Annotated in this window: 108 protein-coding genes, 2 tRNA genes and 2 pseudogenes (2 of these 112 only partly in view); 62 read left to right on the top strand and 50 right to left on the bottom strand. The window is 66.9% G+C overall.

All coding sequences use genetic code 11. From position 1 onward, the window contains the following. The 4 genes from rutB to rutA all read left to right on the top strand — a co-directional run. Window positions 1-207, top strand: partial view of a pyrimidine utilization protein B gene (gene rutB / locus Q5H94_RS01585; RefSeq protein WP_304559383.1) — the 3' end only. Its footprint begins 531 nt before the window's first position; the window shows 207 of its 738 coding nt (coding positions 532-738); its start codon lies off the left edge, out of view; the stop codon is at window positions 205-207. Between the two features lie 110 nt (window positions 208-317). Continuing rightward, window positions 318-698: a Rid family hydrolase gene (locus Q5H94_RS01580; RefSeq protein WP_304559382.1), complete on the top strand. Its 381-nt coding sequence runs from the start codon at window positions 318-320 to the stop codon at window positions 696-698. Beyond that, window positions 698-1,480, top strand: coding sequence for a pyrimidine utilization protein D (gene rutD, locus Q5H94_RS01575; RefSeq protein ID WP_304559380.1), 783 nt, complete (start codon window positions 698-700; stop codon window positions 1,478-1,480). The genes Q5H94_RS01580 and rutD overlap by 1 nt, the downstream gene beginning before the upstream one ends. A 112-nt stretch (window positions 1,481-1,592) precedes the next feature. After that, complete coding sequence (gene rutA / locus Q5H94_RS01570; protein WP_304559379.1) at window positions 1,593-2,669, top strand: pyrimidine utilization protein A; 1,077 nt, start codon at window positions 1,593-1,595, stop codon at window positions 2,667-2,669. Here the strand turns inward: rutA and Q5H94_RS01565 are convergent. Then, window positions 2,666-3,040 carry a hypothetical protein gene (locus Q5H94_RS01565; protein WP_304559378.1) on the bottom strand — a complete coding sequence of 125 codons (375 nt, stop codon included), beginning with the start codon at window positions 3,038-3,040 and terminating at the stop codon, window positions 2,666-2,668. The two genes, rutA and Q5H94_RS01565, sit on opposite strands and share 4 nt — an antisense overlap. Before the next feature lie 93 nt (window positions 3,041-3,133). Between Q5H94_RS01565 and Q5H94_RS01560 the strand changes: the two genes are divergently transcribed. Then, entirely contained in the window at window positions 3,134-3,307 is a 174-nt protein-coding gene (locus tag Q5H94_RS01560; RefSeq protein WP_304559377.1) for a hypothetical protein, read from the top strand. A 7-nt stretch (window positions 3,308-3,314) separates the two neighbouring features. On the opposite strand, the gene Q5H94_RS01555 is transcribed toward Q5H94_RS01560, so the two are convergent. Together Q5H94_RS01555 and Q5H94_RS01550 are read right to left on the bottom strand one after the other, a co-directional pair. Next, window positions 3,315-5,171 (bottom strand): CHASE4 domain-containing protein, encoded by a 1,857-nt coding sequence (locus tag Q5H94_RS01555; RefSeq protein WP_304559376.1) that lies wholly within the window; start codon window positions 5,169-5,171, stop codon window positions 3,315-3,317. Continuing rightward, window positions 5,171-7,057 (bottom strand): putative bifunctional diguanylate cyclase/phosphodiesterase, encoded by a 1,887-nt coding sequence (locus tag Q5H94_RS01550; protein WP_304559375.1) that lies wholly within the window; start codon window positions 7,055-7,057, stop codon window positions 5,171-5,173. Before Q5H94_RS01550 ends, Q5H94_RS01555 begins: the two co-directional genes overlap by 1 nt. Before the next feature lie 219 nt (window positions 7,058-7,276). On the opposite strand from Q5H94_RS01550, the gene Q5H94_RS01545 reads away from it, so the two are divergent. Continuing rightward, window positions 7,277-7,639 carry a glycine zipper domain-containing protein gene (locus Q5H94_RS01545; RefSeq protein WP_304559373.1) on the top strand — a complete coding sequence of 121 codons (363 nt, stop codon included), beginning with the start codon at window positions 7,277-7,279 and terminating at the stop codon, window positions 7,637-7,639. Window positions 7,640-7,936: 297 nt separating this feature from the next. Next, window positions 7,937-8,437 carry a hypothetical protein gene (locus tag Q5H94_RS01540; RefSeq protein ID WP_304559372.1) on the top strand — a complete coding sequence of 167 codons (501 nt, stop codon included), beginning with the start codon at window positions 7,937-7,939 and terminating at the stop codon, window positions 8,435-8,437. A gap of 819 nt (window positions 8,438-9,256) precedes the next feature. Here Q5H94_RS01540 and glmS read toward each other — a convergent pair. After that, window positions 9,257-11,080, bottom strand: a complete 1,824-nt coding sequence (gene glmS / locus Q5H94_RS01535) for a glutamine--fructose-6-phosphate transaminase (isomerizing) (RefSeq protein WP_304559371.1) — start codon at window positions 11,078-11,080, stop codon at window positions 9,257-9,259. A gap of 20 nt (window positions 11,081-11,100) precedes the next feature. Continuing rightward, the gene (gene glmU, locus Q5H94_RS01530; protein WP_304559369.1) at window positions 11,101-12,486 is read right to left on the bottom strand and encodes a bifunctional UDP-N-acetylglucosamine diphosphorylase/glucosamine-1-phosphate N-acetyltransferase GlmU; all 1,386 of its coding nucleotides are present in this window, start codon (window positions 12,484-12,486) and stop codon (window positions 11,101-11,103) included. 62 nt (window positions 12,487-12,548) lie between these two features. Here glmU and Q5H94_RS01525 point away from each other — a divergent pair, with 62 nt between their 5' ends. After that, window positions 12,549-13,217, top strand: a complete 669-nt coding sequence (locus Q5H94_RS01525; protein ID WP_304559368.1) for an HAD-IA family hydrolase — start codon at window positions 12,549-12,551, stop codon at window positions 13,215-13,217. Further along, on the top strand, window positions 13,214-13,576 hold the full coding sequence (locus tag Q5H94_RS01520; protein WP_304559367.1) for a VanZ family protein: 363 nt from the start codon (window positions 13,214-13,216) through the stop codon (window positions 13,574-13,576). The genes Q5H94_RS01525 and Q5H94_RS01520 overlap by 4 nt, the downstream gene beginning before the upstream one ends. Here the strand turns inward: Q5H94_RS01520 and Q5H94_RS01515 are convergent. From Q5H94_RS01515 to Q5H94_RS01500, 4 genes are all read right to left on the bottom strand, one after another. Further along, complete coding sequence (locus Q5H94_RS01515; RefSeq protein ID WP_304559366.1) at window positions 13,554-14,549, bottom strand: nucleotidyltransferase family protein; 996 nt, start codon at window positions 14,547-14,549, stop codon at window positions 13,554-13,556. The two genes, Q5H94_RS01520 and Q5H94_RS01515, sit on opposite strands and share 23 nt — an antisense overlap. Then, window positions 14,546-15,400, bottom strand: a complete 855-nt coding sequence (locus tag Q5H94_RS01510) for an HprK-related kinase A (protein ID WP_304559365.1) — start codon at window positions 15,398-15,400, stop codon at window positions 14,546-14,548. The genes Q5H94_RS01515 and Q5H94_RS01510 overlap by 4 nt, the downstream gene beginning before the upstream one ends. Further along, window positions 15,397-15,672, bottom strand: coding sequence for an HPr-rel-A system PqqD family peptide chaperone (locus Q5H94_RS01505; RefSeq protein WP_304559363.1), 276 nt, complete (start codon window positions 15,670-15,672; stop codon window positions 15,397-15,399). The genes Q5H94_RS01510 and Q5H94_RS01505 overlap by 4 nt, the downstream gene beginning before the upstream one ends. 114 nt (window positions 15,673-15,786) lie before the next feature. Continuing rightward, window positions 15,787-16,194, bottom strand: coding sequence for a hypothetical protein (locus Q5H94_RS01500; RefSeq protein ID WP_304559362.1), 408 nt, complete (start codon window positions 16,192-16,194; stop codon window positions 15,787-15,789). A gap of 81 nt (window positions 16,195-16,275) precedes the next feature. Between Q5H94_RS01500 and Q5H94_RS01495 the strand changes: the two genes are divergently transcribed. From Q5H94_RS01495 to Q5H94_RS01455, 9 genes are all read left to right on the top strand, one after another. Beyond that, entirely contained in the window at window positions 16,276-17,505 is a 1,230-nt protein-coding gene (locus tag Q5H94_RS01495; protein WP_304559361.1) for an ATP-binding protein, read from the top strand. 80 nt (window positions 17,506-17,585) lie between these two features. Continuing rightward, a complete protein-coding gene (locus Q5H94_RS01490; RefSeq protein WP_304559360.1) occupies window positions 17,586-18,644 on the top strand; it encodes a PstS family phosphate ABC transporter substrate-binding protein in 1,059 nt (352 codons plus the stop codon). Between the two features lie 36 nt (window positions 18,645-18,680). After that, window positions 18,681-20,057, top strand: a complete 1,377-nt coding sequence (gene pstC / locus Q5H94_RS01485; protein WP_304559358.1) for a phosphate ABC transporter permease subunit PstC — start codon at window positions 18,681-18,683, stop codon at window positions 20,055-20,057. Then, the gene (gene pstA, locus Q5H94_RS01480) at window positions 20,050-21,354 is read left to right on the top strand and encodes a phosphate ABC transporter permease PstA (protein WP_304559743.1); all 1,305 of its coding nucleotides are present in this window, start codon (window positions 20,050-20,052) and stop codon (window positions 21,352-21,354) included. Before pstC ends, pstA begins: the two co-directional genes overlap by 8 nt. After that, window positions 21,348-22,112, top strand: coding sequence for a phosphate ABC transporter ATP-binding protein PstB (gene pstB / locus Q5H94_RS01475; protein WP_431312129.1), 765 nt, complete (start codon window positions 21,348-21,350; stop codon window positions 22,110-22,112). The genes pstA and pstB overlap by 7 nt, the downstream gene beginning before the upstream one ends. Continuing rightward, window positions 22,112-22,804 carry a phosphate signaling complex protein PhoU gene (gene phoU, locus Q5H94_RS01470; RefSeq protein ID WP_304559356.1) on the top strand — a complete coding sequence of 231 codons (693 nt, stop codon included), beginning with the start codon at window positions 22,112-22,114 and terminating at the stop codon, window positions 22,802-22,804. Before pstB ends, phoU begins: the two co-directional genes overlap by 1 nt. A gap of 13 nt (window positions 22,805-22,817) precedes the next feature. Next, window positions 22,818-23,510 carry a phosphate regulon transcriptional regulator PhoB gene (phoB, locus tag Q5H94_RS01465; RefSeq protein WP_304559354.1) on the top strand — a complete coding sequence of 231 codons (693 nt, stop codon included), beginning with the start codon at window positions 22,818-22,820 and terminating at the stop codon, window positions 23,508-23,510. 317 nt (window positions 23,511-23,827) lie between these two features. Next, window positions 23,828-24,181: a hypothetical protein gene (locus Q5H94_RS01460; RefSeq protein ID WP_304559353.1), complete on the top strand. Its 354-nt coding sequence runs from the start codon at window positions 23,828-23,830 to the stop codon at window positions 24,179-24,181. 95 nt (window positions 24,182-24,276) lie between these two features. Beyond that, window positions 24,277-25,311, top strand: coding sequence for a hypothetical protein (locus Q5H94_RS01455; protein ID WP_304559352.1), 1,035 nt, complete (start codon window positions 24,277-24,279; stop codon window positions 25,309-25,311). Window positions 25,312-25,329: 18 nt separating this feature from the next. Here Q5H94_RS01455 and Q5H94_RS01450 read toward each other — a convergent pair whose 3' ends face one another. From Q5H94_RS01450 to Q5H94_RS01425, 6 genes are all read right to left on the bottom strand, one after another. Then, window positions 25,330-25,782 (bottom strand): hypothetical protein, encoded by a 453-nt coding sequence (locus Q5H94_RS01450; RefSeq protein WP_304559351.1) that lies wholly within the window; start codon window positions 25,780-25,782, stop codon window positions 25,330-25,332. Then, the gene (locus Q5H94_RS01445) at window positions 25,779-26,393 is read right to left on the bottom strand and encodes a hypothetical protein (RefSeq protein WP_304559349.1); all 615 of its coding nucleotides are present in this window, start codon (window positions 26,391-26,393) and stop codon (window positions 25,779-25,781) included. Before Q5H94_RS01445 ends, Q5H94_RS01450 begins: the two co-directional genes overlap by 4 nt. Window positions 26,394-26,446: 53 nt before the next feature. Beyond that, complete coding sequence (locus tag Q5H94_RS01440) at window positions 26,447-27,034, bottom strand: ATP-binding cassette domain-containing protein (RefSeq protein WP_304559348.1); 588 nt, start codon at window positions 27,032-27,034, stop codon at window positions 26,447-26,449. Continuing rightward, window positions 27,024-27,713 carry a molybdate ABC transporter permease subunit gene (gene modB, locus Q5H94_RS01435; protein WP_304559346.1) on the bottom strand — a complete coding sequence of 230 codons (690 nt, stop codon included), beginning with the start codon at window positions 27,711-27,713 and terminating at the stop codon, window positions 27,024-27,026. The genes Q5H94_RS01440 and modB overlap by 11 nt, the downstream gene beginning before the upstream one ends. Window positions 27,714-27,723: 10 nt before the next feature. Further along, window positions 27,724-28,467 (bottom strand): molybdate ABC transporter substrate-binding protein, encoded by a 744-nt coding sequence (gene modA / locus Q5H94_RS01430; protein WP_304559345.1) that lies wholly within the window; start codon window positions 28,465-28,467, stop codon window positions 27,724-27,726. Between the two features lie 152 nt (window positions 28,468-28,619). Continuing rightward, a complete protein-coding gene (locus tag Q5H94_RS01425) occupies window positions 28,620-31,991 on the bottom strand; it encodes a glycosyltransferase (RefSeq protein WP_304559344.1) in 3,372 nt (1,123 codons plus the stop codon). Window positions 31,992-32,161: 170 nt separating this feature from the next. On the opposite strand from Q5H94_RS01425, the gene Q5H94_RS01420 reads away from it, so the two are divergent. Further along, window positions 32,162-32,238 (top strand) — tRNA-Pro (locus Q5H94_RS01420). Between the two features lie 21 nt (window positions 32,239-32,259). Here Q5H94_RS01420 and Q5H94_RS01415 read toward each other — a convergent pair. The 4 genes from Q5H94_RS01415 to Q5H94_RS01400 all read right to left on the bottom strand — a co-directional run bounded on the left by Q5H94_RS01415 (window position 32,260) and on the right by Q5H94_RS01400 (window position 35,046). Next, a complete protein-coding gene (locus tag Q5H94_RS01415) occupies window positions 32,260-33,558 on the bottom strand; it encodes an FAD-dependent oxidoreductase (RefSeq protein ID WP_304559341.1) in 1,299 nt (432 codons plus the stop codon). Between the two features lie 78 nt (window positions 33,559-33,636). Beyond that, complete coding sequence (gene arsC, locus Q5H94_RS01410) at window positions 33,637-34,047, bottom strand: arsenate reductase (glutaredoxin) (protein WP_304559340.1); 411 nt, start codon at window positions 34,045-34,047, stop codon at window positions 33,637-33,639. Continuing rightward, on the bottom strand, window positions 34,040-34,708 hold the full coding sequence (locus Q5H94_RS01405) for an MIP/aquaporin family protein (RefSeq protein WP_304559339.1): 669 nt from the start codon (window positions 34,706-34,708) through the stop codon (window positions 34,040-34,042). The genes arsC and Q5H94_RS01405 overlap by 8 nt, the downstream gene beginning before the upstream one ends. Continuing rightward, on the bottom strand, window positions 34,705-35,046 hold the full coding sequence (locus Q5H94_RS01400) for an ArsR/SmtB family transcription factor (RefSeq protein ID WP_304559338.1): 342 nt from the start codon (window positions 35,044-35,046) through the stop codon (window positions 34,705-34,707). The genes Q5H94_RS01405 and Q5H94_RS01400 overlap by 4 nt, the downstream gene beginning before the upstream one ends. A 339-nt stretch (window positions 35,047-35,385) precedes the next feature. Here Q5H94_RS01400 and pnuC point away from each other — a divergent pair, with 339 nt between their 5' ends. Beyond that, window positions 35,386-35,970, top strand: coding sequence for a nicotinamide riboside transporter PnuC (gene pnuC / locus Q5H94_RS01395; RefSeq protein WP_304559337.1), 585 nt, complete (start codon window positions 35,386-35,388; stop codon window positions 35,968-35,970). Then, a complete protein-coding gene (locus Q5H94_RS01390) occupies window positions 35,967-36,494 on the top strand; it encodes an AAA family ATPase (RefSeq protein WP_304559336.1) in 528 nt (175 codons plus the stop codon). The genes pnuC and Q5H94_RS01390 overlap by 4 nt, the downstream gene beginning before the upstream one ends. Here Q5H94_RS01390 and Q5H94_RS01385 read toward each other — a convergent pair. Together Q5H94_RS01385 and Q5H94_RS01380 are read right to left on the bottom strand one after the other, a co-directional pair. Beyond that, window positions 36,478-37,014 (bottom strand): peroxiredoxin, encoded by a 537-nt coding sequence (locus Q5H94_RS01385; protein ID WP_304559335.1) that lies wholly within the window; start codon window positions 37,012-37,014, stop codon window positions 36,478-36,480. The two genes, Q5H94_RS01390 and Q5H94_RS01385, sit on opposite strands and share 17 nt — an antisense overlap. 248 nt (window positions 37,015-37,262) lie before the next feature. Continuing rightward, on the bottom strand, window positions 37,263-38,228 hold the full coding sequence (locus Q5H94_RS01380; protein ID WP_304559333.1) for a CsgG/HfaB family protein: 966 nt from the start codon (window positions 38,226-38,228) through the stop codon (window positions 37,263-37,265). 160 nt (window positions 38,229-38,388) lie between these two features. Here Q5H94_RS01380 and lepA point away from each other — a divergent pair, with 160 nt between their 5' ends. Then, window positions 38,389-40,242, top strand: a complete 1,854-nt coding sequence (gene lepA, locus Q5H94_RS01375) for a translation elongation factor 4 (RefSeq protein WP_304559332.1) — start codon at window positions 38,389-38,391, stop codon at window positions 40,240-40,242. Window positions 40,243-40,732: 490 nt separating this feature from the next. Here the strand turns inward: lepA and Q5H94_RS01370 are convergent, their stop codons facing one another. Then, window positions 40,733-41,062, bottom strand: coding sequence for an immunity 53 family protein (locus tag Q5H94_RS01370; protein WP_304559331.1), 330 nt, complete (start codon window positions 41,060-41,062; stop codon window positions 40,733-40,735). Between the two features lie 88 nt (window positions 41,063-41,150). On the opposite strand from Q5H94_RS01370, the pseudogene Q5H94_RS01365 reads away from it, so the two are divergent. Further along, window positions 41,151-41,229, top strand: a pseudogene (locus Q5H94_RS01365). A 53-nt stretch (window positions 41,230-41,282) separates the two neighbouring features. Here the strand turns inward: Q5H94_RS01365 and Q5H94_RS01360 are convergent. After that, window positions 41,283-42,281 carry a hypothetical protein gene (locus tag Q5H94_RS01360; protein WP_304559330.1) on the bottom strand — a complete coding sequence of 333 codons (999 nt, stop codon included), beginning with the start codon at window positions 42,279-42,281 and terminating at the stop codon, window positions 41,283-41,285. Window positions 42,282-42,338: 57 nt separating this feature from the next. Next, window positions 42,339-43,730, bottom strand: a complete 1,392-nt coding sequence (sthA, locus tag Q5H94_RS01355) for a Si-specific NAD(P)(+) transhydrogenase (protein WP_304559329.1) — start codon at window positions 43,728-43,730, stop codon at window positions 42,339-42,341. Between the two features lie 201 nt (window positions 43,731-43,931). On the opposite strand from sthA, the gene Q5H94_RS01350 reads away from it, so the two are divergent. After that, complete coding sequence (locus Q5H94_RS01350; protein WP_304559328.1) at window positions 43,932-46,781, top strand: TonB-dependent receptor domain-containing protein; 2,850 nt, start codon at window positions 43,932-43,934, stop codon at window positions 46,779-46,781. Window positions 46,782-46,842: 61 nt separating this feature from the next. Here Q5H94_RS01350 and Q5H94_RS01345 read toward each other — a convergent pair whose 3' ends face one another. The 4 genes from Q5H94_RS01345 to Q5H94_RS01330 all read right to left on the bottom strand — a co-directional run bounded on the left by Q5H94_RS01345 (window position 46,843) and on the right by Q5H94_RS01330 (window position 51,093). Continuing rightward, window positions 46,843-48,519, bottom strand: a complete 1,677-nt coding sequence (locus Q5H94_RS01345) for a putative bifunctional diguanylate cyclase/phosphodiesterase (protein ID WP_304559327.1) — start codon at window positions 48,517-48,519, stop codon at window positions 46,843-46,845. Window positions 48,520-48,591: 72 nt separating this feature from the next. After that, window positions 48,592-49,185: a Smr/MutS family protein gene (locus Q5H94_RS01340; protein ID WP_304559326.1), complete on the bottom strand. Its 594-nt coding sequence runs from the start codon at window positions 49,183-49,185 to the stop codon at window positions 48,592-48,594. Between the two features lie 4 nt (window positions 49,186-49,189). After that, window positions 49,190-50,473, bottom strand: a complete 1,284-nt coding sequence (gene mltA, locus Q5H94_RS01335) for a murein transglycosylase A (protein WP_304559742.1) — start codon at window positions 50,471-50,473, stop codon at window positions 49,190-49,192. Continuing rightward, window positions 50,473-51,093, bottom strand: a complete 621-nt coding sequence (locus tag Q5H94_RS01330; protein ID WP_431312128.1) for a Tim44/TimA family putative adaptor protein — start codon at window positions 51,091-51,093, stop codon at window positions 50,473-50,475. The genes mltA and Q5H94_RS01330 overlap by 1 nt, the downstream gene beginning before the upstream one ends. 205 nt (window positions 51,094-51,298) lie before the next feature. Here Q5H94_RS01330 and secB point away from each other — a divergent pair, with 205 nt between their 5' ends. The 3 genes from secB (at window position 51,299) to trpS (ending at window position 54,525) form a co-directional block, all read left to right on the top strand. Continuing rightward, the gene (gene secB / locus Q5H94_RS01325) at window positions 51,299-51,805 is read left to right on the top strand and encodes a protein-export chaperone SecB (protein ID WP_304559323.1); all 507 of its coding nucleotides are present in this window, start codon (window positions 51,299-51,301) and stop codon (window positions 51,803-51,805) included. Window positions 51,806-51,939: 134 nt separating this feature from the next. Continuing rightward, complete coding sequence (gene murJ / locus Q5H94_RS01320; RefSeq protein ID WP_304559322.1) at window positions 51,940-53,514, top strand: murein biosynthesis integral membrane protein MurJ; 1,575 nt, start codon at window positions 51,940-51,942, stop codon at window positions 53,512-53,514. A 9-nt stretch (window positions 53,515-53,523) separates the two neighbouring features. Then, on the top strand, window positions 53,524-54,525 hold the full coding sequence (gene trpS / locus Q5H94_RS01315; RefSeq protein WP_304559320.1) for a tryptophan--tRNA ligase: 1,002 nt from the start codon (window positions 53,524-53,526) through the stop codon (window positions 54,523-54,525). Between the two features lie 167 nt (window positions 54,526-54,692). Here the strand turns inward: trpS and dnaA are convergent, their stop codons facing one another. The 3 genes from dnaA to mutM all read right to left on the bottom strand — a co-directional run bounded on the left by dnaA (window position 54,693) and on the right by mutM (window position 57,782). After that, window positions 54,693-56,123 carry a chromosomal replication initiator protein DnaA gene (gene dnaA / locus Q5H94_RS01310; RefSeq protein ID WP_431312127.1) on the bottom strand — a complete coding sequence of 477 codons (1,431 nt, stop codon included), beginning with the start codon at window positions 56,121-56,123 and terminating at the stop codon, window positions 54,693-54,695. A gap of 487 nt (window positions 56,124-56,610) precedes the next feature. After that, on the bottom strand, window positions 56,611-56,874 hold the full coding sequence (gene rpsT / locus Q5H94_RS01305) for a 30S ribosomal protein S20 (RefSeq protein ID WP_304559317.1): 264 nt from the start codon (window positions 56,872-56,874) through the stop codon (window positions 56,611-56,613). Window positions 56,875-56,966: 92 nt separating this feature from the next. Beyond that, window positions 56,967-57,782 (bottom strand): bifunctional DNA-formamidopyrimidine glycosylase/DNA-(apurinic or apyrimidinic site) lyase, encoded by an 816-nt coding sequence (mutM, locus tag Q5H94_RS01300; protein WP_304559316.1) that lies wholly within the window; start codon window positions 57,780-57,782, stop codon window positions 56,967-56,969. A gap of 58 nt (window positions 57,783-57,840) precedes the next feature. Between mutM and Q5H94_RS01295 the strand changes: the two genes are divergently transcribed. From Q5H94_RS01295 to coaBC, 4 genes and pseudogenes are all read left to right on the top strand, one after another. Beyond that, window positions 57,841-58,572, top strand: coding sequence for a class I SAM-dependent methyltransferase (locus Q5H94_RS01295; RefSeq protein WP_304559315.1), 732 nt, complete (start codon window positions 57,841-57,843; stop codon window positions 58,570-58,572). A gap of 124 nt (window positions 58,573-58,696) precedes the next feature. Beyond that, window positions 58,697-60,241, top strand: a complete 1,545-nt coding sequence (gene ubiB / locus Q5H94_RS01290; protein ID WP_304559313.1) for a 2-polyprenylphenol 6-hydroxylase — start codon at window positions 58,697-58,699, stop codon at window positions 60,239-60,241. Window position 60,242: 1 nt separating this feature from the next. Then, window positions 60,243-61,349: a hypothetical protein gene (locus tag Q5H94_RS01285; RefSeq protein ID WP_304559312.1), complete on the top strand. Its 1,107-nt coding sequence runs from the start codon at window positions 60,243-60,245 to the stop codon at window positions 61,347-61,349. Continuing rightward, window positions 61,346-62,564: pseudogene (gene coaBC, locus Q5H94_RS01280) on the top strand (bifunctional phosphopantothenoylcysteine decarboxylase/phosphopantothenate--cysteine ligase CoaBC). Before Q5H94_RS01285 ends, coaBC begins: the two are co-directional and overlap by 4 nt. A 1-nt stretch (window position 62,565) precedes the next feature. Here coaBC and Q5H94_RS01275 read toward each other — a convergent pair. Beyond that, window positions 62,566-63,099, bottom strand: a complete 534-nt coding sequence (locus Q5H94_RS01275) for a hypothetical protein (protein ID WP_304559310.1) — start codon at window positions 63,097-63,099, stop codon at window positions 62,566-62,568. Window positions 63,100-63,196: 97 nt separating this feature from the next. Here Q5H94_RS01275 and dut point away from each other — a divergent pair, with 97 nt between their 5' ends. The 6 genes from dut (at window position 63,197) to wecC (ending at window position 68,467) form a co-directional block, all read left to right on the top strand. After that, window positions 63,197-63,646: a dUTP diphosphatase gene (gene dut, locus Q5H94_RS01270; RefSeq protein WP_304559308.1), complete on the top strand. Its 450-nt coding sequence runs from the start codon at window positions 63,197-63,199 to the stop codon at window positions 63,644-63,646. Next, window positions 63,643-64,023 carry a hypothetical protein gene (locus tag Q5H94_RS01265; protein ID WP_304559307.1) on the top strand — a complete coding sequence of 127 codons (381 nt, stop codon included), beginning with the start codon at window positions 63,643-63,645 and terminating at the stop codon, window positions 64,021-64,023. Before dut ends, Q5H94_RS01265 begins: the two co-directional genes overlap by 4 nt. Continuing rightward, window positions 64,020-64,772 carry a HesA/MoeB/ThiF family protein gene (locus tag Q5H94_RS01260; RefSeq protein WP_304559305.1) on the top strand — a complete coding sequence of 251 codons (753 nt, stop codon included), beginning with the start codon at window positions 64,020-64,022 and terminating at the stop codon, window positions 64,770-64,772. Before Q5H94_RS01265 ends, Q5H94_RS01260 begins: the two co-directional genes overlap by 4 nt. An 83-nt stretch (window positions 64,773-64,855) precedes the next feature. After that, complete coding sequence (gene wecB, locus Q5H94_RS01255) at window positions 64,856-65,989, top strand: non-hydrolyzing UDP-N-acetylglucosamine 2-epimerase (RefSeq protein ID WP_304559304.1); 1,134 nt, start codon at window positions 64,856-64,858, stop codon at window positions 65,987-65,989. 48 nt (window positions 65,990-66,037) lie between these two features. Beyond that, window positions 66,038-67,096: an acyltransferase family protein gene (locus tag Q5H94_RS01250; RefSeq protein WP_304559741.1), complete on the top strand. Its 1,059-nt coding sequence runs from the start codon at window positions 66,038-66,040 to the stop codon at window positions 67,094-67,096. 72 nt (window positions 67,097-67,168) lie between these two features. Then, window positions 67,169-68,467: a UDP-N-acetyl-D-mannosamine dehydrogenase gene (wecC, locus tag Q5H94_RS01245; protein WP_304559303.1), complete on the top strand. Its 1,299-nt coding sequence runs from the start codon at window positions 67,169-67,171 to the stop codon at window positions 68,465-68,467. A 93-nt stretch (window positions 68,468-68,560) separates the two neighbouring features. Here wecC and galU read toward each other — a convergent pair whose 3' ends face one another. From galU to Q5H94_RS01200, 9 genes are all read right to left on the bottom strand, one after another. Further along, complete coding sequence (gene galU / locus Q5H94_RS01240; RefSeq protein WP_304559301.1) at window positions 68,561-69,424, bottom strand: UTP--glucose-1-phosphate uridylyltransferase GalU; 864 nt, start codon at window positions 69,422-69,424, stop codon at window positions 68,561-68,563. Between the two features lie 86 nt (window positions 69,425-69,510). Further along, on the bottom strand, window positions 69,511-70,776 hold the full coding sequence (locus tag Q5H94_RS01235; RefSeq protein WP_304559299.1) for an exopolysaccharide biosynthesis polyprenyl glycosylphosphotransferase: 1,266 nt from the start codon (window positions 70,774-70,776) through the stop codon (window positions 69,511-69,513). Window positions 70,777-70,893: 117 nt separating this feature from the next. After that, window positions 70,894-72,141 (bottom strand): glycosyltransferase family 4 protein, encoded by a 1,248-nt coding sequence (locus Q5H94_RS01230; protein WP_304559297.1) that lies wholly within the window; start codon window positions 72,139-72,141, stop codon window positions 70,894-70,896. Then, window positions 72,138-72,698 (bottom strand): LbetaH domain-containing protein, encoded by a 561-nt coding sequence (locus Q5H94_RS01225; RefSeq protein WP_304559295.1) that lies wholly within the window; start codon window positions 72,696-72,698, stop codon window positions 72,138-72,140. Before Q5H94_RS01225 ends, Q5H94_RS01230 begins: the two co-directional genes overlap by 4 nt. 91 nt (window positions 72,699-72,789) lie before the next feature. After that, window positions 72,790-73,035, bottom strand: coding sequence for a hypothetical protein (locus tag Q5H94_RS01220; RefSeq protein ID WP_304559293.1), 246 nt, complete (start codon window positions 73,033-73,035; stop codon window positions 72,790-72,792). After that, entirely contained in the window at window positions 73,028-74,416 is a 1,389-nt protein-coding gene (locus Q5H94_RS01215) for an O-antigen ligase family protein (RefSeq protein WP_304559291.1), read from the bottom strand. Before Q5H94_RS01215 ends, Q5H94_RS01220 begins: the two co-directional genes overlap by 8 nt. Continuing rightward, the gene (locus Q5H94_RS01210; protein WP_304559290.1) at window positions 74,413-75,612 is read right to left on the bottom strand and encodes a hypothetical protein; all 1,200 of its coding nucleotides are present in this window, start codon (window positions 75,610-75,612) and stop codon (window positions 74,413-74,415) included. The genes Q5H94_RS01215 and Q5H94_RS01210 overlap by 4 nt, the downstream gene beginning before the upstream one ends. 1 nt (window position 75,613) lies before the next feature. Next, window positions 75,614-77,830, bottom strand: a complete 2,217-nt coding sequence (locus Q5H94_RS01205) for a GumC family protein (RefSeq protein ID WP_304559288.1) — start codon at window positions 77,828-77,830, stop codon at window positions 75,614-75,616. A 44-nt stretch (window positions 77,831-77,874) separates the two neighbouring features. Further along, window positions 77,875-78,564 carry a polysaccharide biosynthesis/export family protein gene (locus Q5H94_RS01200; RefSeq protein ID WP_304559286.1) on the bottom strand — a complete coding sequence of 230 codons (690 nt, stop codon included), beginning with the start codon at window positions 78,562-78,564 and terminating at the stop codon, window positions 77,875-77,877. A 154-nt stretch (window positions 78,565-78,718) separates the two neighbouring features. Here Q5H94_RS01200 and galE point away from each other — a divergent pair, with 154 nt between their 5' ends. Further along, a complete protein-coding gene (gene galE / locus Q5H94_RS01195) occupies window positions 78,719-79,735 on the top strand; it encodes a UDP-glucose 4-epimerase GalE (RefSeq protein WP_304559284.1) in 1,017 nt (338 codons plus the stop codon). A 16-nt stretch (window positions 79,736-79,751) separates the two neighbouring features. On the opposite strand, the gene Q5H94_RS01190 is transcribed toward galE, so the two are convergent. Beyond that, entirely contained in the window at window positions 79,752-81,137 is a 1,386-nt protein-coding gene (locus Q5H94_RS01190; RefSeq protein WP_304559282.1) for a hypothetical protein, read from the bottom strand. 187 nt (window positions 81,138-81,324) lie between these two features. Here Q5H94_RS01190 and Q5H94_RS01185 point away from each other — a divergent pair, with 187 nt between their 5' ends. Genes Q5H94_RS01185 through Q5H94_RS01170 form a run of 4 tightly spaced genes read left to right on the top strand, consistent with a single transcriptional unit; the run spans window position 81,325 to window position 85,158 of the window. Continuing rightward, window positions 81,325-82,176 (top strand): ABC transporter permease, encoded by an 852-nt coding sequence (locus Q5H94_RS01185; RefSeq protein WP_304559280.1) that lies wholly within the window; start codon window positions 81,325-81,327, stop codon window positions 82,174-82,176. Then, window positions 82,176-83,456: an ABC transporter ATP-binding protein gene (locus Q5H94_RS01180; RefSeq protein WP_304559278.1), complete on the top strand. Its 1,281-nt coding sequence runs from the start codon at window positions 82,176-82,178 to the stop codon at window positions 83,454-83,456. Before Q5H94_RS01185 ends, Q5H94_RS01180 begins: the two co-directional genes overlap by 1 nt. After that, window positions 83,434-84,231, top strand: a complete 798-nt coding sequence (locus Q5H94_RS01175; RefSeq protein ID WP_304559276.1) for a class I SAM-dependent methyltransferase — start codon at window positions 83,434-83,436, stop codon at window positions 84,229-84,231. The genes Q5H94_RS01180 and Q5H94_RS01175 overlap by 23 nt, the downstream gene beginning before the upstream one ends. Before the next feature lie 12 nt (window positions 84,232-84,243). Beyond that, a complete protein-coding gene (locus Q5H94_RS01170) occupies window positions 84,244-85,158 on the top strand; it encodes a glycosyltransferase (protein WP_304559274.1) in 915 nt (304 codons plus the stop codon). On the opposite strand, the gene Q5H94_RS01165 is transcribed toward Q5H94_RS01170, so the two are convergent. The 4 genes from Q5H94_RS01165 to Q5H94_RS01150 all read right to left on the bottom strand — a co-directional run bounded on the left by Q5H94_RS01165 (window position 85,155) and on the right by Q5H94_RS01150 (window position 89,620). Further along, window positions 85,155-85,928: a glycosyltransferase family 2 protein gene (locus Q5H94_RS01165; RefSeq protein ID WP_304559272.1), complete on the bottom strand. Its 774-nt coding sequence runs from the start codon at window positions 85,926-85,928 to the stop codon at window positions 85,155-85,157. The genes Q5H94_RS01170 and Q5H94_RS01165 overlap by 4 nt on opposite strands. Then, the gene (locus tag Q5H94_RS01160) at window positions 85,925-87,091 is read right to left on the bottom strand and encodes a glycosyltransferase (RefSeq protein ID WP_304559270.1); all 1,167 of its coding nucleotides are present in this window, start codon (window positions 87,089-87,091) and stop codon (window positions 85,925-85,927) included. The genes Q5H94_RS01165 and Q5H94_RS01160 overlap by 4 nt, the downstream gene beginning before the upstream one ends. Continuing rightward, window positions 87,088-88,275, bottom strand: coding sequence for a glycosyltransferase (locus Q5H94_RS01155; protein WP_304559268.1), 1,188 nt, complete (start codon window positions 88,273-88,275; stop codon window positions 87,088-87,090). The genes Q5H94_RS01160 and Q5H94_RS01155 overlap by 4 nt, the downstream gene beginning before the upstream one ends. 118 nt (window positions 88,276-88,393) lie before the next feature. After that, a complete protein-coding gene (locus Q5H94_RS01150) occupies window positions 88,394-89,620 on the bottom strand; it encodes a glycosyltransferase (protein WP_304559266.1) in 1,227 nt (408 codons plus the stop codon). Window positions 89,621-89,894: 274 nt separating this feature from the next. On the opposite strand from Q5H94_RS01150, the gene Q5H94_RS01145 reads away from it, so the two are divergent. Genes Q5H94_RS01145 through Q5H94_RS01125 form a run of 5 tightly spaced genes read left to right on the top strand, consistent with a single transcriptional unit; the run spans window position 89,895 to window position 94,808 of the window. Then, on the top strand, window positions 89,895-90,635 hold the full coding sequence (locus Q5H94_RS01145) for a class I SAM-dependent methyltransferase (RefSeq protein WP_304559264.1): 741 nt from the start codon (window positions 89,895-89,897) through the stop codon (window positions 90,633-90,635). Window positions 90,636-90,641: 6 nt separating this feature from the next. Next, window positions 90,642-91,748 carry a glycosyltransferase gene (locus Q5H94_RS01140; protein ID WP_304559262.1) on the top strand — a complete coding sequence of 369 codons (1,107 nt, stop codon included), beginning with the start codon at window positions 90,642-90,644 and terminating at the stop codon, window positions 91,746-91,748. Beyond that, window positions 91,745-92,569 carry an FkbM family methyltransferase gene (locus Q5H94_RS01135; RefSeq protein ID WP_304559260.1) on the top strand — a complete coding sequence of 275 codons (825 nt, stop codon included), beginning with the start codon at window positions 91,745-91,747 and terminating at the stop codon, window positions 92,567-92,569. The genes Q5H94_RS01140 and Q5H94_RS01135 overlap by 4 nt, the downstream gene beginning before the upstream one ends. Further along, window positions 92,566-93,693, top strand: coding sequence for a glycosyltransferase family 4 protein (locus Q5H94_RS01130; RefSeq protein ID WP_304559259.1), 1,128 nt, complete (start codon window positions 92,566-92,568; stop codon window positions 93,691-93,693). Before Q5H94_RS01135 ends, Q5H94_RS01130 begins: the two co-directional genes overlap by 4 nt. Beyond that, window positions 93,693-94,808, top strand: a complete 1,116-nt coding sequence (locus Q5H94_RS01125) for a glycosyltransferase family protein (RefSeq protein WP_304559258.1) — start codon at window positions 93,693-93,695, stop codon at window positions 94,806-94,808. Before Q5H94_RS01130 ends, Q5H94_RS01125 begins: the two co-directional genes overlap by 1 nt. Before the next feature lies 1 nt (window position 94,809). Here the strand turns inward: Q5H94_RS01125 and Q5H94_RS01120 are convergent, their stop codons facing one another. Beyond that, window positions 94,810-95,160, bottom strand: coding sequence for a class I SAM-dependent methyltransferase (locus Q5H94_RS01120; RefSeq protein WP_304559256.1), 351 nt, complete (start codon window positions 95,158-95,160; stop codon window positions 94,810-94,812). Window positions 95,161-95,406: 246 nt separating this feature from the next. Here Q5H94_RS01120 and Q5H94_RS01115 point away from each other — a divergent pair, with 246 nt between their 5' ends. From Q5H94_RS01115 to Q5H94_RS01075, 9 genes are all read left to right on the top strand, one after another. Beyond that, a complete protein-coding gene (locus tag Q5H94_RS01115; RefSeq protein ID WP_304559254.1) occupies window positions 95,407-96,168 on the top strand; it encodes a metallophosphoesterase family protein in 762 nt (253 codons plus the stop codon). Window positions 96,169-96,598: 430 nt separating this feature from the next. Beyond that, complete coding sequence (locus tag Q5H94_RS01110; protein WP_304559252.1) at window positions 96,599-96,949, top strand: hypothetical protein; 351 nt, start codon at window positions 96,599-96,601, stop codon at window positions 96,947-96,949. A 447-nt stretch (window positions 96,950-97,396) separates the two neighbouring features. Beyond that, window positions 97,397-98,137 carry a J domain-containing protein gene (locus Q5H94_RS01105; protein WP_304559250.1) on the top strand — a complete coding sequence of 247 codons (741 nt, stop codon included), beginning with the start codon at window positions 97,397-97,399 and terminating at the stop codon, window positions 98,135-98,137. 100 nt (window positions 98,138-98,237) lie between these two features. Further along, on the top strand, window positions 98,238-99,023 hold the full coding sequence (locus tag Q5H94_RS01100; protein WP_304559248.1) for a sulfite exporter TauE/SafE family protein: 786 nt from the start codon (window positions 98,238-98,240) through the stop codon (window positions 99,021-99,023). A gap of 49 nt (window positions 99,024-99,072) precedes the next feature. Then, complete coding sequence (locus Q5H94_RS01095; RefSeq protein ID WP_304559246.1) at window positions 99,073-100,314, top strand: TCR/Tet family MFS transporter; 1,242 nt, start codon at window positions 99,073-99,075, stop codon at window positions 100,312-100,314. Window positions 100,315-100,342: 28 nt separating this feature from the next. Then, window positions 100,343-101,041, top strand: a complete 699-nt coding sequence (locus Q5H94_RS01090; protein ID WP_304559244.1) for a glutathione binding-like protein — start codon at window positions 100,343-100,345, stop codon at window positions 101,039-101,041. A gap of 156 nt (window positions 101,042-101,197) precedes the next feature. After that, window positions 101,198-101,911, top strand: a complete 714-nt coding sequence (locus Q5H94_RS01085) for an EF-hand domain-containing protein (RefSeq protein ID WP_304559240.1) — start codon at window positions 101,198-101,200, stop codon at window positions 101,909-101,911. A gap of 103 nt (window positions 101,912-102,014) precedes the next feature. Then, a complete protein-coding gene (locus Q5H94_RS01080) occupies window positions 102,015-102,734 on the top strand; it encodes a response regulator (protein WP_304559238.1) in 720 nt (239 codons plus the stop codon). Between the two features lie 46 nt (window positions 102,735-102,780). Continuing rightward, a complete protein-coding gene (locus tag Q5H94_RS01075) occupies window positions 102,781-104,130 on the top strand; it encodes a sensor histidine kinase (protein ID WP_304559236.1) in 1,350 nt (449 codons plus the stop codon). On the opposite strand, the gene Q5H94_RS01070 is transcribed toward Q5H94_RS01075, so the two are convergent. Continuing rightward, complete coding sequence (locus tag Q5H94_RS01070; protein ID WP_304559234.1) at window positions 104,127-104,273, bottom strand: hypothetical protein; 147 nt, start codon at window positions 104,271-104,273, stop codon at window positions 104,127-104,129. The two genes, Q5H94_RS01075 and Q5H94_RS01070, sit on opposite strands and share 4 nt — an antisense overlap. Window positions 104,274-104,415: 142 nt before the next feature. On the opposite strand from Q5H94_RS01070, the gene Q5H94_RS01065 reads away from it, so the two are divergent. The 5 genes from Q5H94_RS01065 (at window position 104,416) to Q5H94_RS01045 (ending at window position 111,142) form a co-directional block, all read left to right on the top strand. Continuing rightward, window positions 104,416-106,281 (top strand): ABC-F family ATP-binding cassette domain-containing protein, encoded by a 1,866-nt coding sequence (locus Q5H94_RS01065; protein WP_304559232.1) that lies wholly within the window; start codon window positions 104,416-104,418, stop codon window positions 106,279-106,281. A 2-nt stretch (window positions 106,282-106,283) separates the two neighbouring features. Beyond that, a complete protein-coding gene (locus Q5H94_RS01060) occupies window positions 106,284-106,826 on the top strand; it encodes a pseudouridine synthase (protein WP_304559230.1) in 543 nt (180 codons plus the stop codon). Between the two features lie 109 nt (window positions 106,827-106,935). Then, the gene (locus Q5H94_RS01055) at window positions 106,936-108,510 is read left to right on the top strand and encodes an ABC-F family ATP-binding cassette domain-containing protein (RefSeq protein WP_304559228.1); all 1,575 of its coding nucleotides are present in this window, start codon (window positions 106,936-106,938) and stop codon (window positions 108,508-108,510) included. Window positions 108,511-108,670: 160 nt separating this feature from the next. After that, window positions 108,671-109,186 (top strand): papain-like cysteine protease family protein, encoded by a 516-nt coding sequence (locus Q5H94_RS01050; RefSeq protein ID WP_304559226.1) that lies wholly within the window; start codon window positions 108,671-108,673, stop codon window positions 109,184-109,186. Between the two features lie 78 nt (window positions 109,187-109,264). Further along, entirely contained in the window at window positions 109,265-111,142 is a 1,878-nt protein-coding gene (locus Q5H94_RS01045) for a M1 family metallopeptidase (RefSeq protein ID WP_304559224.1), read from the top strand. Between the two features lie 4 nt (window positions 111,143-111,146). Here Q5H94_RS01045 and Q5H94_RS01040 read toward each other — a convergent pair. Then, window positions 111,147-111,231: transfer RNA gene (locus Q5H94_RS01040), tRNA-Leu, on the bottom strand. Window positions 111,232-111,316: 85 nt separating this feature from the next. Between Q5H94_RS01040 and Q5H94_RS01035 the strand changes: the two genes are divergently transcribed. Further along, window positions 111,317-111,778, top strand: coding sequence for a GreA/GreB family elongation factor (locus Q5H94_RS01035; RefSeq protein ID WP_304559222.1), 462 nt, complete (start codon window positions 111,317-111,319; stop codon window positions 111,776-111,778). Between the two features lie 7 nt (window positions 111,779-111,785). Here the strand turns inward: Q5H94_RS01035 and Q5H94_RS01030 are convergent, their stop codons facing one another. Beyond that, on the bottom strand, window positions 111,786-112,183 hold the 3' portion of the coding sequence (locus Q5H94_RS01030) for a DUF805 domain-containing protein (RefSeq protein WP_304559220.1). 43 nt of this gene lie beyond the right edge of the window; the window shows 398 of its 441 coding nt (coding positions 44-441); its start codon lies beyond the right edge, outside the window — the gene reads right to left on this strand; it ends in the stop codon at window positions 111,786-111,788.

Below are 112,183 nucleotides of genomic sequence, written 5' to 3'. Positions count from 1 at the left end.
ATCGCCAGCAACGTCTGCGTCGAATCGACGCTGCGCGACGCCTTCCACCTCGAATATTTCGCCGTGATGCTGGAGGATGCGACGCACCACCTCGGCCCCGATTTCATCCAGCAGGCGACCGTCTACAACGTCGAGAAATTCTTCGGCTGGGTCAGCACGGTCGCGGATTTCTGCGGAAGCGTGGGACAGGTGGAGACCAAAGGATGAATCCCGAAACCGTTCGGGCTGAGCTTGTCGAAGCCCTGCCCTTCTTTCGACGGTCGCTAAAAAGTGCAGCCCTTCGACAAGCTCAGGGCGAACGGTAGGAGTAGAGACCCATGCCCTTCGAACCCATCAACCCGCCCGAATTTCCCACCCCCATCGCCCCCTATTCGGCGGGCGCGAAGGCGGGGAACACCGTGTACGTCTCGGGCGTGCTTGCGCTCGGCGAGGGCGGTGCGGTGCTGCATGTCGGCGATGTCGCCGCGCAGACCCGTCACATATTGGAGGTAATCAAGACCACGCTCGCCGCCGGCGGCGCGACATTGGGGGACGTTGCGATGAACCACATCTTCCTGAAGGATCTGGCTGATTATGCCGCGTTCAACGCGGTCTATGCCGAGTATTTTCCGGGTGCGAAGCCCGCGCGCTACTGCGTGAAGTGCGATCTGGTGAAGCCCGATTGCCTCGTCGAAATCGCCTCCGTGGCGCACCTCTGATGCCGATCGCGCAAGGGCTCCACTACGAGTGGTTCGGAGAGGAAGGGCTGCCGCCGGTGGTCCTGTCCTCGGGGCTGGGCGGATCGGCCGACTATTGGGAGCCGAACGTGCTCGCGCTGTCGGGCGATTACCGCGTGCTGGTCTACGATCACCGCGGCATCGGCCGCTCGGACCTGACGGTCGAGACGACGTCGATCGCGTCGATGGCGCAGGACGTCGTCGCGCTGCTCACCGAACTGGAGCTCGACGAACCGGCCGGGTTCGTCGGCCACGCGATCGGCGGCATGATCGGGCTCGAGGTCGCGATGCAGGCACCGGAGCTCGTCAGCCGCGTGATGGTGGTCAACGGCTGGGCGACGCTCGATCCGTTCACCGCGCGCTGCTTCGACGTGCGCGAGGCGTTGCTGGGCGTCAGCCCGCAGGCGTACCTCAAGGCGCAGCCGCTGTTCCTCTACCCGCCCGCCTACGTCTCCGAACACGATGCCGATCTGTTCAAATGGGAAAACGACGCGCTCGATCACTTCCCGCAGGCCGAGACTTTGCTCGCGCGCATCCACGCCGCGCGCATGTGGGATCCGGGCGCGGCGCGGCTCGGCACGATCGAATGCCCGGTCATGTGCCTCGCATCCGAGGACGATGCGCTGGTGCCCGCCGTCAATTCGGAGAAGCTCGCCAAGCTGATCCCCAAGGGCAAGCTCGCCTCGATGTCGTCGGGCGGCCATGCCGTCAACGTAACCCGCCCCGACGAGTTCAACAGCCGCGTCATCGACTTTATTCGATGAACGACCGTCTCCCGCTCCGTTCGCCCTGAGCGAAGTCGAAGGGCGTGTTACGGGGCACGTGCTTCGACTTCGCTCAGCACGAACGGTTGAGGTTTAACCAGAAGGGTTCGCAATGCAAGTAGGCGTTTTCGTTCCGATCAACAACAACGGCTGGCTGATCAGCGAGAACGCGCCCCAGTACAAACCCAGCTTCGACCTCAACAAGACGATCGCGCAATCGGCCGAGAAGCACGGGCTCGATTTCCTGCTGTCGATGATCAAGCTGCGCGGCTTCGGCGGCAAGACCGAGTTCTGGGAATATGGGCTGGAGAGCTTCACGCTGATGGCCGGCCTCGCCGCCGTTACCGAGCGGATCAAGATCTACGCCACCTGCCCCACGCTCATCATACCGCCCGCCTTCGCTGCGCGCATGTGCAACACGATCGACAGCATCAGCCACGGCCGCTTCGGGCTCAACCTCATTACCGGCTGGCAGCCGCCCGAATATACCCAGATGGGCCTGTGGCCGGGCGACGACCACTTTCGCGACCGCTACCGGATGCTCGACGAATATGCCGGCATCCTGCGCGAGTTGTGGGAAACCGGCGTGTCCGACTTCAAGGGCAAATATTACGAGATGACCGACTGCCGGGTCCGCCCGCAGCCGGAGGGCGAGATGAAGATCATCTGCGCGGGGTCGAGCGACGCCGGCCTCGCCTTCTCCGCCAAATGGGCGGACTATGCCTTCTGCCTCGGCAAGGGCGTCAACACGCCGACGGCGTTCCAGGACAACAACGCCCGCCTCGCCGCCGCCACCGCGCTCACCGGGCGCGACGTGTCGATCTTCGTGCTGGTGATGATCATCGCTGACGAAACCGACGAAGCGGCGATGGCGAAGTGGCAGAGCTACAACGCCGGCGTCGACATGGATGCGATCGCCTGGCTCGCCGAACAGGGCGCCAAGGACACGCACAACACGGACACCAACGTCCGCCAGCTCGCCGCACCCGAGGGGGCGGTGAATATCAACATGGGCACGCTCGTCGGCTCCTACGAAAGCGTCGCGCGGATGCTCGACGAGATGGCGGCGGTGCCGGGCACCGGCGGCGTGCTGCTGACCTTCGACGATTTCGTCGAGGGCGTGGAGGCGTTCGGCACCCGTATCCAGCCGCTGATGAAGAGCCGGGCCGGCGTGGCGACCGCGGGCTAGGCCGTCTCGCGCATATCGTTGCGCAGCCACGCCTCCGCCGCGTCGCGCGAGCAGAAGGTCGCGACCTCGGCATTGCCCAGCAGCGTGCGGATGTGCCGCTGGGCATGGATGTCGGGCACCAGCAGCGCCATCCGGTCGCCCGGCGCGAACGTCCGCTCCATCTGCAGCTTGATATAGGCCTCGATATCGGGCGCCTGCCGCTCCGCACCCGTCACGTCGGACAGCAGCCGGATCGGCCGCCCCGCCTCCCGCAGCCCGGCGGCGATCCCACGGATCGCGCCGTAATGCGTATCGACATCCGCGCGCTTCCAGATCCCCGTACCGACGACGTGGATGATGCCGCTGTCCGCGTCGAAGCGCCGCTCGATCATGGCGGCAGGTTATGCGGGGATGAAAGCCGCCGCCAGCATTAACCCTATCGCACGGTTTCGCCGCTATCCCCGCCGCATCAGGAGACCTCACCGATGAAGTTCGTCAAACTCCGGTCGCGCGGCGGCGATTATCTCGTCGTGGCGGCCAACGTCGCCTATCTGCGCATGGACGAGAACGGCCAGACCAAGGTCGGCCTTGTCGGCGGAGACTCGTTGCTGGTGGTGGGCGATATGCAGGAAGTGGCCGCGCAAATCCTGAACGGGTGATGCAGCCTTAAGCCGCCAGGTCGCGCCCCTCGCCCGCCCCGGCCAACGTCAGCACCGCGACTGCGCCGTGGCCCCGGCCCGCGCTTTCCAGCCGCAGCGACCCGCCCATCGCGTTCATCGCATTGGCGCACCAGTGCAGCCCCAGCCCGCCCGACTTGTGCGCCCGCGTCGAGAAGCCACGCTGGAAGAGATTCGGCGCGTCTCCCGGCGCGAACCCCTCGCCGTCGTCGCGGATGGCGATGCGCGTTTCGCTGCCGTGCCGCTCGATCGTCACGGTGATCGTGCCGCTGTCGCGCCCGCACGCGGCGATCGCCTCGGCGGCGTTGGAAAAGACGTTACCGATCACCTGCGAGAGGATCACGCGGTTCGCTAGCACCAGCTCCGCCGTATCGGGGACGCTGAACGCGATCGCGACGCCGCCAGAATAGCGCGCGATGGTCGCGTTGCGCGCGGCGATGTCGCTGACGTCGCAGGCTTCGAGCTCGGGCCGGCCATGCGCCTGCTGCTGCTGCGCGCCGATGATTTCGAGCGCATGGCGCATCGCCTCGCGCCCGATCTCGAGCTGGTCGCGGCGGTGCGTACGGTCGTTCGCCTCCGCCTCGACCGCCGCGGTCAGGAAAGCGAGCAGCTTCGCGCGCCGCGCCACCGGCAGGTCGTCCGCCGCCAGTTCGGCGATGGCGCGATCGAGTGCGGCGCGGTCGACCGGTGGCGGCATCGCGATCCCCTGCGACAGGATCGTGCTGACCGGATTGAGCGCATTGCGGACGTTGTGCATCACCGCCACCCCGCTCTCGCTGCGGCCGAGCTGGAAGCTCTGCGCCTCGATCTGCGCGCGCGCATCCTGCAGCTGGCGCAGCATCGAATTGAAGCTCTTGCCGAGTGCGCCGATCTCGTCGCGGCGCTGTTCCTCCTCCAGCGGGCTCGGCTCGCCCGATGCGCGCACCGCCTGCATGTGCCGCTCGACGCGCGCCAGCGGGCGCAGCACCAGCCGCGTGATCATCCGCCGCAGCATCAGCAGCACGAGCGCGAGCAGCAGGATCGATCCCAGCACCGCCAGCATCAGCATCCGCGTCCCCAGCACCGACAGGTCGCGCGGCACGCCGAACACGGCGCTGGCGACGGTGCGGCCGTCCGACCCGCGCATCGGCACCGCGACATTGAGGCTGGTGCGCGTGGAGCCGCGATCGGCAGCGCCGTCGAGGTCGATCCGCGCGTCGGTCTGCAGCAGCGCGGCGAGTTCGGCCGAGCTGATCTCGCGCGCCACCAGCACATATCCGCGCGGGTCTCCGCTGCCGTCGCTGCGGCGGACCTGCGCCACGCCGACCGCCGCCACGACATGGCCCAGCCGCGCGAAGAAGCGCGCCGAATTGCTCTTGCCGATCGCGCGCCGGAAATCGGTTCCGCCGATCAGCCGGATCAGCGCGGCGCGCGTGGCACGGTCCGCGCTGCTCTCGGGATCGCGCCAGCGCGCGGTGACGACGCGGCCGTCCTTCCCGATATAGGCCACGCCGCTGATGCCGAGATTGGCCATCGCCATCGGCGAGGCATTCTCTTCCACGAACGCCGCCGTGGGCTTCGCCAGATAGGCGTAGCTCGGATCCCAGTCGCCAAGGTCACGCACCGTGGTTTCGACCCCGGCGGCATAGTCGTTCAGCGCCCCGCGCGTCCGCTCGACCTGGCCCGCGACCACCTTCTGCTCGAGATGGTCGAAGCTCGGCATGATGACGGTGGCGAGCAGCAGGGTGATCGCGATCGCCCCGGCGACGCCGATCGCCGTCAGCATGAGGACGAGCTTCGCCCCCAGCGATCCGGGCTTGCGGAGGGTGTCGATCGTGCCCCGTGCGGCGCGGTACGTCGCCGCCATCAGCCGTGCGTCCCGGTTCCCGGCTCGTCGGCGGTATCGTCCTCACCGGCGATGAAGCGCTGGTGCGCCAGTTCGCGCGCGTCCTCCGCCGTCATCGGATGCGCGAAGTAGAATCCCTGGAGATGCGACGCCCCCGCCAGCCGCAGCGCCTGCACCTGCGCCTCCGTCTCCACCCCTTCCGCGATCACGCCGAGCCCGAGCGAGCGGCCGAGATGGACGATCGAATGGACGATGGCGGCGCTCTCGCGCTCGCGGCCCATGCCGTCGATGAAGCTCTTGTCGATCTTCAGGCTGTCGAGCGCGAACATGCGGATGTTGTAGAGGCTCGAATAGCCCGTCCCGAAATCGTCGAGCGCGATGCGGAAGCCCATCTGGCGCAGGCGGTAGAGCGTCTCGGCGGCATGATCGGCATCGTCGAAGATCGCGGTTTCGGTGATCTCGATCTGCACGCGGCGCGGCTCGACGCCGGCGCGCTGCACGCGCTCGACGATATGCGCGACGAAATTCTGGCGGCGGAACTGGCGCGGGCTGAAATTGACCGAGACATACTGTCCGGGCCAGTCCTTCAGCACGGCGAGGCTCTGGTCGAGTACCCAGTCGCCGAGCTCGTGGATCAGGTTCGATTCCTCGGCGATCGGGATGAACAGGCCGGGGCTGACGGGTCCGAACTCCGCCGTGTTCCAGCGCAGCAGCGCCTCGAAGCCGACGATCTCCAGCCCCTCGCGCGCGACGATCGGCTGGTACGCCATGCTCAGCTCCTCGCGCGCGATCGACTGGGCGAGCCCGCCCTCGATGCGGCGGCGAAAGCGGATCGATTCGTCCATCACCTCGTCGAACAGCCGCGCGGCACCGCGCCCGGAATGTTTGGCGTCGTTGAGCGCGAGGTCGGCGCGGCGCATCAGGTCGACGGGGTCGCGCTGCGTCACGTCGTCGACGAAGAACAGCCCGACCGAAGCGCCCGCCTGCACGCTGTGGCCGAACAGGCGGAAGGTGGTCGAACAGGCGTGGATCACGCGCTCGCACGCCATCTGCGCGGCTTCCGCACCCGGCGTGTCGAACAGCAGGCCGAATTCGTCGCCGCCCAGCCGCGCCACCATCGCGCCGTCGGGCGCGGCATGGCGGATGATCTGGCAGACCTGCCGGATCAGCTCGTCGCCGGCGAGATGCCCGAACGTGTCGTTGACCGCCTTGAAGCGATCGAGATCGAGCATCGCCACCGCGAAGCTCCCCTCGATCCGTGCCCGCGTCGCCAGCGTGCGCATGAAGGCGAGCCGGTTGGGCGCATCGGTCAGCGAATCGTGGCTGGCGATGTGCATCGCCTTGCTCTCGTTGGCGGCGAGCTCGTGGCTCTGTTCCTGAAGCTGCGCGACCTGCCGCGCCAGCGTCTCGCGCGCCTCGGCCAGCGCGCGGTCGACCTGCCAGCGATGCGCGAGCGCGCTCGCCATCTGCTGCACCTCGGCGACCTCGAACGGCTTGGCGATGTAGAAGATCTTGTCCGCCGGCCCCGCCGCCCTGGCGATCTCCAGCGGCGAAAAGTCCGAATAGCCCGTCACGATGACGAGGTTGATGTCGGGATCGAGCGCCCGGATCCGCGTCGCGGTATCCTTGCCGTCGATGCCGGGCGGCATCCGCACGTCGATGAAGGCGACCGCGAAGCGCGCGCCGTCCGCGATAGCCTGCTCCACCGCGGCGACACCGTCGAGGCCCTGACTTGCGAAGGTGAGGTCGAAATCGATCGCCGACGGGCCGCTTTCCGCAGGGCTGTCGTCGCCGAACAAATCTTCCGCCATCGCGCCCAGCGCCTCGACGTCCGCCGCCTGCGGAGCAAAGCTGCGCCGGTAGGAATCGTGCATTCCCGCTTCGTCGTCGACGATCAGAACCCGCATTTCCGCCCCATCCCCGGCTCAGAATTTCTGGTTTCGCAGGCGTAAGGAACCACGGTTAATGCCGAGTAAATGCCCGAAGGTGCAGGGTGACGAACAGGTCATCGTGACCTGTCGGCTGCACGAACATTACATGAAGATTAAATTCGCAGCCGAAATGAACCTCCGCCGTGGACGGGAGTTATTGATCCACGACGCGGGTCAGGAAAAGGAATTCGAGCGATGAAACGCATTATCATTGCAGCCATGATCGCAGGCCTTGGTGTGCCGGCGGTTGCGACGGCTCAGGACGGGTATCGCGATGGGTATCGCGACAGCGAGTGGCAGCGCGATCAGGCCTATCGCGATCAGCAGTATAACAGCCGCTACAACGATCGTGACGGCCGCCGCTATTACCGGCAGGATTGCCGCCGCAGCAAGGGCACGACCGGCACGATCGCCGGCGGCGTCGGCGGCGCGGTGCTGGGTGGTGCCATCGGCGGTGACGCGCTCGGCGCGGTGGTCGGCGGCGTTGCCGGCGGTCTCCTCGGTCGCACCCTCGACAAGAACAACGACCGCGCCCAGAACCGTCGCAACGGTTGTTGAGCTAAGGGCGCAGGCGCGTCGCCCGGCGAAAGCCGGGGACGGCGCCGGTGCGCGGCACGAGCCGCGCAGCGCCCGCCCCGGCCGGCGGGTCGGCGCGAAGCACCGAACCCGGCCGACGGCTTTGCCGTCGGCGCAAAAGCAAACTCGAGGGGCGTCGGTCGCAGGACCGGCGCCCTTTTTCGTCGCGGACGGTATAAGTGGTGGCCGCTAGCGACCCATAGCGGACGTTCGCGGCGAACAGCCAGTGACACGGATCGCACCATTTTAAGATGGGCAGAAGAGGCTTAAAAGGCCCGGATGAAACTCATGCTTTCAATTCTCACCGGGTTGACCTTGGCAGTTCCGCGCTCAGTTGTAGCAAAGGCAAAGCCAGTTGCCTGTCCGGGCTATCATGCCGGAGGGTCGAGACCGGAAGAGGTGGAGCGCTTTTACACCCTACGCGCCGTGGCCATAGTTCGCGCAGGGTTGGCCAACGACACGGTTGCACTAATGCCCTTAGTCTCACCGACGGCGAAGTTTTCGACGTGGCGAGGCGACTACAGCACGGGGTCGATATTGGACGGCGTTCCCAATGCGGTATTCTGGAGCCAAGACCTTAAAGCGTTCGCCTTTGAAAAGGCCATATTTGTCACAGGCCCCATTACGGTTCAGCCGCTGAGGTGCGACCAAAGCACGGATATTTTATTTCGAGATCAGTCAAAGAAAACCGGCGTCATGGTGAATTTCAAATTCGTGGATGGCATACTGATCAAGGCGACAGGTCGGGAAGCAGAACTGACAGACGGGCTAGTGCGCTAACCACCGCACCGGGGCCTTCCATCAATGTCCGCTTCCCACCCATAGCGGACTTCCGCTTTCGACCCGTAGCGGACGTTGCGATGCGGCGCGGGACGGAACTAACGCCCCAGTTGCGGACATGCAGGATGCGTTTAATTTGATTGCATGAAGTGCTTATTACCCCTTGCATGTCTATGCCTCGCGGCAGCGTGTAGCCGCGAGGACGACTCGCTGCTGATGCCCGCTGCGAGCCAAATTGACCGAATTGAAATGCTGTTGTCGAAGCAACAATGCATAGGCGACTTGGCTCAATGGGAAAGGCGGTATCAATATCTACAAGATATAGGCGTTAACTCATCGACCGGCGGCAAGATCTTTGTAAACATTGTAGTTTTTAGGTTACGGCGGGGGGACGGCGGATATCCGATCAAACCTGGCCGTAGCCGACTTTCAGCTACGCACGGCTTTCTAGGCGAGATAGACGACAGACCGGGCAGCTCGGCTGACGGGAGATTTGACCGCGAGTCAGGCAAGCTCGCCTTCGAAGGATGTGGCTTCTCAAAGGGCGGCTGACGTCCGCTTTCCACCCATAGCGGACATTCCCGCTGTCCTACACGCCGCCGATCTGCGACATTGCCTGTCGCTCTTTCACATCGTCGGACCACTCTGGAAAATGTCGCCCCACGCGATCTCTTCGCGACCCACCACGCGTGAAATGCTCGCAGGAGCGACACTCTCGCGTGACCCTCAACGCCCGATTGGTGCAATTTCGGAAACGATCGCGCCTTACAGTTTCGATTCAGGTGTCAATCTGTCAACCGAGCTATCACTCTAGCGCGCTCATTCCACCGTCACGGACTTCGCCAGATTGCGCGGCTGATCCACATCCGTCCCCTTGGCGACCGCGACGTGGTACGCCAGCAACTGCACCGGCACCGCGTAGACGAGCGGCGCGATCAGCGGGTGGACCTTGGGCATGGTGATCGTCGCCATGCACCCCTCGCCCGCCGCCTGGATGCCGTCGTAATCCGAGATCAGCACGACCTTGCCGCCACGCGCCTGCACCTCCTGCATGTTGCTGACGGTCTTTTCGAACAGCGGGCCCGACGGGGCGATGACGATGACGGGCACCTGATCGTCGATCAGCGCGATCGGCCCGTGCTTCATCTCGCCCGCCGCATAGCCTTCGGCGTGGATGTAGCTGATTTCCTTCAGCTTCAACGCGCCTTCCAGCGCCAGCGGATAATCCGTCCCGCGCCCGAGATACAGCACGTCGCGCGCGCTCGCGATCAGATGCGCCATCTCGGCGATCTTCTCGTCATAGGCGAGCGCGCCGTTGAGCGCGGCGGGTGCCTCGGCGAGATGGCGGACGATTTCCTTTTCTTGCGCCGGGGTCAGCAGGCCCTTGGCGCGCGCGAGATTCGCCGCCAGCGCCGCCAGCACCGCGAGCTGGCAGGTGAACGCCTTGGTCGATGCGACGCCGATTTCGGGCCCGGCATGGCTCGGCAGCAGAAGGTCCGCCTCGCGCGCCATCGAACTGGTCGGCACGTTGACGACGGCGGCGATCTTCTGCCCCTCGGCTTTCGCGTGACGCAGCGCCGCCAGCGTATCGGCGGTCTCGCCCGACTGGCTGATGACGATCATCAGCCCGCCCGGCTCCATCACCGGCGCGCGGTAGCGGAACTCGGATGCGACATCGAGATCGACCGGCACGCGCGCGAACTGCTCGAACCAGTATTTCGCGACCATGCCGGCGTAGAAGCTCGTTCCGCACGCGACGATCGTCACGCGCTTGATCGCGCCGAGATCGAAATCGGGGATCGGCAGCGTGACCTGATCCTCCATCCGCTTCAAATACGACCGCAGCGTCTGCGCGACGACGATCGGCTGCTCGTAGATTTCCTTGAGCATGTAGTGGCGGTGATTGCCCTTGGACACGAGCTCGCCGGTGACGCCGGAGATCGTGATCGGCCGCTCGACGGGAGTGTTCGCCTGATCGTAGATCTGCGCGCCGTCCCTGGTGATGACGACCCAGTCGCCCTCTTCCAGATACGCGATGCGCTGCGTCAGCGGCGCGAGCGCGAGCGCGTCCGAGCCGAGATAGGTCTCGCCATCGCCGTATCCGACCACCAGCGGCGAGCCGAGCCGCGCGCCGATCAGCAATTCGGGATGCTGGCGGAACAGGATCGCCAGCGCGAACGCGCCGTGCAGCCGCGGCAACACCTCTGCGACGGCATCGGCCGGGGCCATGCCGCCCTCCACCTTCTCGCTGACGAGATGGGCGACGACCTCGGTATCGGTCTCCGACGTGAAGGTCCGCCCACGCGCGATCAATTCCTCGCGCAGCTGCTTGAAATTCTCGATGATGCCGTTGTGGACCAGCGCGACTTCTTCGGTGGCGTGCGGATGCGCATTGTTAGTAGTCGGACCGCCATGCGTCGCCCAGCGCGTATGCGCGATGCCGGTATCGCCGGGCAGCGGATCCTCCGCCAGCACATTCGCGAGATTGACGAGCTTGCCCGACGCGCGCCGCCGCTCGATCGCGCCGTTCGCAACGGTCGCGATACCGGCGGAGTCATAGCCGCGATATTCGAGCCGCTTCAGCCCGTCGAGCAGCCGCTCCGAGACCGAGTCCTTGCCGACGATTCCGACGATTCCGCACATAATTCGTTCCTTCGCGTCCGCTACTTGGCGGCCTTCTTCGCCTTCATCGCACTCCGAAAGCGCGCCGCCCAGCCGGGACGCGCTTCCTGCCTGCCGCGTGCCACCGCCAGCGCATCGGCCTCGACGTCCGAGGTAATCACGGAACCCGCGCCGACAATGGCCCCGTCGCCGATCGCCACCGGTGCGACCAGCGAGGAGTTCGATCCGATGAACGCGCCCTCGCCGATCCGCGTCAGATATTTGCCGAAGCCATCGTAATTGCAGGTGATCGTGCCCGCGCCGATATTCGCGCCCGCGCCGATCTCGGCATCGCCCAGATAGGTCAGGTGATTGGCCTTGGCACCCTTGCCCAGCACCGCCTTCTTCATCTCGACGAAATTGCCGACATGCGCATCCTCGCCCACCACCGCGCCGGGCCGCAGCCGTGCGTAGGGGCCGACGATCGCACCCGAGGCGACGCTCGCGCCCTCGATATGGCTGAACGCGCGCAGCGTGACCTTGTCGGCGATCGTCGCGCCGGGGCCGAAGAACACGTTCGGTTCGACGACGACATCGCGGCCGAGCCTGGTATCGTGCGAGAACCACACCGTCTCGGGCGCGAGCAGGGTCGCGCCGTCCGCCATCGCCTGCGCGCGACGCGCCTGCTGCCAGGCCGCCTCCACCACGGCGAGTTCGGCGCGGCTGTTGACGCCCGCGACCTCGGCAGCGGCGGTCTCGATCACCACCGACGCACGGCCGTCGCCGGCCGCCAGCATGACGATGTCGGGAAGGTAATATTCCCCCGCCGCATTGTCGTTGCCGACGCGCGCCAGCAGCGGGAACAGGTCGGCGCTCTTCACGGCCATCAGCCCGGAATTGCACAGATCGACCGCGCGCTCCTCGGGCGAGGCGTCCTTGAACTCGACCATCTTCGCGATCCGGCCTTCGCCGTCCGCGATGATCCGGCCGTAGGCGGCGGCATCGTCAGGCCGGAAACCGAGCACCACCGTCGCGGGCGCGTCCGTCGCACCGAGCCGGTCGAGCATCCGCCGCATCGTCGCCGTCGTCACCAGCGGCACGTCGCCATAGAGGATCAGCACCGCGCCCTCGAACCCGGCGAGCGCCTCCGCAGCCTGCGCCACCGCATGGCCCGTACCGAGCTGCTCCGCCTGCAGTGCCGTCGTCGCGCCGAGCGGCGCCACCGCCGCCTCGACCTGCTCGCGCCCCGCGCCCGTCACCACCACGACCCGCTCGGGAGACAACGCCTCGACGCTCGCCAGCAGGTGCAGCAGCATCGGCCGCCCGGCGATGGGATGGAGAACCTTGTGCAGGTCCGACTTCATCCGCGTCCCCTTGCCCGCCGCCAGGATAACGGCGGCGACGCTGGAGGTGGGGGGAGATGCAGAAACCGTGGAATTATCGTCCATATGCTCCGCCCTGCCACGACACTATTGCCAATTCCATAGCATCCCTGTCAGGCGCGCGGCAGATGACCGCTTTTTCATTCCCGATCGTCGGATTCGATCTCGACGGAACGCTGTTCGACACCGGCGGCGATCTTGCCGCCGCAGTCAACGTCACCTTGGCCGGCGAAGGCCGCGCACTGCTGCCGACGGAGGCTATCCTAAAGATGGTCGGCGCGGGATCGCGGCATATGCTCGGCGAGGCCTTGGCCGCGACGGGCGGCTGCGACGACGCTCTGCTCGACCGGCTCTATCCCAAGCTGCTCGTTGCCTATGAGGCCGATATCGCGCGCCTGACCAAACCCTATCCCGGCGCGCTGGACGCGCTCGACCAGCTTGCGGCGCGCGGCGTGAAGATCGCGCTCGTCACCAACAAGCTGGAGCATCTCGCCGAGGCGATGCTCGCCGGGCTGGGACTGCGGAGCCGCTTCGCGACCGTCATCGGCGGCGACACGCTCGGCGTCGCCAAGCCCGATCCGGCGCCGATCCGCGAAATGATCGCGCGGCTCGGCGGCGGGCGCGCGGCGTTCGTCGGCGATTCACGCTTCGACGTGGAGGCGGCCCACAATGCCGGCATCCCCGTCGTCCTCGTCAGCTTCGGCTACCGGCTCGATGCCATCGAGGCGCTCCATGCCGATGCCGTGATCGACCATTTCGCCGATCTCATCCCCGCGCTGGAGGCCCTTCCCGCATGACCCGCTTCACGATCCTGGCGCGTGTCGCCTTCTGGGCGGCGCTGATCGGGGCGGTGACGATGGCGGTGCTGCCGCATCCGCCGCACACGCCGCTCGATCAATATGGCGACAAGGTCGAGCATATCTTCGCCTTTGCCGTCATCTCGGCACTGGCCGCCGCTGCCTTCCCGCGCTTCCCGCTCTATCGCATTGCCGAGCGGCTCTCCTTCGTCGGCGCGATGATCGAGGTGGTGCAGTCGATCCCCGATCTCCACCGCGATTGCGACATCCGCGACTGGGTGGCGGATACCTGCGCGGTGATCGTCGTGCTGCTGATCGCGGGCCTGATCCGGCGCCTCAGGAAGCCTTCCGCCACTTAATCCACAGGTGCCGCGCAAGCATCGCCGGCGGCATGCGCAGCCAGTGCGAGCGGACGTAGAAGGCCTGACGGACGAAAGGCCGCGTCGCCCTCCCCCAGCCGTCGCGCGCGGTCAGGCGGCGGAGGTAGAGCCTGTCCACCGGACCGGCGTTCCCACCCCCACCGTACAGAGCATCGGCAAGCCGCAGCGCGCGCGAGACCTCGCGCCATAGCCCATGATGCTGCGCGCGTTCGGTCAGCCCCGAGACGCCGAATTCCCCGGTCAGGCAATGCACATCCCACAGGTTGCGCATGCCCCCCGCCAGATCGCCGTCCGCGAACAAGTGCGCGGCGGCGTGGACGAGCATGTCGTGGGGGGAAAGCGTCGCGAGGCCCCCCTTCTTCTCTGCACGCAGCGGCACCGCATCCGCCAGCAGCGCGGCGGCATCGGGCATGATCCGCGCGGTCAGCGGCAGGATGGTGTGGTGGACGTCGATCATCCGGTCGCGGTCACGGTGAATGAGCGGCGGGAGCTCGTGCATCCATTGCCGGTAATAGGCGTCGTCATAGGGATCGGACTTCACCCATTCCCAGCCCGCCGCGAGCAGCGCCGCCTCTGCCTCGTCGATACGCGCACGTGGCACGAGGATGTCGAGATCGCCGATCGACCGCCCCTGCCCCGCCGCATGGCCGCCCGCGACGAAGGCGGTGCCCTTCAGCAGCACCACCGGCAGCCCGAGCGGCGCCAGCGCCCGCCGCGCGGCCTCCGCCTCCCACAAGGCGGCGACGCGGCCTTGTTCCGCCGAGGCGCGCGCGTCGGCGAGGATGCGCGCCACACCCTCGGGCACCGCGACGCCCTGCAGCCGCATGGCGAGCGTGCCGATCATCTGCTCGGCGCGGGCGATGCCGATCAGGTCGGTCCAGCCCGCCGCATCGAGCACCGCCGCCTCGCCGGGCGCGCGGAGGATGCGGGCGAGCAGCCAGCCGTCGCTCACAGCCCGCCCCACAAGGCATCGACCTGCGCGACGGCGCTCTCGGTATCGGGATAATCGATGGCCCGCGCCGGGATCGCCTTCACCAGCCCGGTGAGTGCGGAGAAACCGCGTTCGCCCAGCGCGACATAGTTGGTCGAGGCTTGGGTCAGCCGCACGAACACTTCGCTCTCGGGCACTTCCCGCACCGCCGCCGCATGGCCGTAGCTCGGGAACAGCAGCAGCGCCGGCGTTGCGGGCCGGTCCATCGCCGCGACCGCGTCGGCGTCTGGCACGAGATGGCGGATCGCGCCCTTCGGCGTCTCCGCCAGCAGCGGGCCGAAGCGCGCGTTGGACGCCGCTGCCTGCACGACCGCGATCGCGGCATTCTTCAGGCTGACGAGGCGCGGGAAGGCGTGCGCAAGCCCCGTCTCCGGGTCGATCAGCGCGAATTCATCGCCCATCAGCCGCCAGCCACGCCGCGACAGCAGCGCCGCGAGCGTGGACTTGCCCGAGCCAGAATGGCCGGTCATCAGCAGCACCCGCCCGTCGCGCTCGACCGCGCTGGCGTGCAGCAGCAGATAGCGGCGCTGGCCGAGCGCCATCTGCAGATTCATCCCCATTTCGGCGGCGAGCAGCCCCTGTGCCAGCGGCAGCGGCGCGGCCTCGGGCAGGACGAAATCGCCGCCGATCATTACCGAGGGGCGGAGGAAGCGCCGCCACGGCCTTGCCGCAAACAGCCGCACCGAGAAATCGGGCACCTCGGGCTTTGGATAGCCCGCGTAGAGCGTCTCGAGCTGCGCGATGGGCGCGCGCCAGTCCGATCCGACGCGGAAGCCCACCGGCCCGACGCGGACCGAAAAGACGTGCCTCATGACGCCGACACCAGCCCCGCCGCGACCAGCTCGTCGAGCCGCGCAGCCAGCGCGCCCTCATCGCCGTCCGGGAGATCGAAGTCCGCCGCCAGCCGCGCCAGCAGTGCCGCGCGCGTCAGGCCGCCCCCGCCGAGCATCGCAAGAATCTCGGGCGCGGGCGACGTGACGAGGTGGGTGATCCCCGACGCGCGGTGATAGATCGCGGTGAAGGCGTCGAGCTCGGCCGTCCGCACGGTATCGGGCGCGGCGGCGCGGTATATGGTGTCGGGCACGGCCTAACCCACCAAGTCCGTTCGCCCTGAGCGAAGTCGAAGGGCGTGTTCCGGGCACGTGCTTCGACTTCGCTCAGCACGAACGGTCGTGTGAATAGATGGGACCACCCGGCCTCAGCCGCGCGGCATCTGCAGCGATGCGAAGCAGGTGAAGCCGCTCGTCCCCGATTGCAGGCGGCGGATGTAATTGGTGTAGGCGCGGCTGCGTTCGTAATCGACGCCCGGGATTTGCCCGCCGTTGGCGAGCGCCTTGCGCACGTCCTCGCCCTTCAGCGGGCGGCCCGGCGGCGCGAAGGAGCCTGCCGTTCCGCTCGGCACCAGAGTGCCGTCGGCGGCAATCGCAGAGCCCGCGTGGCCGGCATCGGGGACCGGGATTTCGCAGGTAAGGATCGAGGCCTGCGTCGCCGCCAGCGCGGGGCGGATCGACAGCACCGCGCTCGCGCCGACCGCGCCGAGCATCAGCGCGCGGCGGCGGTTCGTGCCGGTGCCTTCCTGCTCGGGGCTGCCCTGATCGTCGCTCATGCGCGAATCCCTTTCACATTCGCATCGCCCAAGCAAGCAAGGCTATCGGAGTTAAGGACGTTTCGGGTAGAGGCCCTTCCCATGCTCAACGGCTTCGGTCTCCGCACCCTCACCGCAATCGGCATCGTCGCGGTCGCTGCCGTCGCGGTGTTCGCAATCGAATCCGATATCCAGCCGGCGCTCGTCACGCTGATCGGCGGCATCGCGGCGGCGCTGATCGCGACCGGCACCGGCGACCTGACGCCGCATCCGCCCGCACCCACGGAGGCACCGCGCCCGGCCGAAAGCGTGCAGGACGTGATCGAGGCGATCGTCGAGCCGATCCTGATCGTCAGCGACAGCCGCGTCGCGCACGCCAACGACGCCGCGCGCGCGTTGCTGGGCAAGCATATCATCGGCCAGGACGTGCGCCTCGCCATCCGTCACCCCGGCGCGGCCGAGCGGCTGACCAGCCCGCCCGGCGACGGGCCGGAAACGCCCGTCAATCTCGTCGGCCTGGGCGCGCGCGAGCAGCGCTGGGAAATGCGCATCGGCCGCACCGCCAGCGGCGCGCAGATCGTCCACCTCGTCGATCAGACCGACAGCTATGCGGCCGAGCGGATGCGGATCGATTTCGTCGCCAACGCCAGCCACGAGCTGCGCACGCCGCTGGCCTCGATCCTCGGCTATATCGAGACACTGGGTGAGGAAGCGGGCGAGGAGAAGGATCTGCGCAACCGTTTCCTGCGCATCATGTTCGACGAGGCGCGGCGGATGCAGCGGCTGATCGAGGATCTGATCTCGCTGTCGCGCATTGAGGCCGAGAAATACCGCCTGCCCGATACGCCGGTCGATCTCAGCCTGCTCATCAAGGAGATCCGTTCCGAACTGGTCGATGCGCGGGACGGCGGGCCGCCGATCATATCCGCGTTGCAGGACGACGTGCCGCCGGTGTCCGGCGACCGCGCCCAGTTGAGCCAGGTGCTGCACAACCTGATCGGCAACGCCATGAAATACGGGCGCAAGGGGGGGGCCGTCACCGTCGGGCTCGAACGCCATCCGACCGGTATGGTGCGGGTGCTGGTGCGCGACGAGGGCGACGGCATCGCACCCGAGCATCTCCCCCGCCTCACCGAGCGCTTCTACCGCGTCGATGCCGGGCGCAGCCGCGCGGCGGGCGGCACCGGCCTCGGCCTCGCCATCGTCAAGCACATCGTCGAACGCCACCGCGGCCGCCTCGATATCGAGAGCACGCTGGGCGAAGGCACCACCGTGAAGATCCTGCTGCCCGCGCACGGAACCCCCGCCGGAAGCGCTGTCATCAAACGGTAACGGAACCGTCACACAGGCTGGTTCCGCCGGTGGTAGCGCGGGCGTCGAGACGGTTTCGAGTCGTCTCGGGGGAGGTCATCATGAACCGGAAGATCATTACCGCCGCCGTGCCCGCGCTAGCGCTCACGGCGTTGCTGGGCGCTTGCACCGATCAGGCCGCGGGCGGCGGTGGCTCGCGCGACCAGATCAAGGTCGTCGGCTCCTCGACCGTCTTTCCGTTCACCACCATCGTCGCCGAACAGTTCGTCGCCAAGAACCCCGGTGCCAAGGCCCCCGTCATCGAATCGACCGGCACGGGTGCGGGCATGAAATTGTTCTGCGCGGGCGTCGGTGCCGCGCATCCCGATATCGAGGATGCTTCGCGCCGGATGAAGGCGAGCGAATACGCCACCTGCCTGAAGAACGGCGTCAAGGACATCATCGAGGTTCCCGTCGGCCTCGACGGTATCGCCTTCGCCGAGGCCAAGAACGGCCCGAAACTGTCGCTGACCATCACCGATCTGTTCAAGGCGATGGCCGCAAACATCGGCGGCAAGCCCAACCCGGCCAAGACCTGGGCAGACGTGAACCCCGCCCTGCCCGCCGTCCCGATCCAGATCTACGGCCCGCCCGCCACCAGCGGCACACGCGACGCGCTCGCCGAGCTGATCCTCGGGCGCGGATGCGAGGCGATGGAACCTGATTCGGCTGCGCTGAAGGACAAGAAACCCGACGATTACGCCAAGGCCTGTACCCGCATCCGCGAGGACGGCGTCTATGTCGATGCCGGCGAGAACGACAATCTGATCGTCCAGAAGCTGCAGTCCAACTCCAACGCCATCGGCATCTTCGGCTATTCCTATCTCGAAGAGAACAAGGACAAGCTGAACGGCGTGCCGATCAACGGCATCGAACCGACCTATGAGACGATCTCGCAGAACAAATATCCAGGCTCGCGTCCGCTCTACCTTTACGTGAAGAAAGCGCATCTCACCGCGATCAAGGGCCTGCGCAGCTTCCTGAAGGAATATTCGGTGGCATGGGATCCCAAGGGCCCGCTCGTCGCCAAGGGCCTGATCGCTTCGCCCGAGGACGTCCGCAAGTCCGCCGTCGGCATTGTCGGCTGGGAAACCGTGCTCGACGGCAAGACACTCAAATAAACCTGATACTCCAGATCAAACAGAGCCTGTAACCTTTTGTCCATTCTCGTTCTTTCCTTCCTGGTTGTTGGGCTCGGCCTGATCGCATGGCTAACCGCGCGGATGCGCGCAGCGGGGTTCCGCCGCGCGACCGGCGCGCGATTCAGCTCGCTGCCGTCGCATCACGGCGCGTTCGTGGCACTCTGGACGGTGCTGCCCGCGGCACTGTTTCTGGCGGTGTGGGCGACGGCGTCGCCCGCGCTCGTCACCGACCGCGTGTTGACCGATCCGGCGGCCGCACAGCTGCCGCCGCCCGGGTTCGAACGGGCGGCTTTGCTGTCGGAGGCGCGTGAGATTGCCGCCGGCAAGAGCTTCGGTGAACCCACGCCGCTCGCGGCGAAGCTCGCGCCGGCCTATGCCGATGCGCAATCGCATTACGACTGGATCGGATCGGGCGTGGCCCTGCTGCTCGCCTTTGCGTGCGGGGCCTGGGCCTTCACCCGCGTCCGCCCCGATTTCCGCGCGCGCAGCAAGATCGAGCGCGTCATCATGGCGCTGTTGCTCGCCGCATCGCTGATCGCGATCCTCACGACACTTGGCATCGTCGTCTCGTTGCTGTTTGAATCGATACGCTTTTTTCAGATGGTGCCGATCGGGCAATTCCTGTTCGGCACGCATTGGAGCCCGCAGGTGATCGACGCGCGCGATCCCGGCGCGTCGCTGGGCGCGCTGCCGTTGTTCTGGGGCACGTTCTTTATCGGCGCGGTGATCGCGATGATCGTCGCCATCCCGTTCGGGCTGATGAGCGCGATCTACCTCACGCAATATGCCCATCCCCGCGCCCGCGCCTGGATGAAGCCGATCATCGAGGTGCTCGCGGGCGTGCCCACCGTCGTCTACGGCTATTTCGCGGCGCTGACGGTCGCGCCGCTGGTGCGCGATTTCGCGGTGTCGATCGGCGTGAGCTGGGCGAGTTCCGAAAGCGCGCTCGCGGCGGGGCTGGTGATGGGGATCATGATCATCCCCTTCGTTTCCTCGATGGCCGACGACTCCATCGCCGCCGTGCCGACCGCGATGCGCGACGGCAGCCTGGCGATGGGCGCGACGCAATCCGAGACGATCCGCCGTGTGCTGCTGCCCGCCGCCCTGCCGGGCGTGGTCGGCGGCGTGCTGCTGGCGGTGAGCCGCGCGATAGGCGAGACGATGATCGTGGTGATGGCCGCATCGGGCGTCGCCACGCTGACGCTCAATCCCTTTGCCTCGGCCACCACCGTCACCAAGCAGATCGTCGACCTGCTGACCGGCGAGGCCGAGTTCGACAGCCCCAAGACGCTCGCCGCCTTCGCCCTCGGGCTGACGCTGTTCGTCGTGACTTTGCTCCTCAACATCGTCGCGCTGACGGTCGTGAAACGGTATCGTGAAGCCTATGAGTGACGGCGTCGCCCCGATCGTTCCCGGCACCGCCGCGCCGGTGACCGTCCCCGCACGCATGCCGACCGACTGGCAGACCGCGTCGCGCCAGACGCGCATCCGCCGCCGCTATGCCGCCGAGGCGCGCTTTCGCCTGATGGGGCTGTTCGCGGTGGTGATGTCGGCGGGGTTCCTCGCGATCCTGCTGTTCACGATGATCAGCAACGGCATCGGCGGCTTCGCACAGACGCGGATTGCATTGCCGATCGATTTCCCGCGCGCCGGGCTGACGCTCGATCAGGCGCGGTTGAAGGGACCGGGTGCCGACCTCGCGCTGGCGGGCGCGGGCCTACCGGAAGCGACGCAGGCTGCCGCCATCGTCGCCTACGGACCCGACGGCGACAAACTGCTGAGCGACGGCGCGTGGCTGCGCGTGCGCGATCAGGTCAAGGCGAACCCGGCGCTGCTGCGCGGCCGCGCGACGCTCTGGGTGCCGGCCGCCGACACTATCGATATCGCCGCCAAGCATGACGGCGCGCCCGCCGACGAAGCGATCGTCGCGAAACTGAAGGCGATGGGCGCACTGTCGACGGGCTTCAACGCCTTCTTTCTCACCGCCTCGGATTCGACCGATCCGACGATGGCGGGCATCTGGGGCGCGCTGAAGGGCTCGATCTTCACGATGGTGGTGACGCTGCTGATCGCCTTTCCGGTCGGCGTGCTCTCGGCGCTCTATCTCGAGGAATATGCGACGCGGAATCGCTTCACCGATCTGATCGAAGTGTCGATCAACAATCTCGCGGCGGTGCCCTCGATCATCTTCGGTCTGCTCGGTCTCGCGGTGTTCCTCAATACCTTCCACCTGCCGCGCTCGGCGGCGCTGGTCGGCGGGCTCACGCTCGCGCTGATGACGATGCCGGTGATCGTCATCGCCAGCAGGAACGCGATCAAGGCGGTGCCGCCCTCGATCCGCGACGCCGCGCTCGGCGTCGGCGCGAGCCCGATCCAGGTCGTGTTCCATCACGTCCTGCCGCTCGCGCTTCCCGGCATCCTCACCGGCACGATCATCGGCATGGCGCGCGCGCTGGGCGAGACGGCGCCGCTGCTGATGATCGGCATGCGCGCCTTCATCTCCGCCCCGCCCGACCGTCTGAGCGACCCCGCGACGGTGCTGCCGGTGCAGATCTTCCTGTGGTCCGATCAGGTCAACCGCGGCTTCGTCGAAAAGACCAGCGCGGCGATCATCGTGCTGCTCGTCTTCCTGCTCGCGATGAACGGCGTCGCGATCTATCTCCGCAACAAATTCGAGACCCGCTGGTGAACGCCTCCAAGATATCCGCGCGCAACGTCAACGTCTTCTACGGACAGAAGCAGGCGATCAGCGACGTCAGCCTCGATTTCGACAGTGACGTCGTGACGGCGCTGATCGGCCCGTCCGGCTGCGGCAAGTCGACCTTCCTGCGCACGTTGAACCGCATGAACGACACGATCGCGAACGCCCGCGTCGAGGGGCGGATCGCGCTCGACGGCGAGGACATCTATGCCGCCGAAATGGACGTGGTACAGTTGCGCGCGCGCGTCGGCATGGTGTTCCAGAAGCCGAACCCCTTCCCCAAGTCGATCTTCGAGAATGTCGCCTATGGCCCGCGCATCCACGGCCTCGCCTCGGGCAGCGCGCAGCTCGCCGACATCGTCGAACGCTCGCTGAAGCGGGCGGGCCTGTGGGATGAGGTGAAGGACCGCCTTTCCGACAGCGGCACCGCTCTGTCGGGCGGCCAGCAGCAGCGGCTGTGCATCGCCCGCGCCATCGCCGTCGACCCCGAAGTGATCCTGATGGACGAGCCGTGCTCGGCGCTCGACCCGATCGCGACCGCGCGCATCGAGGAGCTCATCCACGAGCTCAAGGGCCGCTACGCCATCGTCATCGTCACCCACAACATGCAACAGGCGGCGCGCGTGTCGCAACGCACCGCCTTCTTCCACCTCGGCAGCCTCGTCGAATACGGCACGACCTCGGACATCTTCACGAACCCGAGGCAGGAGCGCACCAAGGACTATATCACGGGACGATACGGCTGATGGCCACGCACGAACATACGATCAAGGCTTTCGACGAGGAGATCGGCCAGCTGCGCGGGCTGATCGCGCAGATGGGCGGGCTGGCCGAACAGGCGATCGGCGACGCGATCGAGGCGCTCAAGCGGCACGACCTCACCGACGCCGCGCGCATCGTCGCCGACGACAAGAAGATCGATCTGCTCGAACACCAGGTCGAGGCGCTGGCCGTGCGCATCATCGCCCTGCGAGCACCGATGGCGGACGATCTGCGCGACGTGGTGGCGGCACTCAAGATCGCCGGCGTGATCGAGCGCATCGGCGACTATGCCAAGAACATCGCCAAGCGCACGCCGCTGATCGACGCGCACGGCGAGATCGAGCCGCTGTCGATCCTGCCGGCGATGGCGGCGCTCGCGATCGAGATGGTCCACGACGTGCTTGACGCCTTCGCCGCGCGCGATCCCGCCGCCGCCGTATTGGTGTGCGAGCGCGACAAGGCGGTCGACGATTTCTACAACAGCCTGTTCCGTGTGCTCGTCACGCACATGATGGAAAACCCCGCGCAGATCGGACAGATCGCGCATCTGCTCTTCATCGCGAAGAACCTGGAGAGGATCGGCGATCACGCGACCAACGTCGCGGAGATGGTCTATTTCGCCGCGACCGGCACGCACATGGCGGAGCGCGATCGCGGAACCGCACCCACGATATGAGGGAGTAAGCACAATGGCACGAGCCAAGATGTTGCTGGTGGAAGACGATGCCGCGCTGGCCGAACTGCTGATCTGGCATTTCAAGCGCGAGGATTTCGACATCAAGCAGACCCCGGACGGGGAAGAGGCGCTGCTGCTCGCGAAGGAGGCGACGCCCGATATCGTCCTGCTCGACTGGATGGTCGAGGGGTTGTCGGGCATCGAGGTATGCCGCCGCCTGCGCCGCATGCCCGAGACGGCGAACATCCCGATCATCATGCTGACCGCGCGCGGCGAGGAAGAGGACCGCGTCCGGGGCCTCGAGACGGGTGCCGACGACTACGTCACCAAGCCCTTCTCCCCGCGCGAATTGGTCGCGCGCGTCGGCGCGGTGCTGCGCCGCGTGCGCCCGGCGCTGGCGGGCGAGCAGCTCACCTATGCCGACATCGAGATGGACACGGTCGGCCACAAGGTCCGCCGCTCGGGCGAGGTCATCCCCCTCGGGCCGACCGAGTTCCGGCTGCTCAAGCATTTCCTGGAGCATCCGGGCTGGGTGTTCTCGCGCGAGCGCCTGCTCGACGCGGTGTGGGGCCACGATTCGGACATCGAGAGCCGCACCGTGGATGTCCACATTCGCCGGTTGCGGAAAGCGATCAACGGCGAGAGCCGGCCGGATATCATTCGGACGGTGCGGTCGGCGGGGTATGCTTTGGATTCGGGCGCGTAACGAGGCGCGGAAGGCACTTCCGCGCCGGTCCGCACAGCGGACGCGCGCGCCCGGCCGGCGGCGCTTTAGCGCCGTCCGACGACGCGGCTTTGCCGCGGCAGGCCCGATAGCTTCCCGGCATCACGCCGCGGCATAGCCGCGCCGTCGGCCGTAGCTGCGCTACGCCGGCCGGGCGAGGCCGTCCGCCGCGTGGACCGGCGCGCAGCGTGCGCGCCTCGGCCTCGCCCTCGAATCGCCTGCGAAACAATACTCCCCTCAATGCGTTGGGGGTCTCGTGCAGCGTGAACAGCTGCCCAGGTTCTGCAGGAGTAAACCCGATGAAACTGATCCTTCTCGCCGCGATTGCGGCTGCCGCCCCGCTCTCCGCTCAGGTCGCCCCGGCGCCCGATCCCTCGACGCAGGCACCCACCGCGCCTGCCCCCGCCCCGGCCGATCCCGCCGCTACGCCGGCCCCGGCTCCGGCAGCACCCGACGCCGCCGCGCCCGCAGCCTCGGCCTCCAACATGAGCGCGCCCGCCGCCGATCCGGCGCAGGCGGCCGCACCGGCCCCGACCGCCGCGGCGCCCGCGCCCGAGGCGCAGGCCGAGTACCCGCCCTGCTCCAGGACCGTGACCGACCAATGCACCGAGCGCGGTAGCAGTGGCGGCAAGAAGATGCACCACAAGAAGTAAGCTTGCCTCGGGGCGGATCACCGCGTCCGCCCCGCCTTGACAGGTGTATTGCATAGTCAATACACCTGTGGCATATCTCCGCGCAGGAGAATGCCATGTACAGCGATAGCGATCTCGAAGGCGCCGTCACCGCAGGCGCGATTTCCCGTGAAGCCGCCGACGCCCTGCGCCATCACATCGCCGCCCAGCGCGCCACACCGATCGTCGACGAGGAACAGTTCCGTCTGCTGAGCGGCTTCAACGACATCTTCGTCTCGATCGCGATCGTCATGCTGCTCACCGCGCTGGCGCAACTCGGCAAGGCGGTCGCGACGCCCGTCGCGGGCGTGCTGGTCGCGGGTGCAGCCTGGGGCCTGGCGGAATATTTCACGCGAGTGCGACGCATGGCGCTGCCCAGCATCCTGTTGCTGCTCGCCTTCGTCGGCGGTGTGGCGGGTGCGCTCGTCGGGGTGATGACCGATCTGCATATTGACATCCCCGCCCGCGTTGGCGCGGTCATCGCGGCGGGCATCGCGCTCATTACCGGTGGTGCTGCGTGGCTGCACTGGCGGCGTTTCATGGTGCCGATCACCGTCGCAGCAGGCGCTGCGGCGGCGGTTGCCGTCGTCGCCGCGCTGACGGTCGCCTCCGCGCCCGAGGCGAAGGAGCTAATGTACCCGACGCTGCTGATCTGCGGCTTCGTCGTATTCGCGCTGGCGATGTGGTGGGACATTTCCGACCGCGAGCGCCGCACGCGCCGCAGCGACGTCGCCTTCTGGCTACACCTCGCCGCCGCACCGCTCATCGCGCATCCGGTGTTCCACATGCTCGGCATGTTCCAGGGCGATATCAGCATGGTGACGGCGATCGTGGTGATCGTGCTCTACGTGATCTTCGGCTTCGTGGCGCTGGCGATCGACCGTCGCGCGCTGCTCGTCTCCAGCCTCGCCTATGTCCTCTACGCGATGTATTCTCTGCTGCAGACGACCGCGTCGCTCGAACTCGCCTGGGGCTTCACGGCGCTGGCGATCGGCTCCGCGTTGCTGACGCTCTCCGCCTTCTGGCACCCGATGCGCGCGCTGGTGGTCGGCGGCCTCGGCGATCTCGCGGAACGCCTGCCGCCGGTGGGCGTGGTGGCGGCGCGGGCCTGACGCCCGCGCCGCGCGGCCTTACTTCTCTTCCTTCGGGCCCTTCCACATCGTCATGCCCTTGGCCTTCTTGCCGAACTCGGCGGCATCGGACGGCGCGACGTTGGGGCGGCCGGCCATGATGCCCATGCCGATCTTGCACTTCACGAAATAGGTCTCGTCGGGCTCGATCTCCATGTTGAGCACGTCCTTCACCTCGCCCTCGGTGTTGTAGACGTGTTTGCCGGGTTCGGCCGTGACCGTGTAATATTTGCCCGAGCCAAGCCGCGCCAAGACCTTGTCGCCCTCATGCACTGTGCATCCCAGTGCCGCGCCGACGAGCGTGCCGGGGCGCCAGAAGACGATCAGACCCTTGCCCGCCTCGGGCTTGCCGATCGTGCCGGATTTGGTGACGATCGCGGCGGGTTCCTGCGCGGCGAGCGGCGCGGCGAGGACCGCGCACCCCATTGCGGCGGCGATCAGATAGGTCTTCATTTCTTGTCTCCCGTTGAAATCTCTTTTGCCCCCGGCACCGGACAGCTTCCGGCGAGCGCCGCGGGCACATCGATCGTCGCGCGCACCTTGGCGTCGGCGTAGGTGCCCGCCGGCACCACCATCTCGCCGCCGCTCACGAACATCAGCGGCAGCGCTGCGTAGCCGGTATAGGCCGCGGCGGCATTGGCGGCGGCGCTGCCGACCGCGATGACCTTGGTCAGGTCATGCGACTTGTCCCGGCCTTCGCCGCTGAAGCGGAAGCCGCGCAGGCCGATCTCGGTCGTGCCGCAGGTCAGCGAACGCGCCGCGAGGATCAGTTCGCCCGCCTTGCCGAGTGCGCGCGCCTTTGCGGCATGGACGACCTGCCCCTTGCCTGTCGTCCCCGCGGGCACGATCACGACGCCATCGACGGTGATCGGCGTGATCAGCCGGATCGCGAAGAAATCGTCGATCTTCGCGGTCTTGGAGGTCATCGCATCGGCGACCGCGATCATGACCGGCGTCCCGCCCGCCAGCCGCACGAAACCCGGCGCAGGCGCTTCCGCCGGCGGCGTTTGCGCAGCGGCGACCGAAGCCGTCACCAGCGCGACGACGCATGACAATGCTTTCATGAACCCCTCCCCCGAGAACCGAAATGGCGGAGAGTTGAGGACGCCGCAAGCACCTACATCGCGATAATCCGCGTCCCGATCCGCTCGGCCTCCGCCGCGTCGTGCGTCACCATCAGGATCGGCAGGGCGAGCGTGTCGCGGACGTGTTCGATCGCGCGCAGCACTTCCTCGCGACGCGCACGGTCGAGCGAGGAGAGCGGCTCGTCGAGCAGCAGGAAGCGCGGGCGCGACAGGAGCGCGCGGCCGATCGCCACGCGTCGCGCCTCGCCGCCCGAGAGGGTGCGCGGCCAGCGATCGAGCAGATGATCGATCCCCAGAAAGGCGATCGCATCGAGATCGAGCGGGCCGCCGTAGCCGAGGTTCGCCGCCACGCGCAGATGCGGGAACAGCCGCGCGTCCTGAAAGACGTACCCCGCCCCGCGCCGCTCGGGGGGCAGGTTCACACCCGCGTCAAAGAGCGTCTCGCCGCCGACGCGGATATGCCCGGCGTCGGGCGCGATCAGCCCGGCAATCATGTTGAGAACGCTCGTCTTGCCCGCGCCCGAGGGCCCGAACAGCACCGTGGCACCCTCCTCGCTCGCGAAGGTCAGCGCGATATCGGTGTCACCGATCCGCTTGCGGACGTCGATGTCAAATGACATGCAACCCCCGCCCGGCACGCCGCGCCAGCAATTCGGACGCCACCAGCGCCGCCAGCGACAGCAACACCGAGATCGCCGACAGCCGCCATACCATCGCATCGCCCCCCGGCTGCTGCAGTGCGCTGTAGATGGCGAGCGGCAGCGTCTGCGTCTCGCCTGGCACATTCGACACGAAGGTGATCGTCGCGCCGAACTCGCCCAGCCCGCGCGCGAAGCCCAGCACCGCGCCGGCGAGGATACCGGGCACGCTCAGCGGCAGCGTGATGGTACGGAAACACCGCCAGCGCCCCGCGCCGAGCGTCCGTGCCGCCCCCTCCAGCCGCCGGTCGACCGCCTCGATCGACAGCCGCATCGCGCGCACCATCAACGGCAGCGCCATCACGCCGCTCGCGATCGCCGCCCCCGTCCAGCGGAACAGCACCGACACGCCGAACCACGCCTCCAGCCAGGCACCGACCGGCCCGGACGGCGCGAACAGCAGCAGCAGCACCCACCCCGTCACCACCGGCGGCACGACGAGCGGCAGGTGGATTACTGCATCGACGAGAATCTTGCCGGGAAAGACGACCCGCGCCAGCAGCCACGCAAGCGCGAACGCCAGCGGCAGCGTCACCAGCATCGAGACCATCCCGACGCGCAGCGACAGCGCGACGATCTGCCATTCCTCGGGCGAGATCACCGCCCGAAGTTCACAGGGCAGAGAAGCCGTAACGCACGAAGATCGCCTTGCCCGCACGGCTCAGCAGGAAGCGACGGAAGCCCTCGCCTTCCGGGTTGGCCGAGCCCGCCAGCCGCGCGACCGGATAGGTGATCGGCGCGTGCGTCGCCTCCGGGAACACGCCCGCGATCCGCACCTTGGCGGAGGCGCGCGCGTCGGTCGCGTAGACGATGCCGTAGGGCGCCGCGCCGCGCTCGACCAGCGCCAGCGCCGCGCGGACGTTCTCGGCCGAGACGACGCGCGGCTGAACCGCGTTCCACACGCCGAGCTTCGTCAGCGCCTCGCGGCCGTAGCGTCCCGCCGGCACCGCCGGATCGGCCATCGCCAGCGGCCCCGTTCCGAGAAAACGCGCGAGCGGTTTCGCCGCGAGCGGTGCCCGCCCCCGCGTCCCCGCGGCGGCGACGATAACCAGCCGGTTGCCAAGGAAGGTCGCGCGCGTTCCCGGAACGATCAGCTTCTTCGCGGTGAGTTCATCCATCCATTCCTGATCGGCCGACACGAACAGATCCGCCCGCCCGCCCGCCTCCACCTGCCGCGCCAGTACCGAGGACGCCGCGAACGAGATCACCGGGCGCGGATGGCCCTGCTTCGCCCAGGCATCGGCGGCAGCGTTCATCGATTCCTGCAGGCTGGCGGCGGCCAGCACGAGCGGCGGCGCGGGTGCAGCGGCGGTCAGGAGGAAGGCGGCGAGGAGCGAGAGGAGACGAGCGATCATATCAGCCGGTATAGCGAGAACCTTGCCAATCCCAATCCCGTTCGCCCTGAGCTTGTCGAAGGGCTGCACTTCTTTGCAACGACGGAAAGAAGGACAGGGCTTCGACAAGCTGAGCCCGAACGGCTTGGGGTTCCCTGCCTCCGAGACCGCGACTACCCCGCCTGCACGCGCCCCGTCCGCTGCAGCTTGCCCCAGCCCACCTTCGGCCCGCGCAGCGCCTGCGTGATCGCCTTCAGCACGACGTAATACATGATCTGCCGGTATCCGATCCGCTGCGGGATCAGCAGCCACAACAGGCTCCACTTCTCGCGCCGCTCCAGCGCGAAGGCGATCGTCGCCGCCAGCAGGTCGATCGCGGTGAACACCAGCCAGTAGATCAGCATCGTCTCGACGTCGTGCTGCGTCTGTGCCCAGCCGTGCGCCTGCACCGCGATAAAGGTCGTCACGAAGCTGACGATAAGCGCGAGGTCGATGATCGGGGAGATCGCCGCCAGCACGATCTGGAACACGATCGCCTGCGGCAGGCCGACGCGCGCGAGACCGCGCGGTTTGCCCGTAGCGATGATCGATCCGTGCTTCCACAGGCATTGCAGCGTGCCGTACGCCCAGCGGAAACGCTGCTTGGCGAGGCCCTTGAAGCTCTCCGGGCTCTCGGTCCAGGCGACGGCATATTGGTCGTAATGCACCTTCCACCCGGCACGCTGAATGGCGATGGTCAGATCCTGATCCTCGGCGAGCGTATCGTCGGGATAGCCACCGACGCTCTTCACCGCCGCCAGCCGCCACGCGCCGACCGCGCCCGGCACCACCGTCATCGCATCGAGCCGGGCGAGCGCGCGGCGCTCCAGGTTCTGCGCGGTGATATATTCGAGCGCCTGCCATTTGGTGACGAGGTTGACGCGGTTGCCGACCTTGGCGTTGCCCGCCACCGCGCCAAGCTCGGGGTCGGTGAACCAGCGCGCCAGCCGCGCGATCGTCGTCGGCTCGAACTGCGTATCGGCGTCGAGCGCGATGACGATCTCACCCGTCGCCAGCGCCAGCCCCTGGTTGAGCGCACGCGCCTTGCCGCCGTTCTCCAGCGTCAGCAGCCGCACGCGCGGATCGTCGGCAAAGGCCTCGCGCACGATCTCGGAGGTGCGATCCTTCGATCCGTCGTCGATGACGATGATCTCGATCCGCACGTCGGTCGAGGCGAGCACGGTGTGGATCGAGCGTTCGATCACCGCCTCTTCGTTGAAGGCGGGGATCATCACCGTCACGAAGCGCTGCGGGTCGATCGCCGGGAACACCGTCCGCCCCTCGCGCCGCGCCTGGATCAGCGCGAGCGCGGAGAGCGTCAGCGCGCGCGCGATGCCGATCGTGATCGCGAAGAAGAAGATCCACCCGAGCGCGACGACGATCGCGCCGAGTGCGGTGAACACCAGCAGGTCGATCTGCGACGCCAGCCGGTCGCTGCCGGAAATCGGCTTGTTCGCCTCGTCGCGCGGAATGCCCGCCAGCGTCGAGACGGGCACGAACTTGAACCCCTTGGCACGCAACTGGTCGATGATCTGCGGCAACGCCGCGACCGTCTCGGACCGATCGCCGCCGCCGTCGTGCAGCAGGACTATATTGTGGCTGCAATTGGCATCCGAACTGTCGTTGCACACCGGGTTCGCCGCGACCATCGACACCACCTTGTCGATGATCGGCTGCACGCCCGGCCGCTTCCAGTCGTCCGGGTCGACGTGCAGGCCGACCGAGACATAGCCAAGGTTCTGCGCCTGCAGCGCCGGATCGATTTCGTCCGCGGTGGTCGGCTCGGCATCGCCGAAATACGGCGCGCGGAACAGCCGCAGCGACCGCCCGGTGAACGCCTGGAACAGCCGCTGCGTGGTGTTGAGCTGGAACGCCGTCTCGGTGTCCGACGCACCGGCCAGATTGGGGTGGGTATAGGTGTGGCTGCCGACCTCATGCCCCTCGCGGATCAGCCGCTCCAGCAAACCACGCTGCGTCAGCGCGTTCTCGCCGATCACGAAGAAGGTGCCCGGCACCTGCTTGGCCTTCAGGATATCGAGGATCTTGGGCGTCCAGTTGGCATCGGGGCCGTCATCGAAGGTCAATGCGACGAGGCCGGGCTTGTAACCGCTTCGCTCGACCACATAGGGCGCCGGCAGCCGGGTGAAATCGACGCGGTCGATCGCCCCGTTCTGCCCGCTCGCGGCGCGCACGCCCTCTACCGGGGGCCCCTTGATGGTGAGGATCTCGCCGGGATGGTTGATCGCGACGTCGGTGCCCGCCGGGATGGCGTTGATCGCGGACGCGACGGGCAAGCTCCGGTGCGACCGCCCGAAGATCGACCACAGGCCCGGATCCTCGGACCCCAGCCGCCACAATGCCACCGAATTCAACCCGGCGCGATTGAGGAAGCGCAACTGGTTATAGGCCGATGCCGCGTCGAGCAGCCACAATTCGTGCCGGACCTTGCCGTCCATGTAAGCGAAGCCGGTGTTGCCGCTCGCCTTGTCGAAGGTCGGCGTCACGCTCGATTCGCGCGCCGCCTGCCACGCTTCTTCGATCGCGATCGGGTCGCCGCCCGCCTCGCTGTCGCTGTGCCAGTCGTATCCGTAATTGCCGATCGCGACGACGATCTTGTCCCTGGGCACACCGTGCGCGGCGCGCGCCACCGCCTGCTGGAACCACGCCTGAGACGCCACCGGGCCAGCGTCGCCGCTCAGCTCGTGCTCGTCATAGGCCATCAGGAACACACGGTCGACGACCGGCGCGAAGGCGCGGATGTTCCATCCGTCGTCGCCCACCGGCGCGGCGATCGCCGTCACCCATCCGCGCTTTGCGAAGCGCGCCTTCGCCTCGCGCAGGAAAGTGCGGTAGTCGGGCAAGGCCGCGGGCGGCAGATTCTCGAAATCGAAGAACGCGCCCCCCGCCTGATTCGCCGCCAGCCACGGCTCGAGCTTGTCGAGCAGGTTTTTCCGCGCGGCCGGCGCATGCAGCAGCGCCGCCATCCCGGCGCCGTCCCAGTCGCCGCTCTCGGCATTCTGGATCATCGGCAGCAGCAGCGGGCGGCGCTGCGCGCGGTTGAGGATCTCGCGCGCCGCCGTGTCGCGAAACACGGTGATCTTGTGCTGCGGCCCCGTCACGCTCACCCAGCCGGGGATCAGCCAGTCGAGCTCGTTGATGTTCCGCCGCAGCGACGCCGCCGAGGACGGATCCCACGGCACGTGAAAGGCGATGGCGAGCGGTTTGTCGTCGGCAACGCCGCGCGCGGGCGCGCCCGTCAGCATCCGTTCGTAATCGAGCAGGCCCCGCCGCGTCCGCTTCAGCAGCGGTTCGTGCGGCGGCGGCAGGCCGACCAGCGCGGGGTGTTCGGCATCGACCGGCAACAGCGGCGCACGCGCGACCGCGCTGATCGACAGGGCAAGCGCGACGATCGACAGGATCGCCAGCAGCACGAACGCGCCGACCCCCAGGGCAAAACGCCGCCGCCTGCGCCCCGATGCGTCGTAGAAGATCGGCCGATCCGCCATTGCCTTGTCTATACTCCCGTTCCGGCCCGTCCTATCGCGCCGCGCGCGTTGCCGGAAGCCGTCGCGGTGATGACAAACACTTCATCCGGCCCGGCCTTCGCTCGCCCGTCCGACATTTTAGACTTGATAGGGGTGGCCGCCGCCGCTAGGTGCCGCCCCCTGCAATGTGTCGGGGCGTGGCGCAGTCTGGTAGCGCACTGGTCTCGGGGTCCAGGGGTCGTAGGTTCGAATCCTATCGCCCCGACCATTGCAGTGACCCCTAAAACCCTCAGGTAAGCGCCGCCAGCATCTCGTCGATGCTGGTGAACTTCTCGCGCGGGGCACCGTCGCGGGCACGCGCGATTTCCGCCGCCTCGATCTTCTGCCAGTCGCGGAACGTGACGATATCGACGCCGCGCGCGCCGAGCAGCACGTCGAGCCCCGAACGCCCCGCCTTGCCGCTGTCATCGCCGCCATCGGCGGCGATCAACTCCGCGATGGCATAGCCGTCGGGGCGGTTGGTGCCGATCGTCCCCGTCGGCCCGCGCCGTGCCCAGCCGACCGCGTAGAGGCCGTCCGCGATCCGCCCGTCCGTGTTGGCGAACCGCCCCAGCTTCTGGTCGTACGGCACGCCCTCGATCGGCGGCGTGCGATAGCCGATGCAGCTCACCACCAGCCCGGCGGGGATCGCATAGGTCTCGCCCGTCGCCACCACTTGCCCGCCCGCATCGAGCGCGGTGCGCTCGACGATGACGCGCTCTGCCTTGCCCTCGCCCTCGACGCGCAGCGGCATGGCGTAGAAATCGAACACGACTTCGATCGGCTTGCCGCCCGCTCCCTGCGCGGCGAAATCGCGCAGATGCTTCACCGCCTTGCGCAGGCCCGGCTCCAGCGGCGCATCGCTCTCGACCGGCGGCAGGTCGGCCGGATCGACCAGCGGCGCGGCGCGCGAAAGCTGGCCGAGCTCGCCCAGCTCCTTCGGCGTCATCGCAATCTGGTGCGGGCCACGCCGCGCGAGGATGGTGATGCGGCTGTGCGTCCCTCCGCGCAGATGCTCCAGCGCATGGCCGGCGATGTCCGATCCCTCGAACTCGGCCTCGGCTTTCGCAAGGATGCGCGCCACGTCGAGCGCGACATTGCCCGCGCCGACGATCACCGCGCCCGGCCCCTCCAGCGGCGGCTTCAGCGCGGCATGATCCGGGTGGCCGTTATACCAGCCGACGAACGCCGCCGATCCGATCACGCCGGGCAGATCGTCGCCCGGCACGCCCAGCGGCTTGTCGGCCGGAGCCCCCGTCGCCAGCACCACCGCATCGTACAGCGTCTGCAGCTCGGGAATCGAGATGTCCTTGCCGATCGTCACATTGCCGACGAAGCGCACCGAATCGGTCAGCGCCACCGCCTCATAGCGCCGCGCGACCGCCTTGATCGATTGATGATCGGGCGCGACCCCGGTGCGGATCAGGCCGTAGGGCACCGGCATCCGGTCGAGGATGTCGACCCGCACGTCCTCGCCGAACTGCTTCTGGCACGCCTCCGCCGTATAATAGCCCGCCGGCCCGGAACCGATGATCGCGATATGCCGCATGGCGTCTCTCCCAGCCCTTCTTTGGGCCCGTTTCCGGTATGCTAGGGTGCAGGCGACGCGGGGGCAATGGGGCGCGGGTCAGCGCCGGACGATCTCGCCGTCCTCCTTCACGAACGTCTCCGGCGCAGTCTCGACCAGCGCCAGCACAAGCTCGGACGGCCGGCACAGCCGCGTCCCTTTCGGCGTCACGACGATCGGTCGGTTCACGAGAATCGGATGTTCGATCATCACATCGAGGATGGCATCGTCCCCGACGGACGCATCGAGCAGTCCGAGCTCCGCCGCCGGCGTTCCCTTCTCTCTCAGGATATCGCGCGGCTTCGCCTCCATCGCCGCAAGCAATTCCACAAGGCGTGCGCGCGTCCAGCCCGCCTGCCGATAGAGCACGACCTCCGGCGAATATCCCGCCGCCGCGATCATCGCGAGCGCGTTGCGCGACGTCCCGCACTCGGGATTGTGATAGATCGTGATAGGAAAGGCGTCAAGCATCGATCGGCTCCTCTTCCAGCAACCATGCGAAAACGGCCAGCGCCAGAACCGCGCCCGCAATCTGCGCGGCGATGAACAGCGGCACGGAGGAAGGGGCGATGCCGGCGAACGTATCCGACAGGCTGCGCGCCAGCGTGACGGCGGGGTTGGCGAACGATGTCGACGCCGTGAACCAATAGGCCGCCGTGATGTAGAGGCCCACCGCCACCGGCGTGAACTCGGGGCGGGACCGTTGCGTGGAAAGGATCGTACCGATCAGGCCGAAGGTCGCGATGCACTCCGACAGCCCCTGCGGCCAGCCGTCGCGCAGCTTCGCCGATATCTGGATCAGCGGTTCGGCGAACATGGCGTGCGCAAGCCATACGCCCGACAGCGCACCCGCCGTCTGCGCGACGACATAGGCGGCGGCGGCACCCGGCGCGATGCCGCGCCGCATCACCACGACCAGCGTCACCGCCGGGTTGAAATGCGCGCCTGACACCGGACCGAACATATGGATCAGCACGATCAGCCCCGCTCCCGTCGCGATCGTGTTGCCGAGCAGCGCCAACGCATCGTTCCCGCCCGCCAGCCGCTGCCCCATGATGCCGGAGCCGACGACGACCGCCAGCAGCATCGCCGTCCCAAGGAACTCCGCCGCGATCTTGCGAGAGACAGTCATGCCGCCCCGCCGCACGTCTGCCCAAGCGCGGCCAGCGGCAGGCAGATCTCGGGCCGTCCGTCACAACAGTCCGCCGCGAGGAAGCTCAGAAGATCGCGCATCCCGTCATGGTCGGCCGAATAGATCAGCGACCGGCCCTCGCGGCGCACCCGGATAAGGCCCGCATGGCTCAGGATCGTGAGATGCGAAGACAGCGTGTTCGGGAGCACCCCGATCTCGTGCGCCAAGGTGCCGGCCGCCAACCCCTCGCTCCCCGCACGCACGAGCAGCCGGAACACGGCGAGGCGATGGCCGTGCGCCAGCGCGGACAAAGCCTCCAGGGCGACAGGAAATTCCACTATAGCATTCCTCATTTCGATATTTCGTATTTACTCGAAATATCGAAATGATCAAGGACCGACCGCCCGCGCCCCATCGCGCTGTCCTACACGCCCGCAATCGTGCGATAGGCTGGCGCGTCGCTCTTTGAACCGTCGGCACCATCGCCCGCCATTTCGGCGGCGGCTCCGCGCGCCCGGCTCCGGCAAACCCGGAAAAGGGGCAACAGGCGCAGACTTAGCGTAAACTTTGTAAACTTCCGCGCAGAAACCGTCCAACATGTTACCCCCGGATCAGTGTGACTTTAGTGTGACTTTCCACCCTCGACCCCGCCTCTCCGCCTCGCTATCGCCCGCACCATGTCGCCGTTCGAGATCGCCGCTTCCCTGTTGATCGTGGCGAACGTGGCGCTGGTCGCGTGGCGCAGCATCTGGAACTATGCGTTCGGCGTGGCGGGCGTGCTGCTCTACGCCTTCGTGTTCTTCGAGGAGAAGCTGTACAGCGACGCGCTGCTGCAAATCTTCTTCCTCGTCCTGCAATTCTACGGCTGGTGGAACTGGTCGCGCTCCGCCGCCGATGGGGGCGAGATCACGGTCGAGCGGATGACGCCGACCGCGCGGCTCACCTGGCTCGCCGGTATTGCGCTCGCTACCGGCATCTGGGGCTGGCTGATGCACCGCTTCACCGATGCCGCCCTGCCCTTCGTCGATGGCGGCATTGCGATGGCGAGCGTCGCCGCGCAGATCCTGCTCTCGCGCCGCAAGCTGGAGAATTGGGTGCTGTGGATCGCGATCGATATCGCCTCGATCGGCATGTACGCGGCCAAGGGCCTGCGGCCGACCACCGCGCTCTACGTCCTGCTGCTGGCGATCGCGCTCGGCGGGCTGATCGACTGGGCGCGGGTCGAGCGGCGACAGGCGACGCCAAGGGACGTGGCGGCATGATCCGAACCATCTGCCTGCACGGCCCGGAAAGCACCGGCAAGTCGACGCTGATCCCGCGCCTCGCCGATCATTTCGGCACGACCTGGGTGCCCGAATTCGGCCGCACCTATGCCGAGGAGCGCGGCACCGCCTTCACGATGGACGATCTCGTCACCATCGCCCGCACGCATGACGCCATGACCGCCGAGACGCTGGCGACCGGTGCCGCACCGGTATTCCTCGATACCGATCCGCTGATGACGGCGGTGTGGGCGGACATGCTGTTCGGCCGCCGCGATCCGTGGTTCGACGGCTGGCACGCGACGGCGGATCTCTACCTGCTGCTCGATACCGACCTGCCGTGGATCGACGACGGCACGCGCATGTTCGGCACCGAGGCCGAACGGCAGCGCTTCTTCGACCTGTCGCGCGCCGAACTGGAGCGGCGCGGCGTCGAGTACGCGGTCGTCGGCGGCACCGGCGAGGCGCGCTTCGAAAACGCCCTCGCCGCCATCGCCGACGCCTGCCTCAGCCCTTCGGCTTAGCCTTCAGGCCCTTCACCGCGGCGAGCGTGCCGGTGATATGACCTTCCGGGCTCATCTCGGACAGGACGTAGGCGATCTTGCCGTTCCTGCCGATCACGTAGGAGGTGCGATCCGTCCAGCCCGGCTTCGCGGCGAGCGCGACCTTGTAGCCGGTGATCGTCGCCGCCGTGGCGAGGCCGACCGGGAACTTGTCGCGGCATTCGACCTTGGTGAATTCCTTGATCCGCTCGGCATTGCCCGCGGTCAGGCCGATGAGGGTCGCGCCCTCCTTCTTGAAATCGTCGGCGGCTTCGGCGAACGCATGCGCCTCGACCGTGCAGCCCGAGGTGAAGGCGGCCGGGAAGAAATACAGCACGACCGGCCCTTTCTTCAGCGCGGCCTTCAGCGAGAAGTCGAAATCCTTGCCGTCGAGCGCGGCCTTGGTGGTGAAGTCGGGTGCCTTGGCCCCCACCGGCAGCGCGGCGAACGCGGGGGTGGCGGCGAGTGCCGCAATCGAAAGCGCGGTCAGGATCTTGAGCATCGGGCGACTCCTTGGGGGCGAGGATACGCGCATGGCCTAGCCCGGACACGACGACGCCGCCAGCACCATCGGTGCCGGCGGCGCGCCCGCATCTCTGCCCCGTCTCAGGGCCGATCGTCATTCGGTTCATGCGGAGCCGAAAAGGGTGATTTTCGAGCACCGGAGCGCAGCGTACTTCTAGTACGTGAGCACCGGAGCGGAGAAAATCGCGCTTTGCAGGCCCACAGGGGCCGAATGGCGGTCGGTCCTTACCGCGAGGGCTCCAGCTTGGTATTCATCACCCAGCCGGTGTTGTCGTTCTCGTCGGCGACCTGCCACCACATGCCCTGCTTCTCGCCCGAGAGGTACAGGATCGAGCCGGGCGGCAGCGTGCGGACGACCTTGCCGGTCGCGGTGGGCGTGACGCGCATCGCGACGGGGCCCATCGTGGTGTAGGTCTTCTTCGGTGCCGCTTCCGCCGTGCCGGTGTCGCCCGCGCGGACATAGCCGAGGCCGTCGACCAGCTTGGCATAGGCCTGGATGAAGGCGAGCGTCACGATCCGGCCGATGTCGGTGTTGTCATAGCCGCCGCCGACCACGCCACCGCCGGCCATGCCGCCGAACACGCCGCCGCCGCCGCCGAAGCTGATCGAGTTCTTGGCGGCATAGCCGTCCTCGGTCGCCAGCGTTTCGGTCGTGCGCACGTTGGTGATCGAAAGCACCACGTTGGCTTCCTGCTTGCGGCTGCGGATGCCGCCGATCAGGCCGCCGAACGGACCGCCGATGATGCCGCCCACGCCCGCGCCGATGCCGCTGCCGCTGGCATTGCCGTTGGCCGCCTGCACTTCGGCCTGGAGCACGTAATCGGCCTGCTTGATCTGGCCCTGGCCGACGTTCGCGCCGCGCTGCAGGCCGAGGTTGCCGCCGATGTTGCGCTCGAGCTGCGCCGCCTGCAGGCCGGAGCCGCGATCGACGAGGTTGAAGCAGCCAGACCGCTGCACGAGCACCTTGAGCAGCTTCGACGGTGCCGCCAGGCTGTACTGCGTCCAGCCCGAGGGATCGTCGCCATCGACGATCGAGATCGTGCCGTGCTTGGTTGGGCACTTCGGCACGTCGTTCATCGTCGCCTGCTGCAGCTTCTGCGTGCCCGAAGGCTTGGCAAGGCGCTGCGCCATCGCCGACTCGGGCGCAAGAACCAGTGCGGCAAGCGTTGCCGCAGTCATCAGATTACGCATCTAGAACCCCCAGAAAAACCGCGATCTTTCCGATACTTCGGCCCAGACCGCAACTTTGTTGTGAAAACGCAACCCCGTCGCGCAAGCTCCTATCATTTCGTTCGGCGCGTTGCCAGACCCTACAAACCGTCCGCGTCCCGCTTTGGATATGCGCCAAGCGATGCTATCGGCGCGCGCTACACCTGCATTCTCAAGATTGGCCGCCGTGACTCCGCTCGACAAGATCCGCAACTTTTCCATCATCGCGCATATCGACCACGGCAAGTCGACGCTCGCCGACCGTCTCATCCAGGCGACCGGCGGCCTCACCGACCGCGAGATGTCCGAGCAGGTGCTCGACAACATGGACATCGAGAAGGAGCGCGGCATCACCATCAAGGCGCAGACGGTGCGCCTGTCCTACAAGGCGCAGGACGGCGAGACCTATACGCTCAACCTGATGGACACGCCGGGCCATGTCGACTTCGCCTATGAGGTCAGCCGCAGCCTCGCCGCGTGCGAGGGCGCGCTGCTGGTGGTGGACGCCGCGCAGGGCGTCGAGGCGCAGACGCTCGCCAATGTCTACCAGTCGATCGAGCACGACCACGAGATCGTCCCCGTCATCAACAAGATCGACCTGCCCGCCGCCGACGCCGAGAAGGTGAAGGCCGAGATCGAGGAGGTCATCGGCCTCGACGCGAGCCAGGCCGTCCTCACCTCCGCCAAGTCCGGCATCGGCATCGCCGACGTGCTGGAGGCGGTCGTCACGCGCATCCCCGCACCGAAGGGCGACGCGACCGCCCCGCTCAAGGCGATGCTCGTCGACAGCTGGTACGACCCCTATCTCGGCGTCGTCATCCTCGTGCGCGTGATGGCCGGCGTCCTCAGGAAGGGCCAGAACGTCAAGTTCATGCAGGCCGGCACCGAGCATCTGGTCGACCGCGTCGGCTGCTTCCGCCCCAAGATCGAGCAGCTCACCGATCTCGGCCCCGGCGAGATCGGCTTCATCACCGCGCAGATCAAGGACGTCGCCCAAGCGCGCGTCGGCGATACGCTGACCGACGTGAAGCGCCCCGCGCTCGAAGCGCTCCCCGGCTTCAAGGAAGTGCAGCCGGTGGTGTTCTGCGGCCTGTTCCCGGTCGACGCCAACGACTTCGAGAAGCTGCGCGAGAGCATCAGCAAGCTGCGCCTCAACGATGCCAGCTTCTCGTTCGAGATGGAGACGTCGGCGGCGCTCGGCTTCGGCTTCCGCTGCGGCTTCCTCGGCCTGCTGCACCTCGAGATCATCCAGGAGCGCCTCACGCGCGAATACGATCTCGACCTCATCACCACCGCGCCGTCGGTGGTCTACGAGATCGAACTCACCCACGGCGGCGGCCATATCGAGCTGCACAACCCCGCCGACATGCCCGATCCCACCAAGATCGCCTCGATCAGCGAGCCGTGGATCCTCGCGACGATCTACGTCCCTGACGAATATCTCGGCTCTATCCTGAAGCTGTGCCAGGACCGGCGCGGCATCCAGCAGAACCTCACCTATGTCGGCGGCCGCGCGCAGGCGACCTACGAACTGCCGCTCAACGAAGTGGTGTTCGATTTCTACGACCGGCTGAAATCGCTGTCGAAGGGCTATGCCAGTTTCGACTATACGCAGATCGGCTACCGCGAGGGCGATCTCGTCAAGATGGGCATCCTCGTCAACGAGGAGCCGGTCGACGCGCTCAGTATGATCGTCCACCGCGGCACCGCCGAGGTGCGCGGGCGCGGCATGGTCGAGCGGCTGAAGGAACTGATCCCGCGCCATCTGTTCAAGATCCCGATCCAGGCGGCGATCGGCGGCAAGGTGATCGCCCGCGAGACGATCAGCGCGATGCGCAAGGACGTGACCGCGAAATGCTACGGCGGCGACGCGACCAGAAAGCGCAAGCTGCTGGACAAGCAGAAGAAGGGCAAGGCGAAGATGCGGGAGTACGGATCGGTTTCGATCCCGCAGGAAGCGTTCATCGCCGCGCTGCGCATGGGGGACGAAAATTAGAGAGCGCGGAGGGCTAAGCGCAGCTTAGCCCCGGATCGAAACCGAGCCCGGCCGGCGGGGGCGTAGCTCCCGACCGACGACGCGGCTTTGCCGCGGCGGGTGCTTTTAAAGAACCTTTCAATGTCCGCTATGGGTGGAAAGCGGACATTCATCTGTAGCAAACGCGTTCATTCGCCGGACAATACCAGCCCTGTTTGCGGGTTACCTTCGACCCACTTGATGACGCAGAATGACGGTGGGTCCATCATGTAAGGACGCCTGTTCCTATACGAGAATGTCACGAGATAGTGAGTGCCGCCGCTACCGTCCCCGGTCTGTCGGTATGCCGAAAATCCGCAAGAGCGCGCGGCATCTATGAATGCGGGGTAGGCAGCCGGGTTACCTTCCAAAATCTCGATTGTTGTTCCTGTAGCTCGGGAACCGGTTACGCATCCGCCCAGAGCAAAAATAGCTGCCAGCGCCGCCCACTTCACCCCTAGGCTCTGATTGCTCATCCTTCCGCCCATGATCGGAATGCCTGTATCATCCGTCCAAGGTCACGTGGACCTCCCCACGCTTTGAACTTTGAACCCTCGACGCGGCAAACCAGCCATGGGACGTCTCCGTCACCGCCTTGGATGGATTGCTCCTTTTCAGATACACCATCGTACACTGGCGCAAGCGTCCGTCCTTCTAGCGAGGTGCCATTAAGGTCGATGCTCAAACTCCAGCCCGGATTGTCGAGGGTGTCAATCTGAACCCCGAACTCGTGCTCCCAGTCCTCGTCACATTGACCGAGATACCACTGCATCAACCAAGTCAGATCATCGGGCGTCTTCATTGCGCCATGATAGTGAGGAGCCTGAATGTCCGCTATGGGTCGAAAGCGGACATTGGCCACGTAGCTACAATCACGCTATGTCGAGCCCGCCAGCGTGACGGAATTGGTAGACGTATCGCTACAGCGATCTCGGCGACGGGTGCGGGTTCGATCCCCTGCCGCTGGCAATGTCCGCCAAGGGGCGTTAGCCGACATTCAACACACGACCACAACGGGGGCGTCAGCGGTCGACAGGTCTTCCCCCTCCTTCCCGCCACCTCTCCCACCCCTCCTCCGTCGCCGCCGCTTCCCACAGCGCCTGTGCCGCCGCCATCTGTTCGCGGGCCTGCGCCTGCACCTTGTAGCGGTCGTCGATGCCGGGGCCGCCGCCCATGCCCTGCGGGCCGAAATCCTGCGGCGGTCGCGCGAAGGGGCGCAGGTCGCGATCCCCCTTCCAGACGGTCTCGCGCATCCGCCTCATCTCGCACGTGAGCGTTACGACGGCAGCGCGCTTCTCGTCGGACCATTTCCAGCTACGGCTGATATCCTCGATCGCGGCTTGCCAGATGGCGATCCGCTCGGGCGACGAATCGGCGGCGGCGACCATCAGTTCGATCTGCGTGAGCTGGCGCACGGTGAAGTCGGCCGCGGCGACGTCTCCGTTCAGGCGCGCGCGGCGTTCGTAGACGAGCTTCATCATGTAGTTCTGCAACAGCGTGTCGAGCATCACGCCGAGCGCCGCCTTCTCGTCGGGATCGTTGGCAGCCTCGCGCTCGGCGCGGCAGACCGGGCAGTTCTCGGCCGCCTCGCGCGCGATCGTGTCCTGGCTCTTCGTGCCGGGGCGGAGACCGGGGCGACCGAACAGATCGGGCATGCGGTTGGCGAGCACGACCAGCGCCGTGCGCTCGTTGTATACGCGGCGTTCGGCGACCTGCTCGCCCTTGTACATGATCGGGACCGGCACGCCGTTGAGCGCGCGATCCAGCACGGCATCGGCGAGGTTCTGCACGCCGTGGTCGATCGCGGCGTTCCAGGCGCGGCAGAAACTTTCCGCGCCGGGCTGACGACGGAGGGCATAGGCGCCCTCGGGGCTCATGTTGATGCGTTTGGCCGCAGACCTTACCGATCCGGTTTCGGCGAGCGCCGCGATGAAGGCCTGCTGGCGTTCGGGCGTCCAGCCGTCGACGCGGTATTTGCGGGGGACAGGCTCGAAATCGAGCATTGGGCGGGTGGTGGGCACGCGATCCTGCATGCGCGCACCAAATAACCATATCGGTTCGTGTAGGACAGAGGTTTTTTAGCGCGGCAACCGGTTCCACGCATCCAGGCTCGCGATCTTGTACGCCTCGGCCAGCGTCGGATAGTTGAAGGTGTTCTCGATGAAATAATCGATGCCGCCCTTCAGGTTGAGCACCGCCTGGCCGATATGGATCAGCTCGGTCGCGCCCTCGCCGACGATGTGGACGCCCAGCAGGCGGCGCGACTTGATCGAGAAGATCATCTTCATCATGCCGGTGTTGAGCCCCATGATGTGCCCGCGCGACGTCTCCCGAAAGCGCGCGACGCCGCATTCGTAGGGGATGCCGCGGCGCAGCACCTCCTCCTCGCTCATCCCCACGGTCGAGATTTCGGGGACGGAGTAGATGCCGTAGGGGAAGAATTCGGGCGGCGGCGGCGGCGCGAGGCCGAAGGCGTGGCACGCGGCGAGCCGGCCCTGCTCCATCGAGGTCGAGGCGAGGCTGGGGAAACCGATGACGTCGCCCGCCGCGTAGATGTGCGGAACGGCGGTCTGCATCGTGTGATCGTCGACCTGGATGCGGCCGCGGTGATCGACGGCGATGCCGGCCGCCTCCAGGTTCAAACTGTCGGTCGCGCCGACGCGGCCGGCGGCGAACAGCAGCATCTCGCTGCGGATCGTGCGCCCGGCCTTGAGCTGGCTGAGCACCTGCCCGCCCTCGACGCGGATGTCGGTCACTTCGGAGCCGAGGCGGAGTGCGACATTGCGGTCGCGCAGGTCGTGGACGAACTCCTCGATGATCTCGCGGTCGATGAAGTCGAGGAAGGTGTCGCGCGGCTCGACCAACGTCACCGCCACGTCGAGCGCGGAGAAGATCGTGGCGTACTCCACGCCGATCACGCCCGCGCCGATGACGGTGAGGCTGCGCGGCAGGTGGGTAAGATCGAGGATCTCGTCGCCGTCGAGCACGTGCTTGCCGTCGAAGGGGACGTGCGCGGGGCGGAACGGCTTGGTCCCGCAGGCGAGCAGGATGAACTCGGCGCTGTGGATGCTGATGTCGCCGCCCGTCGTCGTCACCTCGATCGTGTGCGGATCGATGAAGCGGCCCTCGCCCATGATCGCCTTCACGCCGTTGCGGCTGAACTGGTGTTCGAGGACCTCGACCTCGTGATCGAGCGTCTTGTGCAGGCGGACCATCAGGTCCTCGGCGGAAATCTCCTGCTTCACGCGGTAGGCGCGGCCGTAGAAGCCGCGTTCCCGCCAGCCGGAAAGGTTCAGCACCGTTTCGCGGAGAGTCTTGGAGGGGATGGTGCCGGTGTGGACCGAGACGCCGCCGACGCGCCGCCCGCGCTCGACCACCAGCACGCTCTTGCCGAGCTTCGCCGCCTGCACCGCCGCGCGCCGGCCGGAGGGGCCGGAGCCGATGACGATCAGATCGTGATGATGCTGCATCCGGCCCCCTTGGGACGACGACATAGCCGAAAAGACCCACCCGGCGAAGTCCGCAATCCACCCCGGCAAGACGTTAACAGGTTGTTGCGTCGCAGCAACATACTGAAACATTTTTCGGCGAAAACCCCGAAACGGCCCCTTTCGAGTTGACCGGGGGACGGCTGCGGCGTCACCTTCCTGTCATACAACAGGGGAAATCGAATGACTTACAAATCAGCGTTGCGATGCGGCGTGGTCGCGTCCGCGCTCATGTTCGGCGCCGGCGCGGCGCAGGCGCAGAGCCTGCCGGCCGATGGCCCGGCCGCGGCACCCTCGGGCGACATCGTCGTCACCGGATCGCGCATCCGCCGCGACCCGCTCAACGACGAAAGCCCGGTCGTCACGCTCGACCAGTCGACCATCGCCAAGACCGGCCTGTCCTCGATCGCCGACGTCCTGCAGCGCATCCCGAGCGCCAGCGGCGGCCTGAACAGCAAGGTCAACAATTCGGGCAACCTCGGCAATCCGCCGGACGGCGGCGGCGTCGGCGCGGGCTCGGCGGAAATCGACCTGCGCTACCTCAGCTCGAAGCGCACGCTCGTGCTGGTCGACGGCGTCCGCTACGTGCCCGGCACCAGCGGCAGCGGCATCCCCGCGACGGTCGATCTCAACACCATTCCCAGCAACATGATCGACCGTGTCGAAGTGCTGCAGTCGGGCGCGTCGTCGCTCTACGGTTCGGACGCGATCGCCGGCGTGGTCAACGTCATCACCGTCGCGCAGCAGGTCGGCCTGAAGGCATCCGCGCAGTTCGGCACGTTCCGCCAGGGCGACGGCCACACGCAGGATTACAGCCTGAGCTACGGCATCAAGGGCCCGACGACGAACTTCGTCGCCGGCGGCTATTACACCAAGCAGGAGGCGGTGCGCACCGCCAACCGCACGATCTCGCAATTCCCGAACCCCGGCCAGACCGCCTGTACCGATCCCATCGGCGGCTGCAGCAGCGCGGCGGTCAACGGCCGCTTCCTCGGCTTCTTCGGCAATCTCACGATCAGGAACGCGCCGAACAACAATCCGACGCTCGCCGATCTGCGGCCCTTCACCGCGTCGGATCGCTTCAACTTCGCGCCGTTCAACTACATCGTGACGCCGACCGAGCGCTATGGCGCGTGGTTCAGCTTCAAGCAGGAGGTGAACGACAACATCAACCTGCGCGTGAAGGCCGCCTACAACCGCCGCAACTCGCAGAACCAGGCGGCGTTCGAGCCGCTGTTCATCGGCCCCGATGCGGGCAACGGCGCGGGCAGCCTGTTCGACGTGATGTCGATCGACCGCACCAACCCGTACAACCCCTTCGGCGTGACGCTGTCGGCCGGCAAGCCCGGCGAGGGCCCCGCCAATTACAGCTTCGTCGCGCGCCGCCTGGTGGAAGCCGGACAGCGCACGTTCAACCAGCAGGTCGACACGATGACCGCGTCGGCGACGCTCGACGGCTCGTTCAACGTCGGCGAACATAAGTGGTATTGGGACGCGACGGCCGCCTTCGGCGTGAACGATGCGTACCAGACCTTCACCGGCAACGTCCGCGCCGACCGCGTCGGGCTCGCGCTCGGTCCCGTCGCCGCGTGCAACGCGACGCCGGGCTGCGTGCCGCTCAACATCTTCGGTGGTGCGGGCTCGATCACGCCGGCGATGCTCAACTACATCCAGTTCACCGAGATCGATCGCAGCAAGCAGGAGCTGTACGATTACACGGCGAACCTGAGCGGCGATCTCGTCGATCTGCCGGCCGGCCCGATCGGCTTCGCGATCGGGTACGAACACCGTGTCCAGATCGCGAACTTCAATCCCGATCCGATCATCGCCGCGGGCCTCGGTGCGGACATCCCGTCCAAGCCGGCAGCCGGCAAGTATCATTCGAACGAGTTCTACGGCGAGCTTCGCGTGCCGCTGGTGAAGGACACGCCCTTCATCCAGTCGCTCGAGGTCAACGGCTCGGTCCGCCATGCCGATTATTCGATCACCGGCGGCAGCACGACCTACACCGCGATCGGCCTGTGGAAGCCGGTCGATGACCTGCTGCTGCGTGGTTCGTACGCAACGGGCTTCCGCGCGCCGAGCCTTGGCGAGCTGTTCAGCGACCGCTCGCGCTTCGATCTTCCCGCCAACGATCCCTGCACCAGCGCAGCCGGCGGCCTGTTCCAGTCCAACGCGACGGTCCGCGCGAACTGCATCGCCAACGGCGTTCCCGCCGACGGCAGCTATGCCGAGGATCAGGGCGGGCAGCTGCCCGTGCTGACCCGCGGCAACCGCAACCTGAAGCCGGAAACGTCGCGCAGCCTGCTGTTCGGCGCGGTCTATTCGCCGGCATGGGCGCGCAGCAGCGGCTGGTCGACGCAGCTCAGCCTGGAAGTCAATTACTACGACATCCAGGTCGACAACGCGATCGCGGCACTCGATGCCAACGTGAAGCTCAACAATTGCGCCTTGCTCGGCGATGCGAGCGCCTGCTCGCAGATCATCCGTACCGCCAACGGCTTCATCAACGAGATCGACGCGACGCTCGACAATCTCGATTCGATCAAGACGCGCGGCATCGATGCGACCTTCCGCTACCGCTCGCCGCTGACCCCGATCGGCGCGTTCGGCCTGTCGGCGAACGCGACGTGGCTGCTCAAGTACACGCTCGCCGCGTCGAACGGCGCGGTCGTGCTCAATCGTGAAGGCACCGAGCGCGGCAGCCCCGACCAGGCGTTCCCGCGCTTCAAGGGCAATGCGACGCTCGACTGGTCGCTGGCGGGCTTCACCGCCGCGTTCACCGGCCGCTACATCAGCGGCGTGACCGAGAGCGTGAACGGCAACCGCATGGGCAGCGTGTTCTACGGCGACCTTCAGCTCGGCTACGCACCGTCGTTCCTCGAAGAGCGGCTCGCGCTGACGCTCGGCGTGAACAACATCTTCGATCGTGATCCGCCCGCCTGCTTCAGCTGCGGCGGCGCGAACTACGATCCGACGACCTACGACGCACCCGGCCAGTTCGGTTACGTCCGCCTGACCTACAAGATGTAAACCGACCGCCTCTGGCGGAAAAGAAAGGGCCGGGCGCGCGAAGGCGTTCCCGGCCCTTTTCCTATGCGCGGCGCGCGTCGTCCGCCGTGTTGCCCCGGCTCCAGGCGATGAAGGCGGCCTCGTCCATCGGCAGCGCGACGGCATAGCCCTGTATCACGTCGCAACCGATCACGCGCAGCACGTCGGCCTGCGCCTGCGTCTCGATCCCCTCGCCCACCGCTTCGCAGCCCAATCCGTGGATCAGCCCGATCACCGCCTGGGTGATGTTGCGGGCAGCCTCGTCGGTGGCGATGGCGGCGATCAGGCTCTGGTCGAGCTTGATGCGATCGACCGGCAGCGCGCGCAGTTTGGCGAGGCTGGAATAGGAGGTGCCGAAATCGTCGATCGCCACCGTCGCGCCGTCGGCGCGCAGCAGCGCGATCGCCTCGATCACGGTGTCGCTGCAATGCATCGCCAGCGATTCGGTGATCTCCAGCTCCAGCAGCCGCGCGGGCGCGTTTGCCTCCTGCATGGCGGCGCGCAGGCGGTGGAAGAAATTGGCGCGGTCGAGCTGGCGCGGCGAGATGTTGATCGCCAGACGCTGCTCGATGCCGAGCTCGCCCCAGCGCGCGATGGTGGCGGCGACCTTGCCGATTACCCAGTCGCCGATCTCGACGATCAGGCCGGTTTCCTCGGCGCGGCGGATGAAGCTCTCGGGCAGGCGCACGCCGTCCGGGTGGTGCCAGCGCAGCAGCGCCTCGGCCGCGACCGTCTCGCCGCCGCGGATCGCGACCTGCGGCTGATAGACGAGATCGAACTGCTTGCGGTCGATAGCCTCGCGCAATTCGCCTTCGAGGCGCAGGCGCCCGGCGATCTCGTTGGCGAGCGTTTCGGAATAATGTTCCGCACGGCCACGTCCGGTTGCCTTGGCATGGTACATGGCAGCGTCGGCGGCGCGCATCAGATCGGTCAGCGCCTCGCCGTGTTCAGGGCGCAGCGCGACGCCGATCGACGCGCCGATCGAGATATCGGTGCCGAGAATGTGGAACGGTTCGGCCAGCGCGAACAGCACGCCGCGGCAGATGCGCGAGATGTCGGCGTCGTCGCCAAGCTCCGGGAAGAACATCGTGAACTCGTCGCCGGCCAGCCGCCCGATCAGCGGCGCGGGCCCGGTCGCATCGGCGGCCACGCGGTCGCCGACCGCACGCAGGCGGTTGGCGACCATGCCGAGCAGCATGTCGCCGGTGGCATGGCCCATCGTGTCGTTGACCGCCTTGAAACGATCGAGATCGATGAAGAGCAACGCCGCGTTCTGCTGCGGCGGCATCGTCTCCAGCATATGCTCGCAACTGCGGCGGAAGCTCGTGCGGTTTGGCAGCGCGGTGACGGGGTCGACCATTGCGATGCGGTGGACGCTCTCCAGATTGGCGCTGAGATGGCCGAACAGCCCGCGCATCGTCGCGGCGAGATGCGGCACGTGCGTCTCGATCTCGGCAGGGATTTCGCTGGCGAGGTCGCCCTTGGAGGCTTCGGTCAGGCGCTCGATCGCGGCATCGATCGCCGCCGCCGTGGTGGCGACGCCGCGCTCGATCGAGAACCAGCAGATCGCGCCGCACACGATCGCGAGGATCAGCGCGCGGCCGATCTCGCTCGCGTCGGGAATACCGCCGGCGGTCGCCACCAGCACGATGACGAAGGCAGCCGCGGCCGCGCCCATCGCGAAGGTGATCGCGCGCGCTTTGAGCGTGAAACCTTCCATCGCGCGTTAGAAACCCTCTTGCGACCATCCCCGTCCTGGATTTCGGGGTGGCGAGAGCCTGCCAGCAACAGGTTAATTCTTCGGTAAATCGCGTGTGCGGCGCAGCACGATATAGAGCGCGCCGGCCCCGCCGTGGCGCGGATGCGCGGGGCGGACGGCGGCGATGTCGCGCGCGTGGCGCGATCCGGCGAGCCAGTCGCCGACCGCCGCGCGGATCGCGCCGCGCGCGTGCGGGCGCTCGCTTTCCGGTCGCGGTGCCTTGCCGGTGACGAGCAGGACGACGCGGTCGCCCTCGCGGATCGCCGCGTCGAGCGCGCGGTCAAGGAGGGTGTAAGCGGAGTTGAGCGTGTGGCCGTGGAGATCGACCGAACGATCGACCTGGACGACGCCGCGCGTGAGTTTCTTGTCCCAGGAGCCGTCGAGCGTCTTGTCGGCATGGGCCTTCGGCTGATCCCCGGCGGAGGCCGGGGCCGCTACGTTGCTCGGCGAGCCCGTCGATCCACTACCCAACGGCCCCGGCCTCCGCCGGGGCGACGGCTGAGGCTTGGGCGCCTCCACAACGGGGGCAGGTGCCGCAACCGCCGCGACGGCGCGAAACGGCCGCACCGTCTCGATCACGCGCGCCCATAACGCCGCTTCGTCAGGGGTCAGCGGGTGCTTTCCCACCCCGTTATTCCCTGGGCCTCTCCGCCTGCAACCGCGCCAGCGTGCCCACCGGCAGCAGCAGGAAGGCGGTGCCGCGCGCCGACATGCCGCCGGCGATCGCGCGGGCATCGTCGCCGCCGCCCCAATAGGTGTCGAAGCGGTTGGCGCCCTTGATCGCGCCGCCGGTATCCTGCGCCACCCAGATGCCGGTCGCATCGGTGCGGTCCATCGACAGGAAGGCGGGCGCACCCATCGGCACGAATTTGGGATCGACCGCCACGCTCGCGCCGCCGGTCACGGCATAGCCCATCGCGCCCTGCGGCGGGCCGGGCATGATGCGGAAGAAGACGTAGCTCTTGTTCTCGCGCATGATCTCGCGGCCCTCGGCCGGATGATTGTGCAGCCACTGGACGATGCCCTGCATCGACGCCTGACCGGGCCCGATCAGCCCGCGTGTCCGCATCAGCGCGCCGATGCCGGTATAGTCACGGCCGTTCTGCGTGTCGTAGCCGATGCGGATCGTGCCGCCGTCGGGCAGGCGCAGCCGCCCCGATCCCTGCACCTGCAGGAAGAACAATTCGACCGGATCGGCCGCCCAGGCGAGGATCGGCGCGCGGCCGTTGCCGAGCGCGCCCTCCTCGATGCCCGTGCGGTCGTCATAGGGGACGAAGCTCTTGCCGCTGATCTTGCCGCGGATCTTCTTGCCCTTCAGCGTATCGCTGAACAGGCCGAGATCGACGTCGATCAGATCGGTCGGGCGGCCGTAGACCGGCGTCTCGCACCCCGGCTGGCGGGTGCGGCATCCGGCGATCTCGGGCTCGTAATAGCCGGTGGCAAAGGCCTTGCCGTCGCCGACCTGCACCGCCTCGAAATATTGCGCGAAGAAGCTGCGCGCCTCGCCGCTCTGCACGCCGCTGGCGGCGCTGCACACGCCGACCCAGTCGGCGGCTTGCGTCAGGCCCGACGAATCCGTGCGGCGGGTGAGCGCAGGGCACGAGGTGCGGAAGGCACCGAGCGCGGCGGCGGCGCGTTCCTCGCTGATCGGCAGCGTGTAGACAGGCGGGCCGGCGACGACGCCGGCGCTGCGCGCGCTCGCGGTATTGGCGGGCGGCGGCGCGACGGCAACGGGCGGCAGCGGCTTGGCGGCAACCGGCTGACGCGGCGCATCGCGAACGGGCGCGCGGTACGGCTCGGACGGATATTGCTGCGGTCGCGCGGCATCACGCGGGCGTTCGCCTCCCGGACTTACGCACGCCGAAAGCAGCAGCAGCGTGGCCGTCGCTGCGATCCCCAGCCCCCCCGAGCGGATCACGCTTCGTCGGTGTCCGCGAGCTTCCAGTTCGGGTCGTTGCTCTTGAGCGTCCGCGCGAACGTCCAGACGTCGTGCGTCTCGACCGCGTCGGTCATCGATCCGGCGACCACGACACCCTCGGCATCGCGCGTGACGGCGGCGATATCGGCATCGAAGCGCACCGTGATGCGCGCGAGCTTGCCGGTGAGCGACGCGTCGGAGATCATCGCGCGTTCGATCGAGACGAGGCGGTTGTCGAGCACATGGCCCGCCTCGGCACGCTCGGCGATGGCCGCGACGAAGGCCGCGCGGACCTCGTCGTCGGCGAGCCACGAAAGCTGCTCCTCGTCGCCCTTCCAATAGGCTTCCAGAATCATGCGATAGGCCGACTGCGCGCCTTCCAGGAAGCGCGCGACGTCGAAGCCGGGCTCGGCCGAAACGATCGAACGGATACCCGCCTCGGCACGCGGCGCGATGTTGCGGGCGGCGAGATCGCGCTGTTCTGCCGGAACCTCGATCGGGCGCGGCAGCGCCGTTACGGGCGCGCGTTCCTCGGCCGGCTTGGGCAACGGCTGCTCGTGGCCGGTGCGCTTGCCGAGGACCATATAGAGACGGAGCGCCAGGAAACCGGCGACCATCGCGAGCAAGACGACGTAGAATAGTTGCACTGGGCCTAAGCCTCCGGATCTTCGGCGAGCGTTCAATATAGCCCTAACGCGCGAGCGTTACAAATGGAGCCGAAACCGGCACCGTTGAACTGCCTCGCGCCCCCTGCTAGGCGCGCCTTTTCGCGAACGCCAGCCAGCACGGCGTTTGCCCGGACAGATTTAAGGACGCGTTTTCATGAGCGAACAGGACGACGGCATCATCACTTCCACCGTGCCGCTGACCAACGGCGAGGATACCGCGCCGGCGGTGGGGCTGATCTCGCAATATGTGAAGGACCTGTCGTTCGAGAATCCGAACGCACCGGCGATCTTCCAGTCGCAGGCGCAGCCCAACATCGACGTCCAGTTCAATATCAACGCACAGCAGGTCGCCGACGACGTACATGAAGTGACGCTGCGCATCGAGGTGAAGGCGCAGGCCGACGATACCGTCGCCTTCCTCGTCGATCTCTCGTACGCGGGGCTGTTCGGGATGCGCAACATGCCGGTCGAGCATCTCCAACCCTTCCTGCTCGCCGAGGCTCCGCGCCTGATCTTCCCCTTCGCCCGCCGCGTGCTGGCCGATGCCGTGCGCGACGGCGGCTTCCCGCCGCTGCTGCTCGAGCCGATCGATTTCGCCGCGCTGTTCATGCAGCAGGCCGAGGCGCAGAACGGCAATGTCGGGGTGACCGGCACGGCTTGAGCCTGATCTGGCCTGGATGCCCCCCTCCCCGTTCGGGCTGAGCTTGTCGAAGCCCTGCCCTTTCTTCGTGCCAAGAAGGACAGCCCTTCGACAAGCTCAGGGCGAACGGTGATGGAGAACGGGGTGACAAAGCCATGAACCTCGTAAAATCGCTCGGCTCGGTCGGCGGGCTTACGCTCGTCAGCCGGGTGCTGGCGTTGCTGCGCGATTCGCTCGCGGCGCGCTATGTCGGCGCGGGCTTCGCGTCGGATGCGTTCAACGGCGTTGCCTTCCGCCTGCCCAATATGTTTCGCGCGTTGTTCGCGGAAGGCGCGTTTTCGGCCGCGTTCATCCCGATGTTCAACAAGAAGGCGGCGGGGCCGGACGGCATGGCCGGCGGCTATCTCTTCGCCGAACGCGCGCTGTCGGTGCTGTTGCCGGTGGTCGTGCTGTTCACGGTGGCGCTGCTGGTCGCGGCGTGGCCGATCACCTGGCTGCTGTCGGGCGGCTTCGCGCGCCAGCATCCGACGCCGGAGCAATTCGCCTTCGCGGTGATGCTGTCGCGCATTACCCTACCCTATCTGGCGCTGATTTCGCTGGCGTCGCTGCTGGGGGGTATCCTCAATTCGCTCGACAAATTCTGGGTCAATGCCGCCGCCCCCATCCTGCTCAACGTCGCGATGATCGCGGGGCTGTGGCTGTTCCACGGCGCCGACGAGTATGAGACCGCGCGCGTGCAGGCGATCTCCGTGACGGTCGGCGGCGTGCTGCAACTGCTGTGGCTGATCTGGGCGTGCCACCGCGCGGGCGTCGACATGCGGCTGCGCATGCCCAGGCTCGACGACGACGTGCGGCAGATGCTCAAGCTGATCGTCCCCGCCGCCGCCGGTGCGGGCGCATCGCAGATCAACCTGCTGATCTCGACCTCGCTCGCGGGCAGCCTGCTCGCCTCGGGCTCGATCACGTACATCTATTACGCCGACCGGCTGAACCAGCTCCCGCTCGGCCTCATCGGCATCGGGCTCGGCACGATCCTCTTGCCGACGATCTCGCGCCTGCTGTCGGGCGGGCGCGAGCAGGAGGCGATGGATACGCAGAATCGCGGCATCGAGCTGGCGCTGTTCCTGACGCTTCCCGCGACGATGGCCTTTCTGATCGCCGCCGAACCGATCGTGCGCGGGCTGTTCGAGTACGGCCGTTTCGACGCGGAGGACGCGCGCAAATGCGGCTGGGCGCTCAGCGCGTTCTCGATCGGCCTGCCTTCCTATGTGCTCGTGAAGGTGCTGACGCCGGGCTATTACGCGCGCGGCGATACGAAGACGCCGGTGCGCTTCGCGATGCTGTCGATCGTCGTGAACATCATCGGCAACCTCATCATGATCCCGCTGATCGGCCATGTCGGCCCGCCGCTCGCGACCGCACTCGCGTCGACCGTCAACGTGGCGATGCTCTATTCCACACTGGTGAAGCGCGGACATTTCGCCGCCGACGCGCAGCTCCGCCGCCGCGTGCCGCGCCTCGTGCTGGCAGCGCTGGCGATGGGCGCGACCGTCTATGCGTGCGAGCGGCTGTTCGATCCGTATCTCGGCGGGGCGCTGATCGTGCGCTATGCGGCGCTGGCGGTGCTGGTCGGCGCGGGCTGCGCGATCTATGGCGTCGCGTGTTTCCTCACCGGCGCGTACCGCGTGGCCGACATCAAGGCGCTGCTCGGGCGGCGCAAGACCCTCTAGGACTTTCCCATGCGCGTGCTTTCCGGCATCCAGCCTACCGGCAACCTCCACCTCGGCAACTATCTCGGCGCTATCAAGCAATGGGTGCAGATGCAGGATGCAAATCCGGCGGGCACCTGCCTGTTCTTCCTCGCCGATCTGCACGCGCTGTCGCAGCCGGTGGTCGCGGCCGAGCTGCACGCCAACACGATCGAGATGGCCGCGACGCTGCTCGCCTGCGGAATCGACCCCGCGCGTTCGGTGCTGTTCAACCAGGCGCGCGTGCCCGCGCACAGCGAGCTGGCGTGGCTGCTCGGCGGCACGGCGCGCATGGGCTGGCTCAACCGCATGACGCAGTGGAAGGACAAGGCCGGCAAGAGCGGCGAGACGCAGAGCGTCGATCTCTTCACCTATCCGGTTCTCCAGGCCGCCGACGTGCTGCTCTACAAGGCGACGCACGTGCCGGTCGGGCACGACCAGAAGCAGCATCTCGAGTTGGCGCGCGATATCGCCACCAAGTTCAACACCGATTTCGGCGTGGAGCTGTTCCCGCTGCCCGAACCGCTGATTTCCAAGGAAGCGCCGCGCATCATGAGCTTGCGCGACGGCACGGCGAAGATGTCGAAGTCGGACCCTTCGGACGCCTCGCGCATCAACCTGGTCGACAGCGACGACACGATCGCCTCGAAGGTGAAGAAGGCCAAGAGCGACGCCGACGTGTTGCCGGAGGCTTTCACCGATCTGGAACAGCGCGCCGAGGCGAAGAACCTCGTGACGATCTACGCGGTGCTGGCAGGCAAGACCCCGCAAGAGGTGACGGCGGATTTTGCCGGTAAGGGCTTCGGCGCGTTCAAGCCCGCGCTCGCCGATCTCGCGATCGCCGTTCTCGGCCCGATCCGCGACCGGCTGACGGCGCTGCTGGACGACAAGGCGGCGGTGAGCGCCGCGCTGGCGGAGGGGGCCGCCAAGGCCAATGCCATCGCCGCACCGACGCTGCGCGCGGCGCAGGCCGCAGTGGGGCTGCATGTTTGATCGTCGCCCCGGCGCAGGCCGGGGCCGCTAGAGTATCAGGCGCGCGGTTGCCTAGCACGTAACGGCCCCGGCCTCCGCCGGGGCGACGGCATCAGAAAATGGAACCCCAGGCCGCAAGCGTCACCGCTTCGAATCCGGGGATCTCACACCTCAAAGCTGAGCGAAGCTCAGCCCTCCAGCGTATGCAGCAAAGTCCTGACCGCAGCGTCGATGTCGCGGTCCTTGTCGCGCAGTTCCTCGATGCGGCGCACCGCATGGATCACCGTCGAATGGTCGCGCCCGCCGAATTTTCGCCCGATTTCGGGCAGCGAGCGCGTCGTCAGGCGCTTGGCGAGGTACATCGCGATCTGGCGCGGGCGGGCGACCACGACGGCGCGGCGGGCCGATACGAGATCGACCGGCTTCAACTCGAAATGCGCCGAAACGGCCTTCTGGATCTCGTCGATCGTCACGCGTCGCTCGGCCCCGCGCAGCATGTCGCCGAGCGTCGCCACCGCGAAATCCATGTCGATCGGATCGCCGGTAAGCTGCGAGTACGCGACGAGTCGGTTGAGCGCCCCCTCCAGATCGCGGATGTTCGCCGTGATGCGCGCCGCCAGCAGATCGAGCACCTCGGCGGGCGCCGACACTTCGGGCATGTCGATCAGCTTGCGCGCCAGCACCGCGCGGCGCAGCGTCAGGTCGGGTGCCTTGATGTCGGCGACGAGACCGCACGACAGGCGCGAGGTGATGCGCAGCTCGATCCCGTCGAGCCCCTGCGGGCAACGGTCGGCACTGATGACGAGACGTTTGCCGGCACCCATCACTTCGTTGATCGTGTGGAAGAATTCCTCCTGCGTGGAATCCTTGCCGGCGATGAATTGCAGATCGTCGATCAGCAGCAGGTCGGCGGCGCGCAGCCGCGCCTTGAAGCCATGCGTGTCGCGCGCGCGGATCGCCTGGACGAAATCGAACATGAAGCGCTCGGCCGACATCAGGATGACGTTGGCCTGTGGCACCGCCAGCAGATACGCCGCGCCGATCGCGTGCATCAGGTGCGACTTGCCCTGCCCCGTCCCGCCGTGAAGGAACAGCGGGCTGAAGCGCGGCACGCCGGGCTCGGCCAGCGCGCGTGCGGCATTGAAGGCGACGCGGTTCGAGGGATCGACGACGAAGCGATCGAAGGTGAAGCGCGGATCGAGCGGCGGCCGCTCGCGCACCACGCCCGGCGTGGCGATGGTCGCGACCGGAGTGGGCGCGTCCTGCGGCGCGTCAACGGCCTCGACGCGTAGCGCCGCGACCTGCGGGATCGCCGAGCGCGTCTCGATCGACACGCTGCGCACGCCCGGAATCTGCATGCGGAATTCGGCGAGCAACCGGTCGGCATAGTGGTTGCTGACCCAGTTGGTCATGAACGCCGAAGGCAGCGCCAGCCGCACCGTGTCGGTATCCGATTCAGGGGTAAGCTCGATCGGCTTCAGCCATTTGTCGAACAGCCGCGCTCCGGCGGATTCGCGCAGATGCGCGCGCACCGTGTTCCAGGCCTTCGCAACCTCTCCGTTGGCCTGTGCGCTTACTTGTCCGTTCGTTTGCTCGCTACCAAGCCCGTTCGACCGTATCGCATTCTTGACCGCAAAACCGTTCACGCAATACCCTTCCACCACGGCGCGACACAGTGCCGCGCCGCCAGACAGACGACAGACAAAAACCCCCACAGCCGGAATCACGATCCGCCTGGCAATCCAACTTCGATGAGACGCGAGGCGGAACCGCCTGCGCTGCGCCGGCCATTTATGAAGATCAAAACGAGTCGAGCAAGAGCGCGACCCGTCAGAATTTTGAAATATTCGGGATTGACTCGAATTGCGCCAAGGATTCCCGTCAAAAATCGCACAAGTGGCTGATAAGACTAAGGTCTTATGTTTCTGTTTGATGAAACACCCTGCGAATCGTGGAATCTCCTATGTTTAGAGCATCGAGTTCCCAGCAACGCAGCTGCAGCATCGAGAAACGAAATTGCGCATATTTGAAACGTCTTTTCTGGACGCCAAAAAACCCGCCCGGAACTGGCCGGGCGGGCTGAAGACTGCCCCGAAACGGGTCGAATCAGGCGAGCGCGGCGAGCCGCTTCGTCAGGCGCGAGAACTTCCGCGATGCGGTGTTCTTGTGCAGCACGCCCTTGGCGACGCCACGTGCCAGCTCCGGCTGCATCGCGGCCATCGCTTCGGTGGCGGCGGGCTTGTCGCCTGCTGCCAGAGCGGCCTCGGCCTTCTTCACGAAGGTGCGGATGCGGCCGACCCGGTTGCCGTTGATTTCCGCGCGACGGTCGTTGCGACGGATACGCTTTTTCGCCTGTGGCGTATTGGCCATGAAGCCCTCTGATTCTGAAACAAGAAAGGGCGCAGGAATCGCTCCCGGCCCCGGAAAGCAGCGCCCTTACCGGCTGAGGCGGTGGTGGTCAATCATTTCTGGCAAGAAGGACACCAAAACGTCGACCGGCCGCCGTCCGCATAGCGCCTGACGACGCCCGCGCATCCGGCGCACGGCTCGCCCTCACGGCCGTAGACGGCGAACTGCTTGGAGAAATAACCGAGCTCGCCGTCGGGCCGCGCATAGTCGCGCAGCGTCGAGCCGCCCGCCTCGATCGCGGCGATCAGCACCTCGTGAATCGCGGCCACGAGTTTCTCGAGTTTGGCGAGGCTGATTCGCCCGGCCTCGCGCTTCGGGCTGATGCGCGCGATGAACAGCGCCTCGCAGACGTAGATATTGCCGAGCCCTGCCACGACCTTCTGATCGAGCAGCATCGCCTTGATCGGCGCGATCCGCCCGGCGAGCTTGTCCTTCAGATAGGCGGCGGTGAAACCGGGATCGAACGGTTCCGGCCCCGTCGCGGCGAAGGGCGGCCAGGCGAGGACCGAATCGGTCCGCACCAGATCGACCGAGCCGAAGCGGCGCGGATCGTTGAGCGCGAGCCTGCGCCCGGTATCCGTCTCCAGAATGAGGTGGTCATGCGGCAGCAGCTCCGCCGGATCGACGCGCCAGCGCCCCGACATGCCGAGATGGAAGATCATCGTGTCGCCGCGATCGGTGTCGATCAGCCCGTATTTGGCGCGGCGGCCAAGGGCCGTCACGCGCGCGCCGGTCATGCGCTGGCCGAGATCCTCCGGGAATGGCCGGCGCAGGTCGCCGCGGCGCGGCTGCACCAGCGTGAGGCGCGCGCCTTCGAGCACTGGGCGCAGGCCCCGCACGGTGGTCTCGACTTCGGGAAGCTCGGGCATGGGCCAGACAGCTAGGTTGCGTTTGCCCGCGCCACAAGCGCCCGCTAGAGCGATCGCCATGAGCGACACCGTTTCCTTCGGCTACGAAGACATCCCCGCTTCCGAAAAGACTGCCCGCGTCGGCGGCGTGTTCTCGAACGTGGCGGCGAAATACGATCTGATGAACGATGCCATGTCGGGCGGTATGCACCGGCTGTGGAAGGATCGCTTCGTGCGCCGGGTGTGCCCGCGAGGCGGCGAGCAGATCCTCGACATGGCGGGCGGCACCGGCGACATCGCCTTCCGCCTCGCCGATGGCGGCGCGAGCGTGACCGTGGCCGACATCAACCCGCAGATGCTCGAAGTCGGCATGGAGCGCGCGGCCAAGCGCGGCTACGACGGCTTGGTGTGGACCGAGGCCAATGCCGAAGTGCTGCAATTTCCCGACCGCTTCTTCGACGCCTACACGATCGCCTTCGGCATCCGCAACGTCACCGACATTCCCGCCGCGCTGAAGGAGGCGCACCGCGTGCTGCGGCGTGGCGGGCGCTTCTTCTGCCTCGAATTCTCGACGACGGTGTGGCCGGGCTTCGCGGAGGCCTATGACGCCTATTCGCACAAGCTCGTGCCGCAGCTCGGCAAGCTGCTGGCGGGCGATGCGGATTCGTATCGCTATCTGATCGAATCGATCCGTCGCTTCCCCGACATGCCGACCTTCGAGCGCATGATCAAAGACGCAGGCTTCGTGCAGACCAAGGTCGAGCCGATGCTCGGCGGCCTCGTCGCGATCCACAGCGGCTGGCGGATTTGATGCGGGGCCAACCTGTAGCCCCTCCCCTTCAGGGGAGGGGTTGGGGTGGGGGAAGCCTCGCAGAGCGCGCCGCCCGGAACTGCCCCACCCCAAACCCCTCCCCTGAAGGGGAGGGGCTTAAGAAGTGACCGCCACCGCGACGCACATCTGGCGGCTCCTGAAATGGGGCCGCATCCTCGCGCGGCACGGCGCGCTCACTGGGATCGAGCGCGATCCGGCGACGCCCGCCCCGGTGCGCCGCCTCGTCCGCATTGCGCGGATCGGCGCGCGCGTGCCCAAGATCCCGCGCTATGCCGATGCCTTCCAGGCGATCGGCCCCGCCGCGATCAAGCTCGGCCAGACGCTGGCGACGCGGCCCGATATCGTCGGCGAGGATGCCGCGCGCGATCTGCTGCGTCTGCAGGACGCCCTGCCCCCGCTGCCGTTCGAGGTGATCCACGCGCAGATGGCGCGCGCGTTCCAGCGCGATCCCGCGACGCTGTTCGCCTCGATCGATCCGGTCGCGGTCGGCGCCGCCTCGATCGCGCAGGTCCACCGCGCCGTCACCACCGACGGGCGGACGGTCGCGGTCAAGGTGCTGCGCCCCGGCGTCGAGGAAGAGTTCGTCCGCGCGCTCGACACCTACGAATGGGCGGCGGCACAGGTGGAGGGCATGGGCGGCGACCTCGCGCGCCTGCGCCCGCGCCTCGTCATCGAGACGTTCAAGCGCTGGACCGCGCGCGAGCTCGACCTGCGGCGCGAGGCGGCCTCGGCCTCCGAGCTTGCCGATGCGATGACGGCGGAGCCCGATTTCCTCGTTCCGGCGATCGACTGGCAGCGCACCACCGGCCGCGTGCTGACGCTCGAATGGATCGACGGCATCAAGCTGTCGAACCGCGCCGCGCTGGTGGAGGCGGGCTACGATCTCCAGAAGCTCGCCGACACGCTCGTCCACGCTTTCCTGCGGCAGGCGATCGCGGAGGGGTTCTTCCACGCCGACATGCACCAGGGCAATCTGTTCGCGCTGCCGGGCAACCGCATCGCCGCGATCGATTTCGGCATCATGGGGCGGATCGACCGTCGCGCACGGGTATGGCTTGCGGAGATTCTCTACGGCCTCATCACCGGTAACTACAAGCGCGTGGCGGAAATCCATTTCGAGGCGGGATATGTGCCTGCACACCACAATGTCGCCGAGTTCGCCACCGCTCTGCGCGCGGTCGGCGAGCCGATGCGCGGCATGGCGGTGAAGGATATGTCGATCGGCATGATGCTCGAAGGGCTGTTCAACATCACCCGCGACTTCGACATGCGCACCCAGCCGCACCTGCTGCTCCTGCAAAAGACGATGGTGATGGTCGAGGGCGTCGCCACCAGCCTCGATCCCGACATCAACCTGTGGGATTCGGCCGCGCCGTTCGTGCGCGAGTGGATCAGGACCGAACTGGGCCCGGAAGCCGCCGTGGCCGACCGGCTCGTCACCGATCTGCGCACGCTGTCGCGCCTGCCGCAGCTCATCCGCAACATCGAGCGGCATTTCCCCACCCCCGGCGGTGCCCCGCCCGAGCCGCCGCTCAAGCCTATCGCCGTGCTCGGCCAAAGGCGTGGCGGGCATGGCTGGCGCTATCTCGGCGTCGCGATCCTGAGCGCCGCGGCGAGCTTCGGCGCGGCCTGGCTGGTGCTGCACTGACATGGCGCGGGCCGCTGCCCCGCTGTGGCTGGCCGCGCCGACGCGCTTCGCGGGGCTGAAGCGGCGGCCCGCGCAGATCGTGCTGTTCGGCCTGATCCTGCTGGTGGCGGCGACCTTCTTCGCGCTCGTCCAGCCGCCCGAGCCGCCGCGCGAAGGCGCGACGTCGGGCGAGACCGACGTCGCGCTCTACGAGACGATCGTCGAGGGCGTGCGCGCGGGCGGCAATTACTACGCCATCGCCGCGCGGTCGCTGCGCGCGGGCGACTATCCGCTCAAACCCTTTGTCACCTTCCGCCTGCCGACGCTCGCGCTGATCCAGGCGGCGTTGCCCGCGTGGGGCGTGACGGCGCTGCTCTACGCGCTGGCGGCGGGCGTGTTCGCGGCGTGGCTGCTGCGGCTGCGGAGCGCCTTCACGCGCGGGCCCCCGCTGATCCTCGCCGGCTTCCTGCTCGCGGCCGGGATGCTCGCCTTCGTGCAGAGCGACATCGCCGCCTTCCACGAGATCTGGGCAGGACTGCTGATCGCGCTGTCGCTGGCTTTGCGGCGCGAGGACAGATGGGTCGAGGCGGTCGCGTTCGGGCTGATGGCGATGCTGATCCGCGAGACGGCGGCGCTCTACGTCGGCATCATGGCGGTGCTCGCCTTCGCGGAAGGCCAGCGGCGCGAGGCCATCGCGTGGGGCGCGACCGTCGCGGTGCTGGCGGTCGTCGTAGCGCTTCACGCCCATGCGGTGAGCGAGGTCGTCAACGCGACCGACGCAAACTCGCCCGGCTGGGCTGGCATGCTCGGCTTCGGCTTCTTCGTGGCGACGATGGCGAAATCGACGGGGCTCGCGCTGCTGCCTTTGTGGGCCGCCGCGCCGCTCGTCGGTCTCGCCTTCGCGGGCTGGGCGGGGTGGAATTCGCCGCTCGGTCTGCGCGCGCTCGCGACATACTCCGCCTATGCGCTGCTGATTGCGCTGTTCGGGCGGGCCGATACCTTTTACTGGGGACTGATGGTGGCCCCTGCGATCCTCACCGGCCTCGCCTTCGCGCCCGACGCGGTGCGCGATCTCGTGCGCGCGGCGTTTGCCACGCGCCGCATCACCGTCACGCGGATGGTGCGATGAAGATCCTGCTGATCGTCGGCGGCGGCATCGCCGCGTACAAGGCGTGCGAGCTGGTGCGCCTCGCGCGCAAGGCGAACATCGGCGTACGCTGCGTGATGACGGCGGCCGCGCAGCATTTCGTGACGCCGATGACGCTCGCCGCGCTCAGCGAGCAGCAGGTGTTCACCTCGCTCTGGGATCTCAAGGACGAGGCCGAGATGGGGCATATCCAGCTCAGCCGCGAGGCCGACCTGATCGTCGTCGCCCCCGCCACGGCGGATCTGATGGCGAAGATGGCGGCGGGCATCGCCGACGATCTCGCGACCACCGTCCTGCTCGCCACCGACAAGCGCGTGCTGGCCGCCCCGGCGATGAACGTGCGCATGTGGCAGCACCCCGCGACGCAGCGCAACGTCGCGACCCTGCGCGGCGACGGCGTGACGGTGATGGACCCCGACGAAGGCCCGATGGCCTGCGGCGAATACGGCCCCGGTCGCCTGCCCGAACCCGAGGCGATCCTCAGCGCGATCCAGTGGGCGCTGACGGGATGAGTTCGACTTCCTTCTCCCCTCCCTTCCAGGGAGGGGGATCGTGCGTAAGATGCTGAGCGGCACGCACATCCTCGTCACTGCCGGGCCGACGCATGAGCCGATCGACCCGGTGCGCTATCTCGCCAATCGCAGCTCCGGCAAACAGGGTTTCGCGATCGCCGGCGCGCTGGCCGCGCACGGCGCGCGCGTGACGCTGGTGGCCGGCCCGGTGACGCTCCCCACCCCGCCCGGCGTCGAGCGCATCGACGTCGAAACCGCCGTCCAGATGCAGGCGGCGGTAGAGGCGGCCCTCCCCGTCGATGCCGCCGTGATGGTCGCCGCCGTCGCCGACTGGCGCGTCGAGAGCGCAGGGCAAAAGATCAAGAAGGGCGCGGGCGGGCCGCCCACGCTGCGCCTCGTCGAGAACCCGGATATCCTCGCGGGCCTCGCCGCCAGCCCACGCCGCCCGCGCCTGCTGATCGGCTTCGCGGCCGAGACCGAGCATGTCATCGACCACGCCACCACCAAGCGCGCGCGCAAGAATGTCGATTGGATCGTCGCCAACGACGTGTCGGGCGACGTGATGGGGGGCACCGCCAACACCGTCCACATCGTCACTGCCGACGGCGTCGAAAGCTGGGAACGGATGCCCAAGGACGCGGTCGCGACGAAGCTCGCTGAGCGGATCGCGGCGGCGCTCGCCTAGCCTATTTCCCCGGCATCGGCGCGGAACACACCGTGGTCGCCTTGGCCGCTGCATCGAGATCGCCGTTCTCCAGCGCCAGCCGCCGTGCCGCGCCGCAATTGCCCGCCAGGATCATCCCGGCGATCCTCCGCGCGAACAGCGATCGCTCCCGCTCGCGAATGTCGTCCTCGACATAGCCGCCGCTCCCGCCGCCACCTCCCCCGCTCGACTGGACCGGCAGGTTGGGCTGGCGGAACTTGCCCTCGCTCTTGCCGGAAGGATCGACGAACTGAATCTGCGTCACGCCGCGATCGTTCAGCTTGAACGCGATCTTCGACAGGCAGGCGATGCTGGCGTTCGATTTGGCGATGACGCGCACCGGACGCCCGGCCGCCCATTCCTTCGCCTTGGCGTCGAATTCCTGATCGGTCAGCGCCTTTTCGGCAAGGTCGATGCGGCACCCTTCGGGCCGCGCCGTCACGACGATATCGTCGCCGGCGGGGGGCGAAGCGGCCTGGGTGAGCATCAGCAGCACGGTCGAAAGCATCGGACTCATCAACTGGGCTCTCCTTTACACTCGACTCGGCGCTTCTTCACGCCGCAATGCAACACAGGTCTTAGACAAAACGCGCAATTATCGTACAACGGAAGACATGCAGCTTGCGCCGATCACCCTGGAAATCAAACGGCTCGACCATGCCGCCGGTCTGCCGCTGCCCGCGTATGCCAGCGCGGGTGCGGCCGGCATGGATGTCGTCGCCGCCGAGGCGCTGACGCTCGCCCCCGGCGCGCGTGCAGCGGTGGCGACCGGCTTCGCCGTCGCGATCCCGGAGGGCTATGAGGTGCAGGTCCGCCCGCGCTCCGGTCTCGCGCTCAAACACGGCGTCACCTGCCTCAACACACCCGGCACGATCGACAGCGACTATCGCGGCGAAGTGAAGGTGATCCTCGCCAATCTCGGCGACGAACCGTTCGAGATCGCGCGCGGGGATCGCATCGCCCAGCTCGTTCCCGCCCCCGTCCAGCGCGCCCTTTTGCAGGAAGTCGTTACGCTGGATGAAACCGTTCGCGGCGCCGGTGGTTTCGGATCGACCGGACGATGATATTGCTAGCCCTCCTTGCTCAGGCCGCCGCCGACGCGCCCGCTCCGCCCGCGGATTGGACCGCGCTCGCGCCGGTGCCCTATGCCGCCACGCCATCGGTGACGACGCAGCTCTCGCGCTTCGTGGCGGATGAGGTGACGGCGGGCCGCTGCACCATCCCGCGCCCCGGCGACGGCCATTATCTCGTCAAGGTCGATGTCGCCGCCTGGGTCGACCCGGACGGCAGCGTGAAGCGCGCGGTGCCGCGCGCCATCGCCTGCCCGACGGTGGAGCAATATAGCGCGGGTCTCGTCACCAGTTTCGCGCGCGGCAACATCAAGGCCAAGCCGACGGCAGGCTGGTACAAGACGACGATCACCTTCGACTGGCGGATATGAACCTCACCGACGCCGAGCTTGATCGTTACGCACGTCATATCGTTCTGAAGGAAGTCGGCGGTGCAGGTCAGGCGAAGCTGCGCCGTTCTACCGTCGCGGTGATCGGCGCAGGCGGCATCGGATCGCCCGCCATCCAGTATCTCGCCGCCGCCGGTGTCGGTACGCTGCTGCTGATCGACGACGACCGCGTCGATCTCTCCAACCTGCAACGCCAGACACTCTTCAGCGAGGACGATATCGGCCGCACCAAGGTGGCGGCGGCGGCTGGCGCGGTGGTGCGGCTCAACCCCAACGTGATCGTCGTGGTGCGTTCCGAACAGATCAATGCGCGCAACGCCCGCGGGCTGCTCGCCGGGGCGGACGTGATCCTCGACGGCACCGACAGTTTCGCGACCCGCCTCGCGGTGGCAGATGCCGCGCTGGAGCTTCGTATCCCGCTCGTGTCTGCGGCGGTCGCGCAGTTCGAGGGGCAGCTCGCCGTCTATCGCGGGTGGGAGGCGGACAAGCCCTGTTATCGCTGCTTCGTCGGCGACGATCCAAATCGGCCCGACGTAAGCTGCGCCGACGTCGGCGTGCTCGGCGCCATGGCAGGTGTGATGGGCAGTCTCGCCGCGCTGGAGGTCATGCGTCAGGTGACGGGCTTCGGTGAGGATGCGGCGGGCAAGCTGCTGCTGGTCGATGCCCTGGCGGGGCGGTTCCGGTCGATCGCCTTGCCCAAGGATCCGGGCTGCCCGGGATGCGGGCACTAAAATCTCTCTCCCCGCGTACGGGGAGAAGGCTTTATCCGACACGGGTATCGCGCCGTTAACCTCACGCCGCTATGCGCGTGTCCATGACCGCGCCGCACAAAATCCTCGTCATTTTCGGCACCCGCCCGGAGGCGATCAAGCTGTTCCCCGTCGTCGCCGCCCTGCGCGACACGCCCGGCCTCGAGGTGCGGACCTGCGTGACGGCGCAGCATCGCGGCCTGCTCGATCAGGTGCTCGCCATCGCCGGCCTCGTCCCCGACATCGATCTCGATCTGATGGAGCCGGGCCAGACACTCGACCGCCTCACCGCGCGCCTGCTCACCGGCCTCGGCGACGTGATGGACGCCGAGAAGCCCGACCGCGTCATCGTGCAGGGCGATACCGCGACCGCGATGGTCGGCGCGCTCGCGGCCTATTACCGCAAGGTGCCGGTCAGCCATGTCGAGGCAGGCTTGCGCTCCGGCGACATCTACCAGCCCTGGCCCGAGGAGGTGAACCGCCGCATCGTCGCGCCGATCGCCGACCAGCACTTCGCACCGACCGAGACCGCCGCCGAGGCGCTGCGTCGCGAGAATATCGACCCCGCGACGATCCACGTCACCGGCAACACCGTGATCGACGCGCTGCATGCGACCCGCGCCAAGCTCGACGCCGATCCTTCGCTCGCCGCCGGGCTCGACGACATCGCTGCGCGCTTCGCCGGCAAGCGCCTGATCCTCGTCACCACGCATCGCCGCGAGAATTTCGGCGACGGCATGGACAATATCGCTCGCGCGCTCGGCCGCATCGCCGACCGTCCCGATACCGCGATCCTCTTCCCGATGCACCCCAATCCCAATGTCGTCGCGGCGATGGAGCGCGTGCTGGGCGACCGGCCCAACATCGCCCGTATCGAGCCGCTCGATTACCCGCACTTCATCCGCGCGCTCGGCCTGTGCGAGATCGCGCTCACCGATTCGGGCGGCGTGCAGGAGGAAGCGCCCGCGCTCGCCAAGCCCGTCCTCGTCATGCGCGAGACGACCGAACGGCCCGAGGGCGTGATGGCCGGCACCGCCAAGCTGATCGGCACCGACGGCGACCGCATCGTCGCGGAAGTCTCCGCGCTGCTCGACGACAAAGCCGCCTACGGGGCGATGGCACGCGCGCACAATCCATTCGGCGACGGCCATGCGAGCGAACGTATCGCGGCGGTCGTATCGAAGGGCTTTGCCGGCTGACCTCGCCGTGCCATGCCGCCGCGCATGACTGGGGGCAGATTGAGCGACGTGGATTCGAAGCGGCTGTCGATAGTACGCTTCCCGCTGATCCTGCTCGTCCTCTATATCCACTCCTTCATCGCGCCGGTGAATTTCGCCGGCGGCAGCGTGCAGCTCCAGATCCCGTTCGGCCTGACCTTGCTGTGCGAGGCGCTGTCGAACGGCATCGCCCGCGTCGCGGTGCCGCTGTTCTTCCTGATGTCGGGCTATCTGTTCTTCATCGGCTTCGACGGGAGCGTCGCGGCATACGGCCGGAAACTGCGCGCGCGCGTGGGCACCTTGCTGGTGCCGTACCTGTTATGGAACGTCCTGATCGCATCGCTCTACATCGTCGGCCAGTCGCTGCCGCAAACCGCGCCGCTGTTCAGCGGCAGTGCGAAGATTCTCGGCGGCGGCGCGCTCGCCACGCTTGACGCGGTATTCGGCTTCACACATTTTCCGATCGCCTACCCTTTCTGGTTCATCCGCGATCTGATGGTGCTGGCGATCCTCGCGCTGCCGTTGCACCTGATCCTGACGCGGACGTCGTGGCTGCTGCCGGCGCTGCTCGTCCCCTGCTGGGTGGCGAGCTGGTGGTTCCTCCCCCTTCCCGCGATCGAGGCGACCACGTGGTTCACGATCGGCGCCGCACTCGCGCTACGCGGGCGCTCGCTGTTCGCGTGGGAGGAGCGGATGACGCTGTTCGCGCCGCTCTATCTCGTGCTGCTCATCGCCGATATCGTCATGCGGCTGCGGTATGACTGGTGGTGGCTGCACCAGCCCGCCATCGCCCTCGGCGTCGCGACTGCGCTCTGCCTGCCGCGCTACGTCATGCGCGCGCGTCGGATGAGCGCGGCGCTCCTCACGCTCTCGGGGGCGAGCTTCTTCGTGTTCGCAGCCCAGGAGCCGCTGATGACGCTCGTGCGCAAGCTGCTCTACAGCGTTCTATCACCGACGCCGGGCGTGGTAACAGCGGTCTATATGCTAGAGCCGCTCGCCATCGCCGCGCTGCTCGTCGCCGTCTATTTCACATTGCGCCGGCTGCTGCCGCGCTTCACCGCGACGATCAGCGGAAATCGGGGGGCCTGAAGGCGCGCCGTTACCGGAATATTTACGAGGTCGAGGCCAAGAGGGACGCCATCGCAACGAGGGCGCCCGTACATGATTTCCGACACTGAGCTGAAGGTCGTCGTCGTTGGCCTTGGCTATATCGGGCTCCCCACCGCCGCGGTGATCGCGCGGACGGGCGCGCAGGTGCTGGGCATCGACGTGTCGAGCCACGTCGTCGATACGGTCAATTCGGGCAAGGTGCATATCGAGGAGGTCGATCTCGACGGTCTCGTCTCGGGCGTGGTCGCGCGCGGCAATCTCCGTGCCTCGACGCAAATCGAGCCGGCCGACGTGTTCGTCATCGCCGTGCCGACGCCCTTCGCGGAGGATCACGCGCCCAACATCGGCTACGTCCTGCGCGCCGCGACGACGATCGCCGCCGTGCTGAAGGCGGGCGACGTGGTGATCCTCGAATCGACCTCGCCGGTCGGCACGACCGAGAAGGTCCGCGATCTGCTCGCGCAGCTTCGCCCCGATCTCAAGGTGCCCGGCAAGACGGGTGACAGCCCCGATATTGCCATCTCCTATTGCCCGGAGCGCGTGCTGCCCGGCCGCATCCTCGTCGAGCTGATCGACAACGACCGCGTCATCGGCGGCATCACGCCCCGCTGTGCGCGCAAGGCACTGCAATTCTACCGCCGCTTCGTGCGCGGTGCCTGCGTGACCACGACGAGCCGCGCGGCGGAGATGACCAAGCTCACCGAGAACGCCTTCCGCGACGTGAACATCGCCTTCGCCAACGAACTGAGCCGCGTCGCCGACACGATGGGCGTGGACGTGTGGGAGGTGATCCGCCTCGCCAACCGCCATCCGCGCGTCAACATCCTGTCGCCCGGCCCCGGCGTCGGCGGGCATTGTATCGCGGTCGATCCGTGGTTCCTCGTCCACGCCGACCGCGAGAACACGCCGCTGATCCGCACCGCGCGCGAGGTAAACGATGCCAAGACCGATTACGTCGTCGCCCGCGCCGAGGCGATGATCGCCGCCAATCCGGGCGCGCAGGTCGCCTGCCTGGGCCTTGCCTTCAAGGCGAACATCGACGATTTCCGCGAGAGTCCGGCGCTCAAGGTGGCGGAGGCGCTCGCCATCCGCTTCGGCGAGCGCGTGCGCATCGTCGAGCCCTATGCCGACGCGCTGCCCGCCTCGTTCGCGGGCACGGGCGCGAGCCTGATCGACATCGACACTGCGATCGAGAGCTGCCGCGTGATGATCGTGCTGGTCGATCACGACGTGTTCAAATCGGTGCCACTGGAAGAGCGTGCTACCAAGCAGGTCTACGATACGCGCGGCATCTGGCCGGATCAGCCGCAGTGTGATCTCAAGACGGTGTCGCTGCGGCTGGCGAGCTGAACCCCAACCCCCGTTCGTCCTGAGCGAAGTCGAAGGACATGCGGCAAGCGCGCGACAGGCACTTCGACTTCGCTCAGTGCGAACGGCTGTGGTCTAAGCGAGAAGCTCTTTCGCGAACGCCCGCACCACGCTGCCGATATCGTCGCGTGCCAGCGCCAGCGCGAGGTTCGCCTGGATGAAGCCGGCCTTGTCGCCGCAATCATAGCGCTGGCCGTCGAAGGTGAAGCCGTGGAACGGCTGCTTGCCGATCAGTTGCGCCATCGCATCGGTGAGCTGGATCTCGCCGCCCGCGCCCTTCACCGGATTGTCGAGGATCTTCATCACCTCGGGCTGCAGGATGTAGCGGCCCGGAGTCATCAGGTTCGATTTCGCGGTGCCCTGCTTGGGCTTCTCGATCACTTCGAGCACTTCGGTGAGGCGGCCGTCGATCTTGCCCGGCGTGATGATGCCGTATTTGTCGGTTTCCTCGGCGGGCACTTCGAGCGCGCCGATCAGATTGCCGCCGACCTTGTTATACGCCTCCACCATCTGCTTCATGAAGCCGCCGACCATCAGTTCGTCGGGCAGCAGTACCGCGAACGGCTCGTCGCCGACGATCTCGCGCGCGCACCACACCGCATGGCCGAGGCCGAGCGGCTCCTGCTGGCGGACATACACCGGCGAGCCGGGCTTCTGGCGGATGTTCTCGATCAGGCTCAGCGACTTGCCGCGCGCCTTCATCGTCGCCTCAAGCTCGTAGGAGATGTCGAAATGATCCTCGAGCGCGCTCTTGCCGCGGCCGGTGACGAAGATGATCTGCTCGATCCCCGCCTCCAGCGCCTCTTCGACGGCATATTGGATCAGCGGCTTGTCGACGACCGTCAGCATTTCCTTCGGCATCGCCTTGGTTGCCGGCAGGAAACGCGTGCCGAGGCCAGCGACCGGGAAAACGGCTTTGCGAAGCGGCTTGATCGTCATGGTCCCCACATCTCCCTAAGAGCGGAATCACCCGTTCCGGGGCGGGCGTTATGTCAGGCCATGCCGCGTTGCAACAAGGATCGTGGTCAACGCGCGCCGTAACCCGTCAGGACGACCATCAGCGTCTGTACGGTGATGACGATGTCGAGCCAGGCCGAGTAATTCTTGATGTAGTAGAATTCGTACTGGAGCTTGTGGCGAACGTCATCGAGTTCGGCGACATGGCCCTGATTCACCTGCGCCCATCCGGTGATGCCGGGCCGTACGACGTGGCGGTACGAATAGAACGGCAGTTCCTGCTCGTACCATTGCGACAGCGCCAGCGCCTCGGGCCGCGGCCCGATCATGCTCATCTCGCCGGTCAGCACGTTGATGAGCTGCGGCAGTTCGTCGATGCGCGTCCGCCGAATGATACGGCCGATCCGCGTCACGCGGGCATCGTCGGCCAAGGTCATCGCACTGGTGCGGGCCGCATCACACGGTTCGGCAACGCGCATCGAGCGGAACTTGTAGATCGTGAAGGGGCGCGCGCGGTATCCCATCCGTTGCTGCCGAAACAGCGCGGGGCCCGGCGAATCGAGGCGGATGGCGATCGCCGTCATCACCATCAACGGCGCGAGCAACGGCAGCAGGATCAGCGCGCCAGCGAGATCGAAGAGGCGCTTGATCTTGCCATACGCCATGTTGGGGAGCAGCGAGCCCCAGCTATTTTCCGACAGATGCTCGATCGCGACCCGGCCAGTCAGCGATTCCTGCAATTGCTTGATGTGATAGACCGGCCGGCCGAGCAGCGCCGCCTCGGCCAGCATCCGCTCCCATTCGGGCGCGTGATCGTGATGCAAATCGGCGACGATCGCCTCGCGGCCCGGCGGCAGAACCGGCTCCCGCAACGCGACGAAGATGACATGGCCGAGGCTCGACAGCGTCGCCACGCGGCCGCCCGGCACGATATAGAAGCGCTGTACGGCGCGGCGTTCCAGGAACAGCGTCAGCAGGAAGGCGAAGCTGGTGGAGGCTGCGAACCCCACGAACAGCATCGGCCGACTGTAATCGGAGCGCGTAAAGAAAAAAGCGGCGACCGCGATGCCGTACGTGACGCAATAGGCCGGCAGGATAACGCTGTAGCCTGCGATCCCTGGAAACGCCGTCATCCGGCGGAATACAAGAAGCGCGGTGAGCGCCGCGAGGCCCGACGCAACGACACTGATCGTGACGACGTTGGCGATATATTCCAACTGGAACTGGACGAGCGCCAGCGGCAGCACGCACGACAGCAGGATGGTGCAGAACACCTGCACGCGCAATTTGGACAGAAGCGTGGCCTGCCTCGCCGATTTTTCGTGCGGGACCATCAACATCGCACCACCCCAAGAGCCGGTCCCAACCACCGACCGGCATCGGCTACCATGATTCGCCGCGCGGTCCAACGCCGGGGCCGAAATTCAACGCTATTCCGCCGATTTACTTCGCTAATCTGACGCATGTTGGGCAGCGAGATCGGCAAGGGTGCGATGCCAACGGTCGAACGCGATAGCGCGGGCGTATTCCCGGTCCAGCAGCGCGCGGGCGTTCGCGCCCATCCGGTCGAGACGCACGGGATCGCCCGCCAGCGCGTCGATCGCAGCGACCATCGCCGCCGAATCGCCGGGCGCAACCGCAATGCCGCAATCGTGCCGCGTTACGATGCGGCCGATCTCGCCATCGGGATCGGACACCGCGATCACCGGACGGCCGGCGGCGGCGATCCCGTAGAATTTGCTCGGCACGATCAGCCCTTCCATCGCGGGCCGCAGCGACAGCCAGTGGACATCGGCGACGCCAAGCGACTCGCCGAGCCGTTCGCGCGGCTGATAGGGACGGAACTGGAAGAGATCGGCGAGGCCCTCGTCCGCGACGCGCTCGGCGAGCTTGCGGCTCTCGTGCCCGCCCCCGATCATGAGGAAAACGAGGTCTCCACGGTCGCGCAGCAGCCTAGCGGCGCCGATCAGCGTCTCAGTCTCGTGCGCGCGGCCGAGGTTGCCGGAATAGCCGATCACGAATTTACTCTCGAGGCCCCATTCGGCGCGGAGCGGCACCGTGTCGCGCGGCAAGGGACGCACGCCCTCATCGTCGCTCCAGTTGGGGCGCACGACGACGCGCTCGCCTGGCACGCCCGCCGCCGCCAGCCGCTCGGCCATGCGCTCGCCGATCGCGACATTGAGCGCGGCACGCTTGAGCGAGCGATTGCGCAGCGCCGTCAGCAGCTTTCCGGCGGGCCCGCGCAGGCTTTCGATCCCAAGCTCGGCGGCGATCTCCGGGTAGAGATCCTGCAACCAGTTTACGACGCGCGCACCGCGCAAGGCAGCCGCCCCACCGATCACTGTGCCGAGCAGTGGCGGATCGGTCTTGGCGACGACGATGTCACCACGCCTCACCGCGCCGAGCACCGCGAGGAAGCTGGCGATGTAGAAGGAGAGATAGTCGATCGCGCGCCCCGCGATCCCGGCGCGACCGAAGCGCGTCGTCGCGACACGGCGTATCGTCACGCCCGCCCGCGTCTCGCACTTCGGCAGCACGGCGGCGGCATCGTCGTAGCGCATCCGGCTCGTGATCACCGACACCCGCCAGCCCCGCGCCGCCAGCGCTTCGGCAAGATCGGTCAGGATTTGGGCGGTGGCGCTGTGATCGGGGTAATAGAAGCGGTTGACGAACAGGAGGCGCGGCGCGGCGGCGGTCATCCGCGCCCTGCCCTGTCCCGAGCGCGCAGCGGCTTCGCGGGGTGACCGGCCACCACCGTCCATTCCGGCACGTCCTTCACCGCGACCGCGCGCGCGGCGACCACGCCACCCTCCGCCACCGTCACACCCGGCCCGACATAAGCCTCCGCCGCGACCCAGCCATAGGCATGGATCACGATCGGCGCGGTCATCAGCGGCGCATCGGCGTCATCGACATCGCGGCTGGCGGTGCAGAGATACGCGCGCTGGCTGACCGTCGCGCCGCGACCGAGCTCGACCCGCGCCACCGAATAGCAATCGACGGCATCGCCAAGCGTGCTGCCTGCGCCCATCACGAGGTTCCACGGTGCCCAGACGGTCGCGGACGGATACGGCTTTGCCCCGCCTGCAATGCGCGCGCCGAACAGCCGCAACAGCATTCGCCGCCAGAAATGGAACGGGCGCGGCGACGGGCGGTACAGCAGCAGCCAGACGACGCCCCATGCCGCGCGTCCAGCCTTGCTCGCGAACGAGGTCGGCGGCTGACGGATCAGCGCGGCGTGGCCGGTATCGCTCATCGCCGCTCGTCCCGGTTGAATTGCAGCACGTTCGTCCCTCGTTCCCGCCCCTCCGCCATTTCCGCGCTTCGGCGGGCAATGACAAGTATCGTCAGGATGCGCCGCGTTCGCGCCAGGGCTCGCCTCGCGCCGGGCGTTCGAGGATGCAGCCGCAGCGCGCGCAGCGCGCGCGCCACTGGCCATGTTCATGCCGCACCGTGCTGCGCCGCACCTCGTGGATACGGAAGCGGCACAGGAAGGTGCCCATGTCGGTGATCATCAGGAAACGGCTGCGGACGTGCTGCAGCACGCCCTTCAAACCCGGTTCGCGATCGTTGCTGCGGCGGCGCTTAACCATCGGCTTCCATCATCTTGCCGCGCGTGCGCTGCGCGCTGCCGGCGAATAGCTGACCGGAGATCGTCGCGAGCGGACGCGCCATGATCGCGCAGCACATCGCGAACAGCACGGCGAGCGCAGCGGTGCGGCCGGGATAATCGACCACGCTGTGCGCCATGATCAACGCGGAGGCGACCGTGGCGGCGCGAGCGAAGCGCGCGCGCTGCCCCGCTTCGCGCCATGCGAACAGCGCCTGTCGCACCCACCAAGCAAAGAACAGGATCATCAGGATCAGACCGACGATTCCGGTCTCCATCAGGAATTCCAGATAATCGTTGTGCGCATGGTTGATGTACACCGTCGTCGCGGCCTGCGCCCCGGCATAGAGCGGATAGACCATCAGGAACGATCCGAGCCCTGAGCCCAGCGGCGCGAGATCGCGGATCGCGCGCAGGGTATCGCGATAGATCGACGTGCGCGTACCCGTGCCGGCCGCGATGTCGGTGGCGGCGAAGCCATGCAACAGCGGGCTCGACACGCCGATCAGGATCAGCAGCCCGAACGTGGCGACGAGCAGCAGGCCGATCAGCGGCAAGGCGACCCGCCGCCGCTCGACACGCAAGATGATCGCGCTGCCCAGCACCGACGGCACCATCAACAGGATGCCCGCCAGCGAGCCATCGGCGACGGTGCCGAGGATGATGAAGATCGTCAGGCCGGAGAGCATCACCCATTTGCCGGCATTCTTTGGCGCGGCGTCGCCGCCATCGCCTTCGCGTGCGGCGAGCGCGGCGATGAAGGGAAGCGTCATCACACCCAAAGTCGCGAGATGATTGCTGTTGGCGAACATACCGACGAGTTGGTCGCGGTTGGTGAGGTGATAGAGATAGAATGGCGATTGCTGCCCGCCCGCGATCTGGAAGAAGCCGAGCAGGAACGAGCCCGCCGCCAGCACCGCGAGCGTCCATGCCATGCGCCGCACCGCATTCGGCCCTGCACCGGAGATCAGCCGCAACGCCGCCAGTACCGGCAGTACCGCGGCGATCGACGCGATCGTCGAGGCCGGCCATAGCGACAGCGGCAGCCACGGCAGCGGCGCACCCGCCAATGCATATCCCTCGGCTGCGGCAGCGCGGCCGCCGAAATGCGTCCAGATCGACGGCGGCAACGGGATCAACTGCAGCACGGCGATCGCCGGCACCGCCAGTGCCAGCATGAACAGATGACGCTCGGCAGCGACATTGGCGATGCCGCCGGCCGACAGCGAGGTAAACGCGATCAGCAGGACCGCGACGAGTTGCAGCACGGCATTGGGCACCGCGCCGCCGCTGGTCGATCCGCCGAGCAATATCGCCAGCACCAGAAACGCGGATGGCAGCGACTGGTGGAGCGCGCGCATCATGGCTGCGCTCCCGTGATGGCGACAGAGGTGACGGCGATCTGCATGGTCGAAGGATAATCCGAAGGCCGCCCCGCCAGCGCCAGAACCTGCACGTCGCACCCGTCAGCGATCGTGACATTGCCACCGATCCGCGCCGGGGCGTTGCCGACCGGAATATCCAGCGTCACCAGCGGGGTATCCGGCGTCGCTGCGCAGGCGAGCGTGAAGAAGGCCAGGTTTCCGTCAGCCTTGCCGGAACGGTTCGCAGCCGCAGCGATGCGGTAGGCACCCGGCGGCAGCAACAGAGTCTGCGCGGCGAATTGCGAGGCACCATCGCCGAAATAGGAAACCTGCAAGCCCCCGCCCTTCGTGTAATCGACCGTCGCCTCGCCGTTGTCGGTCAGCCGCCAGTTGAACGGCGGGCTGCCGGGCAGCTTCGCGAATTGCCCGTCATAGACGTAGCCGACCTTGTCGAGCGCGCCTTCGGGCAATTGCGTGACCCAGGCGAGATACGCGAGATCATATTGCTTGCGCTTGATGAGCTGGTCGATGACGCTCGCATCGTAACCGCCCTTGTCGCTCCCGTTGATGCGCGGCCCGGCCCCGCCCAGCACGCGGAACAAGATCGCGGGATCGGCGTCGCTGCGCACGAGTTCCTCCGCGACGGCGTTGAGCCAGATCGGCTGGCGCTTCGCGAAGGCCGAGACCGCAGCCTGCGATGCCGGGAAACGCGCCAGCCCGGCCAGCGCCTTCGCGGCGCGCGGACGCGATCCGGCATCGAGCGTGTAGAGCCAGTCGAGCTGGACGATCGTATCGGGGAAATCGCCGCGCATCGCCGCATCGGCGGCCAGCCAGGCACGAGCCTCGGGCGACAGCGGATCGCGCGCCACCGCCGCCAGCATCAGTTTTCGTGCGCGCGCCGGGTCGCTCTGCTTGAGCCGCGTCGCCTCGGCCACCAGGGGCCCGGCGGCGAGCGGAATTTGGGCAAGCTGGTCGGCCGGCTTCCCTGCCGCACCGCCACAGCAAGGATAGGTCGCCTGCCGGACGTCGTGCGGAAAGATTCCGAGGCGCAGATAGTTGAACTGAGCGGTGAGCGCGATCAGCACGATCGCCGCGAGCGCGAGGACCAGCACCACGCCTTTGCGCAGCGCCGACGCGCGCGGCGGCAACCCCGGCTCGCCGAACGTCCCAGCGCCGTTCGCACTATTGGCCGGCATGTCAGTTCAGCAGCTCGAGCTTCGGCTTCCTGCTTTCGCCCTGGCCGTAGCCATAACCATAGCCGTAGCCATATCCATAGCCATACCCATAGCCGGTCGACTTCGCGTTGACCTTGGTCAGCACCGCCCCGATCACGTTGGCGCCGGACCCGCGCAACCGCTCGACCGCGCTCGACACGGCGGGGCGCCGCGCGGCGGAAGCCTGGGTGATGAACACGACCGCCTGGCACATCGATGCCAGGAGCGGCGTGTCGGCGAGACCGAGTACCGGCGGCGCGTCGATCACGACGAGGTCGAACTGGTCCTCGCACGCAGCCAGGATCTCGCGCATGCGGGGCGATGCGATCAGCTCGGCCGGGTTGGGCGGAATATGGCCGCCGGGCAGCAGGAACAGGTTCTCGAACTTGGTCGGCACGATGCAGTCGACCACCTGATCGTTCGAAGCGAGCAGGTTGGCGAGGCCGCGCACTTCCGATCCGTCGTCGTTCTCGATGCGGAACGAGGGCTTGCGCATGTCGCAGTCGATCAGCAGCACCGACATGCCGCGCCGCGCATAGAAATAGCTGATCGCGAAGGCGGAGCTCGACTTGCCCTCGCCCGAACGCGCGCTGGCGAACACGATCGAGCGCGGCGTGCCGCCGGCCGCCGCGAAGTTTATCGCGGTGCAAACCGACAGATACGCCTCTGCCACCGGGCTCTGCACGTCGCCGACCTCGTCGTAGAAGGTCGAGTTCTTGCCGATCGACGGGATCGCGCCGAGGGGCGTCACGTTGATCTTGGTGCGCAGGTCTTCCATCGTCTTGACGGTGTCGTCGATGAACTCGATCAGGAAAGCGAGACCGATGCCGAGCAACGTGCCGATCGTCAGCGCGATGGCGAGGTTCGCGGTCAGGTTCGGGCTGAACGGCACCGACGGCGGCTCGGCGCGATCGACCACCGAGGCGATGCTGGTGCCGATACCACCCGCGACGCCGATCGTCTTGAAACGCTGGAGCAGCGCGTCGTAGAGCGTGCGGTTGGTATCCACCTCGCGCTGCAGGATGTTGTACTGGATGCCGCGCCCGCGCGTATCGAGCACCGAGCTCTTGAGCTGGTTGACCTTGGCACGCAATTCGTTCTCGCGACCGACCGCCGCCTGGAATTCGGCCCTGGCCGCCGAAGCGACGTTGCCGCGTCGCCGTGAAAGCTGGCTGTCGATTGCGGAAATCTGCGCCTTCAGCTGCCGCATCGTCGGGAATTCCGGGCGAAACAGCGCGAGTTTCTGATCATAGTCCGCCTGCAGCTTGGCCCGATCGGATATTAACTGATTGACAGCCGGATCGGCAACCGTCTCGGGCGTATCGCCGGAACTTGTAAATTGGCGGTATTTCTGTTCGGCCTGAATGCGTGAACCAATCGCCTCGGCCAGTGTGCCGTTGACCGCGCTGAGCGATGCGGAATCGAGCGACGCGCTGCCGGCGCCGTCCTTTCCGGTGCTGACCTCGACGATGCTCTGTGCCTGGGCATATTGCACCAGCGCGCGCTCCGACGTCTCGAGCGCGGCCTTGGTGCTGGCGATGCGGTTTTGCAGGAACTTGCGCGCGTTGGCGGTGGTGTCAAATTTTCGCTGCAGGTCGGACGCGATGTACGCATCGGCATAGGCGTTGACGAGTTGGGCTGCGATCTGCGGGTCGCGGCTCGTGAAATTGATCGAGACGAGCCGGCTCGCACCGACGGGCACGACGCTGAAGCCGCCCGCGGCGACCGCAGTGGCGATCTTCGTGCGCGTGGCGGGATCGGCACCCTGCGGCGCGAAGGCGGGATTCTTGGCGAGATTGAGCTCCTCGACCACCCGCTCGGCCAGCGCGCGGCTGCGCAGCAGCCCGAACTGCGTCGTCAGGAATTGCGGATCGCGCACCGCGACCTTCTGTACGGCGGCGCCCTCGATCAGTTCGGGTGAAGGCTCGGTGATTTCGAGCGACGCGGTGGCGCGATATATCGGCGGCGAAAGCAAAGTGACGACAACCGCCAGCACCGCCGCCATCACCACGCAGAACAGGATCAGCCAGCGCCAGCGATAGAGGATGCGCGCCAGCTCGCGCGGGTTGAACGCCTGCTGCTCCTTGGGAGGCGTCGTCGGCAGCACCGGCCCGACCGGGCCAATCGCCCCGCCGGTCGGCGCCAGGATCAGGCCTTCCCGGTCGGTTCCGCTACCGCCCAGATGCACGGACTTGTTCATATTTTTTCCTACCCCGTCCTTCCCGCGGAGGGAAGGCGACCTTTTTAGAAGCGTGTGAACAACCCGATCAGCGGAAGCGTCTGCAGCACAAGCTGGATATTCTTGCGGACGTTGGAACCGTCGACCACGACGATGTCGTTCGGATAGATGTCAGGATCCGGCATCTGGCCGCGGCGGATCGCCTTCAGGTCGAAAGCGGCCGCCATACGCTGCCCCTTGATCGTGCGGAAGATCGCGATGCGGCGGTCATTCGAACTCTCGTTCAGCCCCTTGGCGGTGGCGATCGCCTGCACGAGCGTCACCTTGCCGCTGCCCAACTGATAGATGCCGGGCGCCATGACGGCACCGTCGATCGTGAAGCGGCGGCTGTTCGCAGCCTTCACCTGCACCTGAATAGTGGGAGACTGCAGCAGCCGCTCACCCAGCGTTTTCGAAAGCGTGGAGGCGATCTCGTCGGTGGTCTGGCCCGCGACCGGCACGTTGCCGACCAACGGCAGTCGGATGCGGCCGAGATCGTCGACCGTGTAATCGCCAGTATATTCCTGGACGCCGAACACCTCGATCCCGAGCACGTCGGTCGGGCTGACGTGATATTCCTCGCCAACCTGCGCGACGGGCAGATCGGGCGCGCCGAACTCGGTGACATTGTAAGGAACCGGCCCGCCCTTGGTGACACAGGCGGTGACCAGCAAGGCCGACATGCACACCACTGCCAGCCTGATAAGACGTGACATGAAACCGCCCCTTCCCGCCCCGAAAAAATCGCTTAACCGCAAGGGCGAAACGCCGGTCACCCTTAGCAAAGGCGGGTGTCCCGTCAAGCTACGCAGCCTTGGTTGACTTGGTCGGCAACCGGGATAAGCCCGCCCGAACGATAAGGTTTCCTCAATGACAGACCCCACCTCTTCGCCGGGCCGCGGCACCGTTCTCGTGACCGGCGGGGCGGGCTATATCGGCTCGCACACCTGCAAGGCGCTCCGCGCTGCGGGCTATGATCCGGTCGTGTTCGACAATCTCGTCTACGGACATGCGGAAGCGGTGCGCTGGGGCGTTCTGGAACGCGGCGATATTGGCGACCGCGCACGGCTCGATGCGGTGATCGCGCACTATGCGCCAACCGCGATCGTCCATTTCGCGGCCTATGCCTATGTCGGAGAATCCGTGACCGATCCCGGCAAATATTATCGCAACAACTTCGCGGGCACGCTCACGCTGCTGGAGGCGGCGCGGGACCACGGGATCGGCCGCTTCATTTTCTCCTCGACCTGCGCGACCTACGGCGTGCCCAGCGAAATCCCGATCCTGGAAACGACGCCCCAGTCCCCGATCAATCCCTACGGTGCGTCGAAGCTGATGATCGAGCGCGTCCTCGCCGATTTCGGCGTCGCGCACGATCTGCGCTGGATCGCGCTGCGATATTTCAACGCGGCGGGCGCCGACCCGGAGAACGAGACGGGCGAACTGCACGATCCCGAGACCCACCTCATCCCGCTCGCCCTTGACGCGGCGAGCGGACGGCGGGCGGCGCTGACGATTTTCGGCCAGGACTACGACACTGCCGACGGCACCTGCGTGCGCGACTATATCCACGTGTCGGATCTCGCAGACGCGCATGTGCTGGCGCTGGCGGCGCTGGAGCGCGGCGTGGAGTCGCAGCCGCTCAACCTCGGTAACGGCAACGGCTTTTCGGTGCGCGACGTCGTCCGCACGGTCGAGGCGATCACCGGGCTGCCGGTCCCGCACGATTTCGGCCCGCGCCGCCCCGGCGACCCCCCCGCCCTGATCAGCGACGCCCGCCGCGCCCGCGAGCTGCTGGGTTGGCAGCCGCGCTACGCCGATCTGGACGCGATCGTCCGCACCGCCTGGGCCTGGCACCAGCGCAACGCGGGCACCCCAGCGATTTGATGGCTTAGGTGCCGCGTCAGGAGGACACTTGGCCCGGTTCCGTGCCCATGATGATGCCTGTTGGTAGATTGGCCTGCCCAGCGGCTTTCGAGGCCGCGGTTCGGTGCCTGAAATAGAATTCCAAGCCCAGCACTAGCATAAAGCCAAAGACCATCGGCCACAGCACCAGCAAGGTTATATTGCGGCCGAGATTGAAGGTCAGCCCCATCCCGACCAGGAACAGGCAGGTGCGCGTCAACGACTTTTGTTCGCGCAGGCGCGCGAGCCAAGCCGCCCAAATCGCCATCAGCAGTGCGGAATAAAGCGGCCCCAGGATATTCCCAAACTCTAGTACGCCCTGTCCGATCATGCCCGTCGAAATGGTCGCGAATACACCCGTATCTGAAGCACCACCCGCGAAACCGCGCGCGATGGCATAATCGATGCCGATTAACGGCTTGTTTACCCAAAGCGCACGCGGCACGACATTCGCAAGCTCCGCCATTGTATTCATGCCCCAGGCAAGGCTAACAACTCCAGTCTTTACAAATGTCGTACAGTATATTAACTCAGAGGCCATGTTTAGACCAAGATGCTTCTCTTGTTCGATATCACCACTATAATTGAATCCGTAGTTTCGGAAAGTAATTATCTCTTTCAGAGCCCAATTGACAAACAATGCTGCGGCCAGCAGACTACTCCCTTTTATCCACATTTTTGCCTTAGTAAAAAACACGAATGAGAATACCATCGGCACGAACACAGCAAGCGTAAGGTTGCGGCTGCCCTGTAAAAAGATATACGGCCAAGAGATCAAAATCGCGACTACACACAGGACGCGAAAGAGTGGACGCTTCATCAGCGGGAGCAGCATGCCGAACATCGCGAGCACCAGCGTGTAGAGGTAAGCTGCCATCGAGACGAGAAACCCTAGCGAGCCTGCGTCGGCACCCGCCGCCCGTTGCCACATGCTCACACCCGCTCGCGAATCCAGTGGAAGCAACGTGGCGAACAGATTTCCGTCCATGCGCCACGTGCCGAATGAGAGCAGCACAAGCCATAAGCCGCCGATAACCAGAAACAGCTTTTCCGCAGGAATAGCGTCCACGGACAGCCCCTGAACATCTTTTTTCGCCGCGAACATCTTTGCCAGCACTGTGACCAGCCCGCGGAACGCCGCGAGGAAGAAAAACACCGTCAAATAAGCTGTCGACAGTTCCTCGTCGCCAAACGCCATCGTCTCGGGCGAGTTGATCGGCTCCATCATGTACCAGCCGAACACGGTGAAATAGACCATCAGCGCAGGCAGCGACCAGCTATCGCGCAGCCGAAACAAAGCCTCCGCCGAGAGCAACATCAACGCCATCATCGACAACCAGTAGGCGGCCGGCAGCGCATATATCGTGGCGAAATCGAGATCCATGCCGGCCGGGCACTAGCACAGCGAAACCCCCTCGTCAGCCCCGTTCCCACCCGCCCGGCCGAGGCCGATGACGACCTTGACGCGCTGCAAAATGGTGCGATAGGCCATTCTTGTTACGCGATATCGCGTCGTCCCGGCGTGGGTCCGGGCCGGGCCTGCGGGGCCGCGCAGCGGGGGAATGAAGTCGATGACCGCGTCACCCACGACCGGCCAGTCCGAGAGGTTGCTGATCATCGCGCCCGGCCGCAGCGAGCGCAATTACTGGCTCGATCTCTGGGCGTATCGCGAATTGCTCGCCATCCTGGCGTGGCGCGATCTCGCGGTTCGTTACAAGCAGACCTTCATCGGCGTCGCCTGGTCGGTCGTGCGGCCGTTGCTCACTCTGGTGATCTTCACAATCCTGTTCAGCCGCGTCGCGAAGCTGCCGAGCGTCGGCACCACGCCCTATCCGGTGATGGTGCTGGCCGGTCTGCTACCCTGGACCCTGTTCTCCTCGATCCTGAACGAGGCCGCCAACAGCCTGATCACCAACGCCAATCTGATCGGCAAGGTCTATTTCCCGCGCCTCATCATCCCCACCGCGACCACTGCCGTCGCCTTCGTCGATTTCCTGATCGCCTTCGTGATCCTGCTGGCGCTGATGCTGTGGTTCGGCTTCGCGCCGGACTGGCGGATCGCGCTGCTGCCCGCCTTCGTTCTGCTCGGCATCCTGACCGCGCTGGGCCCCGCGCTCATCATGACGACGATGAACGTGAAATACCGCGATTTTCGCTATGTGCTGCCGTTCGTGATGCAGTTCGGCCTCTACGTCTCGCCAGTCGGCTTCTCCAGCGCGGTGATCCCGGACGCCTGGCGGTTGCTCTACAGCTTCAACCCCGTCGTCGGCGTGATCGACGGCTTCCGCTGGTGCGTGCTGGGCGGCCAGGCACCGTTCTACTGGCAGAGCTTCACGATCGCGATCGTCGAGACGATCGTCTTCCTGTGGATCGGCGTCCGCTATTTCCGCAGCGCCGAACGCACCTTCGCCGACCTGATCTGATGAGCAGCGACGTCGCGATCCGGGCAGAAGGGCTCGGCAAGAAATATCTGATCGGGCACGAGACCGAGAGCTACACCGCGCTGCGCGATGTCGTCAGCCGACGCGCGCGCCGCTTCGGGCGCAGCGTGATCGACATGGCGCGCGGCCGCCCCAACGTTGCGGGCGATCATGTCGAGGAATTCTGGGCGCTCGACCATGTCGATTTCGAGATCGCGCGGGGCGACGTCGTCGGCATCATCGGCCGCAACGGCGCGGGCAAGTCGACGCTGCTCAAGGTGTTGTCGCGCATCACTGAGCCCAGCTCCGGCAGGCTCGAAATCCGTGGGCGTGTGGCGAGCCTGCTGGAAGTCGGCACCGGCTTCCATCCCGAATTGACGGGGCGCGAGAACATCTACCTCAACGGCGCGATCCTCGGCATGTCGCGCGGCGAGATCAAGCGCAAGTTTGACGACATCGTCGCCTTCGCCGAGGTCGACCGCTTCCTCGATACGCCGGTGAAACGCTATTCGAGCGGCATGTACGTGCGCCTCGCCTTCTCGGTCGCGGCGCATCTCGAACCCGAAATCCTCGTCGTCGACGAAGTGCTCGCGGTCGGCGATGCCGAATTCCAGAAGAAATGTCTGGGCAAGATGGGCGAGGTGGCGGGGCAAGGCCGCACCGTCCTGTTCGTCAGCCACAATATGGGCGCGGTGCGGCAACTCTGCACGCGCGGCATCCTGCTCGCCAAGGGCAAGGTGATCGCGGATACCGACGCGGACAGCGCCATCGCGCTCTATTCGAGCACCGTGCAGGAAGCCTATGGCATCTCCTTCGAGGCCCGGCCCGACAAGCCGTCGATCACCGCCATCCGCATCGACGAGGTCGCGCTGAGGCACGGCTCGCTGCATGTCGAGATCGACTTCACCGCGCCCGGCCCGCTCGAAATCCCGATCGGCGGGCTCGTGCTGCGCAGCGTATCCGGCGAAGCGGTCTGGGGCTCGAATGGGCGTTTCCACCAGCGCAGCGGGGGCGACGGGGTCGCGACAGGCACGTTGATCTGCGAGGCGCGTGACCTGCCGATCGCGCGTGGTCAATATTTGGTCTCCGTGTGGCTTGGCGACTGGTATGAGGATCACGACGGCAGGCTCGACGTGCTCTCGATCCAGTTCGGTGACGATCGCGTCGATCCGCTGCGGCCGCCGGCCTCTGTTATCGGGCATGTCGAATGGCCGGCGACTTGGTCGGATGCTCAGCGGGGGCCGACATCAAAGGAAGACAATGCTTTCACGCCTTCTGCCTGATTTTCTCCGGGGTGCCCGGTCGCGGATGCATGCCATCGCGCAGGGCCGCGATCTGGCCAGCGCGCCGATCTGGGCGAAGCCGGCCGCCGGGCTTTCCGACATGCGCGAAAATGACCTTCGAGCTTTTTTCGAAAGCAATCTCGAAGGCCCCGGCTTGTGGAAATGGACTCATTATTTCGAGATTTACGACCGTCACCTCGCTCGGTTTCGCGGCAAATCGCCGGTGATGGCGGAAATCGGGGTCTATAGCGGCGGCAGTCTCAATATGTGGCGCAGCTATTTCGGGGCCGGCGCGCATATCCACGGCATCGATATCGAACCGGACTGCGAGGTATATCGGGGTGACGGGGTCGATATCCATATCGGCGATCAGGCCGATCCACGCTTCTGGCAAGACTTTCGCAAGCTCGTGCCGCAACTCGATATCCTGATCGACGACGGAGGGCATGAACCGCACCAACAACTCGTTACGATGCAGGAGATGCTACCGCATCTGAAGCCCGGCGGTATTTTCATCTGCGAGGATATTCACGGCGATCGTAATATATTCGTCGATGCGGTCTATGGCATTGCCGCGTCCCTGAATGCGATGGACCAATACCGCGATCTCAACGAAGGCTCGGTACGGCAGCATGTGCCAGTGCAGGGCGCGAGGGCGCACGTCGCGAGCGTAAACTTCTATCCCTTCGCGGTTGTCATCGAGATGCGGGAACACCCGATCAGCGAACTCCTGGGCCGCAAACAAGGCACCCGTTGGCAGCCTTTCCTGAGCTAGAAAGCGTATTTCGTGACTGAACGCCTCAGCGTCGTGATCTGCACGCACAATCCGCGGGACGCCTATTTCACGCGCGTACTCGCCGCGCTCGAGGCGCAGACCATGCCGCGCGATGCGTGGGAACTGGTCGTTATCGACAACGCCTCGAAAGAACCGTTGAGCGAACGGTACGACCTGTCGTGGCATCCCTCGGCGCGCTTCGTGGTCGAGCCCGAGCTCGGCCTGACGCCGGCACGGATGCGGGCGATCGACGAGGCGGTTGCACCGCTGATGCTGTTCGTCGATGACGACAACGTGCTGCAACCCGACTACCTCCAGGTCGCCGCCGATATCGGCGACACGCACAGCTTTCTCGGCGCGTGGGGGGCGGGCATCCTCGATCCCGAATTCGAGAGCCCGCCGGAGCCCTGGGCGGAGCCGCACCTGATCCAGCTCGCCTTGCGCCACTACGATCAGCCGCATTGGTCAAACGACGTGAGCCACTGGGAATCGACGCCCGTCGGTGCCGGCATGTGCATCCGCACCGTGATCGCTCGGCTCTACCGCGAGGAACTGCGCACTGATCCTGCGCGTGCGAGGCTCGATCGCAAGGGTGACTCGCTCGACGGCGCAGGCGACCTCGACATGGCCTATGTGTCGCGCAAGTTCGGGCTCGGATGGGGCACCTTTCCCATCTTGTCGTTGCTGCACCTGATGCCTGCGTTCCGCATCAGCGAAGACTATCTATTGCGCATCACCGAAGCCGCGAATGCGTCGCTGGTCGTGCTCGCCTCGCGGGTCGGCCGGCCGATCCCGGTACGACAGAATGCGGCGAAGCGGCTGGTGCGCGGCGCACTGACATTCGCGCGCGGCGGAGCGGTGCAGCTGCGCTTCTTCCGCGCCGCCGACAAGGGTGTCGCGCGCGGACTGCGGATGCTGAACGACTAACCCCGCAACCGTCGGTCCGCGATCTCCACCGCCAGCATCAATTCCGCCAGCACCCGCTGCAACGAATAGTAAAGCCCGGCACGCCCATCGAGCACATATCCGCGCCAGAACAATGTGTAGAACACCATGATGAGCGGCGCAGGCCACGCCATCATCCGCAGTTTCTGCAGGCGCGAGCGCCGTTCCGGCGGCAACGATACGATATAGTCCGCTTCGCGCGCGACATAGCCGATCTGCGAGGTGAACCAGCGGCGCGTCGGCTTGCGGTCGTCGTGGCGGATCTTCGCGGCGAGCGGCTGCACGACGCCCTCGATATCGACCTTGTGGCCATGCCCGACGTCGCGATAGCGCGCGCAGGCACGGCGGTAGAGTACGGTGCGCGGCGGGTAGAGCGTGCTGCGCAGCGGCCGGCCGAACACGCAATAGACGAAGGCCGCGCTATAGCCCGCGACGTCGGCACCGGGATCGAGCGCCGCGATCTCGGCGGTGAGCTCCGGGCTCAGTTGGTAATCGGCGTCGAGCGACAGCGCCCATTCGGTGCGGACCTGCTCCAGCCCGAAATTGCATTGCCCGGCAAAGCTGTCGAACGTGCGCGTCACGACGCGGATGCGCGGATCGCGCGCCAGAATCTCCAGCGTGCGATCGGTGCTGCCGCTGTCGATCACCAGGATCTCGCGCGCCCAGCCGAGCGGCGCGAGCGTACGCGCGATGTTCGCCTCCTCGTTGAAGGTGATGATGAGGGGCGTGATACGGTCCGAGAAAGCGCTCATAAAATCACCCAGTCGGGCCGTTCGCCGCCCAGCAGCCAGCCATAGACCGCGCGCATCTGCAGCGCGACCTTGTCCCAGGTAAAGCCGTCCTCGACCAGCGCGCGGCCGCGCGAGCCCATCGCCGACCGCTCGGTTTCGGGCATGGCGAACAGGTCCGACAGGCCGGCGGCAATATCCGCCGTTTCGGGCCCGATGGCGATGGCGGCGCCGGCGTCGAACCCGGCCGGCAGGTTGCATGCCCGCGTCATCGCGACGGGCACGCGGTTCGCGAACGCCTCCAGCACCGACATCGGCACCCCCTCGCTCAGCGACGCGAGCACGAAGGCATCGGCCGCCGCCAGCGCCGCCGCCTTGGCGTCGGCATAGAGCGGCCCGGTGAAATGCACGCGGGCGGCAAGGCCAGCGTCGCGCGCCATCGCCTGCAATTGCGCGCCGTACGCCTCGACGCCCCAGCCGGCGATGACGAAATGCCATTCGGGATGCGCCGGCGCGATGCGGATGAACGCCTCCAGCGTCTTCACGAGGTTCTTCTTCGGGTGCAGCCTCCCGATGAAGAACAGGAACTTCTCCCCCGCCGCCTTGATCGCGCGCACGGCCGGCGGCGCATCGGCGAGCGCGGTCTTTGCGGGCAGCCTCACGCCGTTGGTGACGAGGCAAAACGGCCCCTTCACACCCCATTCGCGCGCCGAATCGAGCTCGGCGGGCGTCATCACATGCAGACACCCCGCCTGCCGCAGCGCGCTGCGTTCGTACACCAGCGCAGCGAACTGCTTCTTCACGCCGGAATTCTGCCGCGCCCACGGGTCGAGCATGCCGTGGGCCGTGGTGACATAGGGCTTGCCGGTGCGGCGGCCCCAATCTCGCGCGACGATCGACGTGTACATCCACATTACCTGCAGATGCGCAACATCGGCATCGTTCGCGGCGAAGGCATCGCGCATTTCGGGCGAATAGCCGAAGCCCATCGGCCCCTTTAGCGCGCCGACGTGGAGCGGAATCTGCCGCCACGCCGCGCGGTCGTTGTCGGTCTCGCGGTCCGCCACACCATATGCCGAGACCTCCGTGTCAGGCAGCGCGCCCAGCGCGAGCGCGAGGTCGCGCTCCACTTCGAAAATGCCTCCCGCGATTCGCGACAGCGACGGGGAGAGGAAGGCGATCTTCACTGGATAAGCATATCCAGCGTCGTCAGCGCGACGACGGACTTGCGATCGTCCGGCCGGTCGACGACCAGCCGCGCCAGCGTGGCGATCGACGCGCCGAATCGCTCAGGCGCCCAATCGGCGATGATGCGCGCGCTCTCGCTACCCATTGCCTGCCCGTCGCCCTCCGCAATCTGTTTCATGCGCGCCGCCAGCGCGCCCTCGTCGGCGGGATCGAAGGTGAGCCCGTTGACGCCATCCTTCACCAGATCGGCGGCGCTGCCGCAACGGTTCGATACGAGCACCGGCAGACCCGATGCCATCGCTTCGTTGACGACCAGCCCCCATTGCTCGGTCGTGCTCGCCAGCACGAACGCGCCGGCGAGGCCGTAATATTTGGGCAGGCCGTCATACTGGACGAACCCCGCGAGCGTCACCGCCTCGCCCAGCCCATGCGCCGCGATACGCGCTTCGACGGCGGGCCGCTCTTCCCCGTCGCCGGCGATCACCAGCCCCCACGGCTGCGCGCCGGCGGCCAGCGTTTCGACGTGATAGCGAGCGTAGGCGTCGATCAGGAACGGCAGGTTCTTCTTCGCGATGAAGCGCGCGCAGCACAGGAAATACCGATCCGGCAGCGCGAGGCTCTGCCTCAGGTCAGGCGTGCGGCGCGCGGCATCGGCACCCGCCGCGAAATAGGCGTTGTCGATCACGTCGTAGCCGGTCGCGATCCGATCCGCCGGCATGCCGAGCGCTTCGAGATAGGCGGCGGCGCGCCTGCCCCCCGCCAGCCCCGCCGCGCACAACGACAGCAGGATGCGCTTGACCATCTCGCGCGTCCACACGCGGCGGCCGTCGTCGCGGTTGCTTTCGCTCATCACGATGACGGGAACCTTCGCGCCGCGGGCCCAGCGCAGCGCGGTGAGCCCGACGTGATCGCTCCAGCCCGGAATCGCGATGACATCGGGCGCGCGCCGCGCGAGCAGGTCGGTCAGGCGCTTGCCGATTTCGCGTTTGCCGGGATCCTGTTCGTTGTGCGGAACGAGCGTTACGCGGTCGAGTACCGTGCCGGTCTCGACCTTGTCCCAGGCATATTCCCTGGACTGGCCGCGTGTCTCGATCGCGATCACCGTCATCCCGGCGGCGGCCGCCGCCTTCAGACGCGCGAGATGATAGGGTCCGAGGTTGTCGAACAGGATCGCGATCCGCAAACTCAACTCCCCCAAAACACACCAAACGCAACACGTCGTTTCGGGTAACTTGCACTGTATCGCTTCGCATATCGTACGCGGTGAACAATCGTGATCCGGCCCCCCTGGATCACGGCAGTCATCGGCGCGATATCGCCCGTCCCACGGTGGGCCACAGGCTTACAAAAAACGTCCCCAGTACCGATCCCCTTCGGCGAGGGCGGCTATACGCGATCTCTGCCAGCCGGCGCAACTCGTCCGCGAACAGCTGGGGCGTCCAGCGTGCTATGATGGCACGGCTCTCCACGCCCATGCTTTGTGCCGTCTCGCCGGTGGCGATGCTCGCCATCCGCGATGCCAGCATGGCGCGGTCGGCCGGATCGACCTTGAAGCCGTTTGCCCCCTCCACGATGAGATCGGGCGCGCAGCCGCACCGTGCGGAGACGATGACGGGCAGCCCGGAGGCCATCGCCTCGTTGACCACGAGTCCCCATTGCTCGATCGCGCTGGGCAGGATGAAGGCGCTCGCCAGCCCGTAATATTTCGGCAGGTCGCCATATTGGATAAACCCCGGCAACAGCACGTGCCGGTCGAGCCCGAGCGCCGAAATCCGCTCCTCGAGTTCAGGACGCAGCGGCCCGTCGCCGATGACCACCAGCGACCAGGCAGAGGCACCAACGCCCGCGCGATATTGCGCGTAGGCGTCGATCAGCCCCGGCAGGTTCTTCTTCTTCACGAACCGCGCCGAACACAGGAAATAGCGCTCCGGCAGGCCGAGCCCCGCGCGCAGGACGGGATCGGCCAACGCGGCTTTCGATCCCTGCTCGAAATGATCGTTGTCGACGACGTCGTAACCGCTCGCGATCCGGTCCCGCGGCATCCCGAGTGCGGAAAGATAGTCTGCGCCGAGCGTGCCGCCGACGATCCCGGCCGAAAACAGGCTGACGATCCTGCGCTTGACGAATTCGGTGACGAAGTGCCGCCGCCGGTCGATCAGGTTGCTCGCGCTCATCACGATCGCCGGCACCTTGTTGCGCCGCGCCCAGCCGAGCGCGACCAGCCCGGCCCGGTCCGACCAGCCCGGCACGGCCAGCACCTGCGGGCGGGCACCGTCGAGCGCCGCGATCACCGCCTGCGCCATCTCGCGGTTGCTCCGCTCCTCCGACACACCAGCGGGGAACAAGGTGACGCGCCGGAATGCCTCCGTCTCGGCGGGCTCCCATGCATATTCGTAGGATCGCGCCGCCACTTCGATCGCGATCACATCGACGGTCTGCGCCGCCGCCGCCAGCCGCGCGATATGATAAGGCCCGAAATTGTCGAACAGAATTGCCACGCGCAGTTTCTGCTGTACGCCGTCGCTCATGTCGCCTCGACGGCGTGACCGCCATGGCGCAGGTGATCAAGGTCCATCTGGCCCTCCCAGGCACTTCACCGAACGCGACCGGTCGTAGTTTTTCCGCGGCCTCTCCCGGGCCATGCGGTCGGGCATCCACTCTATGGGACGCTCCAGTTAACCCGAATTGGGTTTAACGACGAGGCCTGCGTAAAGTCCACCCACTTAACACTGTTTCGTTTTCACTCGCGCTGCGGCGCGGCGCGATGCTAGAGGCGCTGTGATTTCAAGGATGGGGACCGGGATGTTCGAACGCCTGATACAAAAGCGGCCGCGCATCGACATCGCTCTTTCAGCGATCGACAAGGCGCGCCTGAAACTGCCGATTCTCGACCTCAGCCGGCTGTTTCCGCATTTCGACGAGACGCCCGTCACGATCAATCAGGTTCCGCTCGGCCAATGGTCGGCACCGCTCGCCGACGTGATGATGCTGATGAAACTCGTCGCCTGCGCGAAGCCGATGACGATGATGGAGGTCGGCAGCTACCGCGGCTTCACCGCGCTGATGATGGCGCGCCACGCACCGACGGGCGCGCATCTGACCACTGTAGATCGCGAGCCGCAGCACGGCGAGGCGTATCGCACCCTTCCCGAAGCGGCGATGATCACGCGCCGCGTGTGCGAGGTCACGACCGAGGCCTTCGCCGGCGATGCGCCGGGCAGCTACGACCTGATCTTCCTCGACGCCGATCACAGCTATGCGGCGGTGAAGCGCGATTCCGAGATCCTGCTCCCGCTGGTCAAGCCTGGCGGCTACCTCGTCTGGCATGACTACGGCAATTGGGGAAAATTCAGCGGCCACAACGGCGTGCCGGAATATCTGCACGAGCTTTCGGCGACCATTCCCGTCGCCGTCGTCGCGGGATCGCAGCTCGGCATCCACTCGCCCGCCTGGGGCCACGCGCAGGCCGCCGCCTTCAAGGACGCGCTGGTCGACGAGGGCCTGTTCCCCGATCCCTGGGCAAGCGAAGTGGCGCGCGGCTAACCGCGTGTGATCCACCTCTTCGCCGATATCCTGGGCCGGTCCGGCGGGATCGAGACCTATCTGCACGCGCTCGCCACGCACCTGCTGGCGGAGCACGTGCCGTTCCGCATCGTCGTGAGCGAAAACGCCCCCTGCCCCCTGCTCGCCGAGTTGGAGGCCCTAGGCGTCGAGGTCGATCGCCAGCCCCATGTGCCGGGCGACCGCTGGCACGTCCGCAAGCGCCTGCTGGTATGGCGGCTCGCGCGGCGGCTGAAGGCGGACGACTGGGTGTTCTGCGTGCGCCAGCCCTTGCCGGAAATCTACCTTCCGCTCGTCCGCGCGGTACACCGCCGCAAGGCGAAGATCGCCGCGAGCTGGATGTTCGCCCCGCGCTTCCTGCCGCCCCCGCCGGGCCGGCTCGGCCGCAAGTTCAATACGGCGGTGGCAGAGACCGACCGCGTCATCTCCGTCGCGCATTGCAACGTGCCAGAATTCCGCGAGATCTACGGCTACGAAGGGCCGGTTTCCGTGGTGCGCTATCACAATCTGCCGATCCTCGATGCGCCGCTGCCGCTGCCGCCGGGGCCGCCGTGGCGGATCGGCTTTCTCGGCCGGGTCGATATCGCGCAGAAGAACCTCGACGTGATCCTCGATGCGTTCGAGCTGGTGACGAAGCGCCGCAGCGACGTGCTGCTCGACATCCACGGCGACGGCGGCGACCTGGAACGGCTGCAGGCGATGATCGACGAGAAGCTGCTGTCGGGCTTCGTCACGCTGCACGGCGGCTACGACCACCGCCGCGACCTTGCCGACATCGTCGCCGCGCGGCACCTCTTCCTCTACACCTCGCGCTGGGAAGGCGGGCCGTGCTTCTCGCTGATGGAATTGCTGCAGGCCGGGCGCTTCGTCATCACCTCGCCCGTCGGCGGCATTCCCGATATCTACACGGGGCATGAGGAGGCCGGGGTGATGGTCGCCGATCAGGACGTCACCGCCATCGCCGATGCGATCGACGCGGCGATATCGGCGCTGCAAGAGGGTCGCATCGACGCCGCACGCATCCGCGCGCGCTACGAAGAGGAATTCACGATGGCTCACGCCCACGCCGCCTGGTCCGAAGCGCTTCGCCGATGAGCGCCGTCTTCCGCCACGCCGCCACGCTGCTGCGCCAGCCCGGTCTCGCCGTGGAATATGCCGGTTGGCTCGCCAGCAAGGCCGCGACCGGGGGCAAGCCGACGCGCAAGATGCTCGGCGGGATCGAAATCGCCGGTTTCAGCAATTTCTCCGAATATCATTCGGTGCCGCGCTTCATCAACGAAGACGAGCGCGCGTTCCTGGAGACGACCGATTTCGGCACCGGGCCGATCATCGATATCGGCGCCAATGTCGGCCTCGTCAGCCTGGTGCTAGCGCGCCGCTTTCCCGACCGGGCGATCCATGCGTTCGAGCCCAACCCCACGACCTTCCACGCGCTGACGGATAACGTCGCGCGCAACAAGGCGGCCAACGTCCGCTGTCATCAACTGGCGGTATCGCGTGAGGACGGCACCGTCCTGTTCGACAACGATCCGATCAATCGCGGCACGACGAGCATCGCCACGCCCGACAGCAAGTTCAGCACCCAAGTGCCCGCGGTCGCGCTCGACAGCTTCGTCGCCGCGCAAGGCATCGCTTCGATCGGGCTGCTCAAGGTCGATGTCGAGGGCTTCGAGACCTTGGTGTTCGGCGGTGCCAGGCGCGTGCTGGAAGACATTCGTCCCGCGCTGATCTATTTCGAAGTGTGCCCGATCCTGACCGAGCGTGTCGGCTTCCCCGCCGCCGGACCGGCGCAGACGCTCGCCGACGCGGGCTACGATCTGTTCCGCATTGCCGAACGCAATCGCCTTTATGCCGCGACCCCAGCGGACGTCGCATCCGGCTTCATGCTCGAAAACTGGGTCGCGATTCCGCGATGAACCTCCTCGCTTACGTGCATCTGCGCAACATCTACGGATCGACCGGCGCGGGGCGTGTGGCGCGCAACATCGTCGAGGCGCTGCACGCGCTCGGCGAGGACAATCTCCAGATCCTGTGCGACCGCACCGATCGCGAGCGGATCGTGCCACTCGTCGGCGCACCGTGGGACGGCTTCACCTATCACGACTTCACGCTCGACACCTCGAAACAGCAGGCGCGCTGGCTGCTCACCGACCGCCCCAAGGCCGAAAGCTGGTGGCCGGAGGCCGAGCTCGTCTATTGCACCATGGAATCCTACGTGCCGACGAAACGCGCGAAATCCGTCGTGACGTTGCACGACGCCGCCTTCTTTGAGGAGGACGCGCTCGCCCGCAATTTCGCCCGCTGGCGCCAGAGCCTGAAATGGCGACTGATGCATGGCAAGCTCGCGCGTCGCGCCGACATGTTCCACACCGTCTCGCAATTCTCCGCCGATCGTCTCGCGCACTTCTTCCCGGCGATGCGCGACCGGCTCCGCGTCGTTCATAACGGCGTGACCGACGTCTTTTTCGCCCCGCCGACGCCCGAGGGCGAAGCGGGGCTGGCGGCGCTCGGGCTCGCGGACAAGCGCTTTATTCTGCTGCCGCGCGGGCTGGCGTATCGTAAGAATGCCGATCTCGTGCTGGCGGCGTGGCCGGTGCTGCGCGAGCGCCATCCCGATCTGATGCTGGTCATCGGCAGCCATTGCGACCCGGCCTATGCCGCGCGGGCGAAGGCGATGGGCGACGGCATCCTGCTCACCGGCTTCGTCAGTGATGCGGTGTTGCGCTCGCTCTACGGCGCAGCGCAACTCACCTGGGTGCCGTCGCTCTATGAAGGCTTCGGCATACCGATCCTCGAATCGATGGCGTGCGGCACCGCCGTCGTCTCGACGGATACGTCCTCCATTCCCGAAGTCGCGGGGGGTGCCGCCTTGCTGGTCGATCCGCACGACCGCGACGCGCATATCGATACGATCGATCATCTCCTCCACGACGCGGGCGCACGCACCGCACTGATCGCGCGAGGACACGCCCGCGCACAGCATTTCACTTGGTCACGCGCGGCGGAGACGCTGCGCGGCTATATGGCGGATTTGCTCTGATGCCCGCCGGTTTCCTCCTGCTCAGCGCGAACACGCCCTGGGTCTTCGCGCTCGGCGATGCGCTGTCGGTATCGCGGCCGGCGACGGCGATGCGGTTCTACGACTTTCTGACCTGGCGCCGCGAGCGGCCGCGCTGGCCGGAAGGTGCCAGCACCAGCCTGCGCCGCGTACTGCGGGTGATGCCGCCGGGCTATGCCGGGCGCTTCCAGACCATGTTCGCGCCGGCGCTGCGCGCGATGATCGATGCCGAGCGCACGCGGCTGCGGCGTGCGAGCGGCGGCGAGGAGCCGTTCGTGATCGCGCCCTATCCCTATCTCGAGCCCTGGCTCGCGAACGTGCCCGACGATCGGCTGATCTACTACAGCCTCGACGAATACGCCTTCTACGCGCTCGATCGCACCGCGCAGACGCACGCGCAGGAGGATCGGCTGGTGGCGCGCGCGCGCCGCACGATCTGCCTGTCGACCTATCAGGCCGATGTCCTGCGCCGCCGCAATCCTTCGCGCGCGGCCGACATCCTGCATTTCCCGCTCGGCGTGGAGCGCGCCTTCCTCAACCCCGCCCCGGAAGCGCCGCCCGAGCCCGGCACGATCGGCTATGTCGGCAATCTTACCGATCGCGTCGACTGGCCGTTCGTGCGCGCGGTGGCGGAAGCGGCACCCGCACTCACCTTCAACATCGTCGGCTCGCTCACCTGGCTGGCGGACGGCGTCGGCGACCAGCAGCCGCCCGACTGGAAGCAGGCACGCGACGCGGCGCTTGCGCTGCCCAACGTCCACCATCTCGGCGCGGTGCCGCAGGCGGAGGTCGCGCCGTTCTACTGGCGCTCGGCGGTCAACTGGATGCCGTACGATACCGCCCACGGTTTCAACCGCGCCTCCTGCCCGACCAAGATCATGGACGCGATCGCCGCCGGCCGCCCCTTCGCCAGCACCTCGGTGCCCGAGGCGATGCTCTATCCCGAGATGATCCGCATCGCCGACGATCCGGCGGAGATGGCGCGCGTGCTGGCCCACCTCGTCGCGTATCCCGCGCCGCCCGCCGCCGACATGATCGCCTTCGCCCGCGCCCGCACCTGGGATCACCGCGCGGCGGAGCTGCTGACGATGCTCTAGGCTAGGCCTTCAGCGCGAAGATCATCGCATGCGCGCTGCCGAAGCGCGGATCGGTTCCCGCCAGATCATGCGTGTTCATCACGAACACGCGCGAAAACTTCGCGCGGATCTGGTCGAGATTGTCGAAGATCGAATAGCTGCGGCAATTCGGCCAACGCCCCTGCAGCCGCTGGATCGCGCGCCCCGTCCCTGCGCCGATATCGAGGATGCTGGCCGGCTCGCGCGATCCCGCCAATCCGCAGAAGGCCGCGAGCGCCACGCTATGCTCGTCGTCATCGGTGACGTGCAACGCATCGTAATCCTGCGCGGTGCGGGCGTAATAGTCGCGCTGTACCTGGACGTCGTCGATCATCGGGAACCCTTGGCCGCAGTCGCAGCATTATTCACAGAAAAACAGCGAAGGGATCGCGGCGGACATCGGGATTTTCAGTCTGTAGGAAACGCAAGTTTGTTGCCTGCCCCTCAGAAAAGTCTATGCCGCATGTGCAAAGGCCAAGCAAGTTGCGAGGCCGGATAGCCGCGCCTCGTGAGGGCGGCGGCACAGGCGGGCATGCGGCGACGGCGCGGTCGCCGCCTGCCCTGATCAGGGCAAGATTACATGGCGCTGTTCCAGTTCTTGAAGCGTAACCAGCCGACACCGGCCTTCAGCCTGCCTCCCGACACGCGGGCCTATGCGATCGGCGACGTCCACGGCTGCCTCGATCAACTCGCCGATCTGCTCGGCCAGATCGAGGCGGACAGCCGCGCGGCACCGATCGGGCGCGAGTTCGTCATTCTGCTCGGCGATCTGATCGATCGCGGCCCTGACTCGGCCGGCGTGATCGACTATCTGCTGCGGGCGCGCGAAACCCTGCCCAATCCGGTCTTCATCGCCGGCAATCACGAGGAGATGCTGTTGCGCATCGCCGGCGGCGAGGACGAGCAACTGCGCGACTGGCTCGCTTACGGCGGAGATGCGTGCGTGGCGAGCTACGGTCTCGATCCCAAAGACCTGCTGGCGATGCCTTCGAAGTCGGCAATCCGCGCGCTGCGTGCCGCGATTCCCCCGGCGCATCTGGAGTTCGTCGGGAGCTTCGCGGACAGTTTCAAGCTCGGCGATTATCTGTTCGTCCACGCCGGCGTGCGTCCAGGCGTGGCGCTGAAAGACCAGACGATCGCCGATCTGCATTGGATTCGCGACGATTTTCTCAACAGCCCGGCAAGGCTGCCATACCGCGTAGTACATGGCCACTCGATCACGCGCACCCCGGACGAGCGCGACTATCGTATCGGTGTCGATACGGGGGCGTACGCATCGGGTACGCTTACCGCCGTACGGATCGAGGGAACGGAGCGAAGTTTCATCACGTCGCGCAAATGAGGTCAAAACCTTATCCGGGCTTTGATCGCAGCACTACATAGTGTCTCGTGGCGAGACTGCCTACAATAACAAGAACTCTTGTCGAGAAAATCGCAGTCTTTCTTGTCGAATACATCGCTTAACAATCGATCTATTGTGCGATTGTGCGCCTGCGAAAATTTAACTTTTGTTTAAGCGGCGCTCGTTACAAGTGTGTCGAGGCGGCAACACCGAACGAATTGAAGATTTTCGGTCGCTTTTGGGATAGACAGCGGAACGGCTATCCCATATCAGAGTTTCAAGCGTACAGTAGTCCTGAACGAAGGTTCCAGTGGTTCCTTGGTTGGTTTGAAGGAGACATAAATTGTCGGTTTCCCGTGGAATTGCAGCCCTTTTGGTGGCGAGCTTGTCCGTCCCGGCGTTCGCTGGCTCGGCCCAACCCGTCGGTAGCGTGACTGCTGCCAGCGCGGGAACCTTCGTCTCGCGCGATGGCAAGATGCTCCCGGTCAAGGCTGGCAGCGCGCTGTACACCGGCGACAAGCTGATCACGCGCAACGGTGCCCGCGCCCGCGCTGCCCTGTCGGGCTGCAACGTCTCGCTGAGCCCGGTATCGGTCGTCAGCGTCGGCGCCAGCAAGGCTTGCGCGACGCCGAAGTCGCTCGCGGTCGCCGCTCCTGAAGACGAAGCTGCCGCCGGCGGCGAAGGTGGTGCCGGTGCCGGTACTTACGTTCTCGGCGCTCTCGCACTGGGTGCTGCCGGCCTCGGCATCTACCAGGCGACCAACAACCCGCCGAGCCCGTGATCTCACGGGCTTGATGTCGGCCTGCGGTCGATTTCAAGGCAATGTTTCGAGAAGGCCAGCGCGGCATTGCCGGGCTGGCCTTTTTCGTGTGCGGCGCGGTGGCGAGCGATTGTCCCCGCCAAGCGCGCGCCATCCGCGACCGTCTGACGGCGCTCGACCCGCCATCCGACGACGCGGCTTCGCCGCGGTGCGCCGGAAAGAGCCTCCGCGGTCGGACGCCTTGTCCAAGTCTGTCCTACTCGGCCGCAGCGTGTCAGAATGGCCGTGCGCTTTCTCGCGTCACACGCATCACTCACCCGCACACGCATCGACGCACCATCCGCCACCTTCCCGGACTGCATGCCACCAGTGCAATCTTAGGGTGACCGTCCCTTCCCGAATCGAAGCGCACCGCCGCCGTCTCGCCCGTTGCGCACGGCCGACAATCGACTAAGAATCGCGTCCGTGATGAACCCCTATGCCGTGCTGGGACTGGCGCAGGACGCCGACGGCGTCGTGATCCGCGCGGCGTGGAAGGCGCTCATCGCGAAACATCACCCCGATCTCACCGACGATCCGGCATCGTATCAGCGCGCGACCGAGATCAACCAGGCCTATGCCATCCTCGGAGACCCCGCGCGCCGTGCCGCCTTCGATCGCGGCCGCTCCTCTCGCTCGGGGCCCGCCGGCATCGCGCTGATCGAGCTCCGCACCGACGCCGCGCCCGCCGCGCTCAGCGGCACCGCCGCAGCGCCGCCACGCCGCAGCCTGCGACGCCGGGTCGCGGACATAGCGTTCACCGCCGCGCTGCTCCTGACCGCAGGTGCGACCGTGTTCGCCATCCAATGGTTCGACGACAGCCAGCAGAGCATCGCCAGCCAACGCCCCGCCCCGCCGCTTCGCCCGGCACGCGCGTCGGCCGACCTCGTGGACGCCGCGCCGGCCGCCACCCCGACCGCGATCGCCTCCGAGCTTGAGCGTATTGCAGCCATGACGAAGCCTGCCGTCCCGTCGCGATCGAGCGAGCAGATCCTGCTTGGCGAACAGCATTTCGAACAGTTGGTGCGACGCTCCGGCCGGGCGGCTGCCGTCGCCTACAGCCTGCGCTGCAACAAGCTGGCGAGCGCGAATGCGTCCGCGGATATCTTCGACTTCTGCACCGGCTTCGACCAGGCGCTGCGGCGCGTCGCTAGCGGGCCCGCGAGCTGAGCCGCGCCATACCGCATCATTGCAGCCCCCAAGCTTCCGTTTGTTGTCCCCACCCCTTGCGGCGGTGCATGGGGCGTGACTGCCTCTCGCCGGAATCTGCATGATCTTCTCCGCCATCAACCCGCTCTATTCGCTCGCCGGGCTCGCGGTCGGAATTCTGGTTGGGCTGACGGGCGTCGGCGGGGGATCGCTGATGACACCGCTGCTGGTACTCGCCTTCGGCTTCCACCCCGTCACGGCGGTGGGCACCGATCTGCTCTACGCCTCGGCGACGAAGGCGGTCGGCACGGGCGTCCACGGCTTCAACCGTACCGTCGATTGGGCGGTGGTGCGCCGCCTCGCCACCGGCAGCGTGCCCGCGACGATCCTGACGCTGATCGCGCTCAACTACGCCGGCAAGCATTACGAGGGCACGACGCACGCCATTACCATCATCCTCGGTGTCACGCTGATTTTGACCGCGATCGCGATGCTGTTCCGCGGCGTCATCCTCGCGCGCCTCTCGGGGGCGACGGACGATCTGCCGAACCGCCGCATCGCCGCCCTCACCGTCGTGCTCGGCGCGGTGCTCGGCATCCTTGTCTCGCTCACTTCGGTCGGCGCAGGCGCGATCGGGATGACGGCGCTGCTCGCGCTCTACCCGCGCCTGCCGACCAACCGGCTGGTGGGATCGGACATCGCCCATGCCGTCCCGCTGACGCTGATCGCGGGCATGGGGCACTGGTTCCTCGGCGCGGTCGATCTCGGCCTGCTCGCCTCGCTGCTGATCGGGTCGATCCCCGGCATCATCGCCGGCAGCCTGCTGTCGGCGCGCGTGCCCGATGTCGCGCTGCGCACGATGCTTGCGATCACGCTCGTGCTGGTCGGCGTCAAGCTGCTGTTCTAAGCGCGCCGCGCGTGATAGCGCGGCCCCGCTGTAAGGGGAGCGGCGGGTAATGCGGTTCGAACATCGTGCGGTGCCGATCGTGTTGTCGGCCGTGCTGATCGACACGATCGGGTTCGGCATCGTCCTGCCGGTGCTGCCCTCGCTGATCATGCACCTCGCGCACAACACGCTGGCCGATGCCGCGCGCACCGGCGGCGCCTTGCTGATCGCCTTCTCGGTCGCGCAATTCTTCGCCGGGCCGGTTATCGGCAGCCTCGGCGATCATTTCGGGCGGCGGCCGGTGCTGCTGCTGGCGATGCTCGCCTTCGCCATCGATTATGCGCTGATGGCGTTCGCGCCGACGATCGGCTGGCTGTTCCTCGGGCGCGTGATCGCCGGAGTGGCGGGCGCGGTCTACGGGCCCGCCAACGCCGTCATCGCCGACGTGACCCCGCCGGAGAAGCGCGGTGCCGCCTTCGGGCTGATGGGCGCGGCGTTCGGCGTCGGCTTCATCATCGGCCCCGCGATCGGCGGGCTGCTGTCGGTGTTCGGCCCGCGCGCGCCGTTCCTCGTCGCGGGCGGCCTCGCGCTGATCAACGCCATCTGGATCGGCTTCGTCATGCCCGAGACGTTGAAACCCGAGGACCAGCGCGATTTCGAGTGGAAGCGCGCCAATGCCTTCGGTGCGTTCATCCCGCTGTTCAACGCCGGCGGTGCGCTGCCGCTGATCGTCACGGCTTTCTTCTGGCAGATCTGCCAGATGGTCTATCCCTCGACCTGGGCCTTCTGGTGCGAGGCGCGCTGGGGCTGGAGCGCGCGCGAGGTCGGCTGGTCGCTGGCGGCGACGGGCGTGATGATGGCACTCACGCAGACATTGCTGACCGGCCGCCTGATCGCGCGCTTCGGCGAGGAGCGCACACTCGTGATCGGCATGGTGGCGGCGACGGCGGTGTTCATCGCCTTCAATTTCATCACCGCGCCGTGGATGGTCTTTCCGCTGCTCGCGGTCGGGACGATGATGGGCGTCGTTTTCCCCTCGCTCAATGCGGTGCTGTCGCGGATGGTCGATGCGTCCAACCAGGGATCGCTGCAGGGCGGCATGTCGAGCGTGGGCAGCGCCGCCGCCGTCATCGGCCCGCTGATGATGACGCAGGTGCTCGCCAGCGGCACCGAGCACGGCGTGCCCGGCGCGGCCTTCCTGCTGTCGGCGGCGATAGCGTTGCTCTCGCTGGGAATAGTCTTTGTCGGCGTGATCCGTCCGCTGCGCGCCCGCGCGACGGTTGCCGGAGGCGAGCCCCCGCCCCATCTGTGACGCGACCGGAACCTACGGAGCGCATGAGATGATCGACCTCTTCTACTGGCCCACGCCGAACGGCCACAAGATCACGCTGTTTCTGGAAGAGGCCGGGGTCGATTACGAGATCAAGCCGGTCAACATCGGCGCGGGCGATCAGTTCAAGCCCGATTTCCTCGCCATCGCGCCGAACAACCGGATGCCCGCCATCGTCGATCACAACCCGGTCGATCGCGGCGATCCCGTTTCGGTGTTCGAATCGGGCGCGATCCTGCTTTACCTCGCCGAGAAGCACGGGAAGTTCCTGCCGCGCGACCTGCGCGGGCGCACTGCGACGATCCAGTGGCTGATGTGGCAGATGGGCGGGCTCGGGCCGATGGCCGGGCAGAACCATCACTTCAGCCACTATGCGCCAGAGAAGATCGACTACGCCATCAAACGCTACGTCAACGAAACCAACCGCTTGTACGGCGTACTCGACAAGCAGCTCGAGGACCGCGCCTTCCTGACGGGCGACTATTCGATCGCCGACATGGCCGCCTATCCGTGGATCGTGCCGCATGAGAACCAGGGCCAGAATCTCGACGATTTCCCCAACGTGAAGCGCTGGTTCGAGAAGATCAAGGCGCGCCCGGCGACGATCATCGCCTACGCCAAGGGCTCCGAGATCCAGGCGGTGCGCCCGCCGATGACCGACGAGGAACGCAAGATCCTGTTCGGGCAGACGAGCAAGACGGCGGCGTAACCGATAATCCTCCCCCTTGCGGGGGAGAATTGAACCGGCCTGCGACAAGTTGCGACACTTTCGCGGATTGCTGACAAAGCCCGGCGACAGCTACCTTCTACTTCAGCGTGGACGATCCCGGAAAAGGCCGGGTGTTTCCACGAGGATGTTGATGCAATGAGGAAAATTCTGCTCGCCGCCGCGCTCGCCGGCGCCGCCGTCTCCGGGCTGACCGGCACCGCGCTGCTGGCGCAATATGCCGGCAACGCGGCGCGTGGCGATACGGACGGCGACGGCTTCATCTCGCGCGCCGAGTTCACCGCTCGCGCCGAGGCGCGCTTCGCCGCTCTCGACGTCAACAGGGACGGGAAGATTTCCGCCGACGAGATGCAGGGCCGTGGAGGCCGCATGCTCTCCGCCGCCGCCGGCCCCGACGGCACGGTGACGAAAGCCGCCTTTCTGAAGCTCTCGAACGATCGCTTCGACAAGCTGGACACCAATCATGACGGCAAGCTCTCCGACACCGAGATGCAGGCGATGCGCGGTCACTTCGGTGGTCGTGGCGGTCGCGGCGCGGGCGGCGGCCCCGGTGAGGACGGCCCGCCGCCGCCCCCGCCGGGAGACATAGGCGGCCATCGCGGTCATCACGGCAATTTCCTCGCAAAGCTCGACACGAACGGCGACAATCGTATCAGCCGCGACGAAATGCGCGCAAATGCCGACAAACGGTTCAATAAGCTGGACACGAACCATGACGGCTACATCGACAAGGCGGAGATGGATGCGCTACGGGGGCGCATGAAGATGCACGGCCGGGGCGACATTGCGCCTCCGCCGCCACCACCAGTTCCCGGCGCTCCCGCAGCGCCGCAACAGGACGCCGGCCAGTAATCCCCTCTGGTCCGGTCGCCGGGCGGGCACCCCCCCTCTCGCCCGCCCGGCATTTTTCCCGCCACTTTCTGCGATTGGCGCTGCCATGCTAAGCCAAGAAACCATGGGCGACACTCCGCACATCCTGCTGGTCGACGACGAGCGCTCGATTCGCGAACCGCTCGCGCAGTTCCTGACCAAGCAGGGCTTCCGTGTGACGCAGGCGGGCGATGCCGAGGGCGCGCGGATGCGGCTGGCGGCCTATGCGATCGATCTCGTCATCCTCGACATCATGATGCCCGGCGAGGATGGGCTGAGCCTGTGCCGCCACATCCGCGGCACGGGCGAGATTCCCGTCATCCTGCTCACTGCCAAGACCGAGGAGACCGACCGCATCGTCGGGCTCGAGATCGGCGCGGACGATTATGTCGTGAAACCCTTCTCCCCGCGCGAACTCGCGGCGCGCGCAAAGGTGATCCTGCGCCGCGCGGCGGCGGGCGGCGCGCGCCAGCATGCGCCCGCCAGCGGATCGTTCGCCTTCGCCGGCTGGGTGCTGAAATCGGGCGAACGCGCGCTGGTCGACCGCGAGGGCGTGTCGGTGCCGCTGTCGACCGGCGAATACAACCTCCTCCACGCGCTGGTGACGCGCCCGCGCCAGGTGCTCACGCGCGACCAGTTGCTCGATCTCACGCAGGGCCGCGAGGCCGCCGCCTTCGACCGCGCGATCGACAACCAGGTCAGCCGCCTGCGCCGCAAGATCGAGACCGATCCCAAGAACCCCGAACTCATCAAGACGGTGTGGGGCGGCGGCTACACGCTCGCGGCCGAAGTGACGCGGCTTTGAGGCCTGACCTTTCTCTTATAGCCCCTCCCCTGAAGGGGAGGGGAGCATGAGATTCTGGCCGCGCAATCTCTCCGGGCAGATGGTGCTGCTCGTCGCGCTGGCGCTGTTCGTCGCGCAGGCGATCAACTTCGCGACCTTTTTACAGGACCGGCGTCAGGCGCGTTACGATCAGGCGACCGGCCCAGCCGTCGCGCGCATCGTCGATGCGGTGGAACGCGCGAAGACCGGCCGCATCCTGCCCTCGGACCGCGACAACGGGCGTGGCCGCGTACAACTGCTGCCCGCCTCCCCGGTCAATCCGGCGGGCGAGCATCGCAGCGATATCGAAACCGGCCTGCGCAGCGAACTCCACGAAGCCGGGCTCGACGCGGGCAAGATCGAGACCGAAGTGCGCGATTTCGGCCCCGGCGACCGCCGCTTTCGCCGCATGGGCCAACGCTTCGCCGACCGCGCGGCGCGCAGCGGGGGCGAATTGATCATCGCCGTCGAGCAGCCGGGTCAGGGCTGGTACGTCCTGCGCGCACCGTGGCCCCGCGCGGAGGCGTATCTCGTCTGGCGCTTGCTCTGGCAGACGATCGTGCTGTGGGTGATCGTGCTGATCCCCGTCGCCTGGGCGGCCCGGCGCATCGCCAAACCGCTGCGTACCCTCGCCGCCGCCACGCGCGACTTCCGGCCGGGCGAGGCAGTCGTTCCGGTCGAGGAAGCCGGCCCGCAGGACGTGCGCGACGTGATCTCCGCCTTCAACGCGCTCGCCTTGCGCGTCACGGCGATGCTCGACGAAAAGGACCGGATGCTCGGCGCGATCGGCCATGACCTGCGCACGCCGCTCGCGGCGCTGCGCGTCCGCATCGAATCGGTCGATGACGACGACGATCGCAACAAGATGGCCGACACGATCGACGAGATGAACCGCACGCTCGACGACATCCTTTCGCTCGCGCGCTTGGGCCGGCCGAGCGAACCGCTAACCGAGGTCGATCTGGCTGCTTTGGTCGAGGCGGTGGTCGACGATTTCCTCGATCTCGGCGCGGAAGTCGCGTGCGAGGAATCGGCGCGGCTGAGGATGCGCCTGCGCCCCTCGCTGATGCGCCGGGCTCTCCGCAACCTGATCGAGAATGCGCTGAAATACGGCAGCGAGGTCGAGGTGAAGCTGGTCGAGGCACCGCGCGAGGTGCAGATCATGGTCTGCGACCGCGGCCCCGGCATTCCGGAGGACCGGCTGAACGACGTGTTCGAGGCGTTCACCCGGCTGGAAAGCTCGCGCAACAAGGAGACCGGGGGCATCGGCCTCGGCCTCGCCCTCACCCGCGCGATCGTGCGCGAGGCGGGCGGCGACGTGACCCTCGCCAACCGCGACGGCGGCGGGCTGGAGGCGGTGATAACGCTGCCGCGCTAGTTGGCGCGGCGGCCCTCACCACGCGGCGGATCGACGCGGAAACCGTCCTCGATACGCGCACGGTCTGTGCGCCGCCGCAGCTTCTCCGCAATCACGCGAGCGACCAGTTCGTGATCCGCCCTGAAATGAATGGACGCGTTCATGAATGCTCCCCTTTCTGCCGCCGGGGACAATTCGGCTCGTCGCCGACAGGCAACGATTCAACGAGCGCGAGTCGCGATTTGTTCCGCTGTTTTTCGAGCGGAGGTGACGAATGCTGCACCGCATGATAAGCGCGCCCGCATCATGCTCAACATCAATGGCATCACGGTGCGCCTCGGCGGGCGCACGATCCTCGACAACGCCTCGGCGACCTTGCCGGCGAAGAGCCGTGTCGGCCTGATCGGCCGCAACGGCGCGGGCAAGTCGACGCTGATGAAGGTGATGATCGGCGCGCTCGATCCCGACAACGGCGAGATCGAAATGCCGCGCAAGACGCGCATCGGCTACCTCCAGCAGGAGGCCCCGCACGGCACCGCCACGCCGATCGAGACCGTGCTGGCGGCGGACGTCGAGCGCGCGGCGTTGCTCACCGAATCCGAGACGTGCGAGGATGCCGACCGGCTCGGCGAGATTTACGAGCGGCTCGGCGCGATCGACGCCTATACCGCGCCGGCCCGCGCCTCGGGCATCCTCGTCGGCCTCGGCTTCGACGAGGACATGCAGAACCGCCCGCTCGACAGCTATTCGGGCGGCTGGAAGATGCGCGTTGCGCTCGCCGCTTTGCTGTTCTCCGAGCCCGATCTGCTGCTGCTCGACGAGCCTTCGAACCACCTCGATCTCGAAGCGACGCTGTGGCTCGAGAATTTCCTGAAGTCCTATCCCAATATGATGGTCGTCATCAGCCACGAGCGCGATCTGCTCAACAACGTCGTCGACACGATCCTCCACGTCGAGGGCGGGCGCGTAGCGATGTACACCGGCAATTACGACAGCTTCGAACGTCAGCGGGCCGAACGTGCCGCACAGCTCGCCGCCGCCAAGGCGTCGCAGGACGCCCAGCGCGCCAAGCTGCAGGAATATATCGCCAAGAATTCCGCCCGCGCCTCCACCGCGAAACAGGCCCAGTCGCGCCAGAAGATGCTGGCGAAGATGCAGCCGATCGCGGCGATGTCCGAAGATCCGACACTCTCGTTCGAATTCCCCAGCCCGGACGAACTCAAGCCGCCGCTCATCACGCTCGATATGGCGACGGTCGGCTACGGCGAAAAACCGATCCTCCAGCGCCTCAACCTGCGGCTCGATCCCGACGACCGGATGGCGCTGCTGGGGCGCAACGGCAACGGCAAGACCACGCTTGCGCGCCTGCTCGCGGCGCAGCTCGCGCCGATGGACGGCGGCATGACCGCGTCGGGAAAGATGCGCGTCGGCTATTTCACCCAGTATCAGGTCGAGGAGCTCGACGGCGACGACACGCCCGTCGAGACGATGATGCGCGTGATGCCCGGCAAGACGCCCGCCGCCGTGCGCGGGCAGCTCGGCCGCTTCGGCTTCGCGGGCGACAAGGCGACGACCAAGGTCGGCAAGCTCTCGGGCGGCGAGCGCGCGCGCCTCGCGCTCGCGCTCATCACGCGCGAAGCTCCGCACATGCTGATCCTCGACGAGCCGACCAACCACCTCGACGTCGATGCGCGCGAGGCGCTGGTGCAGGCGCTCAACGCCTATGAGGGCGCCGTGGTGATCGTCAGCCACGACCGCCACATGATCGAGCTCACCGCCGACCGGCTGGTGCTGGTCGATGGCGGCACCGCGAAGGAATATAACGGCAGCATGGAGGATTATATCGCCTTCGTGCTCGCCGGCGACGACAAGGAAACCGCCGCCAAGGCCAAGGCCGTCGCCAAGGAAAAGAGCGCCGATGCCGAGGCCCGCGCCCAGAGCGACGCCCTGCGCAAACGCGCGCACGAGGCCGAGGCGCTGGTTGCCAAGCTCACCCGCCAGCGCGACGCGATCGACCGCGCCATCGCCGATCCGTCTGCGGCCGAACCGTGGCTCGCGCGGATGAACCCGGCGCAGATCGCGCGGGAACAGGCGCAAGTGGCGAAAAAGCTGGAGACGGCCGAGGCGGTATGGTTCGAGATCAGCGAATCGCTGGAGGCGATCGCGGCGTAGCGATGCGCCTGATCCTGTTCAACAAACCCTATGACGTGCTCTGCCAGTTCACCGACGGCGGATCGCCGCGCGCGACGCTGGCGGATTTCATCGCGGTGCCGGGGGTCTACCCCGCCGGCCGGCTCGACCGCGACAGCGAGGGGCTGCTCCTGCTGACCGACGACGGCCGCCTGCAGGCGCGCATCGCCGATCCGCGCTTCAAACTGCCCAAGACGTATCTCGTGCAGGTCGAGGGCGATCCGCAGGTGGAAAGCCTCGACCGGCTGCGGAAGGGCGTCACGCTCAATGACGGCCCGACGCGCCCGGCCGAGGTCGAGCGCATCGCAGACCCGCAGCTCTGGCCGCGCGATCCGCCCGTCCGCTTCCGCAAGAGCGTGCCCGATTGCTGGCTGAAACTGACGATCCGCGAGGGGCGCAACCGGCAGGTGCGCCGCATGACCGCCGCGATCGGCCACCCCACCCTGCGGCTGGTGCGCTGGCGGATCGGCGACTGGGCTCTCGACGATCTGCCGCCGGGCGAATGGCGCGAAGTACCGGCCCCGTAACCCTTGCACGCCCCGCCCGGCCGCCGCATATCTTCGGCGCAACCAATGGAGGCCAACATGAACGATCGGACGAACGCCGCTTTCCCGTTCCCCGCATCGCGAGTGCCCCATGTCCGCGCTTCTCACCCTCACCGATCTCTCCGCCGCAACCCCTGATGGGCGCACACTTTTCTCAGGGCTGACGCTGTCTGTCGGCGCGCGCGACCGCATCGGCGTGGTCGGCCGCAACGGCAGCGGCAAGTCGAGCCTGCTCGCTATCGTCGCGGGTGTCGCAGCCCCGGCGACCGGCCATGTCGCCCGCACCGGCCGCATCGGCACGCTCGCGCAGGACTGGCCCGAGATATTGTCCATCGCCGAGGCCCTCGGCATCCAAGCGGTGCGCGCCGCCACTGCGCGCATTGAGGCGGGCGAAGGCAGCGAGGCCGATTTCGCCGCCGCCGACTGGACGCTGGAGGCACGTGTCGCCGAAGCACTGGCGGAAACCGGCCTCGCCGCGCTCGATCTCGACCGCCGCATCGCCACGCTCTCTGGCGGCGAGCGTACCCGCGTCGGCCTCGCGCGGCTGCTGATCGAAGCCCCCGATTTGATCCTGCTCGATGAGCCCACCAACAATCTCGACGCCGCCGGGCGCACGGCGGTGGCGGCCATGCTTGCGCGCTGGCGCGGCGCGGCGATCGTCGTCAGCCATGATCGTACCCTGCTGGAAGGCGTCGACCGCATCGTCGAACTGCGCGCCATCGGCGTGCGCCAGGTCGGCGGCGGCTGGTCCGCCTTCGCCGCCGAGCGCGATGCCGAACGCGCCCGCGCCGAGGCCGAACGTGATGCCGCCGCGCGCGCCGCGAAAACCGCAGACCGCGCCGCGCAGGACCGGCGCGAGGCCAAGGCACGCCGCGACAAGGCGGGCCGCGCCTACGCCGCCAGCGGCAGCGCGCCGAAAATCCTGCTGGGCCGTCAGGCCGAGCGTGCCGAAAACACCGCCGGGCGCGACGATCGCCTCGCCGAGCGGCAGGCCGAGGCCGCAGGCGACCGCCTCGCCGCCGCCCGCGCGGAGGTGGAAATCGTCACCCCGCTCACCATCGACCTGATGCCGACCGGACTGCCCGCGAACAGCGAACTGCTGGCGATGGACGCCGCGACGCTTGCCCTCGGCGACCGCATCCTCGGGCCGTGGAGCCTGTCGATCCGCGGCCCCGAGCGTATCGCGATCACCGGGCCGAACGGCGCGGGAAAATCCACGTTGCTCCGCCTCGCGCTCGGCACCCTTGCGCCCTCGTCGGGCTCCGTGCGCCGCGCCGAGGGGCGCCTCGCGATGCTCGACCAGCATGTCGGCCTGCTAGATCCCGCCGCGACGATCCTCGACACTTTCCGCCGGCTGCATCCGGGCCTCGATGCGAACGCGGCCCACGCCGCCCTCGCGCGCTTCGCCTTCCGCAATCGCGATGCGGATCGCATCGTCGCCACGCTCTCGGGCGGCGAGCGCCTGCGCGCCGGTCTCGCCTGCGTGCTCGGCGGCCCGCAGCCCGCGCGCTTGCTGCTGCTCGACGAGCCGACCAACCACCTCGACATCGCCTCGATCGAAGTATTGGAGGCCGCGCTGACTCGCTACGACGGCGCGTTACTGGTGGTCAGCCACGACCGCCGCTTCCTGGAAGCGATCGGGATCGAACGCGAAGTGAAAGTGTAGGCCAGCTTAACTTGGGTAAACCCGCCCATGACGTTTCCGCGTTTACAGTCGCGGCCGCGCCCGATACTCAAACCGCAATTAAAAAAGAAGAGTCGCACCAAATCCGGTCACAGCAGCCATTCGGCTGCTGTTCTGTTTTCGGCCCAGGGGGGAGCGACAAATGGGGTTGAATGTCATGGTAGCGGGGATCCCGCTGATCCCGCAGACCTACAAGGACGGTTGCTGGTACGCCAGCCTGCTGATGATGTACGAATGGAACAAGAAGCGCGGCGGCAATCCGACGAATCCGGCCGACGTTCCAACCATCAGCAGCCGGTACAAGAGCCAGATGGAATTGCCCTGGGCGCTGGTCCGCGAAGAATGCGGCAAGGTCGGCCTGACCGACAACGTCATCCTCTCGCCGAGCCCCGCCAAGATCGGCGAATGGCTGCAACGCGGGCCGCTCTACGTGACGGGCGTCGGCACGAACTGGCGCGGCGAACGGGTGAGCAACGGCCATGTCTTTGTCATCGGCGGTATCCGGGAGGTGCCCACCAGCGACGAATACGAAATCTATGCCTACGATCCCGATCCCGTAAACATGGGCCACCGCGGCTGGCGGCCGATCCGTCACCTCGGCATCATGATGGAAGATACCAACCGGTCGGAACACAACACGACCTTCCTGCAATATTGAGGCGGCGCGCCGGGCTCGCGCTGCGCGGGCCCGGCGCATGACCTTTTGCGAGCGGACCGAAATCGCGTAACAGGCGCGATGCGTTATCTCCTCCCACTCGCCGCCCTCGCCGTCACGCCGCTCGCCGCGCAGACCAAAGCACCGCCCGCCCCGATCCTGACCACGCCCGAAGCGAAGGACGTCTGGTCCTTCGCCGAGCCCGAGAAGGCGCGCGTCACGCACGTCGCGCTCGATCTCACCGCCGATTTCGCGAAACAACGCCTCAGCGGCACCGCGACGCTCGATATCCTCGCGAAGCCGGGCGTGGGGGAGATCGTGCTCGACGACGACGGGCTGGAGATCGCGAAGATCACCGACGCCGCCGGCCGCGCGCTGAAATGGTCGGTCGGCGCTGCCAGGCCCGATCTCGGCGCGCCGCTGACGGTGCAGATCGGCACCGCGCGCAAGGTCGTCGTCACCTACACCTCCGCCCCGAACGCCTCCGCGCTGCAATGGCTGCCGCCCTCGCTCACCGCTGGCAAGAAACAGCCCTTCCTATTCAGCCAGGGCGAGCCCAACCTCAACCGTAGCTGGATCCCCACGCAGGACAGCCCCGGCATCCGCCAGAGCTGGTCGGCGAAGATCACCGTGCCCGCGACCATGACGGCGGTGATGAGCGCCGAACGCCTCACCCCGAAAGGCGCGCCTGTCGCGAAAGGCGCGCGCCGCTTTGCCTTCGCCATGCCGCATGCCGTGCCGCCCTATCTGATCGCGCTCGCCATCGGCGACATCGCCTTCAAGCCGCTCAGCCCCACCACCGGCGTCTATGCCGAACCCGCGACGCTCGCGAAGGCGGCGGCCGAGCTCGACGATACCGAGAAGATGGTGAAGGCGGCGGGCGACCTCTACGGCCCGTACCGCTGGGGCCGCTACGACATCCTGGTCCTCCCGCCGAGCTTCCCGTTCGGCGGCATGGAGAACCCCACCCTCACCTTCGCCACGCCGACGATCCTGACCGGCGACAAGTCCAACGTCGACGTCATCGCGCACGAGCTGGCGCATAGCTGGTCGGGCAATCTCGTCACCAACGCCACCTGGTCGGATTCGTGGCTCAACGAGGGCTTCACGACCTATTTCGAGAACCGCATCGACGAGGCGGTCTATGGCAAGGAACGCGCCGCGACGCTCGCCGATCTGAGCTGGGACGATCTCCAGCGCGATCTCAAGGCGGCGGGCGGCGACGGCCCCGACACGCGGCTGCACGGCGAACCCGGCGGCGGCGACAAGCACGGCGAGCTCGATTACAACAAGGGCGCGACCTTCCTGCGCACGATCGAATACCGCGTCGGCCGCGCGAAATGGGACGCCTATCTGCGCGGCTATTTCGATCGCCACGCCTTCCAGCCGCAGACCAGCGCGGGCTTCCTCGCCGATATCCGCGCGAACCTGATCCGGGGCGATGCCGCGCTGGAGACGGATCTCCAGCTCGATCGCTGGGTCTACGGCACCGGCCTGCCCGACAATGCCGTCCACGTCCGCTCGACGACGCTCGCCGCTGTCGACGCGAAGCTCGCGGCGTTCACCGCGGGCGGCGCTGCGACGGCGGTCGATACGAAGGGCTGGTCCACGCAGGAATGGCTGCGCTTCCTCAACGGCCTGCCGCGCAAGCAGACGCCCGAGCGGCTGGCGGAGCTCGACAAGGCCTTTACCCTCTCAGACAGCCCGAGCGCCTATATCGGTGCGGCGTGGTTCCGCCTCGCGATCGTCAACCGCTACGATCCCGCCGTGCCGGCGATGGACCGCTATCTCCACCGCATCGGGCGCGGGCTGTTCGTCTATCCGCTCTACCGCCTGCTGATGGCCGAAGGCGATTGGGGCCCGCCGATCGCCCGCCGCATCTACGCCACCGCGCGCGAAACCTATCACCCGATGGTGGCGGCAAACCTCGACAAGAGCGTCGCTGGCAAGAAGGATTGAAAGATGGTGCGGGCGGTCGGAATCGAACCGACACTCCTTGCGGAACCGGATTTTGAGTCCGGCGCGTCTACCAGTTCCACCACGCCCGCACGACATCCCCGCTAGCCCAAGCCGGCCGCTGCCGCAACATTCTCTTGGCCGCACCGTTGGTGACGGCAACCGAAGGATATACCGATGAGCGTCGCCTTCCGCCGCGAGAGCGACGAGGAACACAAGGAACCGCGTTTCGAGCTGCCGATCCCGCCGGGGCCGAACCTTGTCACCCCGCGCGGGCTGGCGTTGATCTCCGCCCAGGTCGCACATTTCGCGGCGCTGGCGGAAAGCGCGGAGGACGAGGAGGCGCGCAAGCTCGCCGAGCGCGATCTGCGTTACTGGCAAACGCGCGAGACGACGGCCGAGGTCGCCGCCCCCGCCACCGGCGAGAGCGTCGCCATCGGCACGCGCGTGGCGTTCACGCTCAACGGCGCGGAACGCACTATCGAGATCGTCGGACACGACGAAGGCGATCCCGCCGCCGGCCGGATCGCCTTCTCCGCCCCGCTCGCCCGCGCCATGATCGGTGCGGAAGCCGGGGATTTCACCGATTTCGGCGGCAAGGCCGACGCGATCGAAATCCTCTCGATCGCGCCGCTCTAGGCCTGGCTCAGCGCAGGTCGGGCCGCGCCGCCATCACACCGCCGCCGATCACGTCGCTGCCGTCACCCTTGGGATCGGGGCCGAACTTGTTCGGGCCGACCGTGCCCGGCAGGCACATGAACACCAGCACGACGAGGCCGCCGACATACGGGATCAGGCCGAGCAGGACGAACCAGCCCGATTTGTCCTGATCGTGGAAACGGCGCACCTGCACGGCGATCGAGGGCACGATCAGGCCGAGGGCGAAAATGCCGAAGAGCCCGAAGACGACCACCATCGCGCCGCCGCCGCCTTCGCCGCCGCCCAGGATCGCACCGAGAATCCCCGCGATCACACCGATCACGATCGATACGATGAAGATGCCCAAAACGAACATCCAGTATTCGGTCCGCCGCGAGCGCCCCT

The sequence above is a fragment of the Sphingomonas immobilis genome (genome assembly GCF_030580995.1).
GTDB lineage: Bacteria > Pseudomonadota > Alphaproteobacteria > Sphingomonadales > Sphingomonadaceae > Sphingomonas > Sphingomonas immobilis.
This window is presented reverse-complemented; position numbering and strand designations above follow the sequence as displayed.

Excerpts from the sequence above, each read along its gene's own strand:
- Q5H94_RS01580 (WP_304559382.1), top strand. The coding sequence starts at position 318 with ATGCCCTTCGAACCCATCAACCCGCCCGAATTTCCCACCCCCATCGCC.
- rutD (WP_304559380.1), top strand. The coding sequence starts at position 698 with ATGCCGATCGCGCAAGGGCTCCACTACGAGTGGTTCGGAGAGGAAGGG.
- rutA (WP_304559379.1), top strand. The coding sequence starts at position 1,593 with ATGCAAGTAGGCGTTTTCGTTCCGATCAACAACAACGGCTGGCTGATC.
- Q5H94_RS01565 (WP_304559378.1), bottom strand. The coding sequence starts at position 3,040 with ATGATCGAGCGGCGCTTCGACGCGGACAGCGGCATCATCCACGTCGTC.
- Q5H94_RS01560 (WP_304559377.1), top strand. The coding sequence starts at position 3,134 with ATGAAGTTCGTCAAACTCCGGTCGCGCGGCGGCGATTATCTCGTCGTG.
- Q5H94_RS01555 (WP_304559376.1), bottom strand. The coding sequence starts at position 5,171 with ATGGCGGCGACGTACCGCGCCGCACGGGGCACGATCGACACCCTCCGC.
- Q5H94_RS01550 (WP_304559375.1), bottom strand. The coding sequence starts at position 7,057 with ATGCGGGTTCTGATCGTCGACGACGAAGCGGGAATGCACGATTCCTAC.
- Q5H94_RS01545 (WP_304559373.1), top strand. The coding sequence starts at position 7,277 with ATGAAACGCATTATCATTGCAGCCATGATCGCAGGCCTTGGTGTGCCG.
- Q5H94_RS01540 (WP_304559372.1), top strand. The coding sequence starts at position 7,937 with ATGAAACTCATGCTTTCAATTCTCACCGGGTTGACCTTGGCAGTTCCG.
- glmS (WP_304559371.1), bottom strand. The coding sequence starts at position 11,080 with ATGTGCGGAATCGTCGGAATCGTCGGCAAGGACTCGGTCTCGGAGCGG.
- glmU (WP_304559369.1), bottom strand. The coding sequence starts at position 12,486 with ATGGACGATAATTCCACGGTTTCTGCATCTCCCCCCACCTCCAGCGTC.
- Q5H94_RS01525 (WP_304559368.1), top strand. The coding sequence starts at position 12,549 with ATGACCGCTTTTTCATTCCCGATCGTCGGATTCGATCTCGACGGAACG.
- Q5H94_RS01520 (WP_304559367.1), top strand. The coding sequence starts at position 13,214 with ATGACCCGCTTCACGATCCTGGCGCGTGTCGCCTTCTGGGCGGCGCTG.
- Q5H94_RS01510 (WP_304559365.1), bottom strand. The coding sequence starts at position 15,400 with ATGAGGCACGTCTTTTCGGTCCGCGTCGGGCCGGTGGGCTTCCGCGTC.
- Q5H94_RS01500 (WP_304559362.1), bottom strand. The coding sequence starts at position 16,194 with ATGAGCGACGATCAGGGCAGCCCCGAGCAGGAAGGCACCGGCACGAAC.
- Q5H94_RS01495 (WP_304559361.1), top strand. The coding sequence starts at position 16,276 with ATGCTCAACGGCTTCGGTCTCCGCACCCTCACCGCAATCGGCATCGTC.
- Q5H94_RS01490 (WP_304559360.1), top strand. The coding sequence starts at position 17,586 with ATGAACCGGAAGATCATTACCGCCGCCGTGCCCGCGCTAGCGCTCACG.
- pstA (WP_304559743.1), top strand. The coding sequence starts at position 20,050 with ATGAGTGACGGCGTCGCCCCGATCGTTCCCGGCACCGCCGCGCCGGTG.
- phoU (WP_304559356.1), top strand. The coding sequence starts at position 22,112 with ATGGCCACGCACGAACATACGATCAAGGCTTTCGACGAGGAGATCGGC.
- phoB (WP_304559354.1), top strand. The coding sequence starts at position 22,818 with ATGGCACGAGCCAAGATGTTGCTGGTGGAAGACGATGCCGCGCTGGCC.
- Q5H94_RS01460 (WP_304559353.1), top strand. The coding sequence starts at position 23,828 with ATGAAACTGATCCTTCTCGCCGCGATTGCGGCTGCCGCCCCGCTCTCC.
- Q5H94_RS01455 (WP_304559352.1), top strand. The coding sequence starts at position 24,277 with ATGTACAGCGATAGCGATCTCGAAGGCGCCGTCACCGCAGGCGCGATT.
- Q5H94_RS01450 (WP_304559351.1), bottom strand. The coding sequence starts at position 25,782 with ATGAAGACCTATCTGATCGCCGCCGCAATGGGGTGCGCGGTCCTCGCC.
- Q5H94_RS01445 (WP_304559349.1), bottom strand. The coding sequence starts at position 26,393 with ATGAAAGCATTGTCATGCGTCGTCGCGCTGGTGACGGCTTCGGTCGCC.
- Q5H94_RS01440 (WP_304559348.1), bottom strand. The coding sequence starts at position 27,034 with ATGTCATTTGACATCGACGTCCGCAAGCGGATCGGTGACACCGATATC.
- modA (WP_304559345.1), bottom strand. The coding sequence starts at position 28,467 with ATGATCGCTCGTCTCCTCTCGCTCCTCGCCGCCTTCCTCCTGACCGCC.
- Q5H94_RS01425 (WP_304559344.1), bottom strand. The coding sequence starts at position 31,991 with ATGGCGGATCGGCCGATCTTCTACGACGCATCGGGGCGCAGGCGGCGG.
- Q5H94_RS01415 (WP_304559341.1), bottom strand. The coding sequence starts at position 33,558 with ATGCGGCATATCGCGATCATCGGTTCCGGGCCGGCGGGCTATTATACG.
- arsC (WP_304559340.1), bottom strand. The coding sequence starts at position 34,047 with ATGCTTGACGCCTTTCCTATCACGATCTATCACAATCCCGAGTGCGGG.
- Q5H94_RS01405 (WP_304559339.1), bottom strand. The coding sequence starts at position 34,708 with ATGACTGTCTCTCGCAAGATCGCGGCGGAGTTCCTTGGGACGGCGATG.
- pnuC (WP_304559337.1), top strand. The coding sequence starts at position 35,386 with ATGTCGCCGTTCGAGATCGCCGCTTCCCTGTTGATCGTGGCGAACGTG.
- Q5H94_RS01390 (WP_304559336.1), top strand. The coding sequence starts at position 35,967 with ATGATCCGAACCATCTGCCTGCACGGCCCGGAAAGCACCGGCAAGTCG.
- Q5H94_RS01385 (WP_304559335.1), bottom strand. The coding sequence starts at position 37,014 with ATGCTCAAGATCCTGACCGCGCTTTCGATTGCGGCACTCGCCGCCACC.
- Q5H94_RS01380 (WP_304559333.1), bottom strand. The coding sequence starts at position 38,228 with ATGCGTAATCTGATGACTGCGGCAACGCTTGCCGCACTGGTTCTTGCG.
- lepA (WP_304559332.1), top strand. The coding sequence starts at position 38,389 with ATGCTATCGGCGCGCGCTACACCTGCATTCTCAAGATTGGCCGCCGTG.
- Q5H94_RS01370 (WP_304559331.1), bottom strand. The coding sequence starts at position 41,062 with ATGAAGACGCCCGATGATCTGACTTGGTTGATGCAGTGGTATCTCGGT.
- sthA (WP_304559329.1), bottom strand. The coding sequence starts at position 43,730 with ATGCAGCATCATCACGATCTGATCGTCATCGGCTCCGGCCCCTCCGGC.
- Q5H94_RS01350 (WP_304559328.1), top strand. The coding sequence starts at position 43,932 with ATGACTTACAAATCAGCGTTGCGATGCGGCGTGGTCGCGTCCGCGCTC.
- Q5H94_RS01345 (WP_304559327.1), bottom strand. The coding sequence starts at position 48,519 with ATGGAAGGTTTCACGCTCAAAGCGCGCGCGATCACCTTCGCGATGGGC.
- Q5H94_RS01330 (WP_431312128.1), bottom strand. The coding sequence starts at position 51,093 with ATGGTCGCCGGTTTCCTGGCGCTCCGTCTCTATATGGTCCTCGGCAAG.
- secB (WP_304559323.1), top strand. The coding sequence starts at position 51,299 with ATGAGCGAACAGGACGACGGCATCATCACTTCCACCGTGCCGCTGACC.
- murJ (WP_304559322.1), top strand. The coding sequence starts at position 51,940 with ATGAACCTCGTAAAATCGCTCGGCTCGGTCGGCGGGCTTACGCTCGTC.
- trpS (WP_304559320.1), top strand. The coding sequence starts at position 53,524 with ATGCGCGTGCTTTCCGGCATCCAGCCTACCGGCAACCTCCACCTCGGC.
- rpsT (WP_304559317.1), bottom strand. The coding sequence starts at position 56,874 with ATGGCCAATACGCCACAGGCGAAAAAGCGTATCCGTCGCAACGACCGT.
- mutM (WP_304559316.1), bottom strand. The coding sequence starts at position 57,782 with ATGCCCGAGCTTCCCGAAGTCGAGACCACCGTGCGGGGCCTGCGCCCA.
- Q5H94_RS01295 (WP_304559315.1), top strand. The coding sequence starts at position 57,841 with ATGAGCGACACCGTTTCCTTCGGCTACGAAGACATCCCCGCTTCCGAA.
- Q5H94_RS01285 (WP_304559312.1), top strand. The coding sequence starts at position 60,243 with ATGGCGCGGGCCGCTGCCCCGCTGTGGCTGGCCGCGCCGACGCGCTTC.
- Q5H94_RS01275 (WP_304559310.1), bottom strand. The coding sequence starts at position 63,099 with ATGAGTCCGATGCTTTCGACCGTGCTGCTGATGCTCACCCAGGCCGCT.
- dut (WP_304559308.1), top strand. The coding sequence starts at position 63,197 with ATGCAGCTTGCGCCGATCACCCTGGAAATCAAACGGCTCGACCATGCC.
- Q5H94_RS01265 (WP_304559307.1), top strand. The coding sequence starts at position 63,643 with ATGATATTGCTAGCCCTCCTTGCTCAGGCCGCCGCCGACGCGCCCGCT.
- Q5H94_RS01260 (WP_304559305.1), top strand. The coding sequence starts at position 64,020 with ATGAACCTCACCGACGCCGAGCTTGATCGTTACGCACGTCATATCGTT.
- wecB (WP_304559304.1), top strand. The coding sequence starts at position 64,856 with ATGACCGCGCCGCACAAAATCCTCGTCATTTTCGGCACCCGCCCGGAG.
- wecC (WP_304559303.1), top strand. The coding sequence starts at position 67,169 with ATGATTTCCGACACTGAGCTGAAGGTCGTCGTCGTTGGCCTTGGCTAT.
- galU (WP_304559301.1), bottom strand. The coding sequence starts at position 69,424 with ATGACGATCAAGCCGCTTCGCAAAGCCGTTTTCCCGGTCGCTGGCCTC.
- Q5H94_RS01235 (WP_304559299.1), bottom strand. The coding sequence starts at position 70,776 with ATGGTCCCGCACGAAAAATCGGCGAGGCAGGCCACGCTTCTGTCCAAA.
- Q5H94_RS01230 (WP_304559297.1), bottom strand. The coding sequence starts at position 72,141 with ATGACCGCCGCCGCGCCGCGCCTCCTGTTCGTCAACCGCTTCTATTAC.
- Q5H94_RS01225 (WP_304559295.1), bottom strand. The coding sequence starts at position 72,698 with ATGAGCGATACCGGCCACGCCGCGCTGATCCGTCAGCCGCCGACCTCG.
- Q5H94_RS01220 (WP_304559293.1), bottom strand. The coding sequence starts at position 73,035 with ATGGTTAAGCGCCGCCGCAGCAACGATCGCGAACCGGGTTTGAAGGGC.
- Q5H94_RS01215 (WP_304559291.1), bottom strand. The coding sequence starts at position 74,416 with ATGATGCGCGCGCTCCACCAGTCGCTGCCATCCGCGTTTCTGGTGCTG.
- Q5H94_RS01210 (WP_304559290.1), bottom strand. The coding sequence starts at position 75,612 with ATGCCGGCCAATAGTGCGAACGGCGCTGGGACGTTCGGCGAGCCGGGG.
- Q5H94_RS01205 (WP_304559288.1), bottom strand. The coding sequence starts at position 77,830 with ATGAACAAGTCCGTGCATCTGGGCGGTAGCGGAACCGACCGGGAAGGC.
- Q5H94_RS01200 (WP_304559286.1), bottom strand. The coding sequence starts at position 78,564 with ATGTCACGTCTTATCAGGCTGGCAGTGGTGTGCATGTCGGCCTTGCTG.
- galE (WP_304559284.1), top strand. The coding sequence starts at position 78,719 with ATGACAGACCCCACCTCTTCGCCGGGCCGCGGCACCGTTCTCGTGACC.
- Q5H94_RS01190 (WP_304559282.1), bottom strand. The coding sequence starts at position 81,137 with ATGGATCTCGATTTCGCCACGATATATGCGCTGCCGGCCGCCTACTGG.
- Q5H94_RS01185 (WP_304559280.1), top strand. The coding sequence starts at position 81,325 with ATGACCGCGTCACCCACGACCGGCCAGTCCGAGAGGTTGCTGATCATC.
- Q5H94_RS01180 (WP_304559278.1), top strand. The coding sequence starts at position 82,176 with ATGAGCAGCGACGTCGCGATCCGGGCAGAAGGGCTCGGCAAGAAATAT.
- Q5H94_RS01175 (WP_304559276.1), top strand. The coding sequence starts at position 83,434 with ATGCTTTCACGCCTTCTGCCTGATTTTCTCCGGGGTGCCCGGTCGCGG.
- Q5H94_RS01165 (WP_304559272.1), bottom strand. The coding sequence starts at position 85,928 with ATGAGCGCTTTCTCGGACCGTATCACGCCCCTCATCATCACCTTCAAC.
- Q5H94_RS01150 (WP_304559266.1), bottom strand. The coding sequence starts at position 89,620 with ATGAGCGACGGCGTACAGCAGAAACTGCGCGTGGCAATTCTGTTCGAC.
- Q5H94_RS01145 (WP_304559264.1), top strand. The coding sequence starts at position 89,895 with ATGTTCGAACGCCTGATACAAAAGCGGCCGCGCATCGACATCGCTCTT.
- Q5H94_RS01135 (WP_304559260.1), top strand. The coding sequence starts at position 91,745 with ATGAGCGCCGTCTTCCGCCACGCCGCCACGCTGCTGCGCCAGCCCGGT.
- Q5H94_RS01130 (WP_304559259.1), top strand. The coding sequence starts at position 92,566 with ATGAACCTCCTCGCTTACGTGCATCTGCGCAACATCTACGGATCGACC.
- Q5H94_RS01125 (WP_304559258.1), top strand. The coding sequence starts at position 93,693 with ATGCCCGCCGGTTTCCTCCTGCTCAGCGCGAACACGCCCTGGGTCTTC.
- Q5H94_RS01120 (WP_304559256.1), bottom strand. The coding sequence starts at position 95,160 with ATGATCGACGACGTCCAGGTACAGCGCGACTATTACGCCCGCACCGCG.
- Q5H94_RS01115 (WP_304559254.1), top strand. The coding sequence starts at position 95,407 with ATGGCGCTGTTCCAGTTCTTGAAGCGTAACCAGCCGACACCGGCCTTC.
- Q5H94_RS01105 (WP_304559250.1), top strand. The coding sequence starts at position 97,397 with ATGAACCCCTATGCCGTGCTGGGACTGGCGCAGGACGCCGACGGCGTC.
- Q5H94_RS01100 (WP_304559248.1), top strand. The coding sequence starts at position 98,238 with ATGATCTTCTCCGCCATCAACCCGCTCTATTCGCTCGCCGGGCTCGCG.
- Q5H94_RS01095 (WP_304559246.1), top strand. The coding sequence starts at position 99,073 with ATGCGGTTCGAACATCGTGCGGTGCCGATCGTGTTGTCGGCCGTGCTG.
- Q5H94_RS01090 (WP_304559244.1), top strand. The coding sequence starts at position 100,343 with ATGATCGACCTCTTCTACTGGCCCACGCCGAACGGCCACAAGATCACG.
- Q5H94_RS01085 (WP_304559240.1), top strand. The coding sequence starts at position 101,198 with ATGAGGAAAATTCTGCTCGCCGCCGCGCTCGCCGGCGCCGCCGTCTCC.
- Q5H94_RS01080 (WP_304559238.1), top strand. The coding sequence starts at position 102,015 with ATGGGCGACACTCCGCACATCCTGCTGGTCGACGACGAGCGCTCGATT.
- Q5H94_RS01075 (WP_304559236.1), top strand. The coding sequence starts at position 102,781 with ATGAGATTCTGGCCGCGCAATCTCTCCGGGCAGATGGTGCTGCTCGTC.
- Q5H94_RS01070 (WP_304559234.1), bottom strand. The coding sequence starts at position 104,273 with ATGAACGCGTCCATTCATTTCAGGGCGGATCACGAACTGGTCGCTCGC.
- Q5H94_RS01065 (WP_304559232.1), top strand. The coding sequence starts at position 104,416 with ATGCTCAACATCAATGGCATCACGGTGCGCCTCGGCGGGCGCACGATC.
- Q5H94_RS01060 (WP_304559230.1), top strand. The coding sequence starts at position 106,284 with ATGCGCCTGATCCTGTTCAACAAACCCTATGACGTGCTCTGCCAGTTC.
- Q5H94_RS01055 (WP_304559228.1), top strand. The coding sequence starts at position 106,936 with ATGTCCGCGCTTCTCACCCTCACCGATCTCTCCGCCGCAACCCCTGAT.
- Q5H94_RS01050 (WP_304559226.1), top strand. The coding sequence starts at position 108,671 with ATGGGGTTGAATGTCATGGTAGCGGGGATCCCGCTGATCCCGCAGACC.
- Q5H94_RS01045 (WP_304559224.1), top strand. The coding sequence starts at position 109,265 with ATGCGTTATCTCCTCCCACTCGCCGCCCTCGCCGTCACGCCGCTCGCC.
- Q5H94_RS01035 (WP_304559222.1), top strand. The coding sequence starts at position 111,317 with ATGAGCGTCGCCTTCCGCCGCGAGAGCGACGAGGAACACAAGGAACCG.